Origin of the sequence: Croceicoccus bisphenolivorans (assembly GCF_001634625.1) — a bacterium.
Lineage (GTDB): Bacteria > Pseudomonadota > Alphaproteobacteria > Sphingomonadales > Sphingomonadaceae > Croceicoccus > Croceicoccus bisphenolivorans.
The window spans coordinates 1-112383 of sequence record NZ_LRSE01000002.1; the positions used below are offsets into that span (position 1 = coordinate 1).

At 62.6% G+C, this 112383-nt stretch carries 116 protein-coding genes, 1 tRNA gene and 1 riboswitch (1 of these 118 only partly in view); of the genes, 72 read left to right on the forward strand and 45 right to left on the reverse strand.

The features are described from left to right. Window positions 1–558: 558 nt before the first annotated feature. The 26 genes from A7A77_RS17710 (at window position 559) to rpmD (ending at window position 16450) form a co-directional block, all read left to right on the forward strand. The gene (locus tag A7A77_RS17710) at window positions 559–1152 is read left to right on the forward strand and encodes a hypothetical protein (protein WP_156500315.1); all 594 of its coding nucleotides are present in this window, start codon (window positions 559–561) and stop codon (window positions 1150–1152) included. Next, complete coding sequence (locus A7A77_RS17715) at window positions 1149–1646, forward strand: hypothetical protein (protein ID WP_156500316.1); 498 nt, start codon at window positions 1149–1151, stop codon at window positions 1644–1646. Before A7A77_RS17710 ends, A7A77_RS17715 begins: the two co-directional genes overlap by 4 nt. Window positions 1647–2299: 653 nt before the next feature. Next, complete coding sequence (rpsL, locus tag A7A77_RS01600) at window positions 2300–2671, forward strand: 30S ribosomal protein S12 (RefSeq protein WP_047820267.1); 372 nt, start codon at window positions 2300–2302, stop codon at window positions 2669–2671. A 173-nt stretch (window positions 2672–2844) separates the two neighbouring features. Further along, window positions 2845–3315, forward strand: a complete 471-nt coding sequence (gene rpsG, locus A7A77_RS01605) for a 30S ribosomal protein S7 (protein WP_066552602.1) — start codon at window positions 2845–2847, stop codon at window positions 3313–3315. A gap of 125 nt (window positions 3316–3440) precedes the next feature. Next, a complete protein-coding gene (fusA, locus tag A7A77_RS01610) occupies window positions 3441–5573 on the forward strand; it encodes an elongation factor G (RefSeq protein ID WP_066552604.1) in 2133 nt (710 codons plus the stop codon). 138 nt (window positions 5574–5711) lie between these two features. After that, the gene (tuf, locus tag A7A77_RS01615) at window positions 5712–6887 is read left to right on the forward strand and encodes an elongation factor Tu (RefSeq protein WP_066552606.1); all 1176 of its coding nucleotides are present in this window, start codon (window positions 5712–5714) and stop codon (window positions 6885–6887) included. A gap of 174 nt (window positions 6888–7061) precedes the next feature. After that, complete coding sequence (gene rpsJ / locus A7A77_RS01620; protein WP_047820271.1) at window positions 7062–7373, forward strand: 30S ribosomal protein S10; 312 nt, start codon at window positions 7062–7064, stop codon at window positions 7371–7373. A 203-nt stretch (window positions 7374–7576) separates the two neighbouring features. Next, entirely contained in the window at window positions 7577–8431 is an 855-nt protein-coding gene (rplC, locus tag A7A77_RS01625) for a 50S ribosomal protein L3 (protein ID WP_066552610.1), read from the forward strand. Between the two features lie 3 nt (window positions 8432–8434). Beyond that, window positions 8435–9058: a 50S ribosomal protein L4 gene (gene rplD / locus A7A77_RS01630; RefSeq protein WP_066552615.1), complete on the forward strand. Its 624-nt coding sequence runs from the start codon at window positions 8435–8437 to the stop codon at window positions 9056–9058. Next, the gene (locus A7A77_RS01635; protein ID WP_066552617.1) at window positions 9051–9359 is read left to right on the forward strand and encodes a 50S ribosomal protein L23; all 309 of its coding nucleotides are present in this window, start codon (window positions 9051–9053) and stop codon (window positions 9357–9359) included. The genes rplD and A7A77_RS01635 overlap by 8 nt, the downstream gene beginning before the upstream one ends. Before the next feature lie 12 nt (window positions 9360–9371). Beyond that, the gene (gene rplB / locus A7A77_RS01640; protein WP_066552622.1) at window positions 9372–10208 is read left to right on the forward strand and encodes a 50S ribosomal protein L2; all 837 of its coding nucleotides are present in this window, start codon (window positions 9372–9374) and stop codon (window positions 10206–10208) included. A 6-nt stretch (window positions 10209–10214) separates the two neighbouring features. Continuing rightward, a complete protein-coding gene (gene rpsS, locus A7A77_RS01645; RefSeq protein WP_066552624.1) occupies window positions 10215–10490 on the forward strand; it encodes a 30S ribosomal protein S19 in 276 nt (91 codons plus the stop codon). Next, window positions 10490–10867, forward strand: a complete 378-nt coding sequence (gene rplV / locus A7A77_RS01650; protein ID WP_066552628.1) for a 50S ribosomal protein L22 — start codon at window positions 10490–10492, stop codon at window positions 10865–10867. Before rpsS ends, rplV begins: the two co-directional genes overlap by 1 nt. Window positions 10868–10870: 3 nt before the next feature. Next, the gene (gene rpsC / locus A7A77_RS01655; protein ID WP_066552630.1) at window positions 10871–11566 is read left to right on the forward strand and encodes a 30S ribosomal protein S3; all 696 of its coding nucleotides are present in this window, start codon (window positions 10871–10873) and stop codon (window positions 11564–11566) included. A 22-nt stretch (window positions 11567–11588) separates the two neighbouring features. Continuing rightward, window positions 11589–12023: a 50S ribosomal protein L16 gene (gene rplP / locus A7A77_RS01660; RefSeq protein WP_066552631.1), complete on the forward strand. Its 435-nt coding sequence runs from the start codon at window positions 11589–11591 to the stop codon at window positions 12021–12023. Next, the gene (gene rpmC / locus A7A77_RS01665; RefSeq protein ID WP_066552632.1) at window positions 12020–12223 is read left to right on the forward strand and encodes a 50S ribosomal protein L29; all 204 of its coding nucleotides are present in this window, start codon (window positions 12020–12022) and stop codon (window positions 12221–12223) included. Before rplP ends, rpmC begins: the two co-directional genes overlap by 4 nt. 10 nt (window positions 12224–12233) lie before the next feature. Beyond that, entirely contained in the window at window positions 12234–12524 is a 291-nt protein-coding gene (gene rpsQ, locus A7A77_RS01670; protein WP_066552634.1) for a 30S ribosomal protein S17, read from the forward strand. 65 nt (window positions 12525–12589) lie between these two features. Beyond that, entirely contained in the window at window positions 12590–12958 is a 369-nt protein-coding gene (rplN, locus tag A7A77_RS01675) for a 50S ribosomal protein L14 (RefSeq protein ID WP_066552636.1), read from the forward strand. Then, window positions 12958–13278, forward strand: coding sequence for a 50S ribosomal protein L24 (gene rplX / locus A7A77_RS01680; protein WP_066552638.1), 321 nt, complete (start codon window positions 12958–12960; stop codon window positions 13276–13278). Before rplN ends, rplX begins: the two co-directional genes overlap by 1 nt. Next, the gene (rplE, locus tag A7A77_RS01685; protein ID WP_066552640.1) at window positions 13271–13849 is read left to right on the forward strand and encodes a 50S ribosomal protein L5; all 579 of its coding nucleotides are present in this window, start codon (window positions 13271–13273) and stop codon (window positions 13847–13849) included. Before rplX ends, rplE begins: the two co-directional genes overlap by 8 nt. Before the next feature lie 26 nt (window positions 13850–13875). Next, a complete protein-coding gene (rpsN, locus tag A7A77_RS01690; protein WP_066552643.1) occupies window positions 13876–14181 on the forward strand; it encodes a 30S ribosomal protein S14 in 306 nt (101 codons plus the stop codon). Between the two features lie 11 nt (window positions 14182–14192). Further along, window positions 14193–14588, forward strand: a complete 396-nt coding sequence (gene rpsH / locus A7A77_RS01695) for a 30S ribosomal protein S8 (protein ID WP_066552644.1) — start codon at window positions 14193–14195, stop codon at window positions 14586–14588. Next, a complete protein-coding gene (gene rplF, locus A7A77_RS01700) occupies window positions 14588–15121 on the forward strand; it encodes a 50S ribosomal protein L6 (protein ID WP_066552645.1) in 534 nt (177 codons plus the stop codon). Before rpsH ends, rplF begins: the two co-directional genes overlap by 1 nt. Before the next feature lies 1 nt (window position 15122). Next, window positions 15123–15467 (forward strand): 50S ribosomal protein L18, encoded by a 345-nt coding sequence (gene rplR / locus A7A77_RS01705; protein WP_066552646.1) that lies wholly within the window; start codon window positions 15123–15125, stop codon window positions 15465–15467. Window positions 15468–15469: 2 nt separating this feature from the next. Next, entirely contained in the window at window positions 15470–16258 is a 789-nt protein-coding gene (gene rpsE, locus A7A77_RS01710; protein WP_082835857.1) for a 30S ribosomal protein S5, read from the forward strand. Between the two features lie 6 nt (window positions 16259–16264). After that, window positions 16265–16450, forward strand: a complete 186-nt coding sequence (rpmD, locus tag A7A77_RS01715; protein WP_066552648.1) for a 50S ribosomal protein L30 — start codon at window positions 16265–16267, stop codon at window positions 16448–16450. Window positions 16451–16540: 90 nt separating this feature from the next. Here the strand turns inward: rpmD and A7A77_RS01720 are convergent, their stop codons facing one another. Next, entirely contained in the window at window positions 16541–17824 is a 1284-nt protein-coding gene (locus tag A7A77_RS01720; protein WP_066552650.1) for an SGNH/GDSL hydrolase family protein, read from the reverse strand. Window positions 17825–18076: 252 nt separating this feature from the next. Between A7A77_RS01720 and rplO the strand changes: the two genes are divergently transcribed. From rplO to A7A77_RS01775, 11 genes are all read left to right on the forward strand, one after another. Next, the gene (gene rplO / locus A7A77_RS01725; protein WP_066552652.1) at window positions 18077–18565 is read left to right on the forward strand and encodes a 50S ribosomal protein L15; all 489 of its coding nucleotides are present in this window, start codon (window positions 18077–18079) and stop codon (window positions 18563–18565) included. A gap of 117 nt (window positions 18566–18682) precedes the next feature. Next, the gene (gene secY, locus A7A77_RS01730; protein WP_066552654.1) at window positions 18683–20047 is read left to right on the forward strand and encodes a preprotein translocase subunit SecY; all 1365 of its coding nucleotides are present in this window, start codon (window positions 18683–18685) and stop codon (window positions 20045–20047) included. Window positions 20048–20082: 35 nt separating this feature from the next. Further along, window positions 20083–20730: an adenylate kinase gene (locus A7A77_RS01735; protein ID WP_066552656.1), complete on the forward strand. Its 648-nt coding sequence runs from the start codon at window positions 20083–20085 to the stop codon at window positions 20728–20730. Between the two features lie 79 nt (window positions 20731–20809). Beyond that, window positions 20810–21580, forward strand: coding sequence for an SRPBCC family protein (locus A7A77_RS01740; protein WP_066552658.1), 771 nt, complete (start codon window positions 20810–20812; stop codon window positions 21578–21580). 91 nt (window positions 21581–21671) lie between these two features. Beyond that, window positions 21672–23027, forward strand: coding sequence for an NADP-specific glutamate dehydrogenase (gdhA, locus tag A7A77_RS01745; RefSeq protein ID WP_066552660.1), 1356 nt, complete (start codon window positions 21672–21674; stop codon window positions 23025–23027). Window positions 23028–23396: 369 nt separating this feature from the next. Then, a complete protein-coding gene (gene rpsM, locus A7A77_RS01750; protein WP_066552661.1) occupies window positions 23397–23765 on the forward strand; it encodes a 30S ribosomal protein S13 in 369 nt (122 codons plus the stop codon). Between the two features lie 56 nt (window positions 23766–23821). Then, entirely contained in the window at window positions 23822–24211 is a 390-nt protein-coding gene (gene rpsK, locus A7A77_RS01755) for a 30S ribosomal protein S11 (RefSeq protein ID WP_047820301.1), read from the forward strand. 137 nt (window positions 24212–24348) lie between these two features. Next, entirely contained in the window at window positions 24349–25404 is a 1056-nt protein-coding gene (locus A7A77_RS01760) for a DNA-directed RNA polymerase subunit alpha (RefSeq protein ID WP_066552663.1), read from the forward strand. 115 nt (window positions 25405–25519) lie between these two features. After that, window positions 25520–25942, forward strand: coding sequence for a 50S ribosomal protein L17 (rplQ, locus tag A7A77_RS01765; RefSeq protein ID WP_066552666.1), 423 nt, complete (start codon window positions 25520–25522; stop codon window positions 25940–25942). A gap of 227 nt (window positions 25943–26169) precedes the next feature. Further along, window positions 26170–26751 carry a hypothetical protein gene (locus tag A7A77_RS01770; protein ID WP_066552670.1) on the forward strand — a complete coding sequence of 194 codons (582 nt, stop codon included), beginning with the start codon at window positions 26170–26172 and terminating at the stop codon, window positions 26749–26751. Between the two features lie 160 nt (window positions 26752–26911). Further along, a complete protein-coding gene (locus tag A7A77_RS01775) occupies window positions 26912–27733 on the forward strand; it encodes a hypothetical protein (RefSeq protein WP_066552671.1) in 822 nt (273 codons plus the stop codon). Between the two features lie 19 nt (window positions 27734–27752). On the opposite strand, the gene A7A77_RS01780 is transcribed toward A7A77_RS01775, so the two are convergent. The 7 genes from A7A77_RS01780 to mdh all read right to left on the reverse strand — a co-directional run bounded on the left by A7A77_RS01780 (window position 27753) and on the right by mdh (window position 36660). Beyond that, window positions 27753–28454, reverse strand: coding sequence for a PepSY domain-containing protein (locus A7A77_RS01780; protein WP_066552673.1), 702 nt, complete (start codon window positions 28452–28454; stop codon window positions 27753–27755). Between the two features lie 85 nt (window positions 28455–28539). Beyond that, a complete protein-coding gene (gene lpdA, locus A7A77_RS01785) occupies window positions 28540–29943 on the reverse strand; it encodes a dihydrolipoyl dehydrogenase (RefSeq protein WP_066552675.1) in 1404 nt (467 codons plus the stop codon). 42 nt (window positions 29944–29985) lie between these two features. Next, window positions 29986–31203 (reverse strand): 2-oxoglutarate dehydrogenase complex dihydrolipoyllysine-residue succinyltransferase, encoded by a 1218-nt coding sequence (gene odhB, locus A7A77_RS01790; RefSeq protein ID WP_066552677.1) that lies wholly within the window; start codon window positions 31201–31203, stop codon window positions 29986–29988. 21 nt (window positions 31204–31224) lie between these two features. Then, complete coding sequence (locus A7A77_RS01795) at window positions 31225–34056, reverse strand: 2-oxoglutarate dehydrogenase E1 component (protein ID WP_066552680.1); 2832 nt, start codon at window positions 34054–34056, stop codon at window positions 31225–31227. 94 nt (window positions 34057–34150) lie between these two features. Further along, window positions 34151–35041, reverse strand: coding sequence for a succinate--CoA ligase subunit alpha (gene sucD, locus A7A77_RS01800; protein WP_066552683.1), 891 nt, complete (start codon window positions 35039–35041; stop codon window positions 34151–34153). A gap of 20 nt (window positions 35042–35061) precedes the next feature. Further along, window positions 35062–35529, reverse strand: coding sequence for a hypothetical protein (locus tag A7A77_RS01805; protein ID WP_216635529.1), 468 nt, complete (start codon window positions 35527–35529; stop codon window positions 35062–35064). 168 nt (window positions 35530–35697) lie between these two features. Beyond that, complete coding sequence (gene mdh, locus A7A77_RS01810) at window positions 35698–36660, reverse strand: malate dehydrogenase (RefSeq protein WP_066552686.1); 963 nt, start codon at window positions 36658–36660, stop codon at window positions 35698–35700. A gap of 247 nt (window positions 36661–36907) precedes the next feature. Next, window positions 36908–37127, forward strand: a riboswitch (cobalamin riboswitch). 78 nt (window positions 37128–37205) lie between these two features. On the opposite strand from mdh, the gene A7A77_RS01815 reads away from it, so the two are divergent. Genes A7A77_RS01815 through A7A77_RS01835 form a run of 5 tightly spaced genes read left to right on the forward strand, consistent with a single transcriptional unit; the run spans window position 37206 to window position 42082 of the window. Beyond that, window positions 37206–39128, forward strand: a complete 1923-nt coding sequence (locus A7A77_RS01815; protein ID WP_245638356.1) for a TonB-dependent receptor plug domain-containing protein — start codon at window positions 37206–37208, stop codon at window positions 39126–39128. A 16-nt stretch (window positions 39129–39144) separates the two neighbouring features. Continuing rightward, the gene (locus A7A77_RS01820) at window positions 39145–39975 is read left to right on the forward strand and encodes a helical backbone metal receptor (RefSeq protein ID WP_082835833.1); all 831 of its coding nucleotides are present in this window, start codon (window positions 39145–39147) and stop codon (window positions 39973–39975) included. Next, on the forward strand, window positions 39972–40946 hold the full coding sequence (locus A7A77_RS01825) for a FecCD family ABC transporter permease (protein ID WP_066553387.1): 975 nt from the start codon (window positions 39972–39974) through the stop codon (window positions 40944–40946). Before A7A77_RS01820 ends, A7A77_RS01825 begins: the two co-directional genes overlap by 4 nt. Next, complete coding sequence (locus A7A77_RS01830; RefSeq protein WP_066552689.1) at window positions 40943–41713, forward strand: ABC transporter ATP-binding protein; 771 nt, start codon at window positions 40943–40945, stop codon at window positions 41711–41713. Before A7A77_RS01825 ends, A7A77_RS01830 begins: the two co-directional genes overlap by 4 nt. A 33-nt stretch (window positions 41714–41746) precedes the next feature. Further along, a complete protein-coding gene (locus tag A7A77_RS01835; protein ID WP_156500320.1) occupies window positions 41747–42082 on the forward strand; it encodes a hypothetical protein in 336 nt (111 codons plus the stop codon). On the opposite strand, the gene thpR is transcribed toward A7A77_RS01835, so the two are convergent. Both thpR and A7A77_RS01845 read right to left on the reverse strand, forming a co-directional pair. Further along, window positions 42069–42605, reverse strand: a complete 537-nt coding sequence (gene thpR, locus A7A77_RS01840; protein ID WP_066552691.1) for an RNA 2',3'-cyclic phosphodiesterase — start codon at window positions 42603–42605, stop codon at window positions 42069–42071. The genes A7A77_RS01835 and thpR overlap by 14 nt on opposite strands. A 22-nt stretch (window positions 42606–42627) precedes the next feature. Beyond that, the gene (locus A7A77_RS01845; RefSeq protein WP_066552692.1) at window positions 42628–43407 is read right to left on the reverse strand and encodes a helix-turn-helix transcriptional regulator; all 780 of its coding nucleotides are present in this window, start codon (window positions 43405–43407) and stop codon (window positions 42628–42630) included. A 197-nt stretch (window positions 43408–43604) separates the two neighbouring features. On the opposite strand from A7A77_RS01845, the gene uvrA reads away from it, so the two are divergent. The 3 genes from uvrA to A7A77_RS01860 all read left to right on the forward strand — a co-directional run bounded on the left by uvrA (window position 43605) and on the right by A7A77_RS01860 (window position 47494). After that, the gene (uvrA, locus tag A7A77_RS01850) at window positions 43605–46538 is read left to right on the forward strand and encodes an excinuclease ABC subunit UvrA (protein WP_066552694.1); all 2934 of its coding nucleotides are present in this window, start codon (window positions 43605–43607) and stop codon (window positions 46536–46538) included. Between the two features lie 86 nt (window positions 46539–46624). Continuing rightward, window positions 46625–47092, forward strand: a complete 468-nt coding sequence (locus A7A77_RS01855; RefSeq protein ID WP_082835834.1) for a CHRD domain-containing protein — start codon at window positions 46625–46627, stop codon at window positions 47090–47092. A 90-nt stretch (window positions 47093–47182) separates the two neighbouring features. Next, window positions 47183–47494, forward strand: coding sequence for a hypothetical protein (locus A7A77_RS01860; protein WP_066552697.1), 312 nt, complete (start codon window positions 47183–47185; stop codon window positions 47492–47494). Window positions 47495–47618: 124 nt separating this feature from the next. On the opposite strand, the gene A7A77_RS01865 is transcribed toward A7A77_RS01860, so the two are convergent. Then, window positions 47619–48143, reverse strand: coding sequence for a YybH family protein (locus A7A77_RS01865; RefSeq protein WP_066552699.1), 525 nt, complete (start codon window positions 48141–48143; stop codon window positions 47619–47621). A 153-nt stretch (window positions 48144–48296) separates the two neighbouring features. Between A7A77_RS01865 and A7A77_RS01870 the strand changes: the two genes are divergently transcribed. Next, the gene (locus tag A7A77_RS01870) at window positions 48297–48710 is read left to right on the forward strand and encodes a hypothetical protein (RefSeq protein ID WP_066552701.1); all 414 of its coding nucleotides are present in this window, start codon (window positions 48297–48299) and stop codon (window positions 48708–48710) included. Window positions 48711–48713: 3 nt separating this feature from the next. On the opposite strand, the gene A7A77_RS18295 is transcribed toward A7A77_RS01870, so the two are convergent. The 7 genes from A7A77_RS18295 to A7A77_RS01905 all read right to left on the reverse strand — a co-directional run bounded on the left by A7A77_RS18295 (window position 48714) and on the right by A7A77_RS01905 (window position 55989). Further along, window positions 48714–49277, reverse strand: coding sequence for a septal ring lytic transglycosylase RlpA family protein (locus tag A7A77_RS18295; RefSeq protein ID WP_245638357.1), 564 nt, complete (start codon window positions 49275–49277; stop codon window positions 48714–48716). A gap of 770 nt (window positions 49278–50047) precedes the next feature. Then, on the reverse strand, window positions 50048–51265 hold the full coding sequence (locus A7A77_RS01880) for an argininosuccinate synthase (protein ID WP_066552703.1): 1218 nt from the start codon (window positions 51263–51265) through the stop codon (window positions 50048–50050). Between the two features lie 9 nt (window positions 51266–51274). Next, the gene (locus tag A7A77_RS01885; protein WP_245638358.1) at window positions 51275–52642 is read right to left on the reverse strand and encodes an MATE family efflux transporter; all 1368 of its coding nucleotides are present in this window, start codon (window positions 52640–52642) and stop codon (window positions 51275–51277) included. A 31-nt stretch (window positions 52643–52673) separates the two neighbouring features. Beyond that, the gene (locus tag A7A77_RS01890; protein WP_066552705.1) at window positions 52674–53927 is read right to left on the reverse strand and encodes an SAM-dependent methyltransferase; all 1254 of its coding nucleotides are present in this window, start codon (window positions 53925–53927) and stop codon (window positions 52674–52676) included. Window positions 53928–53948: 21 nt separating this feature from the next. Then, a complete protein-coding gene (locus A7A77_RS01895; RefSeq protein ID WP_066552708.1) occupies window positions 53949–54752 on the reverse strand; it encodes an SDR family oxidoreductase in 804 nt (267 codons plus the stop codon). Window positions 54753–54862: 110 nt separating this feature from the next. Next, window positions 54863–55225, reverse strand: a complete 363-nt coding sequence (locus A7A77_RS01900; RefSeq protein ID WP_066552711.1) for a glycine zipper 2TM domain-containing protein — start codon at window positions 55223–55225, stop codon at window positions 54863–54865. A 170-nt stretch (window positions 55226–55395) separates the two neighbouring features. Then, entirely contained in the window at window positions 55396–55989 is a 594-nt protein-coding gene (locus A7A77_RS01905; protein WP_066552712.1) for an FMN-dependent NADH-azoreductase, read from the reverse strand. 38 nt (window positions 55990–56027) lie between these two features. On the opposite strand from A7A77_RS01905, the gene A7A77_RS01910 reads away from it, so the two are divergent. Next, a complete protein-coding gene (locus A7A77_RS01910) occupies window positions 56028–56453 on the forward strand; it encodes a winged helix-turn-helix transcriptional regulator (protein WP_082835835.1) in 426 nt (141 codons plus the stop codon). Between the two features lies 1 nt (window position 56454). Here the strand turns inward: A7A77_RS01910 and rlmN are convergent, their stop codons facing one another. Next, entirely contained in the window at window positions 56455–57693 is a 1239-nt protein-coding gene (rlmN, locus tag A7A77_RS01915) for a dual-specificity RNA methyltransferase RlmN (protein WP_245638359.1), read from the reverse strand. A 277-nt stretch (window positions 57694–57970) separates the two neighbouring features. Between rlmN and A7A77_RS01920 the strand changes: the two genes are divergently transcribed. Continuing rightward, window positions 57971–58633, forward strand: a complete 663-nt coding sequence (locus A7A77_RS01920) for an outer membrane protein (RefSeq protein WP_066552716.1) — start codon at window positions 57971–57973, stop codon at window positions 58631–58633. Between the two features lie 54 nt (window positions 58634–58687). Here A7A77_RS01920 and A7A77_RS01925 read toward each other — a convergent pair whose 3' ends face one another. Genes A7A77_RS01925 through A7A77_RS01935 form a run of 3 tightly spaced genes read right to left on the reverse strand, consistent with a single transcriptional unit; the run spans window position 58688 to window position 61746 of the window. Beyond that, the gene (locus A7A77_RS01925; RefSeq protein ID WP_066552719.1) at window positions 58688–59152 is read right to left on the reverse strand and encodes a hypothetical protein; all 465 of its coding nucleotides are present in this window, start codon (window positions 59150–59152) and stop codon (window positions 58688–58690) included. After that, window positions 59145–59636, reverse strand: coding sequence for a transcription elongation factor GreB (gene greB / locus A7A77_RS01930; RefSeq protein ID WP_066552721.1), 492 nt, complete (start codon window positions 59634–59636; stop codon window positions 59145–59147). Before greB ends, A7A77_RS01925 begins: the two co-directional genes overlap by 8 nt. A gap of 49 nt (window positions 59637–59685) precedes the next feature. Further along, complete coding sequence (locus A7A77_RS01935) at window positions 59686–61746, reverse strand: lytic transglycosylase domain-containing protein (protein WP_245638360.1); 2061 nt, start codon at window positions 61744–61746, stop codon at window positions 59686–59688. 112 nt (window positions 61747–61858) lie between these two features. Here A7A77_RS01935 and dapA point away from each other — a divergent pair, with 112 nt between their 5' ends. The 6 genes from dapA to alaS all read left to right on the forward strand — a co-directional run bounded on the left by dapA (window position 61859) and on the right by alaS (window position 70468). Further along, window positions 61859–62740: a 4-hydroxy-tetrahydrodipicolinate synthase gene (gene dapA, locus A7A77_RS01940; RefSeq protein ID WP_066552723.1), complete on the forward strand. Its 882-nt coding sequence runs from the start codon at window positions 61859–61861 to the stop codon at window positions 62738–62740. Between the two features lie 60 nt (window positions 62741–62800). Then, the gene (gene smpB, locus A7A77_RS01945; protein WP_066552730.1) at window positions 62801–63283 is read left to right on the forward strand and encodes an SsrA-binding protein SmpB; all 483 of its coding nucleotides are present in this window, start codon (window positions 62801–62803) and stop codon (window positions 63281–63283) included. 158 nt (window positions 63284–63441) lie between these two features. Beyond that, window positions 63442–64038 (forward strand): DUF2062 domain-containing protein, encoded by a 597-nt coding sequence (locus tag A7A77_RS01950; RefSeq protein ID WP_245638361.1) that lies wholly within the window; start codon window positions 63442–63444, stop codon window positions 64036–64038. Beyond that, complete coding sequence (locus A7A77_RS01955; protein WP_066552732.1) at window positions 64038–66443, forward strand: hybrid sensor histidine kinase/response regulator; 2406 nt, start codon at window positions 64038–64040, stop codon at window positions 66441–66443. The genes A7A77_RS01950 and A7A77_RS01955 overlap by 1 nt, the downstream gene beginning before the upstream one ends. A gap of 137 nt (window positions 66444–66580) precedes the next feature. Beyond that, on the forward strand, window positions 66581–67645 hold the full coding sequence (gene recA, locus A7A77_RS01960; RefSeq protein ID WP_066553437.1) for a recombinase RecA: 1065 nt from the start codon (window positions 66581–66583) through the stop codon (window positions 67643–67645). A 171-nt stretch (window positions 67646–67816) separates the two neighbouring features. Then, the gene (gene alaS, locus A7A77_RS01965) at window positions 67817–70468 is read left to right on the forward strand and encodes an alanine--tRNA ligase (RefSeq protein WP_066552735.1); all 2652 of its coding nucleotides are present in this window, start codon (window positions 67817–67819) and stop codon (window positions 70466–70468) included. A gap of 36 nt (window positions 70469–70504) precedes the next feature. Here the strand turns inward: alaS and A7A77_RS01970 are convergent, their stop codons facing one another. Next, window positions 70505–72301 (reverse strand): cation:proton antiporter domain-containing protein, encoded by a 1797-nt coding sequence (locus tag A7A77_RS01970; protein ID WP_066552738.1) that lies wholly within the window; start codon window positions 72299–72301, stop codon window positions 70505–70507. Window positions 72302–72470: 169 nt separating this feature from the next. Beyond that, a complete protein-coding gene (locus tag A7A77_RS01975) occupies window positions 72471–74315 on the reverse strand; it encodes a M3 family oligoendopeptidase (protein ID WP_245638362.1) in 1845 nt (614 codons plus the stop codon). Between the two features lie 305 nt (window positions 74316–74620). Here A7A77_RS01975 and A7A77_RS01980 point away from each other — a divergent pair, with 305 nt between their 5' ends. Beyond that, window positions 74621–75955, forward strand: coding sequence for an MFS transporter (locus A7A77_RS01980; protein ID WP_066552745.1), 1335 nt, complete (start codon window positions 74621–74623; stop codon window positions 75953–75955). Between the two features lie 60 nt (window positions 75956–76015). Here A7A77_RS01980 and A7A77_RS01985 read toward each other — a convergent pair whose 3' ends face one another. The 4 genes from A7A77_RS01985 to cpdR form a co-directional block, all read right to left on the reverse strand. After that, entirely contained in the window at window positions 76016–77638 is a 1623-nt protein-coding gene (locus A7A77_RS01985) for a GNAT family N-acetyltransferase (RefSeq protein WP_066552747.1), read from the reverse strand. A gap of 184 nt (window positions 77639–77822) precedes the next feature. Continuing rightward, window positions 77823–79049, reverse strand: coding sequence for an NADP-dependent isocitrate dehydrogenase (locus tag A7A77_RS01990; protein ID WP_066552750.1), 1227 nt, complete (start codon window positions 79047–79049; stop codon window positions 77823–77825). Window positions 79050–79252: 203 nt separating this feature from the next. After that, window positions 79253–79327 (reverse strand) — tRNA-Val (locus A7A77_RS01995). Between the two features lie 133 nt (window positions 79328–79460). Then, window positions 79461–79838 (reverse strand): cell cycle two-component system response regulator CpdR, encoded by a 378-nt coding sequence (gene cpdR, locus A7A77_RS02000; RefSeq protein ID WP_066553440.1) that lies wholly within the window; start codon window positions 79836–79838, stop codon window positions 79461–79463. 230 nt (window positions 79839–80068) lie between these two features. On the opposite strand from cpdR, the gene A7A77_RS02005 reads away from it, so the two are divergent. Beyond that, entirely contained in the window at window positions 80069–81064 is a 996-nt protein-coding gene (locus A7A77_RS02005; RefSeq protein ID WP_082835838.1) for an N-formylglutamate amidohydrolase, read from the forward strand. A gap of 262 nt (window positions 81065–81326) precedes the next feature. Here A7A77_RS02005 and A7A77_RS02010 read toward each other — a convergent pair whose 3' ends face one another. Further along, window positions 81327–82091 carry a SapC family protein gene (locus A7A77_RS02010; RefSeq protein ID WP_066552753.1) on the reverse strand — a complete coding sequence of 255 codons (765 nt, stop codon included), beginning with the start codon at window positions 82089–82091 and terminating at the stop codon, window positions 81327–81329. A 135-nt stretch (window positions 82092–82226) separates the two neighbouring features. Beyond that, window positions 82227–83672, reverse strand: coding sequence for an FAD-binding oxidoreductase (locus A7A77_RS02015; RefSeq protein ID WP_066552756.1), 1446 nt, complete (start codon window positions 83670–83672; stop codon window positions 82227–82229). Window positions 83673–83798: 126 nt separating this feature from the next. Here A7A77_RS02015 and A7A77_RS02020 point away from each other — a divergent pair, with 126 nt between their 5' ends. The 3 genes from A7A77_RS02020 (at window position 83799) to A7A77_RS02030 (ending at window position 86558) form a co-directional block, all read left to right on the forward strand. Further along, window positions 83799–84350, forward strand: a complete 552-nt coding sequence (locus tag A7A77_RS02020) for a hypothetical protein (RefSeq protein ID WP_066552759.1) — start codon at window positions 83799–83801, stop codon at window positions 84348–84350. A gap of 238 nt (window positions 84351–84588) precedes the next feature. Continuing rightward, window positions 84589–85968, forward strand: coding sequence for a DEAD/DEAH box helicase (locus A7A77_RS02025; protein WP_066553448.1), 1380 nt, complete (start codon window positions 84589–84591; stop codon window positions 85966–85968). Between the two features lie 56 nt (window positions 85969–86024). Further along, on the forward strand, window positions 86025–86558 hold the full coding sequence (locus A7A77_RS02030; protein WP_066552763.1) for a dihydrofolate reductase family protein: 534 nt from the start codon (window positions 86025–86027) through the stop codon (window positions 86556–86558). Here the strand turns inward: A7A77_RS02030 and A7A77_RS02035 are convergent. Further along, the gene (locus tag A7A77_RS02035) at window positions 86555–88852 is read right to left on the reverse strand and encodes an ATP-dependent helicase (protein ID WP_066553458.1); all 2298 of its coding nucleotides are present in this window, start codon (window positions 88850–88852) and stop codon (window positions 86555–86557) included. The two genes, A7A77_RS02030 and A7A77_RS02035, sit on opposite strands and share 4 nt — an antisense overlap. A 152-nt stretch (window positions 88853–89004) precedes the next feature. On the opposite strand from A7A77_RS02035, the gene A7A77_RS02040 reads away from it, so the two are divergent. Both A7A77_RS02040 and A7A77_RS02045 read left to right on the forward strand, forming a co-directional pair. Then, on the forward strand, window positions 89005–89679 hold the full coding sequence (locus A7A77_RS02040) for a hypothetical protein (protein WP_156500322.1): 675 nt from the start codon (window positions 89005–89007) through the stop codon (window positions 89677–89679). Between the two features lie 205 nt (window positions 89680–89884). After that, window positions 89885–90250, forward strand: coding sequence for a hypothetical protein (locus A7A77_RS02045; RefSeq protein WP_066552768.1), 366 nt, complete (start codon window positions 89885–89887; stop codon window positions 90248–90250). 7 nt (window positions 90251–90257) lie between these two features. Here A7A77_RS02045 and rsmD read toward each other — a convergent pair whose 3' ends face one another. Together rsmD and A7A77_RS02055 are read right to left on the reverse strand one after the other, a co-directional pair. Beyond that, window positions 90258–90806 (reverse strand): 16S rRNA (guanine(966)-N(2))-methyltransferase RsmD, encoded by a 549-nt coding sequence (gene rsmD, locus A7A77_RS02050; RefSeq protein WP_066552770.1) that lies wholly within the window; start codon window positions 90804–90806, stop codon window positions 90258–90260. A 20-nt stretch (window positions 90807–90826) separates the two neighbouring features. Beyond that, complete coding sequence (locus tag A7A77_RS02055; protein WP_066553461.1) at window positions 90827–91717, reverse strand: pseudouridine synthase; 891 nt, start codon at window positions 91715–91717, stop codon at window positions 90827–90829. 164 nt (window positions 91718–91881) lie between these two features. Here A7A77_RS02055 and A7A77_RS02060 point away from each other — a divergent pair, with 164 nt between their 5' ends. Next, window positions 91882–93615, forward strand: coding sequence for an AmpG family muropeptide MFS transporter (locus tag A7A77_RS02060; protein ID WP_066553465.1), 1734 nt, complete (start codon window positions 91882–91884; stop codon window positions 93613–93615). Here A7A77_RS02060 and A7A77_RS02065 read toward each other — a convergent pair. From A7A77_RS02065 to purB, 10 genes are all read right to left on the reverse strand, one after another. Next, entirely contained in the window at window positions 93612–94934 is a 1323-nt protein-coding gene (locus A7A77_RS02065) for a bifunctional folylpolyglutamate synthase/dihydrofolate synthase (protein ID WP_066552772.1), read from the reverse strand. The two genes, A7A77_RS02060 and A7A77_RS02065, sit on opposite strands and share 4 nt — an antisense overlap. Window positions 94935–94947: 13 nt before the next feature. Next, window positions 94948–95799, reverse strand: a complete 852-nt coding sequence (gene accD, locus A7A77_RS02070; RefSeq protein ID WP_066552779.1) for an acetyl-CoA carboxylase, carboxyltransferase subunit beta — start codon at window positions 95797–95799, stop codon at window positions 94948–94950. Continuing rightward, a complete protein-coding gene (trpA, locus tag A7A77_RS02075; RefSeq protein WP_066552781.1) occupies window positions 95796–96587 on the reverse strand; it encodes a tryptophan synthase subunit alpha in 792 nt (263 codons plus the stop codon). The genes accD and trpA overlap by 4 nt, the downstream gene beginning before the upstream one ends. Next, window positions 96584–97822, reverse strand: a complete 1239-nt coding sequence (trpB, locus tag A7A77_RS02080) for a tryptophan synthase subunit beta (protein ID WP_066552786.1) — start codon at window positions 97820–97822, stop codon at window positions 96584–96586. Before trpB ends, trpA begins: the two co-directional genes overlap by 4 nt. 39 nt (window positions 97823–97861) lie before the next feature. Next, the gene (locus tag A7A77_RS02085) at window positions 97862–98500 is read right to left on the reverse strand and encodes a phosphoribosylanthranilate isomerase (RefSeq protein ID WP_066552792.1); all 639 of its coding nucleotides are present in this window, start codon (window positions 98498–98500) and stop codon (window positions 97862–97864) included. Window positions 98501–98510: 10 nt separating this feature from the next. Further along, window positions 98511–99026, reverse strand: a complete 516-nt coding sequence (locus A7A77_RS02090; protein WP_066552793.1) for a GNAT family N-acetyltransferase — start codon at window positions 99024–99026, stop codon at window positions 98511–98513. Further along, a complete protein-coding gene (locus A7A77_RS02095) occupies window positions 99023–99511 on the reverse strand; it encodes a hypothetical protein (RefSeq protein ID WP_066552794.1) in 489 nt (162 codons plus the stop codon). Before A7A77_RS02095 ends, A7A77_RS02090 begins: the two co-directional genes overlap by 4 nt. 2 nt (window positions 99512–99513) lie before the next feature. Further along, window positions 99514–100188, reverse strand: coding sequence for an orotidine-5'-phosphate decarboxylase (pyrF, locus tag A7A77_RS02100; RefSeq protein WP_066552797.1), 675 nt, complete (start codon window positions 100186–100188; stop codon window positions 99514–99516). Beyond that, window positions 100185–100493 (reverse strand): LapA family protein, encoded by a 309-nt coding sequence (locus tag A7A77_RS02105; RefSeq protein ID WP_156500326.1) that lies wholly within the window; start codon window positions 100491–100493, stop codon window positions 100185–100187. Before A7A77_RS02105 ends, pyrF begins: the two co-directional genes overlap by 4 nt. A 100-nt stretch (window positions 100494–100593) precedes the next feature. Beyond that, complete coding sequence (purB, locus tag A7A77_RS02110; protein WP_066552806.1) at window positions 100594–101904, reverse strand: adenylosuccinate lyase; 1311 nt, start codon at window positions 101902–101904, stop codon at window positions 100594–100596. A gap of 172 nt (window positions 101905–102076) precedes the next feature. Here purB and A7A77_RS02115 point away from each other — a divergent pair, with 172 nt between their 5' ends. Continuing rightward, window positions 102077–102991: a DMT family transporter gene (locus A7A77_RS02115; protein WP_066552815.1), complete on the forward strand. Its 915-nt coding sequence runs from the start codon at window positions 102077–102079 to the stop codon at window positions 102989–102991. Window positions 102992–102994: 3 nt separating this feature from the next. Here A7A77_RS02115 and A7A77_RS02120 read toward each other — a convergent pair whose 3' ends face one another. Both A7A77_RS02120 and radC read right to left on the reverse strand, forming a co-directional pair. Further along, window positions 102995–103726, reverse strand: a complete 732-nt coding sequence (locus A7A77_RS02120) for an NRDE family protein (RefSeq protein ID WP_066552817.1) — start codon at window positions 103724–103726, stop codon at window positions 102995–102997. Next, the gene (gene radC, locus A7A77_RS02125; RefSeq protein WP_066553466.1) at window positions 103726–104448 is read right to left on the reverse strand and encodes a RadC family protein; all 723 of its coding nucleotides are present in this window, start codon (window positions 104446–104448) and stop codon (window positions 103726–103728) included. Before radC ends, A7A77_RS02120 begins: the two co-directional genes overlap by 1 nt. A 211-nt stretch (window positions 104449–104659) precedes the next feature. Between radC and A7A77_RS02130 the strand changes: the two genes are divergently transcribed. The 9 genes from A7A77_RS02130 to A7A77_RS02170 all read left to right on the forward strand — a co-directional run. Beyond that, window positions 104660–107848 carry an intermembrane phospholipid transport YdbH family protein gene (locus A7A77_RS02130; protein WP_082835841.1) on the forward strand — a complete coding sequence of 1063 codons (3189 nt, stop codon included), beginning with the start codon at window positions 104660–104662 and terminating at the stop codon, window positions 107846–107848. Between the two features lie 32 nt (window positions 107849–107880). Next, window positions 107881–108138 carry a YnbE family lipoprotein gene (locus tag A7A77_RS18530; RefSeq protein WP_342668616.1) on the forward strand — a complete coding sequence of 86 codons (258 nt, stop codon included), beginning with the start codon at window positions 107881–107883 and terminating at the stop codon, window positions 108136–108138. Then, window positions 108138–108548 (forward strand): YdbL family probable chaperone protein, encoded by a 411-nt coding sequence (locus tag A7A77_RS02140; protein WP_172799812.1) that lies wholly within the window; start codon window positions 108138–108140, stop codon window positions 108546–108548. Before A7A77_RS18530 ends, A7A77_RS02140 begins: the two co-directional genes overlap by 1 nt. A gap of 181 nt (window positions 108549–108729) precedes the next feature. Beyond that, window positions 108730–109047, forward strand: coding sequence for an AtpZ/AtpI family protein (locus A7A77_RS02145; protein ID WP_066552819.1), 318 nt, complete (start codon window positions 108730–108732; stop codon window positions 109045–109047). Window positions 109048–109093: 46 nt separating this feature from the next. Then, a complete protein-coding gene (locus A7A77_RS02150) occupies window positions 109094–109879 on the forward strand; it encodes a F0F1 ATP synthase subunit A (protein WP_066552829.1) in 786 nt (261 codons plus the stop codon). A gap of 39 nt (window positions 109880–109918) precedes the next feature. Next, complete coding sequence (locus A7A77_RS02155) at window positions 109919–110146, forward strand: F0F1 ATP synthase subunit C (RefSeq protein WP_066552832.1); 228 nt, start codon at window positions 109919–109921, stop codon at window positions 110144–110146. Between the two features lie 101 nt (window positions 110147–110247). Further along, window positions 110248–110733: a F0F1 ATP synthase subunit B family protein gene (locus A7A77_RS02160; protein ID WP_066552834.1), complete on the forward strand. Its 486-nt coding sequence runs from the start codon at window positions 110248–110250 to the stop codon at window positions 110731–110733. After that, window positions 110733–111335, forward strand: a complete 603-nt coding sequence (locus tag A7A77_RS02165; RefSeq protein WP_066552836.1) for a F0F1 ATP synthase subunit B family protein — start codon at window positions 110733–110735, stop codon at window positions 111333–111335. The genes A7A77_RS02160 and A7A77_RS02165 overlap by 1 nt, the downstream gene beginning before the upstream one ends. A 144-nt stretch (window positions 111336–111479) precedes the next feature. Beyond that, window positions 111480–112383, forward strand: the 5' portion of a protein-coding gene (locus tag A7A77_RS02170) for a PAS domain-containing protein (protein WP_066552839.1). Its footprint extends 77 nt past the window's final position; the window shows 904 of its 981 coding nt (coding positions 1–904); it begins with the start codon at window positions 111480–111482; its stop codon lies beyond the right edge, outside the window.

Genomic DNA, 112383 nt, shown 5'->3' on the forward strand with positions numbered 1-112383 from the left:
CCGACACCAGCCCCGTCTGCGCCAGAGCGGCTACGAAGGCCCGCTGGACTTCCGGTGTCAGGCGGGCATGGGCGGCCCGCTCTACGGGCGTGAAGGGGAAGGGATCGGACATGGGCGCGCTCCGGTGCGGGGGAATTGCTGGGGCGCGGGGAGATAGTGCGGAAATGGGGGTGTAGGAAAATAAAATGTCGGCGAAATGATGGGAGTAGGTTCCACAGCAGATTGCGTGCGAAGCTATAACCGCCTATCTTTAGACCATGAGCAAGGGTTGGAAAGCACGGAAGCCTTCAAGCTGGTCCTCGACAAAAAGGGGCTCCACGACCTCCAATAGCGTGGAGTGTCGTACTGATGCGTCAAAGTCTGGCGTGACATACCGCGATAGGAAGACTGGAATGTTCTCCTCCGAATCCGGCGCACCTTCAAAGTACCTTTTCAATAAAAAAGTGTCTAGAAGTGTGTCGTTACCAGATGGCCGAACGATCACGACACTACGGCGCGATATTCTTGATAAAGCTGTGTCGCGTGATGAGAAGAACAAGTAACTTATAGGGTTATTTGGTGGAAAATAGTGACAAAGAGAGCGGTTCTGGTCAGCAAGAGCCAAAAGGTGATGTCAAGCCTACCTCTGCTCCACCCTACAGTAAGGCGTTCGAGAATTTCGTCGAAAACCCTGATGATGTCGTGGGTTTGTTGGCCTATGCTCTTTATAAAAGGTCAATAAAAGAGGATATTATGCGGGGTCAGAATGTTCCCGGATACTCTAGAAATCCTCAAATTACAGTTGTTTCGGCATTCAGGAGTAATTCTGAAATTTTAATAGCTGATATCGTTCAGAGGGCTATTTTGGAAGCTACTCCCGATATCGAGCAGAATGCGACTGCTAGTGCGATAATAAGTTCTGCAAATAGTGTAAAAACACATATCGATGATAAGACAAGTTTTAAAAATGCGTTGATTGCAAATATTTTTGCGTGGCTAATATCGATATCGATAGTTGCTATAATTCTTTTTATATCGGGCAAGGCAGACGTGGCGCAGGTGTTGGCGCAAGAAGCGCTCACAGCGTCGCAGGTGCAGTCGGATAGCGTTAAAAATGAGTCGTTGATCGAGGTTGAAAGCAAGGTCGACGATCGTGAAAGTGTAAGCCAATGATCAGAGGGATATCCAGAGTTGTATCGGCCGATCAATTGGAGGTTGGGAGATTTTATCTGACCTCATTTGGCGGTGACGAAAGTTTCATCATCCAATGTGTTGAGAATGAGCGTGCCACAGAAGATCGCGATAGAATTTTGGCGCTTTATTTCGACAGGATAAATGAAAATCGACTCTTTGTAGGAGGATTTCCTGGTACGAATGTTTTTGCGGAACTACTGCCTGTTGCGGTGCGAGTTGATCCCCCATCATTTTCGGGTACTCAATTTTCTACGAATTTACGAAAGGATTTGCTGATCGTTGCCGGCAACGAGCCAATCGCGATTGCTGGCACAGGCCGAGGCTGGGGCTGGGCTGCAGTGAATATGTTCACTGGTAAAATTGTTAATGCCAATGAGCTGGGTGCTTGGGTCTCCTTTGCGAGTTGGTCATTGGTTTATGATGATGACGAAGGCGAGATCGAAATTATTTCGTTTGGCGACGATCAAGAGTAGTTTGGGAAAGTTGGTTAACCAGCCATAGTTGGCTCCGCAGTTTTTTGTTTTAGCCCCTCAAACGCCGGGCGCGGCGCGTCCGCGCCGCTTGGCTTCCTCGCATAAGCTCGGGCGGCCGTTCGGCCTTGCGGGTGTCGCTTCGCGCCCCGACCAGCTTGCGGCGCAGAGATCAGGTGTTATGGCCAGCACCTCGGGGCACCGCAGGTGACTCCCGCAAGCGCGAACGCGCGCCGCCGCTTATGCGGCGAAGCCAAGCGGGCCGGATGGCCCGCGCCCGGCGTCTGAGGGGCCAAACAAAAAGCAAACATTGACCCCACCCCCGAATCCGCGTAGGGGCGCGCCCAATCTCGGTGTTGGATTTGTCCAACGCCGCTGACCATAGAGCTGAACATTGCCGGTGAGTTGAGGGCCAGCCCCTCGGTTATCCGTCAAAGTAACCTGCCTTGCAGGTGGAGCGTTTCGGTTCGTGCGATGCCCGATGATGCGGCCTTTATATATAGGGCCGCTCGCCGCATTCGCCCGATCCATTCCTTCCATCGCTGGCAAACGGCTCGGCCAAGTTTTTTGGCCCGATCCCATTCGCATCCTGTTCCGGAGCGCGGGGGAGGGCGCAACCCGACCGGGGAAACCCGGCGGCCAAGGAAGGAAGCATAATGCCAACTATCAACCAGCTGGTCCGCAAGGGCCGCGTTCCGCAGAAGGCCAAGAGCAAGGTCCCTGCGATGGAGCAGAACCCGCAGAAGCGCGGCGTTTGCACCCGCGTCTACACCACGACCCCGAAGAAGCCGAACTCGGCACTTCGCAAGGTTGCCAAGGTGCGCCTGACCAACGGCCGCGAAGTCATCAGCTACATCCCGGGCGAAGGCCACAACCTGCAGGAGCACTCCGTTGTGCTTATCCGCGGCGGCCGTGTTCGCGACCTTCCCGGCGTTCGCTACCACGTCCTTCGCGGCGTGCTCGATACGCAGGGCGTGAAGGACCGCAAGCAGTCCCGCTCGAAGTACGGCGCCAAGCGTCCGAAGTAACGCGCACCCGCTTCCATCCGTCATCCCCGCGCCAGAAAATCTTGGGGCGGGGATCCAGTGCGGACCGGAAGCATGGTTTGAGTTTCAATCGCTGCGTTTTTCCCTCCGGATCCCCGCCTGCGCGGGGATGACGAACCGGGAAATCCAGCGACAAGAAAGAAGGAATTAGCGACATGTCACGTCGTCGTCGTCCCGAGAAGCGGGAAATCCTGCCTGATCCGAAGTTCGGAGATCAGGTCCTGTCGAAGTTCATGAACAATCTCATGCTCGACGGTAAGAAGGCCGTTGCCGAAAAGATCGTCTATGGCGCTCTCGACACTGTCGAAGCCAAGGCCAAGAGCGATCCTGTGCAGCTGTTCCATGACGCGCTGAACAACGTCATGCCGCAGATCGAGGTCCGCAGCCGCCGCGTTGGTGGTGCGACCTACCAGGTCCCCGTCGAAGTCCGTCCGGAACGTGCACAGGCGCTGGCCATCCGCTGGCTGATCACGGCTGCGCGCAACCGTCCGGAAACGACGATGGCTGCACGCCTGTCGGGCGAACTGCTGGATGCCTCGAACAACCGCGGCAACGCCGTGAAAAAGCGCGAGGACACCCACCGCATGGCAGACGCCAACCGCGCGTTCTCGCACTATCGCTGGTAAGATGCATCAAGGGCGCGGTGGGGCATGCCTGCCGCGTCTTCAGATGGTCATATTAGTCACTATATGGGGCGGGTCCGGACCGGACCTGTTCCGAACACCACCCAGAAGCCCCTAAGGAATTTTCCATGGCGCGCGAATATCCGCTGGAACGCTATCGCAACATCGGCATCATGGCCCACATCGATGCCGGCAAGACGACCACGACCGAGCGTATCCTCTACTACACCGGCAAGTCCTACAAGATCGGCGAAGTCCACGACGGCGCCGCCACCATGGACTGGATGGAGCAGGAGCAGGAACGCGGCATCACCATCACCTCGGCTGCGACCACGACCTTCTGGACGCCCGAAGACGCGACGATGGATCCCCGTTCGGAGCCTGACGCTCTGCGCGCGAACATGCCGAAGTACCGCATCAACATCATCGACACCCCCGGCCACGTCGACTTCACCATCGAAGTAGAGCGTAGCTTGCGCGTGCTGGACGGTGCCGTTGCGGTCTTCGACGGTGTAGCTGGCGTCGAACCCCAGTCCGAAACCGTGTGGCGCCAGGCCGACAAGTACGGCGTTCCCCGCATGTGCTTCATCAACAAACTCGACCGCACCGGCGCAGATTTCTATTACTGCGTACAGTCGATCGTGGACCGCCTCGGCGCCAAGCCGCTGGTGATCTACCTCCCGATCGGCGCGGAAAGCCAGCTGAAGGGCGTTGTGGACCTCGTCAACAACCGCGGCATCGTGTGGCAGGCCGAAGACCTGGGTGCGAAATACGAATTCGTCGACATCCCCGAGGACATGGCCGACAAGGTTGCTGAATACCGCGAGCAGCTGATCGAGACCGTCGTCGAACAGGACGACGACGTCATGGAAGCCTATCTCGAAGGTAACGAACCCGACGTCGCGACGATCAAGCGTCTGATCCGCAAGGGTACGATGGCGCGTGACTTCGTTCCCGTGACCTGCGGTTCGGCGTTCAAGAACAAGGGCGTGCAGCCCCTGCTCGACGCGGTTGTCGACTACATGCCGTCGCCGCTCGACGTCCCGGCCATCAAGGGCGTCCTGCCCGACAGCGACGAGGAGGCCGAGCGGCCTTCGAGCGACGAGGCTCCGTTCTCGGCGCTGGCGTTCAAGATCATGAACGACCCGTTCGTTGGCTCGCTGACCTTCACCCGCATCTATTCCGGCAAGCTCACCAAGGGCTCGGTCCTGAACTCGGTGAAGGACAAGAAGGAAAAGATCGGCCGCATGCTGCTGATGCACTCCAACAACCGCGAGGACATCGACGAAGCGTTCGCCGGCGACATCGTCGCTCTGGCGGGCATGAAGGATACGACGACGGGCGACACCCTGTGCGATCCGGCAAAGCCGATCATTCTTGAGCGTATGGAGTTCCCGGAACCCGTCATCGAGCTGTCGGTCGAACCCAAGACCAAGGCCGACCAGGAAAAGATGGGCATCGCGCTCAACCGCCTGGCGGCCGAGGATCCCTCGTTCCGCGTCTCGACCGATCACGAATCGGGCCAGACGATCATCAAGGGCATGGGCGAGCTTCACCTCGACATTCTGGTCGATCGCATGAAGCGCGAATTCAAGGTCGAGGCGAACGTAGGTGCGCCGCAGGTGGCATATCGTGAGTACCTCGCGAAGCCGGTCGACGTTGATTACACCCACAAGAAGCAGTCGGGTGGTTCGGGTCAGTTCGGTCGCGTGAAGGTCAAGATCGCACCGGGCGAGCGCGGGCAGGGCTTCGTATTCGAAGACCAGATCAAGGGCGGTAACATTCCGAAGGAATACATCCCGGCCATCGAGAAGGGCTTCCGCGAGCAGGCCGAGAGCGGCTATCTTGTCGGCTTCCCGATCATCGACTTCACCGTCACCCTCTACGACGGTGCGTACCACGACGTCGACTCGAGCGCGATCGCGTTCGAAATCGCCGGTCGCGGTGCGATGCGCGAAGTCGCGCAGAAGTCGGGCATCAAACTGCTCGAACCGATCATGAAGGTCGAGGTCGTCACGCCCGAGGATTACCTCGGCGACGTGATCGGCGATCTCAACTCGCGTCGTGGCCAGATCCAAGGCACCGACAGCCGCGGCAACGCACAGGCGGTCGAAGCTTTCGTGCCGCTGGCCAACATGTTCGGCTACGTGAACGAGCTGCGGTCCTTCACCCAGGGCCGTGCGCAGTACACGATGCAGTTCAGCCACTATGACGAGGTTCCGGCGAACGTCGCGGCCGAAGTCAAAGAAAAGCTCGCCTGATCGCGAGCAGGGGTAACGGAGAAGCTTGCACAAGCCTCTCCAACGGTCTAGGGGCGGCGCCTGATTCAGCGGGTGCCGTCTCTGTCCCGCCTAAAATCAAACACGATCAATTGATCCAGACGAACAGAGGTTTTTAAAATGGCGAAAGCTAAGTTTGAGCGGAACAAGCCGCACTGCAACATCGGCACCATCGGTCACGTCGACCACGGCAAGACCACGCTGACCGCGGCCATCACCAAGGTCCTCGGCGCTCCCGTCGACTTCGCGAACATCGACAAGGCTCCCGAAGAGCGCGAGCGCGGCATCACCATCTCGACCGCGCACGTCGAGTATGAGACCGACGCTCGCCACTACGCGCACGTCGACTGCCCGGGTCACGCCGACTACGTGAAGAACATGATCACCGGTGCCGCCCAGATGGACGGCGCGATCCTCGTTGTGAACGCTGCTGACGGCCCGATGCCGCAGACCCGCGAGCACATCCTGCTCGCTCGCCAGGTTGGCGTTCCGGCTCTCGTCGTGTTCATGAACAAGGTCGACCAGGTTGACGACGCCGAACTGCTCGAGCTCGTCGAACTCGAAATCCGCGAGCTCCTGTCGAGCTACGATTTCCCGGGCGACGATATTCCGATCATCGCAGGTTCGGCTCTTGCCGCTCTCGAAGGTCGCGACGCCGAAATCGGTGAAGACAAGATCAAGGAACTGATGCAGGCCGTGGATGACTACATCCCGCAGCCGCCGCGTCCGACCGACAAGCCCTTCCTGATGCCCGTCGAAGACGTGTTCTCGATCTCGGGTCGTGGTACGGTTGTTACCGGCCGCGTCGAAACTGGCATCATCAAGGTTGGTGAAGAAGTCGAGATCGTCGGCATCAAGGACACCAAGAAGACGACCGTCACCGGCGTTGAAATGTTCCGCAAGCTGCTCGACCAGGGTGAAGCCGGCGACAACATCGGCGCTCTGATCCGTGGCGTGGCTCGTGAAGAAGTCGAGCGTGGTCAGGTCCTCTGCAAGCCCGGTTCTGTTACCCCACACACCGAGTTCAACGCAGAAGTCTACGTCCTTTCGAAGGACGAAGGTGGCCGTCATACGCCGTTCTTCGCCAACTACCGTCCGCAGTTCTACTTCCGCACGACCGACGTGACGGGCGAAGTGATCCTGCCGGAAGGCACCGAAATGGTCATGCCGGGCGACAACGTCACCATCGGCGTGAAGCTGATCGCTCCGATCGCGATGGATGAAGGTCTGCGCTTCGCAATCCGCGAAGGTGGCCGCACCGTCGGTTCGGGGGTTGTCAGCACGATCACGAAGTAATATAGGCACGCGCGTCGGCGGGGTGATTCACTCCGCCGGCCGGAATTTCCGGAAGGGCCGCCCCTTCCCCGCGCAGCTCGAAAACGCAGCTGCGATGGTGAGGCGGGGCGGTTCTTTCTTTTTTGGAGAAGGGTCGTTTCCCTTTTCCTTGGCTCTTTCGCATCGGTATTGGACATGGAAGCTCAGAATATCCGCATTCGCCTCAAGGCGTTTGACCATCGCGTTCTCGATCAGGCTACTGGCGAGATCGCCGAAACCGCACGCCGCACCGGCGCGCTTATTCGGGGCCCCATTCCGCTGCCGACGCGTATCGAGAAATTCACCGTGAACCGCGGTCCGCACATCGACAAGAAGTCGCGGGAGCAGTTCGAGGTTCGTACCTACAAGCGGCTGCTCGACATCGTGCAGCCCAACGCCGCCACGGTGGACGCGCTCATGAAGCTCGACCTTGCTGCCGGCGTAAACGTGGAGATCAAGCTGGCCTGAGCCGGCTCCGGTCTTCGCGGCTGCCGCTAACGGCGGCGAAGACTTAGGGATACCGCCGGAATTCGTTCCGGGCTGCGTCCCCCGTCTCGCTCTCTTCCGAAAGGCGGAGGGCATTATCAGCCCGGACGGGGCGACGCATGATAAATCAGGGCTGACAAGCACCGTGGGATGGGCCTTCGGTGCCTCTGTTAGGAGATTGGATCATGCGCACTGGCGTGATCGCCAAGAAGGTCGGGATGACCCGCCTTTTCCAGGAGGATGGACGTCACGTTCCCGTGACCGTTCTTGCCCTGGAAGATTGTCAGGTTGTTTCGCACCGCACGATGGACCGCGACGGTTATGTCGCCGTCCAGCTCGGCGCGGGTGAGGCGAAGCTTAAAAACGTCGCAAAGCCGCAGCGCGAACATTTCGCGAAGGCTGAAGTGACCCCCAAGATGAAGGTCGCTGAATTCCGCGTCGAGGCCGAAGACGGTCTCCCGCCGGTCGGTGCCACCATCAGCGCGGAACATTTCATCGCTGGCCAGAAGGTCGATATCACCGGTCACACGCAGGGCAAGGGCTTCGCCGGCGCCATGAAGCGTTGGGGCTTCGGTGGTATGCGTGCCACCCACGGCGTGTCGATCAGCCACCGTGCTCACGGTTCGACCGGTAATCGCCAGGATCCGGGCCGCGTCTTCAAGAACAAGAAGATGGCCGGTCACATGGGTGATCGCCAGCGCACACAGCAGAACCTCGAAATCGTGCGCACCGACGCCGATCGCGGCCTGCTCTTCGTCAAGGGTTCGGTTCCGGGCGCGAAGAACTCGTGGCTCGTCGTGACCGACGCCGTGAAGCTGCCGCTTCCCGAAGGTCTGCCGTTCCCGGCGGCCCTGCTCGAGAAGAAGAGCACTCTGCCCGAGCACGAGGAAGCCCCCGCCGGCATGGTCGAGGCAGCTGCCGAGCACGAAGTGCAGCCGGAAGTATCCGCTGAGCAGCAGGAAGTTCTGCTGAACGGGCAGGAAGCCGGTGCCGACACCGAAAACAACGCTGCCGATGGCAGCGAGAACAAGGAGGGCTGATCCGTGAAGGTGAAGGTCCAGAAACTCGACGGCAAGGCGTCGGGCGACATCGAGCTGAACGACGACGTCTTCGGTATCGAGCCGCGTGCGGACATCCTGCACCGCGTCGTCACCTGGCAGCTGTGGAACCGTCGCGGCACCGCCCGTCCGACGCGTGAGCGTTCGGATGTAGCGCGCACCGGCAAGAAGTGGGGTCGCCAGAAAGGTGGCGGTACCGCTCGTCACGGCGACCGTGCTGCTCCCGTCTTCATCGGCGGTGGTAAGGCTCATGGTGCCCGCAAGCGCGATTTCGACATCTCGCTGAACAAGAAGCTCCGCGCGCTCGGTCTGAAGATGGCCCTGTCGACGAAGGCGAAGGACGGCCTCGTTGTCGTTGACTCGCTGGAACTCGCAGACGCGAAGACCAAGGCGCTCAAGGCCCAGTTCGAGAAGCTCGGCTTTGGCGGCAAGGTTCTTGTCATCGATGGTGACAGCGTCAACGACGGTTTCCGCAAGGCTGCGGGCAACCTGCCGGGCGTCAATGTCCTGCCGGCCGTCGGCGCGAACGTCTATGACATCCTGAAGCACGACACGCTGATCCTTACCAAGGATGCGGTCGAAAAGCTGGAGGCACGGTTCAATGGCTAAAGCCAAGGAAATCGACGTGCGGCATTACGACGTGATCGTTGCCCCGCACATCACCGAGAAGTCGACGCTTCTCTCCGAACACAACGCCGTCGTCTTCAAGGTCGTCGAAAGCGCGACGAAGCCGCAGATCAAGGAGGCTGTCGAAGCGCTGTTCGACGTCAAGGTCACCGGCGTTAACACCATCGTCCAGAAGGGCAAGGTGAAGCGCTGGAAGGGCAAGCCCTACAAGCGCGTCGACGTGAAGAAGGCGATCGTGACGCTGGCCGACGGCCAGTCCATCGACGTCACCAGCGGTATCTGAGGCTAGAGACTGATGGCACTGAAGAACTACAAACCGACTTCGCCGGCCCGCCGTGGCCTGGTGCTGGTCGACAAGTCGAGCCTCTGGAAGGGCAAGCCTGTCAAGGCGTTGACCGAAGGCAAGCGCAAGACGGGTGGCCGCAACAACAAGGGCCACGTGACTTCGCGCGGCATCGGTGGCGGCCACAAGCAGAAGTACCGCTACGTCGACTTCAAGCGTCGCAAGTGGGATGTTCCCGCTACCGTCGAACGTCTTGAGTACGACCCGAACCGCACCGCGTTCATCGCGCTCCTCAAGTACGAGGATGGCGAGCAGGCCTACATCATTGCGCCGCAGCGTCTTGCGGTCGGTGACACGGTCGTCGCGTCGGAAAAGGCCGATACCAAGCCGGGCAACGCGATGCTCCTGTCGCAGATGCCGGTCGGTACGATCGCTCACAACCTGGAAATGAAGCCGGGCAAGGGTGCGCAGATTGCGCGTTCGGCCGGCACCTACGCCCAGATCGTCGGTCGCGACCGCGGCATGGTGATCGTGCGTCTTTCCTCGGGCGAGCAGCGCTACCTTCGCGGTGACTGCATGGGCACCGTCGGTGCCGTGTCGAACCCCGACAATTCCAACCAGACGCTGGCCAAGGCCGGTCGTCGTCGCTGGATGGGCGTGAAGCCGCTGACCCGCGGTGTTGCGAAGAACCCGGTCGACCACCCGCACGGTGGTGGTGAAGGCCGCACCTCTGGTGGCCGTCATCCGGTTACCCCGTGGGGCAAGCCGACCAAGGGCGCCCGCACGCGCAACAACAAGCAGACGGACAAGATGATCATCCGTTCGCGCCACGCGAAGAAGAAGAGGTAAGCGGTAATGGCTCGTTCGCTCCGCAAGGGTCCGTTTGTTGACCTCCACCTGCTGAAGAAAGCAGAAACCGCCCAGGAATCGGGTGGACGTGCGCCGATCAAGACTTGGTCGCGCCGTTCGACGATCCTGCCCCAGTTCGTTGGCCTGACGATCAACGTCTACAACGGCCAGAAGCACATCCCCGTGTCCGTTAACGAGGACATGGTCGGCCACAAGCTCGGTGAATTCGCGCCCACGCGTTCGTTCCCGGGTCACGCCGCTGACAAGAAGGGTAAGCGCTGATGAGCAAGCAGGCAGCTCCGCGCCGCGTCGCCGAGAACGAAGCACTGGCAGTCGGGACCACGATCCGTGGCTCGGCCCAGAAGCTGAACCTCGTCGCCGGCCTCATCCGCGGCAAGAAGGCCGAGGAAGCGATGAACATCCTCGCTTTCTCGAAGCGCGCCATGGCACAGGACGCACGCAAGGTCCTCGCCTCGGCCATCGCCAATGCCGAGAACAACCACAACCTGGATGTCGACGCGCTCGTCGTGGCTGAAGCCTCGGTTGGCAAGTCGATCACCATGAAGCGTTTCCACACGCGGGGCCGTGGCAAGTCCACGCGCATCCTGAAGCCGTTCAGCCGGCTGCGCATCGTGGTCCGCGAAGTCGAGGAGGCCTGATCCATGGGTCATAAATCCAATCCGATCGGTCTGCGTCTCCAGATCAACCGCACCTGGGACAGCCGCTGGTACGCCGAAGGGCGTGACTATGCGGGTCTGCTCAAGGAAGACCTTGAGATCCGCAAGTTCATCGTCGACACGCTGCCCCAGGCAGCGATCTCGAAGGTGGTGATCGAGCGTCCGGCCAAGCTGTGCCGCATCTCTATCTATGCGGCTCGCCCCGGTGTCATCATCGGCAAGAAGGGCGCGGACATCGAAAAGCTTCGTTTGAAGCTTGCCAAGATGACCGACAGCGAAGTGAAGCTGAACATTGTTGAAATCCGTAAGCCGGAAATCGACGCCAAGCTCGTTGCCCAGGGCATCGCCGATCAGCTCGTTCGCCGTGTGGCTTTCCGCCGCGCGATGAAGCGCGCCGTTCAGTCGGCCCTCCGTCTTGGCGCCGAAGGCATCAAGATCACTTGCGGTGGCCGTCTCGGCGGTGCGGAAATCGCCCGCGTCGAGTGGTACCGTGAAGGCCGCGTTCCGCTTCACACCCTGCGTGCAAACGTCGACTACGCCGAAGCCGAAGCGCTGACCGCGTACGGCATCATCGGCATCAAGTGCTGGATCTTCAAAGGCGAGATCATGGCGCATGACCCGATGGCGCAGGACCGTCTGATGATGGAGGCCCAGACCTCCGGTGTGCGACCGGCACGCTGAGGCAAAGGGTTAGGTAAAAGCAATGCTGCAACCGAAGAAAACCAAGTTCCGCAAGGCGTTCAAGGGCAAGATCCATGGCAACGCCAAGGGCGGCACGGACCTCAACTTCGGCTCGTACGGGCTGAAGGCGATGGAACCGGAGCGTATTACCGCTCGCCAGATCGAGGCTGCTCGTCGTGCGATCACGCGTCACATTCGCCGTCAGGGCCGTCTGTGGATCCGCGTGTTTCCCGATGTGCCGGTCTCGAAGAAGCCTGCCGAAGTCCGTCAGGGTAAGGGCAAGGGTTCGGTCGAATACTGGGCAGCCCGCGTGAAGCCGGGTCGCATCCTGTTCGAACTGGACGGTGTTCCGGGCCCGCTCGCTGCAGAGGCGTTCAGCCGCGCTGCAATGAAGCTGCCGATCAAGACCAAGGTCGTCGCCCGTCTCGGCGACTCCTCGCACCTGGGAGGTGAATGATGGCACAAGCTGAAGACCTTCGCGCTAAGAGCGACGATCAGCTGACCGCTGATCTCACCGATCTCAAGCGCGAGCAGTTCAATCTGCGCTTCCAGGCCGCGACAAACCAGATCGAGCGTCCCGCTCGCATCAAGGAAGTCCGCCGCCAGATCGCGCGCATCAAGACGTTGCAGGGCGAACGCGCCCGCGCAGCGAAGTAAGGAAGAGACCATGCCCAAGCGTATCCTGATCGGGACCGTGGTTTCCGACAAGACCGACAAGACCGTGGTGGTCAAGGTCGAGCGCAAGGTGAAGCACCCGCTCTACGGGAAGATCATCCGTCGCTCGAAGAAGTACCACGCTCACGATGCGGACAACGCGTTCCGCACTGGCGAGAAGGTCCGCATCGAGGAGGTCGCTCCGATCTCCAAGCTCAAGACGTGGAAGGTTCTCGACCGCGTCGGTGGCCAGGCCGATACCGCCTTGGAAGCCGACATCGAGGTCGAAGCCGCCAACGGCTGAGTGACAAGACTTTTTTGGAACTGCCAGACTGGTTCTGGCAAGCCGAGTAAAAAGGAACCGGATCGATGATCCAGATGCAATCAAACCTTGACGTTGCTGACAACAGCGGCGCCAAGCGCGTCCAGTGCATCAAGGTGCTGGGCGGATCGAAGCGGCGCACTGCCAGCGTCGGCGACGTGATTGTGGTCTCCGTCAAGGAGGCGCAGCCGCGTGCCAAGGTCAAGAAGGGTGACGTTCACCGCGCGGTGATCGTGCGCACCAAGAAGGACGTCCGTCGTGCAGACGGCAGCGTCATTCGCTTCGACTCGAACGCCGCAGTTCTCGTGAACAAGAGCGAAGAGCCCATCGGCACCCGTATCTTCGGCCCCGTTGTCCGCGAACTGCGCGGCAAGGGCTTCATGAAGATCATCTCGCTTGCTCCGGAGGTGCTGTAATGGCTGCCGCGAAGATCAAGAAGGGCGATAGCGTCGTCGTGCTTTCGGGCAAGGACAAGGGCAAGACCGGCACGGTCACCCAGGTTCTTCCCAAGGATGGCAAGGTCGTGGTCGAAGGCGTCAACGTCGCGACCCGCCACCGCAAGCCCACCCAGTTGAACCCGCAGGGCGGCATCGAACGCAACCCTGCACCGATGGCGATCAGCAAGGTCGCCGTTGCCGATCCCAAGGATGGCAAGCCCACCCGCGTCCGCTTCGAGGAGAAGGACGGGAAGAAGGTGCGCGTCGCCGTCAAGTCCGGGGAGACGATCGATGGCTGATTATACGCCGCGCCTCAAGGCCAAGTACGAAGCCGAAATCGCGAAGGCGATGACCGAGAAGTTCGGTTATGCCAACCCGATGATGGTCCCCAAGCTGGAAAAGATCACGCTCAACATGGGTGTGGGTGAAGCCAGCCAGGATAAGAAGAAGGTCCAGACCGCAGCTGCGGAAATGGAGCTGATTGCCGGTCAGAAGCCGGTTATCACCAAGGCGAAGAAGTCGATCGCGCAGTTCAAGCTGCGTGAAGGCATGCCGATCGGTTGCAAGGTTACCCTGCGCCGTGACCGCATGTTCGAATTCCTCGACCGTCTCGTCACGATCGCGATGCCTCGCATCCGCGACTTCCGTGGCCTGAACCCGAAGTCGTTCGACGGCCGTGGCAATTATGCCATGGGTCTGAAGGAGCAGATCATCTTCCCGGAGATCAGCTACGACAAGATCGAGAAGGTTCGTGGCATGGACATCATCGTGACCACCACCGCGAAGACCGATGAAGAAGCGCGCGAATTGCTGCGTCTCTTCGGTTTCCCGTTCCCGGCTGAAGAGTCGGAACAGAAGGAGGCGGCGTGAGCCGCTGAGAAAGAGAGCTTAAGTCCATGGCGAAACTGAGTTCCGTGAACAAGAACGAGCGTCGCAAGAAGCTCGTCAAGAAGTATGCTTCGCAGTACGCGAAGCTGAAGGCGATTGCCGACGACGAGAGCGTCGACGAAAGCGAGCGTTGGGTCGCGCGCCTGAAGCTGGCCGAGATTCCCCGCAACGGCAACCCGACCCGCGTGCGCAACCGCTGTACCACCACCGGCCGCCCGCGGGGTTACTACCGCAAGTTCGGCCTCTGCCGCGTCGAGCTCCGCGATCTTGCCAACAAGGGCATGATCCCGGGTGTGACCAAGTCGAGCTGGTGAGGATCTGATAGATGGCTATGACCGATCCCCTGGGTGACATGCTCACCCGTATCCGCAACGGCCAGCGCGCGAAGAAGGACTCCGTCCTCTCGCCCGCTAGCAAGCTGCGTGCAAATGTTCTCGAGGTTCTCCAGCGCGAAGGCTACATCCGTGGCTACAGCGAGGACTCGACCGGCAAGCACCCTGCGCTGCGGATCGAACTGAAGTATTTCGAGGGCGAACCTGCGATCAAGCATGTCGCTCGTGTCTCCAAGCCTGGCCGCCGCGTCTACTCGGGTTCCAAGGAACTTCCGACGATCCGCAACGGCCTTGGCATCACCATCGTCTCGACGCCCAAGGGCGTGCTTTCGGACAACGAAGCGCGTAGCCAGAATGTCGGCGGCGAAGTGCTGGCGGAGGTGTTCTGATGAGCCGCATCGGCAAGAAGGCAGTCGCGATCCCGAGCGGGGTGACTGCCAACATCGAAGGTGACACGATCACCGTGAAGGGGCCGAAGGGTACCCTCTCGATGGGTCTGTCCGACCTGATCACCTACAAGGTCGAAGACGAAGAGATCTCGGTCCAGCCGGCGAACGACACGAAGGCCGCGCGCAGCCACTGGGGCATGCAGCGTACCCTCGTCTCGAACCTCGTCGAAGGCGTGACCGCAGGCTACACCAAGGTCCTCGAGATCTCGGGCGTCGGCTATCGTGCATCGGCATCGGGCAAGAAGCTCAAGCTTCAGCTTGGCTACTCGCACGACGTCGACCTCGACGTTCCCGAGGGTCTCGAGGTGAAGACCCCGGACCAGACGACCGTCGAGATCTCGGGCATCGACAAGCAGGCCGTTGGCCAGTTTGCCGCCGAAGTCCGCCGCTGGCGCAAGCCCGAACCCTACAAGGGTAAGGGCATCAAGTACCGCGGCGAGTATATCTTCCGCAAGGAAGGGAAGAAGAAGTAAGATGGCCAAGCTTTCTCTTTTCGAACGCCGCCGTCGCCGCGTGCGCACCGCGCTCCGCGCGCGTTCTGGTGGCAAGCCTCGCCTGTCGGTGCACCGCACCGGCAAGCACATCTACGCTCAGGTTATCGACGACGCTTCCGGCAAGACCGTTGCCGCCGCCAGCACCCTGGGCTCTAAGGCTTCGGGCGCGAACGTCGATGCCGCCCAGCAGGTTGGCAAGGACATCGCCGCCGCCGCCAAGAAGGCCGGCGTGACGACCGTCGTGTTCGACCGTGGCGGTTTCCTGTTCCATGGCCGCGTTAAGGCGCTGGCCGACGCCGCTCGTGAAGGCGGGCTGGAGTTCTGATGATGGCTGAAGAAAACAACAACGAAACCCCCGTGGTCGACAACGAAGGTTCGACCCCGACCCCGACTGTCGCCAGCACCGAAGCGGCTGACAACCAGTCGACCGAAGCCGGCGATCCGTCGCAGCCCCGCGAAGGTCGCGGTGGTCGTGGTGGCCGTGGTCGCGGCAACGATCGTGGTGGCGAACGCGGTGAGCGTGGTGGCCGTGGTCGCCGCGACCGTCGTGACGATCGTCGCGGCAACCGCGAGGAAGAGGGCGAGGAGCTCATCGAGAAGCTCGTCCACATCAACCGCGTGTCGAAGACCGTGAAGGGCGGCAAGCGCTTCGGTTTCGCAGCACTCGTCGTCGTTGGTGACGGCAAGGGCCGCGTCGGCTTCGGCCACGGCAAGGCCCGCGAAGTTCCGGAGGCGATCAACAAGGCCACTGCTTCTGCCAAGAAGAAGATGCTTCGCGTTCCGCTGAAGGAAGGTCGGACGCTGCACCATGACGGCAAGGGCCGTTTTGGTGCCGGCAAGGTCAACGTGCGCACAGCGCCGGCCGGTACCGGTATCATCGCGGGCGGCCCGATGCGCGCCGTCTTCGAATCGCTGGGCGTTGCCGACGTCGTGACCAAATCGGTCGGTACGTCGAACCCCTACAACATGATCCGCGCCACTTTCGACGCACTGACCAACCAGACTTCGCCGAAGTCGGTGGCACAGCGTCGTGGCAAGAAGGTGGTAGACCTTCTGGGCCGTGGCGGCGCGAGCGAGGCGGAGGCTGAAGCCGACGCCGCCGCTCTGGTGGAGTAAGCAATCATGGCGAAAGCGAAGACCGTCAAGATCAAGCAGATCGGTTCGCCGATCCGTCGCCCTGAAAGCCAGAGGAAGATCCTCATCGGCCTGGGCCTGAACAAGATGCACAAGGTTGTCGAGCTGCAGGACACAGCTGAAGTTCGCGGCGCTGTAGCCAAGGTTCCCCATCTCGTCGAGATCGTGGACTGAGCGCCAGCCGGACATCGAACATGAAAAGACCCCGCGCTAACGCTAGCGCGGGGTCTTTTCTTTTGTTGCAAACGCCCGACCGGAACTCGATCAGAGTGCGTTGATGATTTCCCGTAGGGCTACGGCTGCTTTCTGGCCATACAGCGCGTGCCCGGCATCGCCGGGGTGAGGGCCTTCCGATGTCGCGTCGAACACGATTGCCTCGTTATCCGCGGTTACCCAATCTGTAACGTCGACCTTATAGGTTCCGCTGACGCTGTCGGCTGCCATGAAGATTGCATCGCGGCATGCCGCAAGGCTTTCCGTGTAGTCTGCACTGCCGGCGAAGGGACCGAATACAACGATGGCAAGATCGGGTGCGCCTGCTCTTAGCGTCGTGAAGTACTGCTCCGCCGCAGCCCCGATCTCGTCGGGCGTATAACTGCCGCAATCGTTGATCCCGCCGGCAATCACAACCATGTCCGGTGGGCCTCCATCGACGGCCATCAGAACGTCGTCCGGCCGGTCGAGGAAATTGAATTGCTCGCCACGGCGCTTGATATAACCGGTCCCGCCGATTGCGGACACGATGGGATTGGCAATGCCGAGTCGCTCTGCAGTTTGCGCTGGCCACCCGTTCGATTTGTGTGTCGCAACGACGCCCTCCGTGATGGAATCGCCGACGAATACGACGCTAGCCGCATAGTCCCAGATATCCGGTGCTGCACCGATATTTTCACTGGCCGGTAGCCGTAATCCAGAGAAGCTCAGATAGCCGGAAGTGATAGTGATGCGCCGATCGATCAAGGCTGCTGGCAGCACGACTTGCGTATAGCGCTTCCGACCCAATCCGGTATGGCCGAAATCCAGCGAGGCCGTGCTGGTTCGCTTGCCGTCGATCTCGATGAGAATTCCACCAAATGCGCCGTCGTCCATGCTGACTAGTTCGAAAGTCGACTGGCCTGCGGGGAGTATGAATTCGACGCCGGTAAGGTTGCCGCGCCTTTGCGATGCATAGCCGTTGGCATCGAATGTCGGTGTCGTCAGCGTGATTGCCTGTGGCAGGCGGAACTGGTTGCCGGGATATGTGGCGGCGGTGGCATACCGCCCGCCGATCAACCGCACGCGGCTATCGCTTTTGTCTATTTCGTAAGCGTTTTCGATGATCGGATCGAGGCTGCTCGTGATCTGTGTCGTAACCGCCTCGACGATCGGTACAGCACCGAACTGCAGGGCGTATTTCAGGCGTTCTCTCGCCTCGCTTGGAGTCGGGGCAGGTGTTGGTGATGGCGCGGAGGAGGGTGCTGGCGTCGGTGTCGGCGACGGCGTGGGACCGGGCGTGACGGTGACGGGCGGTGCCGATGCGGTATCGCCTCCACCGCATGAGACGAGCATGAGCGTGGTCCCCGCAAGCAGGATTGATCTCGATACGGCCATATGCCCCATACTATTCGTTTGAATCCTTCTAAATGTTCGACATACCAAGTGCAATTCGCTGTTTCAGCGTTCTTTTCGCTACCCCGGAAACTGGGCGCCCGCGCATCGAGCCAAGTGAGGGTCGACAAGCGCGGCTCTATGCCCTAAGCGCGCCCCTTCCCGGGCCTGCTGGGCCCTCCAACGCGAATCAAAGCGAAAGCGAGTGTTGCTATGAAACTGACAGATATCCGTGACAACGAAGGCGCCCGTCATCGCCGCATGCGCATCGGCCGTGGCATCGGCTCGGGCAAGGGCAAGACCGGTGGCCGCGGCCAGAAGGGTGCGAAGGCACGTTCGGGCGTTTCGATTGCCGGATTCGAAGGCGGCCAGATGCCGCTGCACATGCGTCTGCCGAAGCGCGGTTTCAACAATCCGTTCGGCAAGGACTATGCACAGGTCAATCTCGGCATGATCCAGAAGTTCATCGATGCCGGCAAGCTCGATGCATCGGGCGTGATCGATCATGAAGTGCTGCAAGCCGCAGGTCTTGCTCGCGGCGGCAAGGATGGTGTCCGCCTTCTCGCGAAGGGTGAACTGACCACGAAGGCAAGTTTCAAGGTCGCCGGTGCCTCGAAGGGCGCCGTTGCGCAGGTCGAAAAGCTCGGCGGCTCGGTCGAGACGACCGTCGCGGCCAAGGCTGAAACGGCCGAGGCCGAATAATCGGGACATAGGGCAGGGCGGGGGTGTTTGCATCCTCGCCCTCTCCCTATATGGCCTGTTCCTGACTGGCAGGCGGATGACCGCCTCCGTTCCCCGCAAGGCGACAGTATCAAGATCATGGCTTCACGCGCCGACAACATCGCGAGCAACATGTCCCTGGCCAATTTCGGCAAGGCGACCGAGCTCAAGCAGCGTATCTGGTTCACCCTGGGCGCGCTCATCGTTTTCCGCTTCCTGAGCTTCGTTCCGCTTCCCGGCGTGAACCCGCTGATCCTGCAGGATCTCTACGCGCAGACGCGCGGCGGCGTGCTCGACCTTTTCAATACCTTCTCGGGCGGCAGCCTCGAGCGTATGAGCCTCATCGCGCTCGGCATTATGCCTTACATTACCGCATCGATCGTTGTTCAGCTTGCCGCCGCGCTACATCCCGCGCTGGCCGCGCTGAAGAAAGAAGGTGAGAGCGGTCGCAAGAAGCTGAACCAGTACACCCGTTACGGCACTGTGGGCCTGACCGCCATTCAGGGGTATTTCCTCGCCGTCGGTCTCGAAACCTTTGCGGCGTCCAGCGGTCTGCACGCGGTCGTGGCGCCGGGTTACATGTTCCGCATCGGAGCCGTTATCAGCCTCGTGGGTGGCACCATGTTTCTGCTGTGGCTGGGTGAGCAGATCACTTCGCGCGGCATCGGCAATGGCGTCTCGCTGATCATCATGGCGGGCATCATCGCCCAGTTCCCGACCATTACGGCCCAGCTGTTCGAAGGCGGTCGTTCGGGATCGATCTCTCCGTTCCTGATCGTTGCGCTGATCGTCGTGATTGTCGGCCTGATCCTGTTCATCTGCTTCATGGAACGTGCCCAGCGTCGTCTTCTGATCCAGTATCCCAAGCGCGCCAGCCAGCGCGGCATGATGCAGGCGGATCGTTCGCACCTGCCGCTCAAGCTGAACACCGCTGGCGTAATTCCGCCGATCTTCGCATCGTCTTTGCTGCTCCTGCCGCTGACGATCACGCAGTTTGCACAAAACTCGATCTCGCCCGACAGCACGATGGGCGGCGTCCTCGTGACACTGAACCAGTACCTGCAGCACGGTCAGCCGATCTATCTCTCGCTCTATGCAATCGGTATCGTGTTCTTCGCCTTCTTTTACACAGCGGTCGTGTTCAACCCGGAAGAGACGGCGGATAACCTGAAGCGGAATGGCGGGTTCATCCCCGGCATCCGTCCCGGCAAGCGGACAGCCGATTATCTGGACTATGTCCTAACGCGCATTACCGTGATCGGTGCGGCCTACCTCGCTCTCGTTTGTGTCCTGCCCGAATACGTTATCGGCCAGACCGGCCTGCCATTCTTCCTTGGCGGGACGAGCCTGCTGATCGTCGTCAACGTGACCGTGGACACGATCGCGCAGATCCAGAGCCATCTGCTGGCGCACCAGTACGGCGATCTTATCAAAAAGGCTAAGTTGAAAGGGCGGCTCCGCTGATCAATAGATCGCGTGGCAACAGGGAGAGTCTTCACGTGAACATCATCCTCCTCGGCCCTCCGGGCGCTGGCAAGGGTACTCAGTCGCAGCGCCTTGTCGAAAAGCACGGCATGCGTCAGCTTTCGACCGGCGACATGCTTCGCGCAGCGGTCAAGGCCCAGACGCCGGTCGGCATCCAGGCCAAGGCCGTGATGGATGCGGGCGAACTGGTTTCCGACACGATCGTCTCTGCATTGATCAGTGACGAGCTGGAATCGATGGGTGCCAACGTCGGTGCGATTTTCGATGGCTATCCCCGCACCGAAGCGCAGGCCGTGATGCTGGACGAGATCCTGCAGAACCACGGTCGCACGCTCGCGCATGTTATCGAGCTGGAAGTGAACGAGGACGCGCTTGTCGAACGCATTACCGGTCGCTTCACGTGCGCCAACTGCGGCAAGGGGTATCACGACAAGTTCGAGCGCCCGAAGCAGGAAGGCGCGTGCGACAAGTGCGGCGGGACGGAGTTCAAGCGCCGTCCGGACGACAACGAGGAAACCGTGCGCACCCGCATGGCCGAATATCGTGCCAAGACCGCGCCGATCCTGCCGTTCTATGAACAGCGCGGCATCGTTTCGCGGGTCGATGGCATGGCCGACATCGACCATGTCACGAGCGCGATCAACGACATCCTCGACGACTGAGCGGGTGCGGTCGGCGAAACGCGCTGATTGACCGCGCGGTTCGCTGTGCTAGCCCTTTCCTGAACAGGGAAAGGGCACCATGCGCAAAATTGCAACCATTCTAGCGACCGGTATCGGTTTGGCGGCAACGTCCGCTCATGCCGAGTTGGTGCCGGTGGGCGATAACGGCTTCGTCACCCGCCATACCGCTCTGGTTGCCACACCCCCTGAAGGTGTGTGGGCCGTATTGGTCGAGCCGGCCTCTTGGTGGAACGGCGCGCATTCATTTTCCGGCGATGCCCAGAACCTTACGCTCGATGCACGTGCAGGGGGATGCTTTTGCGAAATGCTGCCCGCCGGAGAGGATCGTCCGGTGCCGGGCAGCGTTCGGCACATGGAAGTGATCTTTGCAGATCCCGGCACAGCGATGCGGCTTTCCGGAACGCTTGGCCCTTTGCAGAGTGAACCGGTCGGTGCAGTGATGACGATCACCCTGAAGGCCGTCGACGGCGGGACCCGCATCCTCTTCGAATACGTGGTGGGCGGGACCATTCGTTTCGATCGTGACAAGATCGGCGCCGCAGTGGACAGTGTCATTGGCGAGCAACTTTCCCGTCTTGCACAGAAGATCGGCCCGCTGGATACGCCGCCCGCATCGATCGAACTGCCAGCGTCGAGCGTTGCCGAGGATCCGATCGACGCAACTGCCACTCCCGCGGACGAAGTTCCCGCGGCAAGCCCGGCAGCTGACGATCGCAATTTCGGCGCCGACTTCCTCGACGATGTGGACCACAGTACGGACGAGGCAGAAAAGCGCACGGAGAATGAAGCCCAGGTGGCCGGCCCGCTAGACGAGTTCGATACGCGCTGACGGCTCCCCTTTCACGCTTTCGCAAACAGCGTATGGTTCAAGTCGATACGGGGTGACTCGCGCCTCGACACCAACTGGGGGAGTATATCAGATGGCCATTTCCGATCACGTCGACCTGCCGACATTCATGGAGGGCGTGAAACGTCGCAATCCGCATCAGGACGAATTCGTCCAGGCCGTGCAGGAAGTGGCCGAGGATATTTTCGAGTTCATCGCGGACAAGGAAGAGTACCACGAGCAACAGATCCTGCGCCGTATCGCGGAGCCGGATCGCATCGTTTCTTTCCGCGTGTGTTGGGAAGACGACAGCGGCAATATCCGTGTCCAGCGCGGGTGGCGCGTTCAGAACAACAATGCGATCGGCCCTTACAAGGGCGGCATTCGCTTTCATCCCAGTGTGAACGAGAGCGTCCTTAAGTTTCTCGCCTTCGAGCAGACGTTCAAGAACGCGCTGACCGGCCTTCCCATGGGTGGTGGCAAGGGCGGATCGAACTTCAATCCCAAGGGCAAGAGCGTGCGCGAGATCATGCGCTTCTGCCAGTCCTTCATGACCGAACTTTACCGGCACATTGGCGCTGATGTGGACGTGCCGGCGGGTGACATCGGCGTCGGCGGGCGCGAGATCGGCTATATGTTCGGCCAGTACAAGCGGATCACTAACCAGTTCACCGGCGTGCTGACAGGCAAGGGGCTTGAATATGGCGGTTCGATGATCCGGCCGGAGGCGACCGGTTACGGTGCGGTCTATTTCCTGCTCAACATGCTTCAGCACAAGGAGCAGGACCTGCACGGGAAAGTCGCCGTAATCTCCGGATCGGGCAACGTGGCGACCCACGCTGCGGAAAAGATCGTGCAATTGGGCGGCAAGCCGGTCACGCTGTCCGATTCCGGCGGGTTCATCTATGATCCCGATGGCCTGACGCAGGATAAGATCGACTGGGTCAAGGCGCACAAGACCCATCGGCGAGGGCGGATCAGTGAATATGTCGAAGAGTTCAAGGGCGCGACTTTCCATGAAGGGCAGACGCCGTGGAACGTGCCGTGCGACGTCGCGCTGCCCTGCGCGACCCAGAACGAACTGCTCGGCCCCGATGCCAAAGCGCTTGTCGCCAACGGATGCATCGCGGTTTCCGAAGGCGCCAATATGCCATCGAACCTCGATGCAGTGCATGCCTTCAAGGACGCAAAGATCATGTTCGCGCCCGGCAAGGCGGCCAACGCGGGCGGCGTCGCCGTATCCGGGCTGGAGATGAGCCAGAATTCCGAACGCCGTGCATGGAAGGAAGAGGAGCTCCAGGCCATGCTGCGCGATATCATGGATGGCATCCACGCGCGTTGCCTGACGTACGGCGAGATGGGCGGTGGCTATACCGATTACGTACGCGGCGCGAACATCGCTGGCTTCAAGAAAGTGGCCGATGCGATGCTTGCCTTCGGGGTGGTCTGAGCTGGTACGCGCGCTGCCATACCGTCGGCATCGGCGTGGCGGCGCGCCACAACCAATTTCTGACGATACTTTTGACCGGTCCGCCGACATGGTTTATGAAGCCGGGGAGGGCGCTGGTTGGCGCTGACCTCTTCCGGGCTCTTGCTGGCCCGGCAGCGCTTTCCTCTTGCGCCGTTGACACTGTGCTCGAATCACCGTAAGCGCGCCCTTCGCTCGTCATAAATCGGGTTGGTCCGGCAGGTTCGCGGCAAGTCGCGTGCCACCCGGGCTTTTTGCCGTTACGGCATATCCCGATCGCCCGACGGGCGTTCGCAAGCGTTGAGATAGGGGTCTGGTTCAAAGCCACCCCTGTGGAGCATGGAGAATTAAGTGGCTCGTATTGCCGGGGTAAACATCCCCACCAATAAGCGCGTTATCATCGCGCTCACCTATATCCACGGAATCGGTCCGAAGTCCGCCAAGGAAATCGCCGACAAGCTGGGCATCGATCACACCCGCCGCGTTCAGGATCTGTCCGACGCAGAGGTACTGCAGATCCGTGAAACGATCGACGCAGACTACCTCGTCGAAGGCGACCTTCGTCGTGATACCGCGATGAACATCAAGCGCCTCATGGACCTGGCCTGCTATCGCGGCCTGCGTCACCGCAAGGGTCTTCCCGTCCGCGGACAGCGCACGCACACCAATGCGCGCACCCGCAAGGGCAAGGCGAAGCCCATCGCCGGCAAGAAGAAGTAAGCCGCGCCTTTCCGGCAGCAGGCTGACCCTTCCTTCAGGATACAGGAACCAAGACAATGGCACGCGAACCCCAGCGCATTCGGCGCCGTGAACGCAAGAACATTTCCAGTGGCGTCGCTCACGTGAACGCCAGCTTCAACAACACCATGATCACCATCACCGATGCGCAGGGTAATGCGATCAGCTGGTCCAGCGCGGGCATGATGGGCTTCAAGGGCAGCCGCAAGTCGACTCCCTACGCTGCGCAGGTCGCGGCTGACGATGCGGGCAAGAAGGCAGCCGAACACGGCGTCCGTACGCTCGAGGTCGAGGTGAAGGGGCCGGGTTCGGGTCGTGAAAGCGCGCTTCGTGCGCTGCAGGCGGTGGGTTTCACCATCACCTCGATCCGCGACGTGACCCCGATCCCGCATAACGGTGTGCGTCCGTCCAAGCGCCGCCGCGTCTGATCTGAAAAAGGCGAGGGGCGGGCCGAAGGATCCACGGCCCGTCCACCCACTCGCCTGTTTCGGATCGATACTGTGGGGAAGGCGTATTCCCTCCATACGCACCCCGGATAAGAACCGACAAACCCTAGGGGAAGTCCATGTCCGTCAATATCAAGAACTGGCAGGAACTGAAGAAGCCCAACAGCCTCGAGATCAAGTCGCAGGGCGATGCCAAGCTGCGCGCTACTTTCGTTGCTGAACCGCTCGAGCGCGGTTTTGGCCTGACGCTCGGCAATGCGCTGCGCCGCGTGCTGCTCTCCAGCTTGCAGGGCGCTGCGATTACGTCGATCAAGATCGACAATGTCCTGCACGAGTTCAGCTCGCTGGCAGGCGTGCGTGAGGACATCACCGACATCGTCCTCAACATCAAGCAGGTTGCGCTGAAGATGGAAGGCGAGGGCTTTAAGCGCCTGAACCTGTCCGCCACTGGCCCCGCCGAAGTCACGGCCGGTGATATTCAGGTTTCTGGCGACATCGAGGTCATGAACAAGGACCTTGTGATCTGCCACCTCGACGAAGGTGCGACGCTCAACATGGAGCTGACCGCCGACACTGGCAAGGGCTATGCCCCGGCCGTACAGAACCGCACTGCGGATGCGCCAATCGGCCTTATCCCGATCGACTCGCTGTACTCGCCGGTCCGTCAGGTTTCCTACAAGGTTGAGAATGCCCGCGTCGGCCAGGAACTGGACTACGACAAGCTGTCGCTGACGGTTGAAACCGACGGTACGGTCACGCCGGAAGACGCGGTTGCCTACGCAGCGCGCATTCTGCAGGATCAACTGGCTCTGTTCGTCCACTTCGAGGAAGGTATTCCGCAGGGCTCACCGCAGGTCGCCGGCGTTGCCGTTGCTCCGGAAGAGAACGACGCGAACCAGCTCAATCGCTACCTTCTCAAGAAGGTCGATGAGTTGGAACTGTCGGTCCGTTCGGCCAACTGTCTCAAGAACGACAACATCATCTACATCGGCGACCTGGTCCAGAAGACCGAGGCCGAGATGCTCCGCACGCCGAACTTCGGCCGCAAGTCGCTCAACGAGATCAAGGAAGTCTTGTCGTCGATGGGCCTGCGCCTCGGCATGGACATCCCCGGCTGGCCACCGGAAAACATCGAAGAGATGGCCAAGAAGCTCGAACAGGAACTTCTGGGCTGATCGAATTCCCGTCCCGGTTAACGCCGGGACGGATTTCGGGGTTCATGGCTGACCCCAGACAACAGCCAGGATCGGGCTACCTTACACGGGCCCCCTACGAACGAAGGAAAAAACTATGCGTCACAAGATGGGTGGGCGTAAGCTCCAGCGTAAGACCGGCCACCGCAAGGCCCTCCTGCGCAACATGGCAGCCGCCCTCATCAAGCACGAGCAGATCAAGACCACGACGCCGAAGGCTCGCGAACTGCGTCCCTACGTAGAAAAGCTGATCACGCTCGCCAAGCGCGGTGGTCTCTCGAACCGTCGTCTCGCCAACTCGAAGTTGCTCGACGATGCGCAGCTGGCCAAGCTGTTCGACGTTCTGGCAGAGCGTTACAAGGACCGTGACGGCGGCTACACCCGCATCATCAAGGCCGGCATCCGCGCTTCGGACGCCGCTCCGATTGCGATCATCGAGCTGGTCGACCGTGATGTCGACGCCAAGGGCCAGGATTCCGGTCCGGTCATGAGCGAAGAAGAAGAACACGAAGAGGCCTGATAGGCTTCGTTCGAACTGCGCGCGACCGGTTCGCGCGTGACGAAAAGCACAAGGCGCTGCCTGCTGTGATGCAGGCGGCGCCTTTCTTTCGACACATCAGCGTTCATAAAATTTGCCATAAAAATGAACAACTGCTGACGCCGGAATTCAGCTTGGTCTCACGGCCGAATCGCTATCCCTTGTCTTGTCCGGGCTATTCTGTCCGTTCAGAGCAAAGGATCGCACCGATGAACACTCTTACCAAAGCCGTGATTGGCTCTACTGCGGCCGGCGCGATGGCTCTCGCCTCTGCCACTCCCGCATTTGCGCGCGACCGCCACCACGATGACGGCATCGATGCCGGCGACGTGATTGCCGGCGCACTCATCATCGGCGGCATTGCCGCCATCGCCAGCGCCGCCAGCAAGGATCGCCGCGGTGACGACTATTATTACGATCGCGATTACCGCGACGGTCGCTACCGCGATTACGATGGCCGTTACCGTGACTATGATCGCCGTGGCAGCGCTCGCAGCGCTGTTGAACAGTGCGTACGTGCGGCAGAGCGCGATGCCCGTCGTCGCGGTTTCCGCGATGCGGACGTGACTGACATCCGCGATGTCGACCGCAGGAATGGCGGTTATCGTATCAGGGGCCGCATTGCGGTCGATACCGGTTATCGCGGCGGACGCTACGGTCGCGGCTGGGATAACGACTATCGTGGCTGGAACAATCGCATGGGTGGATGGGACAGCGGAAAGTTCACTTGCGACGTCAAATATGGCCGTGTCCGCGACATCGACTATTCCGGTATCCGCGGTCTGCGTTGACCGTTCACTGATTTGCATCTTGATAACAGGTTTGGCCCCGGCGGTTCCCCCTTCCCGCCGGGGTCATTCGCATGTTGGCGGTTCAGCTTTGGGTAACCCGACTCGTCGTATCCAACGCTCATATTGGCGCTTCCTGCGCCGGTTCAGGGATCGCAAACCTATGACCATTCGCATCAACAAGCTCGCCGATGCGGCTGCCCTGTTGGCGGCTTCCTCGCTCGCAATTCCGGCGCAGGCCGCTTCCCTTGGTGTTCCCGGTATCAACCCGGTAGCGAATGCATGGAGCATAGAGGACGAGACGGTGCACGGTTGGGAGCGCCACCGTCGTGGTCATCGCCACTCGGATGGCGGTGGTATCCTTGCCGGGATCCTGATCCTTGGCGGTGCAGTCGCGGTGGCCAAGGCCATCGACAACTCGAATGAGCGCAAATACCGAGAACGTGACGAACGCTATCGGGATTATCGCTATCGCGACCGGCCCGATTACGATGCCGATGCCAATTACCGCGATCGGAACTACCCTCGCGACGATTATGCCCGTCGCGGCATAGACGGAGCGATCGAGGATTGCGTCTACGAAGTTGAACGCAGCGAACGCGTCGCGACTGTCGATACCGCAGAACGCGACGGGTCGGGCTGGGAGGTCGAAGGCGATCTTGCGCGCGGCGGACGGTTCTCCTGCTCCTTCAGTGTGGACGGGCGTATCCGGGATATCGACATCGCGAGCGGTTCCTCTCGCAGTGAACGGTATGACGATGATGACCGAGATGATGATGACGATCGCTGGGGTGCTGCGGATTCGCGGGACGAAGATTACTACGCCAGCGCACGTGAGCGTATCGGGGAGGGTGCTCCCGACCTTCCTGCGCAGGACGCCGGCGTGAAGCCTTCGCCCGAAAGTGCTGACGATACGTGGGAGCGTGGTGCACCCGATGACCGCTATGACACAGCCAAAGGCCCCGATTACGCGCTGGTACAGTAGTCGGGGTTGGCACCCGCTCTCAAACGGAACTTTCCGGTGCCGTTATCGGAGCATCAGCTTTCAGCTGTGACTTTTCCCTGCGCCTCAACGTCAAGGAGGTGAGGAGCAAGATCGCCAGCACGGCAAGCAGGCCATAGGCGAGACCCTTTATGTTCCCGACGTTCCCACGCAACGTGTGGAGGTTCCGGAACGTTTCGTTCGTGCGCCACCACGGCGTGCGGATCGCTTCGATGTCACCGCTTTCCCGGCCGACGTAGACATTTGTGCCGTCCCTCAAAACGACTTGCCAGACTGGAACCTTCCGGCCGAAATCGCCAGGCGTGTTCTCTGCCTCGAAGAAGCGGACGGAATCGACCTTGTCGCCTCCGGCAATTTCCATGGCGACAATCGTGCGCGCGGCCGCAAGGTCTATTTCGGGGACCGGCTCCCCGGATTTCGCAAAATACCGTTCGATCTTGCCATCGGAGTAAATCGCGCTGGTCACGGCGGAGTTACCCTGCATACGGGTGCGCATCTCTACGGGACGGTCTTCCCCTTCGATCAGCTGCGCGGCAAGCCAGCCGGGGGGCAGGGCACGGGCGGCGGCATTGAGGCGGTAATGCTCGCCCTTTGTCTCAGCTTCCGGCTTCGCCACCATGACAAGGCCGCTTATCGTCCACAAAAGCAGCGGTACGGCGATGAGCCAGCCCAGCCAAGTGTGGATGCTTTTAAGTATGCGCATACGAAAAATCCCTCCGCTCGCGCATATTTCGCGCAGGCGAAGGGATTTCTGTCAAATCGAGGTAAACGTCAGGTGTGGATGGCCATCAAATGTGGATCGGCTTGCCCCGAACGGCCATCGCCGCTTCCTTCACCGCTTCCGAATGGGTCGGGTGCGCGTGGCAGGTATAGGCGATATCTTCGGACGTGGCACCGAACTCCATCGCTTGCGCAACCTGGGCGATCATCGTGCCCGCCAGCGAAGCGATGCACCATGCACCGAGCACCCGGTCGGTCTCCGCGTCGGCGATCACCTTGACGAAACCTTCCGGTTCGCGGTTGGTCTTGGCACGGCTGTTGGCCATCATCGGGAAGTTGCCGACCTTGACGGTGTGGCCCGCTTCCTTGGCGGCTTCCTCGGTCAGACCCACGCCGGCGATTTCCGGCATCGTATAGACGACGCTGGGGATCACGGCATGGTTCACGATGCCGGTTTCGCCCGCGATGTTTTCTGCAACCGCAATGCCTTCATCCTCTGCCTTGTGCGCCAGCATCGGGCCGGGGATCACGTCGCCAATGGCCCAGACGCTGTCGACCTTCGTCAGGAAGTCGTGGTCCGTTTCGATCTGGCCGCGCTGGTTGGTGCTGAGGCCGATGGCTTCGAGGTTGAGGCCGTCGGTGTTGGGCTTGCGGCCGATCGCGACGAGGACGCAGTCGGCTTCGAGAGTTTCGCTGTCGCCGCCTGCGGCAGGCTCAAGCGTCAGCGTTGCCTTGCCATTCTTGACTGCGGCACCGGTTACCTTGGTCGAAAGCTTGAGCTCCATGCCCTGCTTCTTGAAGATCTTGGCCGCTTCCTTGCGCACCGCACCGTCCATGCCGGGCAGCAACTGGTCGAGGAATTCCACGACCGTGACTTCCGCACCGAGGCGGCGCCAGACCGAGCCAAGCTCAAGCCCGATTACGCCGCCGCCGATGACGACCATCTTTTCCGGCACGCGATCCAACGCCAGTGCGCCGGTGCTGTCCACTATCACGCCGGCTTCATTATCGACCGTGACGCCGGGCAGGGGTGTGACCGATGAGCCGGTGGCGATGACGATGTTTTTGCCGGTGTGCTGCGCGTCACCCACTGCGACGGTGTGCTTGTCGACGAACGAACCCTTGCCCTTCAGCCAGGTTACCTTGTTCTTCTTGAACAGGTACTCGATCCCGCCGGTCAGTTCCTTGACCGCAGCCGCCTTCTCGCCCTGTAGTGCGGACAAGTCGAGTTCGGGAGCAGGGATTTTCACGCCGAACTTGGCCAGCGTACCGTCTTTCGCTTCCTCGAACAGTTCCGAGCCGTGCAGCATGGCCTTCGACGGGATGCAACCGACGTTGAGGCAAGTGCCGCCAAGCGTTTCGCGGCTTTCCACGCAGGCCGTCTTCAGCCCCAGCTGTGCGGCGCGGATCGCGGCCACGTAGCCGCCGGGTCCGGCACCGATGACGATCAGATCGAAGTCGAATTCAGCCATTATCTTGCTCTCGTTTTCCGTAAACCGTGCGGGTGCGGCCGATCAAAGATCGATCAGGAGGCGGGTCGGATCCTCTATCGCTTCCTTGATGATCTTCAGTGCCGTAACTGCCTCGCGTCCGTCGATAATCCGATGGTCGTATGACAGGGCGATGTACATCATCGGCCGAATTACGATCTGACCATCGACGACAACCGGACGGTCCTCGATCCGGTGGAGGCCCAGAACCGCGCTCTGCGGCGGGTTGATGATCGGGGTCGACATCAGCGAACCGAAGACGCCGCCGTTGGAAATCGTGAAGGTGCCGCCCTTCATGTCTTCCATCGTCAACGTGCCTTCCTTGGCGCGCTTGCCGAAGTCGGCGATGCCGCCCTCGATCTGTGCGAAGCTCTTCTTGTCGGCATCGCGCAGCACCGGGACGACAAGGCCGTTCGGGGCCGAGACGGCAACCGAGATGTCGACGAAATCGTGATAGAGAATTTCGTCACCTTCGATCTGGGCGTTCACGCTGGGAACGTCCTTCAGCGCAAGGCAGGCCGCCTTGGCGAAAAAGCCCATGAAGCCGAGCCGTACGTCATGCTTCTTGGCGAACAGGTCCTTGTACTTGTTGCGAGCCTCCATCACGGCGGTCATGTCGACGTCGTTGAAGGTGGTCAGCAGGGCCGCGGTGTCCTGCGCGCTCTTGAGCCGCTTGGCGATCGTCTGGCGCAGGCGGGTCATCTTTACCCGCTCGACATTGCGGTCTGCACCTGCCGGGGCGGCAGTGGGTGCGGGGGCCGGTGCGGGGGCCGCAGCGCCGCTCTTCTTTGCCTCTGCGGCAGCGAGCACGTCTTCCTTGGTGAGGCGGCCGTCCTTGCCGGTGCCCTTGACCGTGGTCGGGTCGATCCCATGCTCCAGCACCGCGCGGCGCACGGCGGGAGAGAGGACGACGGCATCGTCATCGGATGCTTCGGGCGTGTCCTGTGCGGGAACCGATGCGGTTTCGTCCTTGCGCGGGGCAACGCCGGTATCGCCGGCGCCTGCGCCATCGGTGATCGTGGCGATCACCGCGCCGACCGTGACCGTATCGCCAGCGGCGGCGAGCTGCTCGCCCAACACGCCGGAAGTCGGCGCGCCGACATCGATGGCGACCTTGTCGGTTTCTAGGCTGCAGATCGGTTCGTCCTGCTTCACCGCGTCGCCGGGCTTCTTAAGCCATTCACCGACAGTGGCCTCGGTGATCGATTCGCCGAGAACGGGGACCTTGACTTCAGTGCTCATGGGCTTGGTATCCTTACCCGATTATTTCTGGCGCGCGGCGATGACATCCTCGACCGAAAGGCCAAGGGCGTCGGCGACGAGCGCGTTCTGCTGTTCGACATGGCGGCTGGCGAGGCCGGTCGCCGGAGAGGCTGCGGGCGCGCGGCCGGCATAGCGGGCACGCGAAACGGGCGAACCCGCTTCGGACAGGGCCTGCTCGATCTGGCTTTCGACGAAGAACCACGAACCGTTGTTCTTCGGCTCTTCCTGACACCAGATGACCTTTTCGAGGTTCTTCATCCGCGACAGGCGCAGGGCCAGCGGCTCTCCCGGGAAGGGGTAGAGCTGTTCGATGCGCACGATCGATGTGTCGTCGAGGCCGGCGGCATTGCGCGCTTCGATCAGGTCGTAGGCGACCTTGCCCGAACACAGCACGAGGCGGCGGATCTTCTCGTCCGCGATTTCGGTCGTATCCGAAACGATGCGGCGGAAGTGGCTGTCGCCAAGGAATTCGGCCTTTTCCGATTTCGCGAGCGGATGACGCAGCAGCGACTTGGGCGTCATGATGATCATCGGCTTGCGGAAGGAACGCAGCATCTGGCGGCGAAGCACGTGGAAGTAGTTCGCCGGCACGGTGATGTTGCACACCTGCATGTTGTCGCCCGCGCAAAGCTGCAGGAAGCGTTCGAGACGTGCCGAGGAATGCTCCGGACCCTGGCCTTCGTAGCCGTGGGGCAGCAGCATCACGAGGCCGTTGGCGCGAAGCCACTTTGCCTCGCCCGCGGCGATGAACTGGTCGATCATGATCTGCGCGCCGTTGGCGAAATCGCCGAACTGCGCTTCCCAGAGCACGAGGCTCTTCGGATCGGCCAGCGAATAGCCGTATTCGAAGCCGAGCACGCCGTATTCGGACAGCGGGCTGTCATAGACCTCGAAGTGGCCGTGCGGCACCTGACAAAGCGGGATATACTTCGCCTCGGTGTTCTGGTCGGTCCAGACCGCATGGCGCTGGCTGAACGTGCCGCGGCCCGAATCCTGACCCGACAGGCGTACCGCGAACCCTTCGGCCAGCAACGAGCCGAAGGCCAGTGCCTCCGCCGTCGCCCAGTCGAAGCCGGTGCCGTTTTCGAACATGTCGCGCTTGGCATCTAGCACGCGGTTCAGCGTCTTGTGGATCTCGACATCGCCGGGAACCGTTGTCAGTGTGCGGCCAAGGCTGTCGAACAGCTTGCCCTCGATACCGGTCACGATGTTGCGGCGCGCGGTTTCCGGGTCGACCGGCTTGTTGAGGCCGGTCCAGCGACCTGCGAACCAGTCGGCCTCGTTCGCCTTGTAGGTTTTCCCCGCTTCGAATTCCTGCTCCAGCAGGTCGTTGAAGCCGGCGACGGTCTCGTTCTCGAAGTCGGCGTCGATGACACCTTCCTCGCGCAGGCGCTGGGCATAGATCGAGGCAACACCCGGATGCTTGCGGATCGCCTTGTACATCAGCGGCTGCGTGAAACTGGGTTCATCGCCTTCGTTATGGCCGAAGCGGCGATAGCACCACATATCGATCACGATGTCGCGGCCGAAGCGCTGGCGATATTCGATCGCCAGCTTGCAGCAGAAGGTCACCGCTTCCGGATCGTCACCGTTGACGTGCAGGATCGGCGCCATGACACCCTTCGCCACGTCCGACGGATAGGGCGAGGAGCGCGCGAACTGCGGGCTGGTGGTGAAGCCGATCTGGTTGTTGATAACGAAGTGGATGCAGCCGCCGGTATTGTAGCCGCGGATGCCGGAAAAGCCGAAGCATTCCCAGACGATCCCCTGGCCGGCGAAGGCCGCGTCGCCGTGGATCAGCACCGGCAGCACGGTCTGGTGCTTGCCCTTGCCGATGTCGTCACGGAACTGCTGCTGTGCGCGGACCTTGCCCAGTACGACAGGGTCCACCGCCTCGAGGTGGGAGGGGTTGGGCACTAGGCTCATGTGGACCTTCGTGCCGTCGAACTCGCGGTCGGTACTGGTGCCGAGGTGATACTTCACGTCGCCCGAGCCGCCGACATCGTCGGGGTTGGCGCTGCCGCCGGAGAATTCGTGGAAGATGACCTTGTACGGCTTGCCCATCACGTTCGCGAGAACGTTCAGGCGGCCACGGTGGGCCATGCCGAAGACGATTTCCTTCACGCCGGCCGCGCCGCCGTGCTTGATCACCGCTTCGAGCGCGGGGATCATCGATTCGCCGCCGTCGAGGCCGAAGCGCTTGGTGCCGACGTACTTCTTGCCGAGGAACTTCTCGTACTGTTCGCCGCGAATCACGGCGGACAGGATCGCCTTCTTGCCCAGCAGGGTGAAATCGATCGAGGCGTCCTTGCCCTCCATGCGCTCCTGCAGGAAGCGGCGTTCTTCGATGTCGGCGATGTGCATGTATTCAAGGCCGACCTTGCCGCAGTAATTCGCGCGCAGGATGTCGACGATCTCGTTCACCGTCGCCCATTCGAGGCCGAGGTTGCCGCCGATGTACACAGGCCGTTCGAGATCGCCGGGGCCGAAACCGTGCCATTCGGGCGTAAGGTCTGCGGGAAGTTCGTGCTGCGACAGGCCCAGCGGATCGAGATCGGCGGCAAGGTGCCCACGCACGCGATAAGTGCGGATGAGCAGCATTGCGCGAACCGAATCGTCGCAAGCCGCCTCGACCGCCTTTTCGTCGAGCTTGGCGCCCTTCTTCTCGGCAGCAGCCTTGATGTCGGCCTTCATGCGGGTGGGGTCCATTGATGCCGTCAGGTCATCGCTGCCGCCCAGATCGAGGGGCCAGCCCCTGCGTGCCCATGACGGACCCGGCTGCGGGCCATCCGGCTCAAGCTCGGGGAGGAAGGACTGGTTCTCTTTACCCATTTCGTGTCACCCGCGTTTTGGACGCTGTTAGCGGCTCATGTATGTGCGGCAGGCCGGGCGGCGCTCCCTCTCGCCACCCTTATGCCGCAAAAGCTCAGGCAGTTTCCTTGAGCAATTGGTCGAGTGTCTCGCCAAGCAGCGAGGGCGAGGGGGAGACGCGGATGCCCGCTTCTTCCATCGCCGCGATCTTGTCTTCGGCGCCGCCCTGGCCGCCCGAGACGATCGCGCCGGCGTGGCCCATGCGGCGGCCCGGAGGTGCCGTGCGGCCCGCGATGAAGCCGACCATCGGCTTCTTGCGCCCACGCTTGGCTTCGTCCTTGAGGAACTGCGCCGCTTCTTCTTCGGCCGAACCGCCGATTTCGCCGATCATGATGATCGACTTGGTTTCATCGTCGGCAAGGAAGAGTTCGAGAACGTCGATGAAGTTCGTGCCGTTGACCGGGTCACCGCCGATGCCGACAGCCGTCGTCTGGCCAAGGCCTGCGTTCGTGGTCTGGAACACGGCTTCATACGTGAGTGTGCCCGAACGGCTGACGACACCGACCGAACCCTTGGAGAAGATCGAACCGGGCATGATGCCGATCTTGCATTCGCCAGGCGTCAGCACGCCGGGGCAGTTCGGGCCGATGAGGCGCGACTTCGAACCCTGCAGGGCGCGCTTCACCTTCACCATATCGAGCACCGGAATGCCTTCGGTGATGGCGACGATCAGTTCCATCTCGGCGTCGATCGCCTCGAGGATCGAGTCGGCAGCGAACGGCGGCGGAACGTAGATGCACGATGCGGTCGCACCGGTGGCGGCTTTCGCTTCGGCAACCGTGTTGTAGTTGGGCAGGCCGATGTGGGTCGTGCCGCCCTTGCCGGGGGTGACGCCCGCGACCATCTGCGTGCCGTAAGCCAGTGCCTGTTCGGTGTGGAACGTGCCGGTGGCACCGGTCATACCCTGGGTGATGACCTTGGTGTTCTTGTCTACGAGGATGGACATTTAGAGTTCCCCTTGCTGCATCACTGGACGCTGACCGGACCGGTACTATCGATCTTCATGGCCAGGCCGTTGAACTGAACGATGGCTTCGAGCGGGCTGCCCGAAGGGATGAAAAAATAATCGAAGCTCTCGTGCGCGCTGTCGAGGCCATCGTATTTCGCGATGGTGTTTCCCTCACGCTCCAGCAAGCGAGTCGGTTCCGATCCGACCAGTGCGGAGACCGTTGCCGCACCCGCGTCGCGGGTTTCACCCGGATCGAACAGGCGGCAACCGGTAACCCGTTCACCTTCGGCGACCACTTCGGTCACGACGATGGCCAGATTTTCACCTGCGACCGCCTTGGAAAACAGGGCCGGAGCGGACATCGCGCCGCCCAGTTCGGCCACAGCTTCCTGACCCGCTTCCTCGGCAAAGGCCATGAATTCGGCCAGTTCAGGGATGCCGGTTTCCGAAACGTCGGTCCATCCCGCCGCCGTGACATGCGCCACCGTTTCTTCCCATGACGGGACCGGGCCACAGGCGTCGCGGAAAGCGGTGAAGACGGGTTCGATGGGATAGGACGCAACACCCCCCCCTTCCGCTGCCGTCGCCGGAAGCGGAGCCAGCGCCGCGATTGCAGCACCGAAAGGGAGGGAGAAGCGGAGCACGGTTTGGTGTCAGGCCAGCGAGCCGTCGATGCCCTTGCAGGCTTCGAGCAGTTCCTTCACCGCGTCGACCGAGACCTGCAGGTTGGACTTTTCCTCGTCCGAAAGTTCGATCTGGACAACGCCCTCGATGCCGTTGGCGCCGATGACGGCGGGAACGCCGACATAGAGGCCGTCGACGCCGTATTCACCGGTAAGGTGCGCGGCGCAGGGCAGGATGCGCTTCTGGTCGCCCAGATAGGCTTCGGCCATCGCGATCGCCGAAGTGGCGGGCGCATAGTAGGCGGAGCCGGTCTTGAGCAGGCCGACGATCTCGCCGCCGCCCGAACGGGTGCGCTGCACGATTTCGTCGAGCTTCGCCGCGTCGACGCCCTTGATCTTGGCAAGATCGTGGACCGGAATGCCGCTGATCGTGGAGTAGGACAGGACGGGGACCATGGTGTCGCCGTGGCCGCCCAGAACGAAAGCGTTCACGTCCTTCACCGACACGCCGAATTCCCAGGCGAGGAAAGTCGCGAACCGGGCCGAGTCGAGCACGCCTGCCATGCCGACGACCTTTTCGTGCGGCAGGCCGGAGAATTCGCGCAGCGCCCAGACCATCGCGTCGAGCGGGTTGGTGATGCAGATGACGAATGCGTCGGGTGCATGATCGCGGATGCCTTCGCCGACCGACTTCATCACCTTCAGGTTGATGCCGAGGAGGTCGTCGCGGCTCATGCCCGGCTTGCGCGGCACGCCGGCGGTGACGATGATGACGTCCGCGCCCGCGATGTCGGCATAATCGTTGGTGCCGGTGATGTTGGCGTCAAAACCTTCGATCGGGCCGCACTGGCTAAGGTCCAGTGCCTTGCCCTGCGGCATGCCTTCGGCAATGTCGAAAAGGACGATGTCGCCCATTTCCTTCTTCGCGGCGAGATGGGCGAGCGTTCCGCCGATCATGCCGGAACCGATCAGGGCAATCTTCTTGCGTGCCATATTCAAGGGCTCCCTATGGTCGCGCGATATTTCCGCGCAGCGGGCGATCTTTAAAACCTGTTTCGTGCACACGACGACAGCCCGCATTTGCCGTACGTGGGCGGGTTCGGGGGAAGGCCCTAAGGCCCGTTTCTGCCGATTGCAACCGCCAAAAGAACAGGGTTGCAAACTATCTTTGCAATCAGTTCGCAATAGCAATAAGTAATTGTCATCGGGCGGGCTTGCCACTTCGCTGCGTTGCACCTAATGCCGCCGCGACGTTACGGGTTCGCTTGTCGTGCAAACGGCTGGCGCTAAGAGGGAAGTCCGGTGCGAACGCCTCCTTGCGGGGTATTCCATCCCGGCGCTGCCCCCGCAACTGTAACCGGGTAGCGCGTTCTTGACATGCCACTGGACGATCCGTTCGGGAAGGCGAGGGCGCGCGATGATCCGGGAGCCAGGAGACCTGCCCGCAACGGTCGTTCGAGTCGGCGGGCGGGGTGTACCGAAGGCAGCGAGGACAGGCGCAATTCCGCGCTTTCCCGCCATGGACGGCAAGTTCGTCCATGTCGGGAGTACCCATGCGCAAGTACCTGTTTCTTATCAGTTCCGTCATTATCGCCCAGCCTGCCTTCGCGCAGGATGAAACCGACTCCGCCTCCGAATACGCAGAGGCCGCGCCGCTGGGCAGCGCGACTGGCAATATCGTCGTCGTCTCGACCGGTCTGCCCTTGCCGATCAATCGCACAGGCCAGCCTGTCAGCGTCATCGGACTTGACGAGATCAAGCAAATCCAGGGGCCGGACCTCTCCCGAGTGTTGTCTCGTCTGCCGGGCGTCGCGCAAAGCCGCCAGGGCGGCGTGGGTTCGTTGACGTCGGTACGCGTACGCGGCGGAGAGGCGGACGATCTTCTCGTCCTGATCGACGGCGTACGCGTTGCCGATGCCGCGGATATCAACAACCAGTTCGATTTCGGCAACCTGCTCGCCGGCAATATCGAACGGGTTGAACTGTTGCGTGGCTCGAACTCGGTGGTCTGGGGCTCGGACGCCGTCGCAGGTGTGATGAATATCGTGTCGCGCATCGACAACGGCATCGCGGCCTCCGCCGAATACGGCAGCGACGACACGAAATACGCGACGCTGTCGGGCGGAGTGGTGCAGGGCGCGCTGGCGGCGGGTCTTGCAGGTACCTACTATGACAGTGACGGTTTCAGCCGGGCTGCTTCCGGCACTGAGGCCGACGGGTTCGAACAGTGGCAGTTGACGGGCCGTGCGCGCTACGACCTCACTCCCAACCTCGCCATCGTGGCGAGCGGTCGCTTTGCCGACGGTGAGAGCGAGTTCGACGGTTACGATCCAGCGCCGCCCTACGCCCTGATCGACACACAGGATTATTCGCGTACTCGCCAGTATTCGGGGCGCACCGGGCTGCATTACGTGACCGACCTGCTCACGCTCGACGCAGGCTATGCTTTGTCCGACACGCGCCGGCGCTATTACGATGCCGCACAGGCCGAGCCGTTCCAGTATGGCTACAAGGGCCGGAACGAGCGCGCCGAGTTGTTCGGACGCGTCACTCCGATGGGCGATGTCGCGCTCGATTTCGGGGCCCAACGCGAATGGTCGCGCTTCAGCAGCACCTTCGACGCGCCCGCCAAGGCGCGCACCACCAGCGGCCACGCGCTGCTGGGTTGGTATGGCGAGAGGGGGACGATCGCGGCCGGCGCGCGCTATGACGATCACTCGCGCTTTGGCGGCGAATGGTCCTTTGGCGCTAACGGTTCGCTCAATCTGGTGTCCGACATCCGCTTGCGAGCGGCCTATGGCGAAGGGTTCAAAGCTCCCTCGCTTTACCAGTTGTTCTCGGACTACGGGAATCCGGGGGTCGAGCCCGAGACGAGCCGCGCCTACGATATCGCGGTGGAGAAGGGCGATCGCAACGGACCGCTGTTCATTGCCGTTTCCGCCTTCCGGCGCGACAGTCGCAACCTGATCGGCTTTGCCTCGTGCTATGGCATAACCACGGGCCTGTGCGCGACGCGGCCCTTTGGCTATTACGATAACACCGGCCGCGCCCGCGCCAAAGGGTTCGAGGTCGAACTGGCTGCCAGTCCGTCGGCAACTCTGCGCACCGGTGCGACTTACAGCTACGTCAAGGCGGTGGACCGGACCGAGGGCAGCTTTACGCAGGGCAACGACCTCGGTCGCCGTCCGCGCCACGCCGTTGCGGCTTGGATCGACTGGCAGTCGCCGTGGCTTCTCGCGCTTGGCGCCGACGCGCGGCTGGTTGGCGACAGTTACGAGAATGTCTACAATTCGACCAGTCTCGACGGTTTTGCGACGGTCGACCTGCGCGCATCGCTGCCTTTCGGACCTTTGGAATTGTATGGCCGGGTCGAAAACCTGTTCGACGCCGGTTACCAGACGGCAGCAGGCTACGCGAACGCCGGGCGCAGTGCTTATGTCGGCGCGAGGTTCAAGATCTGATGCAAGGTTCCTGACGATGCGCACGGGTGCGATGACGGGGTTGGCTGCCTTTGCGCTGCTGTCCGCCTGCGCCCCCGCGCCATCAGACGGGAAGAGCGAGGCGGTGCCATCCCCCACTTTGCGCATCGTCTCGCTCAACCCCTGTGTCGATGCGATACTTGCCGAAATCGCGCCGGAAAATCTCGTCGCGGTTTCGCACTTCAGCCGCGATCCGCACAGCGCTTCGATGGATGTGGCAGTCGCGCGTCGCTATCCGGCAACGTCGGGCAGTGCGGAGGAAGTCGCCGCCCTGGCTCCCGATGTGGTGGTTGCAGGCACATTTCTGCCGCCCGCGACCGAATCCGCGCTTCGCCGCATGGGATTGCGCGTTGTGAAAACCGGTTCGATCGCCTCGGTCGGGGATGCGCGAACGCAAGTGCGCGATCTGGCCGCGCTTGCCGGGCGCGATAAGGCGGGTGAGGCCTTGATCGCCCGGATCGACGCGGCTCTCGCCGCTGCCGCTCCGCCAGACGGTGAGGCGCCTGTTTCCGCACTTGTCTGGCAGGCAGGGGGACTGGTTCCGGGTGAAGCCACCTTGGTTTCCGACCTGCTCTCGCGCACAGGCTTTACCAACTTCTCTGCCGGGCGCGGATTGGGGCAGGGGGCGATCCTTCCGCTGGAGGACGTACTCGCCGACCCGCCGCCGGTGATTTTGAGCGCAGGTGACGGGCGGATGCAGAATCATCCGGCACTGGCGGCAATGGGTGCAGACCGCGCGGAATTCGATACGCGGCTGACATGGTGTGGCGGGCCGACAATTCCCGCCGCCGCCGCGCGCCTGGCGCAGATCCGGAGCAGCCTGAGATGAGCCGCCTTTGCCTCGTACTATCGGGCCTGATCGCGCTGGCCCTGCCGCTTTCTTTGCTGGCCGGTCGCGTCTGGATCGCGCCATGGGCGGAGCCGGTGCCCCATGCCGCGACCATTCTTGCCGAACTGCGCCTGCCTCGCGGTACTCTTGCGCTCGTCATCGGCGCCGGGCTGGGTGGCGCGGGTGCGGCGATGCAGGGTTACCTGCGCAATCCGCTGGCCGATCCGGGTCTGTTCGGCATTGCGCCGTCCGCTGCATTCGGTGCGGTCATGGCCTTGTTCCTTGGCATTGCAGGCATTCCGCTGGTGCTGCCAGCCTTCGCGCTGATCGGTGCGGGCGGGGCGATGGCGATGCTGGCGGTAATCGCGGGGCGGGGCGGTATCGGCATGGGCGGCGGGATCGCGCTGTTCACGCTTGCGGGCCTGATGATCGCCAGTCTTGCGGGCACGCTCACCAGCCTTGCCATATCGCTGTCACCGAACCCCTTTGCCACCAGCGAGATCGTGACGTGGCTGATGGGCGCGTTGACGGACAGGAGTTGGGCCGATGTCTGGATCGCAGGGCCGCTGACACTGGCGGGTTTGGTCGTGCTGTGGAGTACGGGGCGCTCGCTGGACGCGCTGACGCTGGGTGAGCAGGCGGCGCTGTCGCTGGGCGTACAGGCGAAGCGGCTGCAGTGGTGCATCGTGCTCGGCATCGGGCTTGTTGTCGGTGCCGGTGTGGCGGTTGCGGGGATTATCGGTTTCGTCGGTCTGATGGTGCCGCACATCGTTCGCCCGTTCACGGATCGCCGCCCATCCAGCCTGATCCTGCCGAGCGCGCTGGCGGGTGCCTTGCTGGTGCTGGTCGCGGATACGTTCTGCCGGGTGCTGCCGATGGCGACCGAACTGCGGCTGGGCATTGCGCTGTCGGTTCTGGGTGCGCCGTTCTTTCTGGCCCTTCTACTACGCCTGCGCAGGACTCTGGCATGATGCTTTCGGCCGAAAACCTGACTGTCCGGCGCGGGGCTGCCAAAGTCGTTACGGAGGCATCATTTGCTCTCGAACCCGGTCGCCTGACGGCCATTGTCGGACCGAACGGTGCGGGCAAGTCCAGCGTGCTGGCGGCGCTGGCGGGCTTGTTGCCGGCGTCCGGCAAGGTCATGCTGGACGGTCGCGACATAACGACAATCGCACCACGCGAGCGGGCACGGACGATCGGTTTCCTGCCGCAGCAGGCGGAGGCCGCGTGGGACGTGTCGGTGCGCACGCTGGTCGGGCTGGGACGCCTGCCGTGGCGCTCCGTTCCCGGCAGGCCCGCCCGCGCGGACCGGCAAGCCGACGAGAGCGCGATCGAACATTCGCTGCAGGTGATGGAACTTGAAAGCCTTGCCGAGCGGCCTGTCTCCCACCTTTCGGGTGGAGAGCGGGCACGAGCGATGATGGCCCGTGTCCTTGCCGGACAGCCCGCATGGATACTGGCCGATGAACCGCTCGCCAGTCTGGATCTGGCGCACCAGCAACGCCTGATGGGTCAGTTGCGGGCAGAGACCGATGCCGGTCGCGGCATCGCGGTTGTCGTCCACGATCTGGCAACGGCGATGAACCGTGCGGACCGGGTTATCGTGCTGGATCGTGGCCGGATCGTCGGCAACGGCGTGCCGGATGTCGCACTCAACGAAACGCTCGTTAGCGAGGTATGGCAGGTCCGGGTACAGTGGACAGGGGATAGCGGACACCGCGCGCTGATTGTCATTTGAACCGCAAGCAATGGTGCGGCAATATTGCGGGTGGTGAAACGTCTTCTGCCCTTGCTGGCGCTGGTGCCTGCGATTGCTGCGCCCCCTGTGCAGGCGGGTGAGCTTGCGCGTTCCGATCCCGCGCGTCCCAGCGTCGCCGATATCCGCAAACGCAATGCGCTCGACTGCACGTTCCGGCTTACCAACGATTATGTGCAGGACATCATCCTGATGCAGGATACGACCTTCTCTCCCGATGCGTGCAAGGCATCATGCGCACGCTTTGCCGAAGATGCGGTCGTTTCGATGCGCGATGCGGTCTATGTGCTGCGCTACACTTGCCACTACCGCGACGGGCTGGTCGCCGACGTCGATCTCAAGCAAGGGTGAAGCGCACCACCGGTTCGTAATACGATCCTGATCGGGTCAGGGTGCTTTCGTACAGCGTGAAATGATCGACCCGCATCGGCCCCGCGGCAAAGTCCCCGTGCCGGGCCAGCCATCCGCCCGGATCGCCGCTTGAACGATTGAGGCGGGCCAGCGTGACATGCGGGGTGAAGCGGCGCGTCTCCGCCTCCAGTCCAGCCGAAACGCAGGCGCGCTCGACCTTTTTCTGCAGGACAGCCAGTTCCGGGCAGGGGGCGACACCGGCCCAAAGGGCGCTGGGCCAGTGCTTCCGCTCGAAATGGCCGACGCCGCGAAAGACAAGATCGAAGCCCGGCATGTCCAGCCCGCCCAGCGCATCGGCAATATCGTTGGCCAGCGGTGTATCGACTTCGCCGATGAAGCGCAGGGTCAGATGAAGTTGCGTTTCGTCCTGCCAGCGTGCGTTCTCGATACCGTCCATCATGTCGAGCATCGCATTGATTGCGGCACTACACGGGCGGATGGCGACGAAGAGGCGGTGGCTCATGGCGGCAATGCGTAGAACGGTATCAGATCAGGCCGTAGCGATACCCCTTGGCAACAGCCTCTGCAATCGTGCGCGCGCCAAGCCGGCGTCGCAGGCTGGCAAGGTGCAGATCCACGGTAGGCAGCGAGACGCCGAGATGATGTGCGATGTCGGCGCGCATCTTGCCTTCCGAAGCGTGTTTCAGGCAATCAAGCTCCCGCGAGGACAAGGCAATGTCTGCGGCTTCGAATTTGGCCAGCAAGGCAGGCCGAAGTCTGTCCATCAGCGCCATCGCCGCGATTTCAAGTTTCATCATCTCGTTCCGAACGATGGCGGTGTCTTGCGCTTTGCCGCCGAACAGGAATGCAAAGTGCCGGTGGCTGCCGGGAGCAGCGGGCAAGTCGCTGGAACCGAGGATGACATGCGCGCTTTCCATGCCATGATGCATATGACGCCCGACTACGTGAGCCGTTTCAGGGGCAATGTCCCGCAGCATCCGGGCGACGTTTTCATCCTGAACGAACCGGGCAACGGCCCGACCGTCGCGTAGCAAATCCCACCCCTTGAGGATGTAGTCATGCTGACCCAGCTCTCGCGCGTAGTATTCCTCCGCCCATTCGTCAGACATGTTGGTTGCGTGATGGCCGACCGAATCGATCATTCCGTCCCGCACTACGAAAGTGCCGAAATTGCAGTATTCGATGCCCTTGTTCTGAAGAAAGCTGAAGAAGGCCGACTTGGCATGTTCGCCAAAATCCAGCGGCGACATGGTGCGCGATTTTTCGCCGTGCAGAAATGACAGGAAATCGTGAAGTTCGTTCACAAGTCGACTGAGCGCCCCAATTAGTCATTCATAAGTAATAGTTTGCAGACGAAAGTCGAGCCTTTGGTTCTATCGGATGAGCTAAGCAGTTAGCGGGGCGGTTGAGATCGCACGGCGCTGACCCCACATGGCGTCGATGGCCAAGCGGGCGCACGCGCCTCTTTACATGCCGGAACAAAAATGGAACACGTCAGATCATGGCACTGACCACGATTTCCGTGCGCGGCGCGCGCGAACATAACCTGAAGGGTATCGACATCGATCTGCCGCGCGACGCGCTGATCGTGATCACCGGGCTGTCCGGTTCGGGCAAGTCCAGCCTTGCCTTCGACACGATCTATGCCGAAGGGCAGCGTCGCTATGTCGAGAGCCTGTCGGCCTATGCGCGCCAGTTCCTTGAAATGATGCAGAAGCCGGATGTCGAGCATATCGACGGGCTGTCACCTGCCATCTCGATCGAACAGAAGACGACCAGCCGCAACCCGCGCTCCACCGTCGCCACCGTGACCGAGATCTACGACTATATGCGCCTGCTCTGGGCGCGCATCGGCGTGCCTTATTCGCCGGCCACCGGTCTGCCGATCGAGGCGCAGACCGTGTCGAATATGGTTGACCGGGTGATGGAGCTGCCCGAGGGTACGCGGCTCTACTTGCTCGCGCCCGTCGTGCGCGGGCGCAAGGGGGAATACCGCAAGGAACTGGCCGAGTGGCAGAAGGCGGGCTTCACCCGCGTGCGCATCGATGGGGAGATGTACGCGATCGAGGCGGCACCCGCTCTCGACAAGAAGTACAAGCACGACATCGAGGTCGTGGTTGATCGTATCGCGGTAAAGCCAGGTATCGAGACACGGCTGGCGGATTCCTTCGAGCAGGCGCTGAAGCTGGCCGAGGGGCTGGCCTATGTCGATCTGGCCGATGGTGTGGTTCCGGGGCGAGAGGCCGAGGAAAAGGGCGCGAATGTCTCCGGTGGCCAGATGAAGGGCGCCGGCATTCCCGCCAATCGCATCGTGTTTTCCGAAAAGTTCGCTTGCCCGGTTTCCGGCTTCACGATCGAGGAAGTCGAGCCACGCTTGTTCTCGTTCAACGCGCCGCAAGGGGCCTGTGCCGCCTGCGACGGGCTTGGTGAGAAGCTGCTGTTCGATCCGCAACTCGTCGTCCCGAACGAGGCGCTGAGCCTGAAGAAGGGCGCGGTCGTGCCGTGGGCCAAGTCGAACCCGCCGTCGCCCTATTACATGCAGGTGCTGGCCAGCCTTGCCCGCGAATACGAATTCGAACTGACGACGCCGTGGGAAAATTTCGACAAGGAAATCCGCGAGATCATCCTCTACGGCACCAAGGGGCGCGCGATCCCGCTGACGTTCAAGGACGGGCGCAAGGAATACACGGTCAACAAGCCGTTCGAAGGCGTGATCGGCAATCTCAACCGCCGTATGCTCCAGACGGAATCCGCATGGATGCGCGAGGAGTTGAGCAAGTACCAGACGGCGCAACCTTGTGAGGTATGCGAAGGCAAGCGCCTCAACGAGAAGGCGCTGGCGGTGAAGGTTGCGACAACCGACATCGCGGTGCCCACGAAGATGAGCGTTGCCGATGCGAAGGACTGGTTCCTAGCGCTGCCGGACAGCTTGAACGACACCCAGAACCAGATCGCGCGTGCGATCCTGAAGGAAATCAACGAGCGCTTGGGTTTCCTCGACAATGTCGGGCTCGATTACCTGAATCTGGACCGGACCAGCGGCACGCTTTCAGGGGGCGAGAGCCAGCGCATCCGGCTTGCCAGCCAGATCGGCTCGGGGCTTTCGGGTGTGCTCTATGTCCTCGACGAACCGAGCATCGGCCTGCACCAGCGGGACAACGACCGGCTGCTCGAAACGCTGAAGCGGCTGCGCGACCTTGGTAACACTGTCATCGTCGTCGAACATGACGAGGATGCGATCCGCGCGGCGGACCATGTCGTCGATCTTGGCCCCGGCGCCGGTGTGCATGGCGGAGAGGTCGTGGCTGAAGGCACCCTGAAACAGGTGCTAAAATCGAAGAAATCGCTCACCGCGGCATACCTCAACGGCACCCGCGAAATCGCGGTGCCGAAGAAGCGGCGCAAGGGCAATGGCAAGGACATCACCGTGCATGGCGCGCGGGCGAACAACCTGAAGAATGTCACCGCCTCGATCCCGCTTGGTACCTTTACCTGCATCACGGGGGTTTCAGGTTCGGGCAAGTCGAGTTTCACGATCGACACGCTGCACGCCGGGGCTGCGCGCACACTGAACGGCGCGCGCGTCGTGGCGGGCGCGCATGACAAGATCACCGGCCTCGAACACTGTGACAAGGTGATCGAGATCGACCAGTCGCCCATCGGCCGCACGCCGCGTTCCAATCCTGCCACTTATACGGGGGCGTTCACCAATATCCGCGACTGGTTTGCCGGTCTGCCGGAAGCGCAGGCGCGCGGGTACAAGGCCGGCCGCTTCAGCTTTAATGTAAAGGGTGGACGGTGCGAGGCTTGTCAGGGTGACGGCCTCATCAAGATCGAGATGCACTTCCTGCCTGACGTCTACGTCACGTGCGAGGAGTGCCACGGCAAGCGCTACAACCGCGAGACGCTGGAGGTGAAGTTCAAGGGGCTGTCCATCGCCGACGTGTTGGACATGACGATCGAGGACGCGGAAGAGTTCTTCAAGGCCGTACCCCCGATCCGCGACAAGATGCACATGCTGAACGAAGTCGGCCTCGGCTACGTCAAGGTCGGACAGCAGGCGACGACACTTTCCGGCGGCGAGGCGCAGCGCGTGAAGCTGGCCAAGGAACTGTCGCGCCGGTCGACCGGACAGACGCTCTACATCCTCGACGAGCCTACGACGGGCCTTCACTTCGAAGACGTGAGGAAACTGCTCGAAGTGCTGCACCGGCTGGTGGAGCAGGGCAATTCGGTCGTGGTGATCGAACACAACCTCGATGTGATCAAGACTGCCGACTGGATCGTCGATCTGGGTCCGGAAGGCGGAGTTCGTGGCGGCGAGATCGTGGCCGAGGGCACGCCGGAACAGGTCGCGGAGAATCCGGCTAGTTTCACCGGGCAGTATCTCGCGCCGATGCTGGGGAAACAACCAGTACCGGGGAATGAGCAGTGAGGCTGCGGAATAGGGCCGGGAGGCAGTCCGTGTTAGGATGTCCTCTTGAAAAAGGCCCATAGGTCGGAAAACGGAGTCGCCAAGTCATGAAAACCGCAATCATTGTCGCCGCCATCGCCCTGTCGGGGGCCGTTCCGGCATTCGCGGGTCACCACGAATCGATGGGGCAGGGTGCAGCAATGGCCGACGGGCATTCACAGATGCTGATGGCCGGCTTGCTCGGCTCCAATGAAGTGCCCGCCGGTGACACCGATGGCCGGGGCCAGTTCATGGCCTGGCCGAATGCCGAAGGTCAGCTCTGCTATCGCCTGATGGTGACGAATGTCGCCACGGCGACCATGGCCCACATCCATGCGGGCAAGGCGGGTGTGAACGGGCCCGTCATCGTTCCTCTGACCACTCCGGCAGGCGGCAAGTCGGAAGGCTGTGTGGCGCTTCCGGCTGCGACGCTGGGCGCCATGACTGCAACACCGGGAGACTTCTATATCAACGTCCATAATGCCGAGTTTCCCGGCGGTGCAGTCCGCGGCCAGTTGATGAGCCACGGCATGTAGCAATACCCACCTGAACTGGTTTTATTCTCGGTTTACGGGCCTTTAACCACAGGCTGGCACGGTGCCCCTTCGCATGCAGGGGGCGTAGCCGTGAGTGATTTTGCCAAGAAAGTGATCGTGTTCCTCATCTTCGCGGTAATCGCAGGGACGATCTCTTTCACTTACGCGCGGATGCTTCGTGATGAAGCGGACAAGTACGGCGGCGGCACTGACGGGATCGAGATGGTGCAGTGCGTCAAGCAATTCGAAAAGCGTCTGCCGAGCAAAACTGCTGCGGAAAGCGCGTGCGAATGCACCATCACGGAATTCAAGCGCCGTAAGCTGGAACTGACCGACATGCTGACGGGCGACCGGCCCGAGATGCAGAAGATCGCCGATTCCTGCATCGCGATGGCTTCCTGAGTTAGCCAGCATCGGCAGCGGGAAAAGCACCACGGCCCTCAGGGTGTGACTTTCGTATGGGGATGCCGCCGGCTGCCACCTCTGCTTCCGGCATCCCCAATGCACCTGTGTCAGGTGCTGTCGATCAGGTCGCGGCGTCTGCCCCTTCCGGATCCGCCGCAGCATCCGATACCACTGCCGTGTTGGAATCGACCAGCAGCTTCCAGGTTCCTTCTTCCTTGTGCCAAAGCGACTGGTTGAATCCTGCCTCGCTCTGCACCGCGCCATCGGGTCCGGTATGGGTATAGGTGTAGTTCGAAATGGTCGTGGCATAATCGCCGGACGCCGAAACCCAGCCATCTGCCATCGCGATTTGCACCGAACTCGCCTTGTCGGCGATCATCGCGTCGAACCCGCCGCGAATAGCCTCGATCCCGTGTAGAACAGGCATGCCGCCGCCGGCGAAGGTCGCATTGCTGGCATAGATCGCGGTTGCCCCTTCGGCATCGTCGCTGGCGAAGGCGGCTTCCTGCGCTGCCTGTACCTGTTTGATCGCGTCGATTTCGGCCGCGGTGTCGACCGCCGGTGCGGCTGGCGGCTCCTGATTGCAGGCGGCGAGGATCAGGAACGGTGCGATCGCAGGAACGATCAAGTGCTTGGAACGGAACATTGCATGCTCTCCCTCGCGCGACCCGGGGACGCGGAGGAAGCGCCTCTTGATGGGCGGTGTCAATCGGGCAATGTATGAGCGGTGCGCAAGGTAAGACGGACTTTACCAACGTGCGCTAGGGATCGCATCGGATCAGGTACTTTGGAGACGGGAATGGCGCGGATCGGATTGTTGGGCGCAGGTACTGTGGTGCTGGTCTCGCTGGCGCTGACGGGTTGCGAGGATCCCAAGCCGGGCCTTGAAGACGAGGTGCGGGTGGAGAAAGTCGTCAGTTGCAAGGATGCGATCGGCCATTTCGCGCCGACGGAGCGCAAGAAGGAGCAGCTTTGCGAATGCACGACGGCCAAGCTGGCATCGCAAGGGCTGACTGTGGCGGACCTGTCAGGGGCGAAGCAGGACCGCGCTATGGAACAGCTCCGCTGGTGTCTGGCGCAAGTCGGGCTTGGCCGGAAGGTTCAGCGACCTGCAGCTGAAGTCAGCGAAGCGCCGTCAGATGAACAGGCCGAGCCTGAAAGCGAGGCAACGGATGCGCCGGTCGAGGCCGAGGGTGCGGTCGCAGCCGAATAAGGCCTAATCGTTCAGAAGGGCGAGCGAGACACGATCCTGTCCGCGCGCCTTCATGCCGATGGCGTCGGCGGCGGCTTCGGACAGATCGATCACGCGGTTGCCGTGAAACGGGCCGCGATCGTTGATGCGCACGGTGATGGTTTTCCCGGTGCGCTGCGACGTGACGCGCACCATACTGCCGAAGGGCAGGGTGCGGTGGGCAGCCGTGAATTCGGTTGGGTCGAAACGTTCACCACTGGCCGTGGGGCGGCCGGCAAAGCGATTTCCGTACCAGCTGGCGTTGCCGATACCCAGTTCCTCGGCGATGTCGGCGAACTCGTCAGTGGCAACTTCTGGCTGGGCAAAATCGATGTCTTCGCTGCCCATGCCGGGGAGTGTGCTGCCCGGCGAAGCGATATCGGTATCGAAGCCGGGGCCGACGACTTTCATATCGTCCGAAACGGCGAGCGCCGCCGTTGCCGGAACGAGGGTCGCCAGCGCGAATCCGATTGCCAGTCGCGACACGCGCCGACGGCGATCGGTCAAGCGGATCTGGCGTCCGAAGCGGTTCAGAGATGTCCCGTCCATGCGCCGCTTATAACACGGGAAGTTAAGCGTTTGGTTTCGGCCCGTCTTACTTCCGCCACAATCGAACCGGGTTATGGGAACGGTCACTGCGTCGCGTGATCTCGCGAGCCGAATCGAAAACAGCAGCCGCAACGCAAATGGGGCCGGCATCGCTGCCGGCCCCACTCTCACCTGCGCGTGGTCCCAGGGGGGAACTTGGCGCCCGGCGTTTCGGCTCTCGTTCCATGGGGTTCGAGTGCCTATGTCGCCCGGCGCTCGCGCCGGCATCCGGATCCATCCGGGGGGTCGGTTCGGCTCAGAAGGGCGTTCCCTTCTCCCGTTCCGTTCTCTTCCGGATCCGAAGCCGCATTTCCATGCTGGCCCGTCGCTTCACCCGATTTGGCGCCGTTCATGAGAACTTTTGCCATTTCGTCCACGTCGGTCCGGAAATCCGGCCAATGCCGAAGCTGCCTTTCGCGCCTTTCCGTCTTTCCTCATCCCCGATCCGAAGATCGGGCACGCTGGTCCGTCGGTATGTCGCGCGGCCTTCACCGGCATATCGATCGGTTTCGGAAATTCCCTTGCCGTTTCAGACCCTTCGATCCGGTCCGGCGGGGTTCCTTCCCCGTTCGACAAGCCAAAGGTGACTCCGCTGGGCGAGTCGTTCAAGCAGGCGAACGGAAACTTATCCACAGAATGCGCAAATGGCGGTGGACAACGGTGGACAAAGCCGTCATTCGGCGCGGTTTCGCCGCACCCGCGAATGATTCGAGCAGGTGCAGCGCGGCTTGTCAGCGGCCTTGTTTGGCAAGCAGCTTCAGGCGAAGCGCGTTGAGCTTGATGAAGCCTTCCGCGTCCTTCTGGTCATAGGCACCGGCATCGTCCTCGAACGTCACGTGGCGTTCGGAATAGAGTGAGTTGGGCGACTTGCGACCGACGACCGAGACCGAACCCTTGTAGAGCTTCAGGCGAACGGTGCCGTTCACGCTAGCCTGCGAGTGGTCGATCGCGGCCTGCAGCATCTCGCGCTCTGGTGCGAACCAGAAGCCGTTGTAGATGAGCTCTGCGTATTTCGGCATCAGCTCATCCTTGAGGTGCGCCGCGCCGCGATCCAGCGTGATCTGCTCGATCCCGCGATGGGCAGCCGCATAGATCGTGCCGCCCGGCGTTTCGTACATGCCGCGCGACTTCATGCCCACGAAACGGTTCTCGACAAGGTCGAGACGGCCGATGCCGTGATTGCGGCCCAGCTCGTTGAGTTCGGTCAGCAGCGTTGCGGGCGAGGTTGCCTTGCCGTTAAGCGAAACGCCGTCGCCCTTCTCGAACCCGATTTCGATATATTCGGGCGTGTCGGGCGCGTCCTCGGGGTTCACGGTGCGTGAATAGACGTAGTCGGGGGTTTCTTCCCACGGATCTTCCAGCACCTTGCCCTCGGACGAGGTGTGCAGGAGGTTCGCGTCGGTCGAGAACGGGCTCTCGCCGCGCTTGTCCTTCGGCACCGGAATCTGGTGCTGTTCGGCCCATGCGATCAGCGCGGTGCGGGAATTGAGGTCCCACTCACGCCACGGGGCGATTACCTTGATATCTGGATCAAGCGCATACGCAGACAGTTCAAAGCGGACCTGGTCGTTGCCCTTGCCGGTCGCGCCGTGGGCGACGGCGTCAGCGCCGGTCTCGTGCGCGATCTCGATCAGGCGCTTGGAAATGAGCGGACGCGCGATCGAGGTGCCGAGCAGGTAGTCGCCTTCGTACTTGGCATTGGCGCGCATCATCGGGAAGACGAAGTCGCGCACGAATTCCTCGCGCAGGTCATCGATGTAGATGTGTTCGTCCGGGATACCCATCAGCTTCGCCTTGGCGCGCGCGGGTTCGAGTTCCTCGCCCTGGCCGAGGTCAGCCGTGAAAGTCACGACTTCGCAGTTGTAGGTGACCTGCAGCCACTTCAGGATGACCGAGGTGTCGAGGCCGCCCGAATAGGCCAGCACAACTTTCTTGATGGAATCGCTCATGCGCGCCGGTTAGGCGGGACTTGCGCCGCCTGCAAGTGTCTCTGCGGGTTTGATCGACCTAAGGAGGCCCGGAACGTACGCGCTGAGCGTTGCTGCGCGCAGAATGTAGGTGGCCGTAAAAGCGGTCCAGATACCGTAATTGCCATACGGTCGCAGCGCGAGGTCCAGCGCGATGTAGGCCAACGTGGTGACTATGGCGGCATTGCGCAGGGCTGCTCCGCGAGTCGCGCCGATGAAAATTCCGTCGAGCATCCACGACGGCGCGCCGAGCAAAGGAATCAGGGCGGCGAAAGGCAGGAAGGTAACTGCAGTCGCGTTCGTTGCCTCATCGGTCACCATAACGTCGACGATCGTCTGGCCGCACAGCCAGTAGAGGATCGACAGCAAGGCACCGCCAGCAATGGCAAATTCGCTGGTCAACCGGACCGAACGCAGGAAGCGCGCGCGCGAACCGGCACCGATCGCCTGACCGACACGTGCTTCCGCCGTAAACGCAAAGGCGTCGAGCACGAACGCCGATACGCTCACGAACTGCAGCAGGACGTGGTTGGCGGCGAGCGTGCTGGTGCCGATCCGCGCGCCGGAACTTGCCAGCCATGTGAACACGAGCAGGAGTGCGATTGTACGGATCATCAAGTCGCGGTTGATGGCGAACAGACGGGCAAGCGCCGTCCGGTCGAGCAGCACATCAAGCGGAGTGCGGCGCAATAGCGAGACCGGGCCCAACCCCGTAATCCGGCAGCAAAGCGCGATCCCGGTAAACACGGCGATCCATTCCGCCCCTGCCGTTCCGGCACCGATCCCGCCGGCACCAAGACCCGCGCCCCATACCAGCGCTACGTTGAGTGCAGCGTTGCAGGCATTCATCACCAGTTGCAGCACCAGCGCCGAACGGGTGCGGCCAAGGCCCAGCAGCCAGCCGGTGATCGCGAATACGGCAAGTGCGGCGGGCGCGCCGAAGAAGCGTGCGGTTATGTAGGCATCCGCCTCGCCGCTGACCTTTTCGCCCCCCGCCATCACGGCAAGCGCAAGCGTGGACAGCGGTATCTGAAGAAGTGTCAGGGCCAACCCGATGGCAAGCCCGATGCCGATGCCCCTGACGAGGAGGGCATTGACCTCGCCATCATCGCCGCTGCCCTGCGCTTTCGCTGTAAGGCCCGTCAGCCCCATGCGCAGGAAGCCAAATGTCCAGAAAACAAGGGTGATGATCGTCGCGCCCAGCGCCACGCCGGCGAGTGCGGCTGCATCCCCGGTGCGGCCGACGACGATCGTGTCGATGATGCCGACCAGCGGGACGGATGCCTGCCCCACCATGATCGGCCATGCCTGAGAAAGGATCGCGCGGCGGGTCAGCGGCAGGTCTGGCGAAGTGGTCACCGGCTGCAGATGGACCGGCGCGGCGTGCGCATCAAGCCGGGCTGATCAGGTTGCTCTCTGCCGCTGCCATGTAATCGCGCGACAGGGGCAGGGCGCGGCGGTCGCGCACGTACTGGATCTGGTAATTGCACATGCCGCCGCTTTCGAAAGCGGCAGTCGCGCCGGAAAGGTAGAAACTCCACATCCGGAAGAAGCGCGGATCATACATCGCCTCGATCTCGGACTGGTGCGCCATGCAGCGGTCGTACCAGCAGCGCAGGGTCTTGGCGTAATGGATGCGCAGGGTTTCCACGTCGCTGGCGATCAGGCGGACCTTCTCGCTCGCCGCGACGGTTTCGGACAGGGCGGGGATGTAGCCGCCGGGAAAGATGTACTTGCGCGTGAAGGCGTCCGTCATGCCCGGCGCACCCATGCGGCCGATCGTGTGGATCAACGCCACTCCATCCTGATGCATGAGATTGCCGACGGAGCGGAAGTACGTTTCGAACTGTGGCTGGCCGACGTGTTCGAACATGCCGACGGAAACGATCCTGTCGAACCGGCGGCCCGATGCGGCCAGATCGCGATAATCGACAAGTTCGAAACTGACCTTGTCTGCCACGCTCGCCGCCTCCGCACGCTTGCGGGCAAGCGCCAGCTGCTCTTGCGAAAGCGTGATGCCGGTAACCCGCACGCCCGCTTTCTGCGCAAGGAAGATCGCCATGCCGCCCCAGCCGCAACCGATGTCGAGCACATGCTGCCCCGGTTCGAGCGCGAGCTTGGCGGCGATGTGGGCCAGCTTCTCGTGCTGGGCTTCCTCCAGCGTCATGCCCTCGCGCGGCCAGTAGGCGCACGAATACTGCATGTGCGGGGCATCGAGCATCAGTTCGTAGAGATCGTTGCCGATGTCGTAATGGTGGGCGACATTGCTTCTGGAACTGGAGGCGCGGTTGGTCGCGCTGCGCAGATAGGCGACGCGGTCCTTCATGCGGCGCAGGAACGTGGGTGGGCGCAAACGCTGCCCCTTGTCCCACGGCTGGTTGGCGCGCAGCATGTGGATCAGTTCCATGATCCCGCCGCCTTCGATGACCAGCCTGCCGTCCATGTAGGCTTCCGCCGCGCCGAGGCGAGGGTCAGTCAGGATCTGGCGCGTGGCCCCTTTGCGCAGGGTGATCGACAGGTCTTCGAAGCCTGCGGCCGGTGTGCCGAAGGTCTGCATCCCTCCGCCTTCGAAGTGAACCTCCAGCGTTCCCTGTTCGACGGTGCTCGCGAAAAAGCGGGCGATGATCCGGTCGGAAGCACTCATGTCGCTGAATGTAGACGCTTGTCAGCCATCGGACGCAAGCGGCAATCGCGCATCGGTCTGGCTGTCCCCGCGCGCGAGGAACAGTACGTCGCGTTCCTGCTGCATCAGGTGCTGGCCCGAATCGACGTAGAGCACCTGTCCGCTCGCTGCTACGCCGCTGGCGAGGAAAAGCGCGGCATCGGCCAGTTCATCGGGATCGGTCAGACGGTGCAGCAGGTTCATGCGCCCGCTTGCCTCGTGCTCTGCCTCCACCTGGTCGAAGCTGGGCAGCATTGCTCCGGGGCACAGGCCATAGATGCGATCGGGCGTACCCCGTCGCGCCATGGCCAGCATCTCGGTTGCCGAGGCGAGCGCCGCCTTGGCCATCGTGTAGCTGAAGAAATCGGGATTCATGTTGGCCAGCTTCTGGTCGAGCACGTTGATGACGCACCGCCCCGTTTGGGTACGGGCCTTTGCCAGATAGCGTTGCGCCAGCAGGACCGGCCCTTCGGCGTTTATTTTCATCGAATGGTCGAACGTGTCGTGATCGATCAGGCGAGCATCATCGAATTCGAAGATCGAGGCGCAATTGATCAGTGCGCACCAGCCCTCCACCCGCGCCGCGAGATCGTTGACGCATGATTCGATCGCATCGCTGTCGGCAAGGTCGAAACTCACCACTTCCGCGCTCGGCAAGGCCGCTGCCAGCGATTCGGCATCGTCGTCGGAGTGTAGGTGATGGATCACAACGTGCCAGCCCGCGGCGGCGAATCGCTCGGCAATCGTCTTGCCCAGCCGCCTTGCCGCGCCTGTGACCAGTACCGATGGAAGAGTGCGTGAGGACATGGAGATGCTTGGACCATATTTGCCCCGGCACCGCAAATGCGCTGCATAGGAAAGGGGCCGGAAATCTTTCGATTTCCGACCCCTTTCCTAACATTCCTCAACGGTGGCGATTAACGGCAGCGGGCGTCGCCCTTGTCGATTGCGCGACCGATGATGGCACCGGCAGCGGCGCCAAGGATGGTGCCGGTCGTCCTGTCACGGCCACCGTCGATTTCACGGCCGAGCAGCGCGCCGCCGGCGGCACCGATGATCAGGCCGGTCGTGCCGTCGTTGCGCTTGCAGTAATAGCGCCCGTCGTCGCCGCGCCAGTAACGGTCGCCACGGCGCATCAGGCGCGGTTCGTAATAACGGTCGCCCTTGTGCTTGGCGCGCGCGCCATGGGCCGGGGCCCATGGCGGCGGGTCCGCCATTGCGGGGGCGGCGGGAAGCGCGACGGCGGCTGCCAGCACGGCTCCGATCAAACCCTTTTTCATCTCTTGTCCCTTTCTGTCTTTCGACTACCCGTAGGCAGTGCTTGAAGCCGAGAATGGATCCGCGAACCGGAACGCGCGATGAACCGATCCTTCAGAAAAAGAGTAGCGGGCGAACCGTTTCCGGAATGCGACGAAACGCGCTTAACCCGTTCTAAACCATTGCGATCGGCCTAGAGCGCGGCGATCTGCTCCTCTGCCGCCTCTACCGCACCGTCGGGGCCATGCACGCCAACGCCGTGGGCGCGCACGAAAGTGATGTCGGTGACCCCGATGAAGTTCAGAAAAGCCTCGATCAGGCCTTCGTGATAGGTCAGCGGCGGTTCGCCCGGCTGGTAACGGCCGCCCGCCGCCGATGCGACGATCACGCGCCGACCGCCGGCAAGCCCTTCGACACCGTTCTCGCCATAACGGAACGTGACGCGCGGAATGCCGAGGCGATCGATCCATGACTTGAGGTTGGAGGGGATGGTGAAATTGTACATCGGCGCGCCGATCACCACGACGTCTGCGACCAGAAATTCGTCCAGAACCTTCTTTTCCGATGTGGCGGCCGCCTTCATATCGTCGGTCCGGTCTTCTTCGGGAAAGCGGATGGCGCCGGTCAGGACAGGGTTGAGGTGGGCGAGCGGCTCGGTGCCGAGATCGCGATAAACAACGTCCGCACCGGTATTGTCGGCCTTCAGCTTCTCAACGATCTTCGCGGTCAGTGCGCGGCTGACGGATGCCGCGCCGGTGGTGGCGCTGTCGATGTGCAGGATATTCACTTTGCATTTCTCCGGTATCAAATGATAACTACCGGCATATGGTTACGAACCTCGCAGATGCACAAGAAGGCACAGCAAAGTCCCGAAGGCACACCGGTGTAACCGCCGTGATTGAGGCGAGCGGTGCGTGCGACGCGGTGACCGACATGCTGTCACGCGTTGGCGACAAGTGGTCGATGCAGGTTGTGATGAAGCTTGGCGAGAAATCGCGCCGCTTCAACGAACTGCGCCGCGCGGTTGAGGGCATTTCCCAGCGGATGCTCACCCGAACGCTGAGGAACCTTGAACGGGACGGGCTGATCAGTCGCACCGTCACGCCGACGGTCCCGCCGCGCGTGGACTATGCGCTAACGCCGTTGGGCCATTCGTTGTGGGGGCCGGTCATGCGGCTCAGCACATGGGTGCTTGAAAACCGTTCGGAGATAGAGGCTTCGCGCAGCGCATACGACACGCGCGAAATCTAGCTCATTCCTCCAGCGCGGCCTGTTTTTCGGCGGCGATCCGGTCCAGTTCGGCGCGGCTCTTCTTTTCCGCCGCAGTCTTCAGCTGTCCGCAGGCAGCATCGATGTCGCGCCCCCGCGGGGTGCGCACCGGCGCGCTGATTCCGGCTTCGAAAACGATGTTCGAAAACGCCCTGATGCGTTCGGGCGATGAACATTCATAGGGCGCGCCGGGCCACGGGTTGAACGGGATCAGGTTCACCTTGGCAGGCAGCTTGTACTGCTTGATCAGGCGCACGAGTTCGCGTGCATCGTCGTCGCTGTCGTTCTTGTCCTTCAGCATGACGTATTCGAACGTGATGCGCCGCGCGTTGGATGCGCCGGGATAGTCGGCACAGGCCTGCAGCAGCTCCTCGATGCCGTACTTCTTGTTGATCGGCACGATCTCGTCACGGATATCCTTGGTGATCGCGTGGAGCGAGACGGCGAGGTTCACGCCAATCTCTTCGCCGCAGCGCTCCATCATCGGCACGACACCGCTGGTGGACAGCGTGATGCGCCGCTTGGACAGGGCCAGTCCGTCGCCGTCCATCACGATTTTCAGCGCATCGCGGACATTGTCGAAATTATAGAGCGGCTCGCCCATGCCCATCATCACGATGTTGGTAAGCAGGCGCCCGTCGGAGGTATAGGTACCCTCATCCTCGGCATCGTCGAGGCCGTCCATCCGCCCCTTCGGCCATTCGCCCAGCGCGTCGCGGGCCAGCATGACCTGTCCCACGATTTCGCCAGGCGTCAGGTTGCGGACAAGGCGCATCGTGCCGGTGTGGCAGAAGCGGCAATTCAACGTGCAGCCCACTTGGCTCGACACGCAGAGCGTGCCGCGATCGGCATCGGGGATGAACACCATCTCGAAATCGTGGTTGTCCGCCGTGCGCAGCAGCCATTTTCGGGTGCCGTCGCTCGAATGCTGGGCCTCCACCACTTCCGGTCGGGCGATGACGAACCGTTCGGCCAGCCAAGGGCGCATCGTTTTGGCAATGTCGGTCATCGCGTCGAAATCGGATACGCCGCGATGATAGACCCAGTGCCAGACCTGCTTGCCACGCAGCTTGGCCGCCTTCGCGTCGAGCCCCGCCTGTTCGAACAGAGAGGCGATCTGCTTGCGCGGCAGGCCGAGCAGGTCGACGCGCCCGTCTTCGCGCGGCGTAACCTCCCGCGGAACGGGAACGGGATCGATGTGGCCCGGGACAGGCATGTTCATGTGCATGGCGCGCCATATAGAGAGGAACCGCACGTGCGCAAAGGGCGCGTGAACACCGCTTTCAAGATGTGGTTCCGCACCATTTGGTATCACGATGGTGTTCGTCGCGAAATCGGCACGTCAGAACGGCAAATTGTGCCCTTTTTTCGGTGAGTTGGGACGTTGTCTGCCGTTCATGAAACAACGCTCGCCCCTCGATCATTTCCGTGGTCCACACCCCGCCGTGGGGCATCGCACCCCACTGATGGGGGCAATGAGGGAAATGATTGGAGTTATTATGAAAAAGATCGTTGCAATTCTCGCCACCGGTACCGCTTTCGGCGCCATGGCCATGCCCGCAGCTGCGCAGGACTACGATTTCAGCGGCCCGCGCGTCGAAGCCATTGTCGGTTACGACATTTCTCAGGCAGGGTCGGACGCCGACAATGACCTGAACGACGCTGACGACCAGTCGATCGATGGTCTGCTTTATGGTGTCGGCATCGGTTACGACATCGACATGGGCGGCATGGTGTTCGGTGTCGAAGGTGAATACACCGACTCGACTGCGAAGACCGAGTTCAGCGATGGCGGTGACTACGAAGGCTTCGGCCTTGGCAGCGTCGATACCGGTCGGGATCTCTACATCGGTGCGCGCCTTGGTGCCAAGGTTGCACCGGACCTGCTTGCCTACGTGAAGGGCGGTTACACCAACGCTCGTTACAACGTTCTGGCAGCCGATGGCGAAAGCGAGCTTGATCAGGACATCAACGTCGACGGCTGGCGCGCCGGTGCGGGCCTTGAGTACGCGATGAGCAGCAACACGTTCACCAAGCTCGAGTACCGCTATTCGAACTATAGCGAGGCGGAATTCGAGAATGGCGACCTGCCCGACAGCGACCGTTTTGACATCGATACCGACCGTCACCAGATCGTGGCATCGGTGGGCATGCGCTTCTAAGCGAAAAGCAGTCCCAAGAGAGCGCGGGTCGGGAAACCGGCCCGCGTTTTCATATCAGCGGCAGGCGACGATCGCGGAATCGATGGCTGTCGGCGCGCCTGTCAGCTTGTACGCGTCGCGGAAGAAACGGCCCTGGCTGTCCCGCGCGCCCAGGGTCATCGTATCGCGGTTGCGGATGGCGGCGATGATTGCCGCATTGTCGTCCTTGCCCCATGCGCTGTCCCCTCCGCCTTCAAGCCGGAAACGCCGGTTGCCGACATCGAGCGTGACGATGGCATCGCGGGCGAGAGTGCGTGAAAGCCGCATGGTGAAGCGTTCCGCGCCCGGCGCAACAGTGATGTTGGCAAATGGCTGCCGTTCACGGGAATAGGGCGAAGGCTCGGCCATGGCGATGGCGTAGCAGGTTCGCCCGTCGCGAAACGCGCCCCAGCCGGAATGAACAGATACCGCTTCAGGCTGCGCGGAAGCAGCCGTCGCGGTGGCCAGCGTCGCCAGCAGCAATGGCAGCCACCTAGTCATAGGCGATGGCCATCACTTCCCATTCCTTGTCACCTGCCGGAAGCCGCACGGTGCGCAGATCACCCACGGAGGAACCGCGCAATGCGCGCGCGAGTGGGGAGCCCCAGCCGATCAGGCCCTTGCCGGCATCGGCCTCGTCGTCCCCCACGATCGTGACCGTGCGATGCTCGTCATCCTCGTCCGCAATCGTTACGGCCGCGCCGAAGAATACGCGGCTTTTATCGGGTTGTTCGGAGGGGACGACGACGCGGGCAGCCTTCATCCGGCGGGAGAGGTGGGCCAGTTCACGGTCGATCTCCCGCAGGCGCTTGCGTCCGTAGATGTAGTCGCCGTTCTCGCTCCGGTCACCGTTGCCTGCGGCCCAGCTGACGATATCGACGATCTTCGGACGCTCGTCCCCCAACAGCACGTCATAACGCGCGCGCAATGCGGAATAGCCCGCAGGCGTGATCGGGTTGCCCTTTACTTTTGCCGGCTCGCTCATACCGCGTTCCTAGCGCGCGGCATGCCATCATGCCAACGCGTGAGGGAGCTTATTGCCCCGGTCGTTTGCCGAGATAGTAGCTGAGCGGATATTGCCCGCTGCGGTTGCCGGAACCGGGATAGAGCGCATCGTAATATGCCGCGTTTTCAAGCACGCGCGCGACGTAGCGGCGGGTTTCGGTAAACGGGATCTGTTCGATCCATTCCACCCATCCGATCTCGCCCTTGCGCGGATCGCCGTTGGCGCGCAGCCACTTGCCCACATTGCCGGGGCCAGCGTTGTATGCGGCTACGGCCAGCGGATAGGAACCGCCGAACACATCCATCATGCGTGAGAAATAGCCTGCGCCCAGCCGCATGTTGTACTGCGGGTCCGCGATCAGGGAATCGCGGTTGTAGCTCAGGTACATCTTGCCCGCCTGTTCCTGCGCGGTGCCGGGCATCAACTGCATCAGGCCGCGCGCACCGGCATGGCTTTGCGCATCGGTGGCGAACTGGCTCTCCTGGCGGCTGATCGCGTGGATCATCGACCACGCGTTGTCGGTGCCGGTCGGCACGTCGATGCGCGGGAAGGCGTAAGTCGAAAATGCGTAGAACTTGCCGGTCGAAGCCTCTCGCCCGGCGATGACGCCAAGATCGCGGCGGCCCGTTTCGCGCGCCAATTCGGCGATCAGGGCGAAATCTTCCGCTGTTTCGGCCTGCTGGCCCAGTTCGCGGAAGAAATAGACTGCCGTTCGCCAGTCGCCGACCCGCCCGACTTCGCGTGCGGCCTGCACCAGCGGGCGGGCGTTGAAGGCGGAGCGGGCCGCGATCGATGGAGTTGGCAGCACACCTGCGGGCACCTCCAGAGGGCGACCCAGCTTTTCAAGCGCGAGCTGGCCGTAGAACTGGTCGGGATAGGCGGCTGCCGCTTCGTAATTGCGGCGCGCGACATCCTGCGCATTGGCACGGTCCGCGGCGAGCCCTGCGAAGTAGAAACCCTTGGTACGGGCGGGGGCAGTGCGCTGGCTTTTGCCGTAAATTTCGAACATGTCAGCCGCACTGCGCGCATCGCCGCGGGCGAGTGCCGCTTCGCCGATGGGGTAGAACAGCTTTTCGTAATCGTCGCGGATCTTGCTCGACAATTTCGACACGTCGGCGTCCGGCGCAAAGGCCTGCGTCGCACGGCGCGCGATGCGCACTGCGGTGCCGACATCGCCCATCGTCAGCGCGTCATTGGCCTGCAGGCGCATTTCGGTGACGAATGCTTCCTGATCGTTGGGCAGGTGGGAGAACGCCGGCGTATTGGCGATCAGGCTGCGTGCAACCGCGCCCTGTCCGCTGGTGCGCAACTGGCGAACGCGGTTGTAAAGCCAGCCGGGATCGCTGCCTGCGGTCACCGGCACCGACAGACCCACGCTCAGCGGGTCTTGCCCCTGCAGCGCTGACAGTCGCGCCATCAGCAATCCGCGCGAAGGTCCGCTGACGCGCATGATCTGGCGTTGCGCGCCCTCTACATCGGCCTGCCACAGCAATTCGTTCATCCGCGTTTCGTGATCGGCCTGGCTGAACTGTGCGCCGAACATGGAGGCGAGCGTCGCTTCGGCCACCGGAGACATCGAACCGCCGCGCCATGCCTCGAACGCGATCTTGCCTGCCTCGGGCCGGTTCAGTGCGCGAAGTGCCAGCGCGTATTGCGCGCGGGCCACGTTCGTCTGCGGCGGGTACTTGTCGAAAAATGCGACCAGCCGGCCCGGCTCGACATACTTGTCGGCCAGCGCGGCTTCGGCCTTGCCCTGAAGGTAGTCCTGTCGCGGAAAGCCGGGATATTGGCTGATGAAGCCGGCATATTCCTCGAACGAACCACCATTCTGCGCGATCAGCTGGTTCCAGCGGGTAACGGCGTAAGTCATCGGGCCGGGGCGAGAAGCCATGTTGCGCATGCGCGCCTTGTCCCAGTCCGACGGGTTCCACTGGATCTGGCCGAACGTTTCGGCAGTGCCGCCATCCTGAGCGATGGCGGGCACGGCTGACAGCCCGCAACAGGCAATCGCGATCACACTGGCGCGGGCGATCAGCGACTTTGGCAGCGCCTTTGGCAAAGATTCTCGACGACTTCCCATGCTGGACATTATAGGGGAACCCTCCTTATCAGCCGGTGAACGGTTAACCCGTCCAAAGTGTTCCGTCTTAACCACGCGCGACTTACGAACAAAAATAGCAATAATCCTGGAGCCTTTCGCAATGTTTTCTGGGTCAATCCCCGCCCTTGTGACACCCTTTCGCGACGGTGCCGTCGATGAAGCCGCGTTTCGCCGACTCATCGATTGGCAGATCGAGAACGGATCGAAGGCGCTTGTCCCTTGCGGAACCACGGGCGAGGCTTCGACGCTCACGAACGCCGAACACCACCGTGTAATCGAAATTTGTGTCGAACATACGGCAGGCCGCGTTCCGGTGATTGCGGGCTGCGGCTCCAATGATACCGCCAATGCGCTGATGCACATGACTTTTTCGAAGCGGTATGGCGCATCTGCGGCACTTGTCGTCGCGCCCTATTACAACCGTCCCAGCCAGGCGGGGCTGATCGCGCACTTTTCGCATCTGGCCGAAAACTGCGACCTGCCGATCATCCTCTACAACGTGCCGGGCCGCACGGTGACGGATATCGAACCGGAAACGGTGTGCGAACTGGCCAAGCGTTTTCCCGACCGGATCATCGGCATTAAGGACGCGAGCGGCGACTTGTCGCGAGTCGTCGATCACCGCATGGGCATCGGGCCGGACTTCTGCCAGCTTTCGGGCGATGACGAGCTTTCGCTGCCTGCCAATGCCGCCGGTGCTTCGGGCTGCATCTCCGTCACCGCGAACGTCGCGCCGAAGCTTTGCGCCGAATTCCAGCAGGCCTGTGTCGACAACGACTTCGCCAAGGCGCGGGAAATCAACGACAAGCTTTATCCGCTGCATTACGCCATGTTCGAGGATGCGAGCCCCGCGCCGTGCAAGTATGCCCTGTCGCGCGTGCATGACTGGATGACTGACGATCTGCGCCTGCCGATGGTCAAGTGTTCGGACAAGGCGAAGGCGGCGGTCGACGAAGCGCTGCAGCATGCCGGACTGCAGTAACCGGCCCGATCTGCACAGGGGGCTTTCGCAGCGCGCTCAGGCTCCCTACATGGCGCGGCTATGGCACGTCCCAAGCCCTCTACGTTCGAAAAGACCAAGACCGTCGCGGAAAATCGCCGCGCGCGGTTCGACTATTTCATCGAGGACACCTTCGAAGCCGGCATCGCGCTGACCGGTACGGAGGTGAAGTCGCTGCGCTTTGGCGAAGGCTCGATTACAGAGGCCTATGCCGAGATTCGCGATGGCGAGGCGTGGCTGGTGAACGCGAACGTGCCCGAATTCAGCCATGGCAACCGCTACAACCACGAGCCGAAGCGCCCGCGCAAGCTGCTTCTGCACACGCGCGAGATCGAGAAGCTGCTGGGTGCGGTGGAGCGCAAGGGCATGACGTTGGTGCCGCTGTCGGTCTATTTCAATTCCAAGGGCCGGGCGAAAGTCGAGCTCGCGCTCGCGAAGGGCAAGCAGGCGCACGACAAGCGCGCGACCATCAAGGAGCGTGACTGGAAGCGGGACAAGGCTCGCGTGATGCGCGAGCACGGATAGTTATCGAAAATCGAGTTTACTGGCCGCGCGATATTGATGACAAATTCCGTCAATCGCGGCTAGGAAGTGTGACGGCGTTCACCAGCTGTGTATCTGATGCGCGCTAACAGGGGGCATGGGCCGGGTTTCAGCCGGTCACGAAGGCTAGAAAGAGACTCATGGCGCAGGGCATTGCCAGCCGCATCGCAGGTTGGACGCGGTCGAAGATGCCGACCCGCGAACAGATGGAGCGCAATCGCTTCATCCGTCCCTATGCGCATCGCGTCCTGCGCTCCGAACTCTGGCGTTTCACCCGCCGCTCAGTGCCGCGCGGCGTTGCTCTTGGCATCGCGGCGGGAATCATCATTCCGCTTGGCCAGATCTTCGTTGCCGCCATGCTGGCATTGCCGGTGCGCGCCAATGTGCCGGTTGCTGCTGCACTGACTTTCGTGACGAATCCGGCCACCACGCCGCTTGTCTGGTGGTTTGCCAATTGGCTGGGCGGCGTATTGCTTCGAGTGGACGAGGTGACCATCGTCGCACCCGTCAGCACCGCAATGCAGCAGACCGAATTCGACAAGTTTCTCGAATGGCTGACCGGTGAAACGCTGGTGACCGCGTTCGGGCTGGTCGCGCTTGCGTCCATTACCAGCGCCGTCGGTTACGTGGTTTCGGCCTGGGGTTGGCGCTGGTGGATCGCGCGCAAGCGGATGCGGGCAATCCGGCATCGCCGCGAGAGGCTTGAACGTGCGCGCCACGCGGAATCCGAAAGCTGATGCTGGGCTTGCTCAGGGAAACGCCGGGGCGCAGCGTACCCGACTGGCTGCTGATCGGCACGGCGGTTCTTGCCAGTGCGGTTGCCATACAGGTCATGACAGACCTGTGGCAGCTGACGATCGCTTATGCCGGCACGCTGATAGTGTTCACCGCCGTGATGCGTGCGGCGATGAAGCGTGTGCCGACCGAAGGTGAAGAGCGCCTTGCCCCGCCTGACTGGTCGGTGACCGTCGCGGCGATCGAAAGGCCGGACGTCGCCACCGTCATTACCGAGCGCAGCGGCAGGGTAGTCTGTGCGAACACGCGCTATGGCGAGTGGTTCGGGTTCTACAACACACCGCCCCAGCTTGCGCTGGACGAGGATTCGCAGGCCCGCCTGTCCGATGCATCGCGAGAGGCGTGGCGCGCTGGCGAAGCGACGGTCCAGTCGCTGGTGGGCACCAATGGCCGCTGGCACGCCGTTTTGCGGCGCGCGGGGCGGGGGCAAAATCATCTCGTCTGGGAATTCGCGCCGGTCGAAACGGTGGATCTGGGTGCGCGGGTCGTACGCCAGCTGGACGACAAGCTGGGTCGCGCTTTGGGTGCTGCGGGCATACAGGCCGTGGCGGTCAGCGCCGAAGGCGAAGTCCTTGGCGCAAACGCCGAATTCGCGCGGCGGGCTGCGGGGGATGCTCCTGAAAACCTCGTCGGCCGGGAATTCGTCGAGTTCCTGACCGCGGATGACTACGATCGCATCTATTATGCGCGGGAAGGTACGAGTGGCGAGGATCTGCGCCTCATCCACCTGCCGGTTGTCGATCCCGACGATGCGCCGGGCAAGGGGCGCAGTTCGCCGGTCCTGTTCCTGATCCTCGAAGGCGGGCTGCATGCCGGTAACGCCGCCGCCCTGCCAGAGATCGAGAGCCTGCTCGCCCTGCTGCCGCTCGGTCTTGCGATGACGGACAGGGACGGGCGGTTCCTGTTTGCGAATAAGGCGTTCCGCCGTGCCGCGGGCCTTGAAACTCATGGCGAGATTCCACCGTTTCCGTCCGATCTCGTCGTGCGGGAAGACAAGAGTGCACTGGCCGATTCGATCCGGCGCCATGCAGCAGGCACGCCCAGTTCCGGCGCGATGCCGGTGCGCCTGCACGCCAGTCCGGAAGAACCGGTCACGCTCAGTCTTGCCGGTGTGCGCGGACTTGGCGAATCGGCCGTATTGCTGAGCCTGAAGGACACGACAGAGGAAACGCGTCTGAAGCGCCAGGTCGCGCAGGCGACCAAGATGCAGGCCGTCGGCCAGCTGGCAGGCGGTGTGGCGCACGACTTCAACAACGTGCTGACCGCGATCATCGGTTATTGCGACCTGATGCTGCTGCGCCACGCGCCGGGCGACAGCGATTACGACGATATTCAGCAGATCAAGGCGAATTCGAACCGCGCCGCCTCGCTTACCCGCCAGTTGCTGGCCTTTTCGCGCCAGCAGACGTTGCGGCCCCAGGTGCTGCAGCTGCCCGATGTCGTGTCGGAAGTCTCCGCCTTGCTCAAGCGGCTGATCGGCGAAAAGATCCGGCTTGAGGTGAAGCATGATCGCGCATTGGGCGCAGTGCGGGCCGATCCCAGCCAGCTGGAACAGGTGATCGTCAATCTGGCCGTCAATGCCCGCGATGCCATGCTTGCCAAGGGCGAATCCGGCACGCTTACGATCTCGACCCGCAAGATCACGCCGCGCGATGTGCGGGCGCTGAAGAACGAGGTGTTGCCGCAAGGAAACTACACCGCCCTGATTGTCGAGGATACGGGCGACGGCATTCCCACCGACAGCCTCGGCAAGATTTTCGAACCGTTCTTCACAACGAAGGAGACCGGGAAGGGGACGGGCCTCGGCCTGTCCACCGTCTACGGCATCGTGAAGCAGTCGGACGGCTTCATCTTTGCAGAGAGCGAGCCGGGAGAGGGCGCGCGCTTTACGGTCTATTTGCCGGTGCACGTGCCGGTGGCAGGCGAAATCGTCGCAGAACCGCGCAAAGAGGTGGAGCCGCGCGCTGCTTTCGGCGGAACGGGCAAGATCCTGCTGGTGGAGGACGAAGACACCGTTCGCGCGGTGGCCGAACGTGCGCTGGTGCGGCAGGGTTACGTCGTGAAAACGGCGGCTGATGGCGAGGAAGGGCTGGAAGCGATGCGGGAGGGCGGCGAATTCGACCTCGTGATCTCCGACGTCGTCATGCCCACGATGGACGGTCCGGCCATGGCGCGCGAGATTCGCAAGCTCAAGCCCGATCTGCCCGTGCTGTTCATGTCCGGCTATGCCGAGGAGCAGTTGCGCCGCGAGATCGATATCGAGGCCATGTATTTCCTGCCAAAGCCTTTTTCCGTCGCACAGATCGGGGAAAAGGTTGCATCGGTGCTGGGCGCGAGCCGGCAATAGGCGTACCACACTTATAGCGGCCGCAAGGCACTCTCGGTAATTTTCGTTCCCCTCTTGTTCCATGAGAACAAATGGGATACATCATTGCAGGACGGTCGATAGGCCGACAGGCACAAACGATGCGAAAGGCCGAAGCGATGGCTGCGAATCTGAAGCTGGTGGACAAGGAAAGCAACGTGGATCGTCAAAAGGCGCTGGACGCCGCTCTGGCACAGATCGATCGGGCATTCGGCAAGGGCTCGGCAATGAAACTGGGTAGCCGGGAGAAGATCGAGATCGAAGCGATTTCGACCGGATCGCTTGGCCTCGACATCGCGCTCGGCATCGGCGGCCTGCCGCGCGGGCGCGTCGTGGAAATCTACGGGCCGGAAAGCTCGGGCAAGACGACACTGGCGCTGCACGCCATTGCAGAGGCGCAGAAGGCGGGCGGCACCGCCGCTTTCGTTGACGCCGAACACGCGCTCGACCCGGTATATGCGAAGAAGCTTGGTGTCGACATCGACGAACTGATCGTCTCGCAGCCGGATACGGGTGAGCAGGCGCTGGAGATCACCGATACGCTGGTGCGTTCCAATGCGATCGACGTGCTGGTGGTCGATTCTGTCGCCGCACTGGTTCCCCGCGCGGAGATCGAGGGCGAGATGGGCGACAGCCACGTCGGCCTGCAGGCCCGCCTGATGAGCCAGGCGCTGCGCAAGCTGACCGGCTCGATCAACCGTTCACGCTGCCTGGTGATCTTCATCAACCAGGTGCGCATGAAGATCGGCGTGATGTACGGCAATCCGGAAACGACGACTGGTGGCAATGCGCTGAAGTTCTACGCTTCGGTCCGTCTCGATATCCGCCGCACCGGCCAGATCAAGGATCGTGATGAGATTGTCGGCAATGCCACGCGCGTCAAGGTCGTGAAGAACAAGGTTGCGCCGCCGTTCAAGCAGGTCGAATTCGACATCATGTATGGCGAGGGCGTTTCCAAGATCGGCGAAATCCTCGATCTGGGCGTGAAGGCCGGGCTGGTTGAAAAGTCGGGTGCGTGGTTCAGCTACGATTCGATCCGCATCGGGCAGGGGCGCGAAAACGCGAAGACCTTCCTGAAGGAAAATCCCGAGCTTTGCGCCAAGCTGGAAGATGCGATCCGCGGCAAGACCGACGAGGTTGCGGAAGAGATGATGGTCGGCCCGGGCGAAGACGACGGCGAATGATTGCCTGATCCGATTCGATGAAATTTGCTGTTGGGGCGGGTTCGGCGATGGCCGGATCCGCCCTTTCAGTATTGCGCCAAGCGGAAAATCGGGCGTGACGATCGCTCTGAACGCAATTTCCGGCCACTTCACCGCTTGTCGCAATTGCGCCTGTCGCCTAACTGCCATGCCATGACCTCGACGAACGAAATCCGCGCCTCCTTCCTCGACTATTTCGGCAAGGCCGGGCACGAGAAAGTCCACTCGGCACCGCTGGTGCCGTACAACGATCCGACCCTGATGTTCGTGAACGCAGGGATGGTCCCGTTCAAGAACGTCTTCACCGGGCTCGAAACACGCGATCCGCCACGGGCGACATCATCGCAGAAGTGCGTGCGCGCAGGCGGCAAGCACAACGACCTCGACAACGTCGGCTATACCGCGCGGCACCACACCTTCTTCGAGATGCTCGGCAACTTCTCGTTCGGCGACTATTTCAAGGAGCAAGCGATCGAACATGCCTGGACCCTGCTGACCAAAGAGTGGGGGATCCCCGCCGACAAACTGATCACCACGGTCTATCACACTGACGACGAGGCTTTCGATCTCTGGAAGAAGATCGCGGGTCTCTCCGATGACCGGATCATCCGTATCCCGACATCGGACAATTTCTGGTCGATGGGCGATACGGGGCCCTGCGGGCCGTGCAGCGAAATCTTCTACGATCATGGCGAGCATATCTGGGGTGGTCCTCCGGGATCACCCGAAGAGGATGGCGACCGGTTCATCGAGATCTGGAATCTCGTGTTCATGCAGTTCGAGCAGAAGGCGGACGGCACTCGTGATCCCTTGCCCAAGCCTTCGATCGATACGGGCATGGGTCTCGAACGCATTGCCGCCGTCATGCAGGGCGTGCACGACAATTACGACACCGACACGTTCAAGGCGCTGATTACCGCATCGGAAAACCTGACTGGTGTGAAGGCCGAAGGCGCAACCCAGGCGAGCCACCGAGTAATCGCCGATCACCTGCGTTCGACGAGCTTCCTGCTTGCCGATGGCGTTCTGCCCTCGAACGAAGGGCGCGGCTACGTTCTACGCCGGATCATGCGTCGCGCCATGCGCCATGCGCATCTTCTTGGCGCGAGCGAGCCGTTGATGCACCGCCTGGTTCCAGCGCTTGTCACTGAAATGGGGCAGGCCTACCCGGAACTAGCGCGTGCTCAGGCCCTGATTGGTGAAGTGCTGGAGCGTGAGGAGACGCGGTTCCGCCAGACGCTGGACAAGGGCCTGCGTCTGCTCGACGAAGCGACCGTCGATCTTGCGACGGGCGATGAATTGCCCGGCGAGACGGCCTTCCGCCTCTACGACACATACGGATTTCCCTACGACCTGACCGAAGATGCGCTGCGTTCGCGCGGCATCGGGGTCGACCGTGAAGGCTTCGATACCGCAATGGCGCAGCAGAAGGCGGCGGCGCGCGCGGCGTGGAAGGGAAGCGGCGATGCGGCTTCGGGCGAGGTCTGGTTCGACATTGCCGAGCGCGAAGGTGCGACCGAATTCACCGGCTATACCTCCACCCAGGGTGAAGGAAACGTTGTCGCTTTGCTTGTCGACGGGGCGGAAGTGAAATCGGCAAGCGCCGGGCAGGACGTTGTCGTGCTGACCAACCAGACGCCGTTTTACGGCGAAAGCGGTGGGCAGACCGGCGATGCCGGAACGATCACGGCAAACGGGCTGGAGATCGAGGTGTCCGACACTTCGAAGCCGCTGGGGCGCCTGCACGCACACCACGGCACGATCAAGAGCGGCACGATTGCCGTGGGCGATACGGTCCATCTCGTCGTCGATGCGCAGATGCGCGATGCCATTCGTGCCAATCACTCCGCGACGCACCTGTTGCACGCAGCGCTGCGCAATCGGCTTGGCGGGCATGTCACGCAGAAGGGGTCGCTCGTTGCTGCCGATCGCCTGCGCTTCGACTTCTCCCACCCCAAGGCGCTGACCGAAGAAGACATCCGCGCGGTCGAGGCTGAAGTAAACGCCCAGATCCGCGGCAACGAACCGGTCACGACAAGGTTGATGAGCCCGGACGATGCGATCGAGGCCGGCGCCATGGCGCTGTTCGGCGAAAAGTACGGCGATGAGGTTCGCGTCCTTTCCATGGGCCGGAACCCGGAAACGCGTTCCTACTCGGTGGAACTGTGCGGCGGCACGCACGTCAATGCCCTTGGCGACATCGCGGTTTTCCGCATCGTTGCCGAAAGCGCGGTTTCCTCTGGCGTCCGCCGTATCGAGGCGCTGACGGGTGAAGCCGCTCGCGCTTGGCTGGTCGGGCGCGAAGATGCGTTGAAGGCGATTGCCGCTGCCATGAAGGCTGCGCCCGATGAAGTTACTGGCCGGGTCATCGCGCTGATCGATGAACGCAAGCGGCTGGAGCGGGAATTGGCAGACGCGAAGAAGGCGCTTGCGCTGGCAGGTGCGTCGGGCGGCGCAACGACAGCACCGGCTGACGAGGATGTCGGCGGTGTGGCATTTGCCGGGCAGGTGCTGGAAGGCATGGACCCCAAGGAACTGCGCGGGCTTCTGGACGATGCCAAGAAGCGGCTTGGTTCGGGTGTGGCCGCGATTGCCGCTGTCAACGAAGGGCGTGCGGCGTTCGCTGTCGCCGTGACCGATGACCTGATCGAGCGCTTCAGTGCCGTAGATCTCGTCCGCAAGGGGGTCGAGGCGCTGGGCGGCAAGGGCGGCGGTGGCCGTCCCGACATGGCGCAGGGCGGCGGGCCCGACGGCTCGAAGGCCAGCGCAGCTATCGAAGCGGTGAAGGAAGCACTGGCGGACTGAGCTGGCGCCGGCCTGATCGAGCAGGGCGTGTGCGGCTCAGGCCGCTTCGCCCGACGCTTCGGTTCGCCTGTCAGCCAGGCTCGTCTTCAGCTTCGGCTTTCGCGTCAGTTCGCCGTCGCGCATGATCTGTTCGCGGAATTCATCGCGCTTTTCGTGGATCGAGGCGATGACCGGCCCCATGGCAACGCCGACGTTGACGAGCACTGCCTCTGACAGTTGCAGCGAACTTTCGAGCGTTTCCGGCACGGCTTCGGTTGCTCCGGCGCGATAGAGTTCGGCAGCGTGGCTGGAATCGCGCGCACGGGCGACGATCGGTAGGTCGGGGTAGCGCGAGCGCAACTTGCGCAGCAGGCGTGCAGCCAGAACGGGTTCGTCCATCGTCAGGATAATGGCCGAGGCGTTCGAGAGATTGATCCGGTCGAGCGCGGGGCCGCGCGCGTCCGCATAGAGCAGCGGGTGCTTGCGGCGGCGCGCTACCGCAGCCAGTTCCGGATCGGAGTCGATGGCCAGAAAACGTTGGTCGTGCCGCGACATCATGTCGGCGACTAGCTGCCCGACACGCCCGTATCCCAGAATGATCGCACGCCCCTGTGAAGGATCATCCTCGCTATCCTCTACCGCAGGCGCCGGTGGGGCATCGACATGGCGCGCGACCTTGCGCCCGAACAGGGCGAGGATCGGCGTGATCGTCAGGCCGATGGCGGTCACGATCTGCCAGAACTGGGCGGTTTGGGGCTGGATCAACTGTGCCGTGGCGGCCGCGGAAAGCACGATCAGCGTCGTTTCCGAAGGGCTGGCCATGGTGATGCCGGTTTCCACCGCAGTGCCACGGCGCGCGCCCATCATGCGCAGTAACGCGCCCGTCACCAGTGCCTTTACCAGCAGCACGCCTGTCACGGCCGCAGCGATCGGCCATGCATTTGCGGCGATCACCCCAAGATCGACGCCCATGCCCACGGTGATGAGGAAAATCCCGAGCGCAAGACCCTTGAACGGCGCAGTGATCCCCTCGACCTCCGTGTGATATTCGGTTTCGGCGATCAGCAGGCCGGCAAGCAGCGCGCCGACGATGGGTGAAAGGCCAACCGCTGCGGTCGCCAGTGCCGCGATGATCACGACCAGCAGGCTGGCGGCAAGGAACAGTTCGGGGCTTTTCGTACGAGCCGCCTGTGCGAACAGGCGCGGCAGCAGGAAGCGCCCGCCGACCATCAGGAAGATCACGGTCAGCCCGCCCGTCCAGATCGTGTGCCACAGCCCCTCCATCCCTTCACTGCTGGCATAAGGCGCCATCGCGCCGAGCATGAAGATGATCGGCACGATGGCGATATCCTCGAACAGCAGCATCGAGAGAGCGGCCTTGCCAACAGGGCTTTTGGTTCCGGAAATCGGCAGGACGAGGGCGGTGGAGGAAAGCGCGAGGGCAAGGCCGAGGCCGAGGGCGCCTGTCCAGTATTGCCCCATCGTCATCAGCGCGAAAGCTATCAGGGCGGCCGAGATGGTCAGTTCCATCGCGCCAAGGCCGAAAACCATCCGCCGCAATTGCCACAGGCGGTTGAATGACAGTTCAAGGCCGATGGTGAACAGCAGCAGGATGATGCCGAACTCCGCAAAGGGTTCCAGCCCCTGTGGATCGGTTATCGTGACATATTGCAGCCATGGATAGTCGAAGACGAGCCGCCCGAGCCCGAACGGACCGACCAGCATCCCGACAAGAATGAATCCGATGATCGGCGTGATGCGGAACCGTGCGAAGACGGGGATCACGATACCGGCGGCGCCAAGGATGACGAGGGCATCGGAAAGTACGGGTGAGAAATGCAGTTCGCTCGCCATTGGTTACGACCCTAGGTTGCAATGCGGCAATTGGCCAGAGCGAGGGCGAAGGAAAGAACCATGACCTTGCCAAAGGTCGGGAAGGTTGGTGCAAGAACTTGTCGGCAGGCATGAAAATGGCCGGTCGGGAGCTGCCCCGACCGGCCTTATGATTTTCAGGATTTTCGGATCAAAGCAGTTTTTCGATCTCGTCCATTGTCTTGCTGAAATTGGCGACGAAGCTGCGGTAGACGTCGGGCTTGGTCATATCTAGCCCGGCCTTCTTCTTCAGGATGTCGACCGGATAGTCCGATCCGCCCGCCTTCAGCACGTCGATCATCGCCGTCTGCTCCTTCTTGCCGCCGTTCAGGATCTGCTCGGCAAACCAGGTGCCGGCGGAGATCGAGGTGGCATACTGGAACACGTAGTATGCGTCGGAACGGAAGAAGTGGCTGACGTAGGACCATTCGTTGGCGACGTTGTCGGGAAGGATCATCTTCGGCCCATGATAGCGGCGCAGGATGTCCATGTAGACGGCGTTGAACTTCTCGCCCGACAGGCCTTCGCCGGCTTCGGCCAGTTCGTGGGCTTTCAGCTCGAACTCGGCGAACTGGGTCTGGCGGAAGAAGGTGCCGCGCGCAGCCTCAAGCTGGGTGCCGAGGTAGAACAGCTTCTCCTCGCGCGTTTTCGCCCGCTGTTGCATGTAGTGGCTGAGAAACACTTCGTTCACCGTCGAGGCGATTTCCGCGATGAAGGTCGCGTAGTCGTATGTCTCGTAAGGGTTGTTGGCGCGCGAAAGCAGCGTGTGGATCGCGTGGCCCCACTCGTGCGCGTAAGTCGACATGGACTCATAGTCCTCGCCTAGGTTCAACAGCAGGTAGGGGTGCACGTCATATGCGCTGCCCTGCATGTAGGCGCCCGAATCCTTACCGGGGCGAGGGCGCGGATCCATCCACTTCTTGGTCGTCGCATCTGTCAGCAGGTCGACGTATTCCTTGCCGAACGGCTTCAGCGCCTCGATCGTGATGGCGCGCATCTGGGGTAGCGTGAACTTGCGGTCCAGCGATACGAGCGGCGGATAGATGTCGTAGTATCCGATGTCGGGCAGGCCGAGGATGCGGCGGCGCAAATCGAAATAGCGGTGAAGTTCGGGCAGGCCCTTGTTCACTTCCTCCACCAGCGTGCGATAGACTCCTTCGGGAATGTTCGGCCCGTCCAGCGCCCACGACAGCGTGTTGGGATAGTTGCGCGACTTGGCGCGGAAAACGTCGCCCTTCAGCTTCGCCGCATAGGCAGCGCCCAGCGAATTGCTGAACGCGCCGTAGCCATCCCAGAATTCCTTGAAGATCAGCTTGCGATCATCGCGGTTCGCGGCGTCGCGGTTAAGCGAGTAGCCCTGATCGTCCAGGCGAATCTCGGTCCCGTCAGAAAGCTTGACGGTGGGGCGGGGCATGTCCGACGCAGTCAGCTGGCTGCGTACGCTCTCCGGCCCACCCAGCGGGGCGCTGGCCGCCGCAAGCAGGCTTTCGCCCTGCGTGTCGAGCACGTGATCGGCATTGCGCAGCGTGTCGCGCAGGCCGAAAGCGAACCGCCTCTGCAAGGTGGCGTTGGTGGCGATGAAGCTCTCCACCTTGTCCTTGCCCAGCGCCAGCACTTCGGGTGCCTGCCACGCCACGGCTTCGCCCAGAGCGGTGAGCAGGTCGCTTGCCTGGCCGACGCGTTCCTGGTTCTTGCCCACGCGCACATCGGCATCGGCGTTCAGATGCGCGAAGATGTAGACGCGCACCGCGTCCTTCGAGGTTTCGGAAATGTCCACCAGTGCCTCGGCCATGGCGTCCGCCCCATTGCCGAGCGTCCCCTTGTAGGCGGCGAGGCGGGGCAGGGCATCCAGCGATGCCTTGCGCGCGACCTCCCACGCCGTCCAGTCGGGGTAGAGCTCGGTCAGGTCCCACTCGCCCATGATTCCGTCGGCTGCCTGCGCAAGTGCGGTGGCGGGGGCGGCGGCAACGCCGGCGAAGGGTAGAATCGTGCTCATGGCGAGCAAACTACGGCGGTCTGTCTCAAGCATGCAATCTGTAAGTCCCGATAAAACAAGATGAAAGGCACGCCGATTGCGGCGCGCGTTCGATGTCACGCACGCTAGACTAGCGGGAGAGGATGACAATGGCCTGAACACGGTTTCTGTCGAAACCAGTTGACCGTTCGTCGATTGGCGGTGAAGAAATGGCGAAACGTCGCCTTTCGGGGCGGCAGAACAGGAACGACGGGGTCGAATTGCCCGGGCGGGGAACACTGCATCTCTCCGATCCGGGCAGTCGCGCAATTCGGGGAGCATCGGTTTTGGCATCATCGGAAACGCATGGCAGCACACGGTTCGTGCTGAGCGAGAGCAAGCGGCTCAGGCTGTTCAGCATGACCGTGTTCTATTTCGCGCAAGGGTTGCCGATCGGTCTTTACCTCACCGCTGTGGCTGCATGGATCTCGCAAAACGGGGCTTCGGCCAGCGATGTCGCGTTCCTCGTTACCACGACTTACCTGCCATGGAGTTTCAAGTTCTTCGGGGCGGCGTTGATGGACCGCTACACCTACCTCGCCATGGGACGTCGGCGGATATGGCTTATCGGGTCGCAGGCGCTGATGGTGATCGGGCTGGTCGTCGCTGCCGCCGCGTCGCCGGGGCCGGGCGATATCGAACTGCTCGCCTATGTCGGGTTCGCGATCTTCGTTGGCAGTGCGATGCAGGACGTTGCGGTTGATGGCCTTGCCGTCGATATCCTTCCGGACGAAGAACAGGGCACTGCCAGCGCCTTTATGTTCGCAGGGCAGGCTTTCGGCATCTCGATCGGTGCGGCGCTCGGCGGGTTCCTGCTGGCCCGCTATGGAACGACAGTGGCATTCCTCGGCTTCCTGCCGCTGGTTGGCGGGATATTCCTGCTGGCCGTGATCCTGAGAGAGCGGACGGGCGAGAAAATGTTGCCGTGGACGGCGGGGCAGGCGTCGCCCGACGCGGTCAGTATCGAGCGTGCCAACTGGCTCGGCATCCTCAGGATCACGTTCAAGTCCATGATCAAACGCGATAGCATTATCTACCTGCTTGCCGCCGTTGCCGTGCGTGCGACCGGTGGCATGTTCGTCGCATTCTGGCCGCTTTACGCGACGAAGGAGGCGGGCTGGTCGACCGAGGACTATTCGGCGATGGCCGCAACGCTGGGCCTGATCATCGCGGCCTTCGGCATGGGGGCGGGCGCATTCCTGAATGCAAAGTTCGGCCCGCGCCGCTCCTCGGTCTTTTCAGCGGGCATGTACGTGGTACTGGCCTCGCTGTTCCTGATCTGGCCGGAAATGGGCCTGATCTGGGCGGGCTTCATCTTCCTCTACATGCTGACAGACACGACCAGCCTGCTCTATTCGATCTGCACCAACCCGATCCGCATGCGCCTTTCCGACAAGCGCGTCGCGGCCACGCAGTTCACGATCTACAATTCGTTGTCCAACCTGCCGGTACCGGCGGGGGCATGGATACTGGCCTACACCACCGATCTTGGCGGCAGGCCCGCATCGATGACGACGGTGATCGGCCTTGCCATCTTCGGAATGATCGCACTGTCGCTGCTGCGCATCGGCAACGTGGTTGACGAACACCCAGAAGACGACATGACGCCTCGTATGGATTGAGGGTGCCCAGACCTTCGACGACAAGGCACTTCAGTATCACGCGCTGGACGATAGCGCCGTTCAGCCCCCACCCATCGTGCGCGTGCCGAGCGGCTTGCCGCCGGCATCGTCGACGGCCATCCGGCCCGTCTGCTCCTTGCCGACCTGATCGGCCCATTCGATCTGGTATAGATCGAAACGCCGGTCGGCGAGGTTGCGCACCGTTCCTTCCGCCCGTGCCCATGACAGGTCGGCAAGGTTGATGTCGCTGATCGTCAGGGTTTCGACGTTCTCGCTCGCCTCTGCCGCGATGCCGTCGCGCGCGAAGGGGAAGTCGCATGGCGTGAGGATGCAGGATTGGGCGTACTGGATGTCCATGTTGCCCACGTTCGGCAGGTTGCCGACATTGCCGCTCATCACCACGAAACACTGGTTCTCGATCGCACGCGCCTGCGCGCAATAGCGAACGCGCATATAGCCCTGCCGACTGTCGGTGCAGAACGGCACGAAGATGATCCGCGCGCCTTCGTCGACAAGCCGGCGAGCGAGTTCGGGAAATTCGCTGTCGTAGCAGATGAGCACGCCGATCGGTCCGCAGTCGGTCTGGATCGCGTCGATCGAATCGCCGCCCTTGATGTTCCACCAGTATGCCTCGTTCGGCGTGGCGTGGATCTTCTCCTGTTCGTGGATCGAACCGTCGCGCAGGCAGATGTAGGCCACGTTATGGATGTCGCCGTCATCCATCCGCGTCGGGTGCGAACCGCCGATAATGTTGATGTTGTATTCCAGCGCCATTTTCGACAGCGCGGTACGGATGCGCGGCGTATAGGCCGAAAGCGCCTCGATCGATTCCTGGCTGCTCAGCTCCTGGTCCGCGAAGGATAGGAGGGGGAGGGTGAAGAGTTCCGGGAAGAGGATGAAGTCCGCTTCGTAATCGGCTGCAACGTCGACGAAGTATTCGACACCCTTCATGAACTCTTCGTAGCTTTCGACTGCGCGGGCCTGCAGCTGGCAGGTAGCGATGCGCACGCTTTCCACATTGCGTGGTACGCGGAACTTCTTGGGCTGGTCGGTATCGACATAGGGGTTGCGCCAGACCATGTGGACGGCGTTGGACTTCGATTTCTTGTCCTCGGCCAAGTACCCTTCGAGGATGCCGATCGGCTCGAACCCGTTGGCCAGCTGGAAACGCAGGACGGGGTCGTGAATCTTCCCCTCGACCACCTTGTCCAGATAATCCTGCGGTCCGGTCACCTTGCGCCGGTTACGGGTGTAGTTCGGCATCCGGCCGCCGAAGACGATGCCCGAAAGCTCCAGCCGTTCGGCCAGTGCGCGGCGTTCCTCGTAAAGGCGGCGACCGATGCGCGTGCCGCGCACTTTCGGATCGACGCACATTTCGTAGCCGTAAAGCCAGTCGCCATTGGGCATATGGCGTGAACCGAAGCCGTTGCCGGTGATCTCGTCCCAGGTATGCGGGCGCATCGCCATGCCCTTGGCCACGCGCATCGTGGCGCAATAGCCGACGACCTTGCCGTCCAGTTTCGCGACAAAGCATCCTTCGGGGTAATTGTTCATCTGCCCGCGAATCTCGCCATAGGTATAGGCGGGCATGTCGTCATACGCGCGGCGCACCAGCGCGGCGATGGCGGACACGTCCTTGGGCTTCGCCTGGCGCACTTCAAGGCGCGCTTGCGTATTGGCCATGTTCAGATCAGCTCCGGTGAATTTGTCTCAAGTGGTCGGATCCCGGTTCGACGAACGCGCCGGGCGCGGGCATGTTCCGTTCGATACCCTGCCTGTCCGGAAACGAAAACACCGGCCGCGCCTTGCGGGCGGGCCGGTGTTTCGATTTCTTCGCGTCAGTTGCGAAAAGGATGGGCCACCCGGCTTACGCCCAGGCAGCCATTTCCTTTTCCAGGCCTTCGACGATGGCTTCGAAGAACTGCTCGGTCGTCATCCAGTCCTGCGACGGGCCGATCAGGAGCGCGAGGTCCTTCGTCATCTTGCCGTCCTCGACGCATTTGATGCAGACGCGCTCAAGCGTTTCGGCAAACTTCACGACGTCGGGCGTGTTGTCGAACTTGCCGCGATACATCAGGCCGCGCGTCCACGCGAAGATCGATGCGATCGGGTTGGTCGACGTCGCCTTGCCCTGCTGGTGCTGGCGGTAGTGGCGGGTGACGGTGCCGTGCGCGGCTTCGGCTTCGACGGTCTTGCCGTCGGGCGCCATGAGGACCGAGGTCATCAGGCCCAGCGAGCCGTAGCCCTGCGCAACCGTATCAGACTGCACGTCGCCGTCGTAGTTCTTGCAGGCCCAGACGAACTTGCCGCTCCACTTCAGGGCCGATGCGACCATGTCGTCGATCAGGCGGTGTTCGTAGTGAATGCCGGCTTCCTTGAACTTCTCGGCGAAACCTTCGGTATCGAACACTTCCTGGAACAGATCCTTGAAGCGACCGTCATAGGCCTTCATGATGGTGTTCTTGGTCGACAGGTAGACCGGCCACTTCAGGCCAAGGCCGTAGTTGAACGAGGCGCGCGCGAAGTCGCGGATCGATTCGTCGAGGTTGTACATCGCCATTGCGACGCCCGGTGCCGGGAACTTGAAGACTTCGAGGTCGAGGTCGTTCTGGCCGTCTTCGGAATCGAAGACGAGGCGCAGCGTGCCCTTGCCGGGGATCAGCGTGTCGGTGGCGCGATACTGGTCGCCAAAGGCGTGACGGCCGACGACGATGGGGTCGGTCCAGCCCGGAACGAGGCGCGGCACGTTGTCGATGACGATCGGTTCACGGAAGACAACGCCGCCAAGAATGTTGCGGATCGTGCCGTTGGGCGAACGCCACATTTTCTTGAGGTTGAACTCTTCCACGCGGGCTTCGTCCGGCGTGATCGTGGCGCACTTCACGCCGACGCCGCATTCCTTGATCGCGTTGGCGGCGTCGACGGTGATCTGGTCGTCCGTCTCGTCGCGCTTCTCGACAGAGAGGTCGTAGTACTTCAGATTGATGTCGAGATAGGGCAGGATCAGGCGTTCGCGAATCCACTGCCAGATGATGCGGGTCATTTCATCGCCGTCGATCTCGACGACCGGGTTCGCTACCTTGATCTTCTGCATGGGCTTCCTGTCTCTGGTCTGGGTCTAAGAGGGAGGGCGCGCCACGGATGCAGCGCGCGGGAACTTTCGGGCGCGTCTTAGCAAAGCGATGCGCAAGCGCAAGGCGCCACCTTGTACCTTCGGTCGGGCGCAAGGCCTCGGAAACGGTCGGGGCGGGCCTGCCAGCGCAAAATATCGTCAGTTTTGCGGGAAGTTAGCGCCGATGGTGGGCGTAGGAAGGATTGAACTTCCGACCCCTACGATGTCAACATAGTGCTCTACCACTGAGCTATACGCCCACACCATCGGTCCGCTAAAGCCGGTGCATCGTTGCTTCCGGCTGGCAGGCGCTGCCCAATAGCGACAGGTTGCATGCTGGGCAAGACCCGTTTCGCGGCCACTTGAAAAAAGTCGCGTGCCGGCGGTGCGGCGCTAGAGGTTTGCGTTCGCCATGCTGCTGTCGAACAGCCGTTCGACCTCCAGCACCAGATCGCGCAGGTGAAACGGTTTCGACAGAACCTTGGCCTGCGGCGCTTCGCGGCTGGCCTTCATCGTCACGGCGGCAAAGCCGGTAATGAACATGACTTTCGTTGTCGGTGAAACCTGCGAGCAGCGCTGCGCCAGTTCGATACCGTCCATTTCCGGCATCACGATGTCGGAAAGCAGCAGGTCGAAATGTTCTTCGGTCAGAAGCGGGAGTGCGTGCGTTCCGCGATCGACGGCAACCACCTCGTACCCGGCGTTTTCAAGCGCGCGGGCAAGGTAGGTGCGCATCGAATCTTCGTCTTCTGCCAACAGGATGCGAATCATGTCTTCCTCAATAACCCTGGCGTCCGTGTCCCCGAAACCCGCATAGCGCGGGCTGTGGAAGCCTTGCGCCGAACTCCCGATCCTGTCGGGCATTCAGCAGCTTGCATCGATACGAATATAACAAATTTCCTTAATTTCTGCACCAATCGCAGCGCTGTGCACCTTTGATACAGGCGCAACGCGGGCGTGGGCATTGACGCGCTTACGCTTGCGGTCCAGCGTGACCGGCGATGAACGATCGGCGGTCCGACCAGAGCCTGGATGCCACACGCGGTTCGAACGGCACGCGCGCGGCGGGGCTGGTTTCGGGCGGATCGATTCCCGGACTTTCGCGACCGGCCTTCACCTTGCAGCGGCCCGCCGCCCTGCAAATCCCGGTCCTGATCGCGGTGCCGCATGCTGGGCGGGCCTATCCGCCGGAATTGCTTGCCCGCATGCGCTTTCCCGATGCCACGCCGCTCCGGCTTGAGGATCGCTTTGTTGACGAAGTTGCGCGGCAGGCGGCTACCCGGTGCGGTGCGGCGTTGCTGGTGGCCCATGCACCACGCGCGATGATCGACCTCAATCGCGATCCGCTTGATCTCGATCTCGGCATGTTCACCGCTGGTGAGGACGAGAAGAAGGCGATGCGACTCAAGATGCCGCAGGGCGGAACGCAAAGCGCGCGGTCCATGCGGGGGCTGGGCCTGTTTCCGCGCCGCATTTCGGGCATGGGAGAGTTGTGGCGCGCGCCGATGCAACCGATAGAGGCCAGCCGCCGCATCGCTGCTGTCCACTCCCCTTATCACGATGCCCTTGCCGGCGAACTAGGCGACATATGCGCAGCATGGGGCGGGGCGCTGCTGCTCGATCTCCATTCCATGCCCGACCTGCCAGCCCGCAGCGGCGGTCTGGCACCGGCCACGCACGTGCTTGGCGACAGGTTCGGTGCAAGTTGCGCGCGTCCGATCGTGGATGCTGGATTGGGTACGCTCCATTTCGCGGGTGCCGAAGCAGCCTATAACCGGCCTTATGCCGGTGGTTACGTGCTGGACCGGCACGGCGTGCCGAGGCGGGGGATCAACGCGGTGCAGCTGGAACTGGCGCGCAGCCTCTATCTCGATGACCGGCTGGACAGGCCGGGCGATGGGGTGGAGGCGCAGGCGCGCATCGTCGCCGACGCGGCAATCGCCATGGCGGAAGCGCTGACGGGTAGCGAATCGGACTGGGCGCAAGCCGCCGAATAGAGCGAGGGCGCAGCCACGGCATTGCGGCGCGGAGAGTGACCCGCCGGATACCAAATAAAAAACCACCCCGTGCGAACACGGGGTGGTCAAGGTTCAGGGAGGTTGACGCACGCTAATGCGCCACTCCGACCGGGCCATGAGGGAAGCCGCGACCGGATAAGAGATAAATAGGCCAACATTCCGCCTGTTGCAAGAGTGCATCAGGTAGAATTTTTTTATTTCAGGCCTTGTTTATCGCAATCGGTCGCGAATTTCCCTGAAATCAGGCGTTCTGCGGCTGTGGGGCTTTACCCATTTCAGCCTGCCGCGCGAAAATTTCACGCATCAGCGAAAGTGAGAACAGGTGAGCGAACACCAGCGGGAGCAGCCCGTTCTGGTTCCAGCTGCGCAGTTGGTCGCCGCGAACTTCTTTTAGCTTGTCCTGATTCACCATCTGGAAGCCGCGATAGATATAGGGCTTCTCGTTCTCGCGGCTGATCGAAACTTCGCCGTCCATCAGCAGGTCGGCTTTCTTCAGCTCGTCGATGAACGCTTTGGTACGGTGACCGGCCTGTTCGAAATTCTCGTTGAACTGCAGGATGTCCTGCGTCGCCTTGGTCGGCTGGCCATCGGCGAACAGGGGCTGGCCCTCTTCGAAATCGCCGACAAGGCCGCTCGACACGTCGAAGCAGAGCGAAAGCTGATCGCTTTCCGGCTTCAGCTTGGCAAGCAGGAAGGGATAGCGGCGCACATATGCCGGCACGTAGCACGGGGTGGTCATCGTGCCTTCTTCGTCGAAGAAGGTGTTCACGCCTTCGTTCAGGCCCATCAGCGCCAGCGGAACGGGATTTTCACCCGAAGAGAACACGATGGGGAAGTGGCGCTGCGCCAGCGGGAATTCCTCTACGGTGATCGGAACAGCGTGTTCCTTGCCAAGCCATGCGGCCTTGTCGGTCGATTTCGCCTTGAAGGTGCCGTGCTGCTGGCTGTTCAGCGGTTCGAGGTTCTTGTAGAACAGCGGAAGGTTCGGGTTCGGCGCACTCGCCATGGGACTCTCCGGTAAAAATGCGGATGGTTGCAGGACTGGCCGCCTTCGGGGGCGGCGGTTGCGCGGGGGTTTAGGGCGTTGCCGAACGGGGCGCAAGCAGCGACTGCCCCCGTCGCCCATGTTTTCGCATGCGTTTCAGACCAGTTTTCCGGGGTTGAGCAAGCCCGCCGGATCGAGCGCGCTCTTCACCGCTTTCATTACGGCGATGGCGGCCGGGTCATGGGTTTCGAGCAGTGTCTGCAACTTGTCCTGCCCGATTCCGTGTTCGGCAGAGATCGATCCGCCGCGGTCAGTGACAAGGCGATAGACGAAGCTGCTGATCGCTTTTCCTTCGTCACGGTTCCATGTTGCCGCATCGGAACCCGCTGGTGCGATCACGTGGAAGTGGATGTTGCCGTCGCCCAGATGGCCGAAAGCGGCGACCTCATGCCCCGGGAATCGCTCGATAACACTGCGCGAGGCATCGACGATGAAGTCGGGCATCTGTTCGACCGCGACGGATATGTCGTGCTGGGCAGCCGGCCCCTTGGCCTTTTCGGCGGGGGAGATTGTCTCGCGCAGTTGCCAGAATGCCTCTGCCTGCGCTTCGTTGGCGGCGATCGCGGCATCCTCGATCAGCCCTTCTTCAAACGCGTCGGCCAGCACGGTTTCCACGGCATCGCCAAGCGTATTCGCCCCGGCCTTGTCGGCCACGAATTCGAGTAGGGCATACCATGCGTGCTTCCCCTCCAGCGGCGCCTGCGCGGTGGGTACGTAGGCGAGTACGGCATCAAGGCAGGACTGCGGAAAGACCTCGAATCCTTCCAGCGCGTCGGCCATCGCAGCTTCGCATTCCAGCATTAGTCGCCGCGCGGCGTGAATGCTTTCCACGCCCGCGATCACCACCCGCCGTTCCGCCACGGCGGGGCTGAGTTTCACGACCACGCGTGTCACGATGCCCAGCGTCCCTTCGGAACCGATGAAGATCTGCTTGAGATCGAAGCCGCGATTGTCCTTTTTCAACGGAGTCGAAAGATCGAGCACTTCGCCATTGGCAAGCACCACTTCCAGCCCCGCCACCAGCGCGCGCATCACGCCGTGGCGCAGCACCTGGGTGCCGCCGGCATTGGTGGATGTCAGCCCGCCGACGGTTGCTGAACCCTTGCCGCCCAGCGAAAGCGGAAAGCGCAGGCCCTGTGCTTCGGACGCTTCGTGAAGGGTTTGCAACACCGCGCCCGCGCCGCAGGTTGCGGACATCGCAGCGGCATCGATCGCGATCGCGTTCATCCGCCGCGTGGACAGCAGGATGGCCCTGCCGCTCTCGTCGGGCGTAGCGCCGCCCACCATGCCGCTGTTGCCGCCTTGCGCGACGATGGGCACGCCATGTTCGGCGCAAAGCTTCACCAGCGCGGCAACCTGCGCCGTGTCCGATGGCTGGGCCATGGCAAGCGCCTTGCCATGATAGCGGCCACGCCAGTCCGTCAGCCATGGCTCGATATCCGCAGCATCGGTCACGAGACCCTTCGGCCCGAGAATAGTGCTCGCCGCCTTCAGGAATGTTTCGGTTCGACCATTGTCGGCGATCGTCGTGTCAGTGTTCATCGGTTGTCATTCCCGGCTGCGGTCACGCGCGATAGGTGCCCGGTTAAGCGCGCATTCAATCCCTATCGTCCAGTTGCGGGACAGGGACAACAGGGACTTGCGGCAATCGGGGATGATCCCCTAACCGTGAAACCCGTTCAGGGCTGGAGCATCGATTTGGGATTGGGCATTGGCGCGCTGTGGCTCTTGCCGCTTGCCCTGACCGGGGCGAGCGCGGACGTGCACGCCATTCGGCCCGTGACGCAAACGTCGGTCGTCGCAGACAGTACCGAGACCACGTTTTCCGAAATCCGGATGCAGGTGGAAACGCGACGGCGCGTGATGATCCGCATCACCCCGCTCAGCCGCGTGGCTCCGCCACCGCCAGTCGTTGTCCAGAAAGCCGAGCCGCGCCGCCGTGCCACAAGCGGGGAGGCGCAGCAGTGCATTCCGCTGGAGGATGTGGCGGGGGTGAAGCTGGGGCAGGGGCGGACCTTGCTCCTTTACATGCGTGACAGGCGGGTTGTGCGCACCTTGCTCGAACGATCGTGCCAGGTCAGCAGTTTCTATTCCGGCTTCTATGTCGAACGCCCTGCCGACGGGATGCTATGCGCCGGGCGGGAAGCCTTGCACGCCCGTTCCGGCGCCGATTGCCAGCTCAGCGCTTTCAGCGAGGTTGGCGACGAAGACGGCGAATGAACCGGCCGCCGATCTGGTGCCGATTCGGTGCTTTACCTTGACTTTTCGCGTTCCATGCGCATAGCGGCCAATGCGTCCGGCCCAGCAGGGGCGGGCGTACCGGTCGGTCGTGACCCGGTATCGCCGTTGCGCAGTCCGCATCGGCTTTCTGCCGGGCTGATGGCCCGCCACTTTCCGAATAGAATTCCAACGCTGCCGGGTGTCTCGCCAGAACCGGATGCCCAAACAGGATATTTGCATGAAGTTTGCCGATCTCGGCCTCTCTGAAGAACTGCTGCAGTCGGTGGAAGCCGCCGGCTACTCCGAACCGACTCCGATCCAGGCGCAGGCGATACCGTCCGTGCTGATGATGCGGGACTTGATCGGAATCGCGCAGACCGGAACCGGCAAGACCGCGAGCTTCGTGCTGCCGATGATCGACATCCTTGCCCACGGTCGCCGCCGCGCACGCATGCCGCGCTCTCTGATTCTGGAGCCGACGCGCGAACTGGCCGCACAGGTTGCCGAGAATTTCGAGAAGTACGGCACCAACCACGACCTGAAGATGGCGCTGCTGATCGGCGGCGTTCAGATGGCCGATCAGGTAAAGGCGCTGGACGAGGGCGTGGATGTGTTGATCGCGACGCCGGGCCGTTTGATGGACCTGTTCGAACGCGGCAAGATCCTGCTGACCGGCTGCGACTTGCTCGTCATCGACGAGGCTGACCGCATGCTCGACATGGGTTTCATCCCCGACATCGAGACGATCTGCGAAAAGCTGCCCCAGACACGCCAGACACTGCTGTTTTCGGCGACGATGCCGCCGCCGATCAAGAAGCTGGCCGACCGCTTCCTGTCGAATCCGAAAAACGTGGAAGTGTCGCGCGCCGCATCCACGAACAAGGACATCGAACAGTTCAAGATGGACGTGCCCGCCCGCAAGAAGCGGGAAGCACTGCGCTGGATTCTCGAAAACGACCAGGTCAACACCGCCATCGTCTTCGCCAACCGCAAGACCACGGTGCGTGAACTGAACAAGAGCCTGCAGCGCCACGGCTTCAAGACCGGCGAAATCCACGGTGACATGGACCAGCCCGCCCGCCTTGCCGAGCTTGCGCTGTTCAAGGAAGGCAAGATCAACATCCTGTGCGCCAGCGATGTTGCCGCGCGCGGACTGGATATCAAGGGCGTGAGCCACGTCGTCAATTTCGACTGCCCGTGGCATCCGGACGACTACGTCCACCGCATCGGCCGCACCGGCCGCGCAGGTGCCAAGGGTCGCGCCTTCACCCTGATCGCGCCCGACGATGCCGAAGCGCTCGACAATGTCGAGAAGCTGACCGGTGCGAAATTGCCTCCCTTCGACTTCAAGGCGCACTTCGAAAAATACGGCGCGCCGGTCGAAGAGGAAAAGCCCGCCCGCAAATCCCGCTCGCGCCGCGACGATGCGTCAGGGGACGAGGATGGCGAAGAGCGGCAGGAACGCCGCCCGCGCCGCGACCGTGCCGAACGGTCGGCCCGCAGCGAACGCCCCGAACGCCAGCCGCGCCGCCGCTACGAGGAGCAGGATGAGCCGAGCGAACCGGGCGTCTGGAACGGCCCGGTGCCGGACTTCCTGCAGCATTCGGCCGTCGCCTGAACGGGAACATCCCCGCTTCCTGAGCGCTTCTGCCTCCAACCGGCAAGGAGGCTCTCGTGGGTCGCATCACCGCATCACTGAACATCACGCCCGATGGCTTCTGCAATCACGATGCCGTGGTTGCGGACGCTGAATTCACGCGCTTCGCAACTGCCCAAGTCGAGGCGGCCGAGAGGCTGCTGCTGGGACGCAAGACATACGAATTGTTCGAGAGTTACTGGCCGGAGGCCGCGCGCAATCCCGCACATGACCCGCTAGAATATGCTCTCGGCAAGGCCATCGTCGCCATTCCACGCACGGTCGTCTCACGAACGCTAACGTTCAGCGATTGGGAAGGAACCGAGTTCGTGAGCGACATCACCGATTTCGTTGCGGATGGTGAGGTACTTTTGCTTGGCAGCCCGTCGATCCACTCACGTCTCGCATCGGATGGCCGGATTGAGCGGTTCTGCTATCTCGTGCACCCAATGCTGCCCGCGCGCGGCGCCCGCTTGTTCGAAGGCAGCCGATCTCACCCGTCAGCGATCCGCTTTATCAAATCGCAATCCTTTGCCTCGGGCGTTCGGGTGCTCGAATATGCTCGCGACTAGGCGGGTTTGACGAAACTGTCGATCAGGCGCTTGGTCGATCCGCCCTCGAAGGTGATCTCCAGCTTGTTCCCCTCTTGCGCGACGACTTCGCCATAGCCGAACTTGTCGTGAAACACGCGGTCGCCGACACCGATATCGGTGCGCGCCTTTGCCGCAAAGCTGGCGGCGCTGCGGCGCGCTTCGGGGATGCGTTTTGGCGTGGCGTCATATTCGGATGCGGCAGCCCGTTTCCAGCCGGGTCCGCGCGTCATCGTGCGTGCGGGCTGGGCGCGGGCGACGTGGGCGAAGGGGTCGGAATGCTCGCTCCACTGCGCGCGCCATAGCGAGGCACCGCCGGTCATCGTCGTTTCCGCCTCGATCATGTCTTCGGGCAGTTCTTCGACAAACCGGCTGGGTATCGCGCTGCTCCACTGGCCGTAAATACGCCGGTTCGCAGCATGCAGGATCGTGCATTCGCGCCGTGCCCGCGTGATCGCCACATAGGCGAGGCGGCGTTCTTCCTCCAGACTGCGCAAGCCGCCTTCGTCGATCGCACGCTGCGACGGGAAGACGCCTTCTTCCCAGCCGGGCAGGAAGACATGATCGAATTCCAGCCCCTTGGCCGCGTGCATCGTCATGATCGTGATCGTGTCTTCGCTGTCCGCCGCGTCATTGTCCATCACGAGGCTGACGTGTTCGAGGAACCCGCCCAGCGTTTCGTAATCTTCCATCGCGCGGGCGAGTTCGGAGAGGTTTTCAAGCCGCCCTGCCGCTTCCGCGCTCTTTTCCGCCTGCAGCATGGCAGTATAACCGCTCTCGTCCAGCACGGTTCGCGCCAGTTCGGCGGGGCTTAGCGTCTGTGCCGCCTCGCGCCAGCGGGCGAAGTCACGCATCAGCGCGATGAAGGTGTTGCGCGCGCGGGCCGGCAGTTCGTCCGTCTCGCAAATGTCGACGGCGGCAGCGGCAAGGGGGATGCCCTGCGTTCGCGCGTGGACATGGGCCTTTTCCAGCGTCTTGGCGCCAAGGCCGCGCTTGGGCTGGTTGTAGATACGCTCGAACGCCAGATCGTCCGCCGGCTGGGCAATGACGCGCAAATAGGCCAGTGCGTCGCGGATTTCCGCGCGTTCGTAGAACCGAAAGCCGCCGACGATCCGGTAGGGCAGGCCGATCTGGATGAACCGGTCCTCGAACTCGCGCGTCTGGAACTGCGCCCGCACAAGGATGGCCGAGCGCGACAGCCGGATGTCGCGACGTGTCAGCGCTTCCGCCTCGTCCCCGATGCGGCGCGCTTCTTCCGGCCCGTCCCACACGCCGATGACGCGGATCTTCTCGCCGGGGGGAATCTCGGTCCACAGCGTCTTGCCAAGGCGTTCGCTGTTCTCTCCGATCAGGCCCGATGCGGCGGCGAGGATTTCGGGCGTTGAGCGATAGTTCTGTTCCAGCCGGATGATCTTCGCGCCGGGAAAATCCTTCTCGAACCGCAGGATATTGGCCACTTCCGCGCCGCGCCACGAATAGATCGACTGGTCGTCGTCACCCACGACGCAGATATTGTGCCGCGGCTGGGCAAGCAGGCGCAGCCACAGGTACTGGACCGAATTGGTGTCCTGATATTCGTCCACCATGATGTACTTGAAGCGCTGGCGGTAGCTTTCGAGTATCTCCTTCTCGCGCCGGAAGATGTTCAGGACGTGAAGCAGCAGATCGCCGAAGTCGCAGGCGTTCAGCGCCTTCAGCCGGTTCTGGTAAAGCCCGTAGAAATGCGCGCCCTTGCCATTGGCGTAAGCCTCGTTTTCCGCCGCATCGAGATCGGCGGGATTCAGACCGCGATTCTTCCAGCGATCGATCAAACCGGCCAGTTGCCGCGCGGGCCACCGCTTGTCGTCGAGGTTCTCTGCCTGGATCAGCTGTTTCAACAGGCGCAACTGATCGTCGGTGTCGATGATCGTGTAGTTCGATTGCAGCCCGACAATCTCCGCATGGCGGCGCAGCATCCGGGCCGCGACGGCGTGAAAGGTACCGAGCCACGGCATCCCTTCGACGGCAGGGCCGATCATCCGGACCACACGCTCCCGCATTTCGCGGGCGGCCTTGTTGGTGAAGGTGACGCACAGAATTTCGCTGGGCCATGCACGCTTCGTTGCGACGAGGTGTGCAAGACGAGCGGTGAGCGCCGCCGTTTTGCCCGTACCCGCACCGGCCAGCATCAGGACCGGGCCTTCCGTCGTCAAAACCGCTTCGCGTTGCGGTTCGTTCAGGCCGGAAAGCCAGGGTTCCTGCGGGTTTACACAGTTTGGACCGGTCTCGACGGAAATGGGGGATTCGCTCTGGCTCACAGGTGAACAGGTAGGGAACGCAGGTCATCGGCGCAAGTCCGGTTGCAGCGTTGCCACATGGCCGTTTCCGGAACGTTTTCGCCGTTTGGCGCGTAGAATCGGGCAAATGCAATTGAATGCAGGAGTACCTGATGAAAACCGTTCTGAAGGCCGGTGCCGCCTTGTTGCTGGGCACCGCTACCATCGCCGCACCCACCATCGCGACCGCGCAGGATAATCCCTCGATGGTCAATTCCGTGAAGGACAAGCGCGGTTACGACGCCCTCGACGCCGCGCAGAAGGCTGAATACGACAGCTGGGCCGAGGAATACCAGACGAGCTACCTCGGCTGGCCGGCGAATTATCAGACCGAGTTCTGGACCTATCCGGTCGACTATCGCACATCGTACTGGGGCTGGCCTGCCGATTACCGTACGGCCTATTGGTCATGGCCCAGCGACTATCGCACCAGCTACTGGACATGGCCCAGCAATTACCAGTCGTACTACTGGGATCTCACAGACGAGCAGCAGGCCGCTTGGTGGGCGCTGACACCGGAACAGCGCGGCAAGATTCTTGCCATGACGCCGGAACAGCAGTTGGCCGCATGGGATTCGATCAACGCGCAGATCACCGCGTCGCAGGAGCCGGAAACGGTCATGGCCTCCAGCACGACGGTAGAGCCGGCCCCGGCGGCGCGTACCGGTGAGTACCCGATCTGTGGCGGCGATATACAGGACAGCTGTATCCAGCCGCGCGAGGCCGGCAAGAACTACGGCAACGTTCCGCTCGATTATTGGCCGGGTAAGCCTGCGAGCGAGATGTAAAAGTTAGCCGGGCAACCACCGCGGATTTGCGATCTCCGCGGTTGGGGCGGGGCGGTCGGTGCCATGGCGCCACCGCCCCTTTTGCCGTGCCCGATCGGTCAAACTTGCGCATCGTGGTTAATTCGCGGCTAACCACATGGGGTTGCAACACGGTATCAAATACTGCCTAATCCCGATGTACTTTTGGGGAATTGGGGAGTTTGACATGATCCGCACAATCACGCCTGCCGTTGCGGCGGGCCTTGCCTTGGCAACGGCCGCACCGGCGCTAGCCGACCATCACGAGGAAACGAAAGCCGAAGTGGTCGAGCGCAACGAAAAGGGCCATGCGACGAAGGTGAAGGTAGGCGAGTACGTCTATGCCGTGTGCACACCGGAATCGCAGGACAGCTGCATCAACCCGCGTGAGGCGGGCCTGAACTTCGGCAGCACGCCGCTGGATCACTGGCCCGGCGCGCCGGCCAGCGGGCTGACCGCACAGGAAAAGATGCGCACGGCAGAAGAGAACGCAGCGGCCAAGGCAGAGGCAGAAGCCGCCGAACAGGCGCCGGTGGCCGAAGCAGCCGAATAACCCGCGATCAGTTAGCGGCGAGGCGCAGCAGGTGAATGCGCGCCTTGCCGCTGTCGCGCGTGGCTTCGACTTCGAAGTCCTTGACCGCGACATCCTCGTCGCGGCTCGTCTCGATGCTGATCCATGCGCCGGGTGCAATCCAGCCCAGCCGGTTCAGCTTGTCCAGCGCGACCGATCCCGCTCCCGTGCCATAGGGCGGGTCCATGAAGATGATGTCCGGCTGCACCTTGGCAGGGCCGAGTGCGAGCACGGACGATGCGCGAACGTCGGAGCGGGCCTGCGCGTCGAACGTCGCGATATTGGTGCGCAGCGCTTTTACGGCAGCAGCATCCTGCTCCACGAACAGCGCTTGTGCAGCACCGCGTGACAGAGCCTCCAGCCCAAGGGCGCCCGATCCGGCGAACAGGTCGGCGACGGTCAGCCCTTCGAACGATCCGATCCGGCTGACCAGCATGGAGAACAGGGTTTCGCGCGTGCGATCCGCGGTGGGCCGAGTCGTGTCTCCTGCCGGCGCGACCAGCTTGCGCCCGCGCCAGTCACCGGCAACGATGCGCATTCCGCCCGGTCTGGTGTTTTTCATGGGCGCGGGGCCCGTTGCTTCGCCTCGCGCGCCATGGCCTTGCGGAAACGTTCGACTTCCACTTGCGGCACTTCTATTGCCGCACCGCGAGGCAGATCGCCCAGCACGAATGGGCCGTAAGCCACGCGCAAAAGGCGGGAAACCTGCAGGCCCATGTGTTCCAGCACGTTCCTGACTTCGCGGTTCTTGCCCTCCGTCAGTGTCATCTCGATCCAGTTCTGCAACCCGCTGCGACGCTCCAGGTTCGCCTCGATCTGGCCATAGTGGACGCCGTCTACGGTGATCCCTTCGAACAGAGCCTCCAGGTCGTTCTGGCCAACTTTGCCCATCGCCTTGGCGCGATAAGTGCGCGGGACGCCGGATGACGGCAGCTCCAGCGCGCGCTTGAACTCGCCGTCATTGGTCAGCAGCAGCAGCCCCTCTGTATTGTAGTCGAGGCGGCCGACCGGCATCACGCGCGGCGTTCCGGCGGGCAGGGCATTGCGCAGCGCGGTGTAGATCGTCGCGCGGCCTTTCGGGTCTCGCTCCGCCGTCAGCAATCCGGCCGGCTTGTGAAACAGGAACAGGCGGGTGCGTTCGGGCGCGGCGACTTCCTTGCCGTCGACCGTTACGCCTTTCAGCGAAGTCAGCACGGTGGCGGGCGTCGTCACGACTGCGCCGTCGATGGCGATGCGCCCGTCCTCGATCATCCGTTCCACTTCGCGGCGGCTGGCTATACCGGCGCGGGCAAGCAACTTGGCGATGCGGTCGCCATCGCGTTTCGGCAGGTCTAGCGAGGGTTGCGAGGACGCAGGGGCGGGCTTGCGCCTGAACGGCGGACGCTTGCCGGGGCGGCGGTCGCTGGGCACGGGGCCTTTGCGTGGAGGGTTGCGTGGCGGTTTGTTCACGCCTGCGCCATGCGGCATCGGCTCTCAATGCACAAGGTTGGATGAGAGATCAGGGCCTGATGAGAAAGCGGGGCCGGAAGAAAACGGGGATAGCGTGGGGCTGCGATTGCAACCTTGTGGCCTGCTTCTAGTTTGTCCTTCCACAGGCGATGACGGAAGACCGCATGACGAGCACGATCAACGAAGCCGAAACTAATCCGGACGAGGCGGCACCGCTGCCCTCGCAAAAGCCGGGGTGGCGCAAGCTTCTGGCATCGCTGGGCAATCGCAAGACGGCCTATATGCTGCTGTTCGGCTTCGCTTCGGGCCTGCCCTACACGCTGCTGCTCTCCACGCTCTATGCCTGGATGAGCGATGCTGAAGTCGATCTGGAGACGATGGGCGTCTTCTCGCTGATCGGGCTGGCGTTCGCGTTCAAGTTCCTGTGGTCGCCCCTGCTCGACCGGATCGACCTGCCGGTGATTAAGGGGCTGGGCCATCGCAAACAGTGGATTGTGACGGCGCAGGCCCTGTTGGCCGTAATCCTGATCCTCGTGTCGCGGCTCGACCCGTCCGGTGCGATCGGACTGTTGTCCGTGCTGGCGGGCATGGGCGCGTTTGCCAGTGCGACGCAGGACGTGGTGATGGACGCATGGCGCGTCGATGTCGCGGATGAAGTGGCGACGATCGACATCCTTTCCACCGTCTACCAGCTCGGCTGGCGCTCTGCCGTGCTGGTGGGCGGCGCGCTTGCCCTGTTCATGGCAGAGCGGACGAGCTGGCCCGCAGTCTATGCGATGCTGGGCGTCGTCATGGCGGTGGTGGCCTTTGCCAGTATCTTCGCGCCTGAACCTGCGCGCACCACCGCTTCGCTGACCGCCGACGACGATGCCCTGCGCGAACTGCGTTCCGCCGGACAGCTTTCGCCAAAGGTGCGTGGGTGGGCGCTCGCCATCGTCGGCGTGCTGTGGGCGTGGGCGCTGGTTACGGTGGGCGACTTCATGTTCCGCTCGCTTTCCAGCGATCCGGCGGCGCGGCCCGATTCGGTGAAATTCATCCAGAACATGGGGCCGGTGATCGTGATCGCGACGGTCGTCGTGCCCGTCATCATCGCCGCCGTGCTGGAAAACTGGCGGCGCAAGGGGCGCTACGTGCTGGACGCCACCGTGCCGAAGCAGGGCGGCTTGGACAGCCTAGTCGATCAGGGGTACCGCGCCCTGATCCTGCCGTTGACGGAATTCGTCGGGCGGCTTGGCTGGGCGGTGATCATCGTGCTGACGCTGGTGCTCACCTACCGCTTTACCGACACCGTCTGGGGCAGCTTTGCCTATCCGTTCTACCTTGGCGAACTGGAATATTCGAAGGACGAGGTGGCGATTGCGTCCAAGTTCTTCGGGGTCGGCGCGCTGATGCTGGGCATCGCGCTGGGCGGCGCATTGTTCAGCTTTATCGGGCGTATGCCGGTGATGCTTATCGGTGCGCTGACGGCGGCCCTGTCGAACCTGCTCTATGCCGATTTGGCGCTCGGCGGGCATACGATGGCGGCGGTGTCGGATTTCACCGGCTTCACCACGCTGGTTGAGGCGTTCGGCGGGGACCAGCGGCTGGCCAAGCTGATGGTCGCCATTGCGGGCGAGAATCTTGCCGGCGGTCTCGCGGGGGCGGCGCTGGTTGCCTATCTCTCGTCGATCACGGCCAAGGGCTATTCGGCGGTGCAGTACGCGCTTTTGTCATCGCTGACGTTCCTTGTCGGCACGCTGGGGCGCGGCGCACTGGGACAGATGATCGACGAGCAGGGTTATTACCCTGTCTTCATCCTGACCACGCTTCTGGGGATGATCGCGGTCGTTTTCTGCGTGATCGAATGGTGGCGGCAGGCCCGTCTGGGCAAGCGCGCGGGCATCGTCGCGGCGGGTTAGTCCGGCAACGGTCCGTTGATCCGCAGCACTTCACCGGCAAGGTAGAGGGATCCGCAGATAAGCACGATTCCGGCCGTATCGATCGCCGAAAGCGCGGTTTCGAGTGACGGGGCAGTGCCGGTCTTACCCACTCCTGCCCGAGCCGCGATGGCTGCCAGATCGGCAGGGGCGTAAGCCTCATGCCCCGATAGGGACACGGCGGTGTAGCTGGCCAGCCGGTACGCGAAGGGCGCAAGAAATCCGTGGGCATCCTTGGCGGCCAGCATGGCGCCAACCGCGTGGATCGGCGCGTCAAGCGTGGCAAGATAGTCGGCCAGAACCTGCCCCGCATCGGGGTTGTGCCCGCCATCCAGAAGGACTTTCGATTCCGGCACGAGCGCGGTCAGCGGTCCTTCGGGCAGCCATTGCAATCGCGCGGGCCAGCGCGCTTCGGCAATCCCGTCGGCAATGGCCTGCGCCGGCACCGTCACACGGTCCTGATGCCGCAGTATGGCTACCGCGAGCGCGGCGTTGTCTGCCTGAAACGCGCCGGGCAGGGCGGGCAGGGGCAGGGTCAGCGACCCGTGCCTGTCGCTATATTCGATGGTAGCGCCCGCCGATGCCTGCCAGTCCGCCCCGCGCATGTGTAGCGGCGCACCGGCTATGCGGGCCGCCCGCTCGATCTGGTCCTGCGCGTCCGGCCCGTAGGCCTGCGTCACGACCGGACAGCCGGGCTTGACGATCCCTGCCTTTTCGAACGCGATGCGGGCCATCGGATGCGCGGGTGTGCCCTCTTCGGGTGCAAGCAGGAAGCGTTCGTGATCCAGCCCGAGCGATGCGATGCCGCAGGCGGCGGGATGTTCGATCACGTTGCTGGCATCGAACCGCCCGCCAAGCCCGACCTCGATCACGCAGGCGTCGGCTTCCACGCGCGAAAAGCCGAGGAAGGCGGCGGCCGTGGTGATTTCGAAGAAGCTGGCGCCGATATCCTCGCCCGCGTCCAGCACTTCGCGCAGCAGGTCGGCCAACGTTGCGTCATCAACCAGCTCGTTCGCCAGCCTGATCCGCTCGTTATAGCGGACGAGATGCGGGCTGGTGAACTGGTGCACCCGCTTGCCGCCTGCGCGCAGCATGGCGACGAGGAAGGCGCTGGTCGAACCTTTGCCGTTGGTGCCCGCGATATGGAACGCAGGCGGCATGGCGCGGTGCGGATCGCCCAGCCGCGCCAGCAATTCGCGCACGGGATCGAGGCCAAGCCGCCCTTGGGGCAGGCTCAGCGCGGCGAGCCGGTCGAGCTGTTCCTGCACGGCCGGACTGTCGGAGACAGCGAAATCGCGCACGGCGTGAAGCCTGTCAGGCGGCCTGTTTCGCCGCCATCAGGTAATCGATCACGTCGGCTAGCGTCTTTCGCAGGTCTTTCCGGTGCACGACCATGTCCAGCATGCCGTGCGCGTGCAGGTATTCGGCGCGCTGGAACCCTTCGGGCAGCTTTTCGCGGATCGTGTCCTGAATCACGCGCTGTCCGGCAAAGCCGATCAGGGCGTTGGGCTCGGCAATCTGGATGTCGCCCAGCATGGCGTAGCTGGCCGTGACGCCGCCGGTCGTCGGATCGGTCAGCACGACGATGTAGGGAAGCCCCGCGATCTTCAGCTTCTGGATCGCCACGGTCGTGCGCGGCATCTGCATCAGCGACAGGATGCCTTCCTGCATGCGTGCGCCGCCAGCGGCGGTGAAGATCACGTAAGGCGCGTTTTCCTTCACCGCACGGTCAACACCCGCGATGAAGGCATCGCCCACGGCCATGCCCATCGATCCGCCCATGAAGCCGAAGTCCTGAACGCCGACAACAGCCTTGCGCCCGTCGATGGTGCCCGCCGCGTTGGTCAGCGCATCGGGGTGCGGCGCGCCGTGCCGCGCGGCCTTCAGCCTGTCGGTATAGCGCTTGGAATCCTTGAACTTCAGCGGGTCTTCCTTGACGCTGGGCGAAGGCAGCACTTCGTATCCGGCGTCGAGAATCTGGTCCAGGCGACAGTCCGCGCCAATGCGCCCGTGATCGTCACAGCGCGGGCAAACCCAGAGGTTTTCCTCGTAGTCCTTGGTAAACAGCATCTCCTGGCAGTTCTTGCACTTGCGCCACAGGTTGTCGGGCGTGTCGCGCTTGGCGACGAAGGGGATGCGGTTGCGGACGCGGGTGAGCCAGCTCATGCGTTTTCCTTTCGTGCGGCGTGGACCGCTTCGGCCAGTGCGGTGGTCAGTTCGCGCACATGCGCGGGCGCGTCATCGCCATGCTTGCCGACTAGTTCGACCAGCGCCGATCCGACCACGACACCATCGGCGACCTTGGCGATGGCACCGGCCTGTTCGGGGGTGCGGACGCCGAAGCCGACGGCAACGGGCAGGTCGGTTCCGGCCTTGAGGCGCGAAACAGCCTCATCGATAGAGGCGGTTGCGGCCTGTTGCAGACCGGTGATCCCGGCGACCGATACGTAATAGAGAAAGCCGGTCGCAGTCTCGAGAACCTGCGGAAGACGCGCCGCATCGGTGGTCGGCGTGGCAAGGCGGATCGTGGCGACGCCTGCATCGCGCAGGAAGGGGCCAAGCTCGGCATCTTCCTCCGGCGGGGTATCGACGCAGATCACGCCGTCGACACCGGCCTTCGCGCACTGCTCGGCGAACCAGTCGGCGCCGCGATGGATCATCGGATTGGCATAGCCCATCAGGACCAGCGGCACCTCTGGATGACGCGCGCGGAAGTCGGCGGCAATGCGGAAAACGTCGGCGGTCTTCGTTCCCTTGCCGAGCGCGCGCAAGTTGGCGAGCTGGATGCCGGGGCCGTCTGCCATTGGGTCGGTGAAGGGCATGCCCAGCTCGATCACGTCTGCCCCGCCTTCGACCAGCGCGTCGAGCACGGCATCGGTCGGCCCGTCACCGGCAGTGACGAAGCAGACGAGGGCGGGGTGGGGCTTGCCGAAGGCGGCGTCGAAACGGCTCACAGTTCAACCCCCAGCGCATCGGCGACGGTGAAGATATCCTTGTCCCCGCGACCGCACAGGTTCGCGCAGATGATGGCATCGCGCGGCATTTCGCGCGCAACCTTTGCCACTGCCGCGATGGCGTGGCTGGGTTCCAGCGCCGGGATGATGCCCTCTGTCCGGCAGAGCAGCTGGAAGGCGTCCAGCGCCTCCTTGTCCGTCGCCGAGGTATAGTCGACGCGGCCGGTTTCCTTCAGCCACGAATGTTCCGGCCCGATGCCGGGATAGTCGAGGCCTGCCGAAATCGAGTGACCCTCGACGATCTGGCCGTCATCGTCCTGCAGAAGGTAGGTCTTGTTGCCATGCAGAATGCCCGGCGATCCGCCCGCCAGCGATGCGGCGTGATCCTTGTCGAGGCCATATCCGGCTGCTTCCACGCCCAGCATCTTGACCGAAGGATCGTCAAGGAACGGGTGGAACAGCCCGATGGCGTTCGACCCGCCGCCGATGGCCGCGACCAGCAGGTCGGGCAGCTTGCCGGTGCGGGCCAGCATCTGTTCGCGCGCCTCGCGTCCGATCACGGATTGGAAGTCGCGGACAAGCGCAGGGTACGGATGCGGACCGGCTGCGGTGCCGATGATGTAGAACGTGTCGTGGACGTTCGCGACCCAGTCGCGCAGTGCCTCGTTCATCGCGTCCTTCAGCGTCGCGGCACCGGCCTTCACGGCCTTAACCTCGGCGCCCAGCAGCCGCATGCGGAAGACGTTGGGCTGCTGCCGCTCCACGTCCTTTGCGCCCATGTAGACAACGCAGGGCAGGCCGAAACGTGCTGCCACCGTCGCGGTCGCCACGCCATGCTGGCCCGCGCCGGTTTCGGCGATGATCCGCGTCTTGCCCATGCGCACGGCCAGCAGGATCTGGCCGATGCAGTTGTTGATCTTGTGCGCGCCGGTATGGTTCAGTTCGTCGCGCTTGAACCAGACCTGCGCGCCCATTCCATCGGGAGCCGACTTGCGCAGTTCATCGGTCAGCCGTTCCGCATAATAGAGTGGGCTGGGGCGACCGACGTAATGCTCCAGCAGGTCCTCGAACTCGGCCTTGAAGGCCGGGTCGGTTTTGGCCCTGTTGTACTCCTTCTCTAGGTCGAGAATGAGCGGCATCAGCGTTTCCGACACGTAGCGACCGCCGAACTGGCCGAAGTGGCCGCGCTCGTCAGGCTGGTTGCGGAATGAATTGGGGTGGGCTGTCTCGTTCATGGCACTCGCGCTTGGCAGAAGGGTCGGGGTCTGTCCAGATCAGGTGGCGCGCGCCGCCCGGCAGAACGCGGCGATCTTGTCCGTATCCTTGACGCCGGGGGCACTTTCCACGCCGGAGGATACGTCGACAAGGGGCGCGTTCGTCACGCTGATCGCCTCGGCCACGTTGTCCGTACCGATGCCACCCGCAATGCCCCATTCTGTCGCGGAGCGATATCCGCGCAGCAGGTCCCAGTCGAAGCGGAGGCCCATCCCGCCGGGTAGAGCGCCCTTCGGCGTCTTGGCGTCGAACAGTGTCAGATCCACCGCGCCCGCATATTCCGATGATTTCGCAAGATCCGAAGCGCCGGAAACCGCGATGGCCTTCCACACCGGCAGCCCGAAACGCGAACGCAGGGTCGCCGCGCGTTCGGGCGTTTCCTTGCCATGCAATTGCAGCACGTCCAGCTTGGCTGCCGCGACGGCCTCGCCGATTTCCTCGTCTGTCGCGTCGACGAAGAGGCCGACTCGCGAAATCCGGCCCGCCGCGCGTTCGCCGAGCGGCGCTGCTTCGCGCGGTGTAACGGCGCGGGGAGAGGGGGGATAGAATACGAAGCCCGCATAGTCGGCGCGCGCGGCGATTGCCGCTTCCAACGCGTCGGCTTTCGAAATGCCGCAGATCTTGATGCGAGTCGCCATGGCGCGCGACTTAGGCGGACGAGAGCGTCTTTTCCAGCACCGTGAAGAATTGCGGCTCCGGCAGCTTGGCCGGATAGGGCAGGCGTTCGCCGGTCGGTTCGTAGCCGTTGCGCAGGTACCACGCGATCAGGCTGTCGCGCGTATCGATCACCGTCATGCGCGCCCGCTTCACGCCAAGGTTGTGGCAAAGCAGCTCTGCCGTCTTGAGCAGGCGGGAGCCGAGACCTGACGACTGGAACGGGGGATCGACGCACAGCATCCCGACATAGGCCACATCGGGCGGCTGGTCGCTGACGGTTACGCAGCCGACGATATCGTCGCCATTGCGCGCGACGAAGATCACGACATCGGGATCGGCGAACATGGCGGCCAGTTCGCCATCGGCCAGCCGCGTGTCGCCAAGGATGTCCGCCTCGTTCGTCCAGCCCATGCGGGCGTGATCGCCGCGGTAGCAATTCTCAACCATGAACGACAAAGCCGGCAGGTCGCCTGCCTTGGCCGGTTCGATAAGCACATCACCGCTCATGGCGCGTAGACCGGCCAGAACGGACCGCCCAACCCGCCGTTGAAGGCAAGGTGCGTGATCGTGCCGGTGGCGACATCGTATTCGGCGCCGAAGAACACCGGGCCACCATCGCAAACGCCGGTCGGCAGGTGGGCGGGGTTCACGGTAACGTCGGCAGGCAGGTAGTTGCCATAGACGATCGCGCGCCCGTTACGCACGATGCCCACGATTTCGCGCTGCCAGCGCGGGTCGCCCGCGGTGTAGGACAGCGGGTCGGGGTTTTCGGTACCGGACTGGTAGAGCGGCAACGTGCGCAGCGACGCCAGCGTCAGGGCCAGCGCATCCTCCATCGCGGCGACGTCTTCGTCGGCCGGGTCCCAGCCATCCTCGACGGGACCGGCCACGGGTCGCGAACAGCCGGGCAGCGCGAAACCGGGCGCGAGGGCGGCAAGGACGGTGGTGTTGGGCGGCAATGCCCCGGCGGCAAGGGCCAGCGCGGCGATCATCGTCAGAGCGTCGCCTCTATCGCGCGGGCGGCGGCCAGCGGGTCTTCTGCGCGGGTTATGGGCCGGCCGACCACCAGCACGCTTGCCCCGTCGTCGCGGGCCTGTCGCGGCGTGACGACGCGCTTCTGGTCTCCCGTCGCGCTGTCGGCCGGGCGCAGGCCGGGCACGACGAAGTAGCCGTTCTTCCACTGCTTGTGGACCGCGCCGACTTCCCTGCCGGAACAGACAATTCCGTCGAGGCCCGCCGCTTCGGACAGTTCGGCAAGGCGCATGACCTGATCGTGGGCGCAGCCGTTAACGCCGGTCTTGGCAAGATCGTTCTGGTCGAGGCTGGTGAGCAGGGTCACCGCGACGACCTTGGTGTTTTCGCCCGCCGCAGCCTTGGCATCCTCCATCATCGCGCGCCCGCCATTGGCGTGAACGGTGACGATGGCCGGTTCCAGCAGGTGGATCGATTGCATCGCGCCTGCCACGGTATTGGGAATGTCGTGGAGTTTCAGATCTAGGAAGATCGGCAGGCCGACGTGGGCCATTTCCATCACCCCGTGGTGGCCGTGGGCGTAGAAGAATTCCATGCCCAGCTTCAGCCCGCCGACATGCCCCTTCACGCGCTCCGCCAGCGCTTTCGCGGCATCGAGGCGCGGCATGTCGATCGCGACATAGACGGGATTGCTCACGCCAGCGGCTCCTCACCCGGTGCCGGCTGGCCCATGGCAGATTGTTCGTTCTGCGTGGCGATCAAGGACCGCTGCGCCGCTTCCAGCGAGGTGATCCGCCGCTTCAGCCGCCAGCGGCCAGCGCGGTGGAACAGCCACATTGGAAGAAAGCCCATCATGAACGAGGAAAGGATGATCATCGGCAGCGGCGTGTTCAGGACGACATTGTTCCAGATCGTGACGTCGATCCGGAACCAGTTCGCATAGGCGAATACCGCAAGTCCCGCGACGATCACCGCCCAGACGATGCTCCTGAATACCTGCAAACCCTAGTCTCCTCGTGCCACTTTGCGCCGACCCCCAAGTTCCGTTGGAACCTAGGCCGGTTCAACGTTCTTGACCAGTGGGCCAGAAGGCCGGTCGTCTTCAGCCGAAAACGCGGCTGAAGATCGTGTCGACATGCTTGAAGTGGTAGTCGAGGTCGAACTTCTCCTCGATCTGCTGTTCGCTCAGCGCCGCGGTCACTTCCGCATCGGCCTTCAGCAGTTCGAGCAGCGAGAGTGCGCCATCCGATTCCCACACCTTCATCGCGTTTCGCTGCACGAGGCGATAGGCATCCTCGCGGCTGACGCCCGCTTGGGTCAGGGCCAGCAGAACGCGCTGCGAATGGACGAGGCCGCCCATCCGGTCGAGGTTCTTCTGCATGCGTTCGGGATAGACCAGCAGCTTCTCGATCACGCCGGTCAGGCGGCCGAGCGCGAAGTCGAGTGTGATCGTCGCGTCCGGGCCGAAGAAACGTTCGACCGAGGAGTGCGAGATGTCACGTTCGTGCCAGAGCGCGACGTTCTCCATCGCAGGGACCGTGGCTGCGCGCACGACGCGGGCAAGGCCGGTAAGGTTCTCGGTCAGGATCGGGTTGCGCTTGTGCGGCATGGCCGACGAACCCTTCTGGCCGGGCGAGAAATATTCCTCGGCCTCCAGCACTTCGGTGCGCTGTAGGTGGCGGACTTCGACGGCAAGGCGCTCGATCGAGGAAGCGATGACGCCCAGCACGGCAAAGAACATCGCGTGACGGTCGCGCGGGATGACCTGCGTCGATACCGGCTCTACCGACAGGCCCATCTTGCCGGCGACATAGACCTCGACGCTCGGGTCGATATTGGCGAACGTGCCGACCGCGCCGGAAATCGCGCAAGTCGCAATGTCCTTGCGCGCAAATTCCAGCCGTTCCTTGCAGCGCGAGAACTCTGCATAGGCTTCGGCCATCTTCAGGCCGAAAGTCACCGGCTCTGCGTGAATGCCGTGGCTGCGGCCGATGGTGGGCGTGTACTTGTGCTCTTCGGCGCGGGTCCTGATCGCGGCGAGCAGCTTGTCGAGATCTTCGAGCAGGATCGCGGCGGCGCGGTCCAGCTGCACGGCAAGCGTCGTGTCCAGAACGTCGGAACTGGTCATGCCCTGGTGCATGAAGCGGGCTTCGTCGCCCACGTTTTCGGCAACCCACGTCAGGAAGGCGATGACGTCGTGCTTGGTCACGGCCTCGATCGCGTCGATCGCTTCCACGTCGATCTTCGGATCTGTCGCCCACCAGTCCCACAGCGCCTTGCCTGCGCTGGCCGGAACGACGCCCAGTTCGCCCAGCTTGTCGGTCGCGTGCGCCTCGATCTCGAACCAGATGCGGTACTTCATCTCCGGTTCCCAGATCGCGGTCATCGCGGGGCGGGCATAACGTGGGACCATTTTCGACTCCGTGACGGTCAGGATTTGCGTGTCGACGGGGCGGCTAGGGGGAGGGGGGCGAAATGGCAAGGGGGCGCGGCATGTTTCGTGGCATCGATGCAAGACAGGCGCGCGCCTTGCTGTTAGGGGCGCGGCGCGAATGCGCGTGTGTGATTGTCAGTCAGGAACCCTGATGCAAAAGCGAAGTATCGATTGGCTGACTTATGCCATGCTGGGACTGGTGATCGTGTTCTGGGCGGGCAACGCCATCATCGGGCGCGCGGTGCGCGACGATATCGATCCGGTGTTGCTGGCACTGCTGCGCTGGATCGCGGCGACTGTCATCATAGCGCCGTTTGCATGGCGCGGGCTGGCGGCCGACCTGCCGGCACTAAAGGCGGGATGGAAACCGGTGCTGGCCCTGTGCCTCACAGGGATCGTCGGTTTCAACACGCTTCTCTATATCGGGCTACACGGCACGACCGCTACCAACGCCCTGTTGATGCAGGCCACCATACCCGGCCTTGTCCTGTTGATCGGTGCGGTGGCGTTTGCGCAACGCGAACCGGGGTGGAAGATATTCGGCATCCTGCTTTCGGTTTTCGGGGCAGCGTTCACCATTTTTCGCGGCAGTCACGAAGCAGTGCTGGCGCTGCGATTGACCGGAAGCGATCTGATCGTCCTTGCCGCTTGCGTATCGTGGGCAAGCTATACCGCCCTGCTGCGGCTGGTGCCCGATGTCAGGCCCGCCAGCTTCGTGTTCGTGACTTTCGCAGGCGGGGCACTCGTGCTTGCTGCCATCGCGCTGGTGTTTCCGGGGCACCATGTGTCGTGGAACGTTGGTTCGATCCTCGGCGTCGCCTATATCGGTATCTTCCCCTCGGTCATCGCCTATTTCCTATTCAATGCGGCTGTCGCAAGGGCAGGGCCGGCAATTGCCGGACAGGCTGTCGCGCTGATGCCGATCGTAGGCGCGCTGCTTGCGGCCCTCCTGCTGGGAGAGGCGCTGCACTGGTATCACGCGGTGGGCATCGTGATTGTCATTGCAGGTGTGGTCATCGCCGGATGGGCGGATGTGATCAGCCCCTCCAACACCGCAAAACAGTAGCCGTCACCTCAGTCGCACGGCAATCGATGTCGTGCCGGTCGGCATGCCTTCAGCGTCGAAACGCCGCTCGTTGATCGACCCGGCTCCGTCGGCACCGATGATGACGACCGTACTGCACCGGGTGCCGTAGGCCCGGTTCCTGATGAAGACCGGCGCATCTTCGCTGTCTGCCTCCGCATGCGGGCCGGATTTCGCCAGCATGGCGAAGAAGGCCTCCGTATCCGGCGTACCGTGATCGAGCACGCCGCGCATGTCATCCACCAGCCGGTCGACCTTGGGCCAGGGATTAGCGAAGGCACCGTTCGACAGGCCATAGTAGCCGCCCATGTCCATGGCGAAGGGCTGGCTCATCGTGCGGTTGTCCACCACCCACCCTTCGCGCCCGTCGATCAGGACAAGGCTGAAACCGTTGTATCGCGACAGTTCGCCAAGCCTGTCTTCTACCCGGTGCCAGTCGCCGGTCAGCCAGTCGCTGACGAGCGCGCCGCGCGAAGGGGCATCGGGTCGGAAGTCATCGGGATCGCGGAAATTCGTGATCAGCGCCAGCCGCCCTGCCTCTTCCGAAACGCCCAGCCACGTGCCGCCCGATTTCAGGTCCCGCCCGGCGATGATGCCGCTACCGTCATTCCATCGCTTCAACGGCTCGGTGGGGCGTTCGTGGAATTCGTCGCGATTGGCGATGACGACCAGCGGGAAATCGGGATCGCAGCGCCAGCCGGTTACGGCGATGCACATCAGATCAGGCCCTTCGATCGCAGCGAGACATGGCCCGACCGGCCGATGATGACATGATCGTGGACGACGATGTTGAGCAGGCGTCCGGCCTCCGCAATGCGGTTCGTGATCTGGATATCGGCGCGGCTTGGCTCCGGATTGCCGCTGGGATGGTTGTGGACAAGGATGAGCGCCGCCGCGCCGACTTCCATCGCCCTGCGGATTACCTCTCGCGGGTGGATGGCGGCTTCGTCCAGCGAACCGTCGCCGACATGTTCGTCATGGATCAGCCGGTTTTGCGCATTGAGATAGAGCACCCGCACGCGTTCCACCGTCAGGTGCGCCATGTCGATGGTGAGATAGTCGATCAGGGCGGCCCACGATCCCAGCACCGGCTTGTCCTGCACTTCGGCGCGGGCAAGGCGGCGGGTCGCGATCGACACGATCTTCAATGCCGCGGCGCTCGTCTCCCCCATGCCGGGGTGGCTGGCCAGTGCCTTGGCGTCGGCATTGAACACGCCGGCCAGTCCGCCGAAACGGCTCAGCAGGGATCGGGCCAGCGGCTTTACATCGCGGCGGGGAATCGCCGTCATCAACAGGTATTCGACGAGTTCGTGATCGGCGAGGGCATCCGGACCGCCATGCAGCATCCGCGAACGCAGGCGCGCGCGGTGGCCCTTCGGATCGTGCCCGTCAGCCGGAGCGGAACCAGCCTTGCCACCGCGGCGTTTCGGGCTATCCATCGGCAGTTCATCCTGGCTCGCCACAATGCGATCCGTCACGCAATATTCTCCGCTGCCGGGACCTTACCGGTTTAAAACTCGTTTCGAATCCCGAATTTCCCCGGAAAATCCAAACTGCTTTAAAAACATTGCCTTTGCCGCAAGCCCTGCGCAAGTTCCGCCCACCGCGGGCAGTGGATTGCCGGATCGAAGCGGGCCATAACGGGATTAAATGACGCAACCCACTGACAGCGAAGAGATGCCCCGCGTGCCTTCCCGGCGCAGGCGGTATCTCGCGCGTACCGCAATCGGCGGGGCGGTGATCGTGGTGGCCGCGTTCGGGGCTGCATGGTTCAGCCGTATCGACATTGCGGACGGCATCATTCGCGACACGCTGGCGGAATATGACTTGCCCGCCAGTTACGACATCACCTCGATCGGTGCGCAGCGGCAAGTGATCGATAATGTCGTGATCGGCGATCCGGCCAATCCGGACATGACGGTCGAACGCGCGGTCGTCACTATCCGCTATCGCTTTGGCATGCCCGTGATTGGCGAGGTGCTGCTGGTGAAACCGCGCCTCTACGGCCGGCTGGTTGACGGGCGGGTGAGTTTCGGTGCGCTCGACCGTGTGTTCTATGCGGAGGGCACGGACGAACCGTTCCGCCTGCCCGACATGCGGGTTGCCATCGATGACGGCCGCGCGCTGGTGCGCTCCGAATATGGCAACGTAGGCGTGAAGGTGGCGGGGCAGGGCGCGCTTCGCAACGGGTTTTCCGGCGTGATCGGCGCCGTCGCGCCGGACCTTTCCGACGGCGATTGCACTGCGCGCGATGCCAGCCTTTACGGCAAGGTCACGATATCGGGCGAACAGCCGCAATTCGAAGGGCCTTTGCGCCTTGGCGGGATAGATTGTGACGAAACCGACCTGTCGCTTGGCAAGGCCATGGTGTCGCTCGATCTGACCGGTAGCGAGGCTTTCGATGCGTTCAGGGGCAAGGCAAAGCTCCTTTCCGGCAGGCTGGCGGCATCGGGGCAATCCATCGGATCGATCGCGGGCGATGTCGCGCTGTCCTACGGCAAGGAAGGGCTGAACACCGATATCGACCTGACCGGTGCCGATGCCTCGATCGCGGGCGCGACGCTGACCCGCATGGGTCTGGACGGGGCGCTGCGTGCGCGGGAGGGCTTTGCCAATGTCGCGTTCGACGGCAGCTTTTCCGGTGTGGGATTAAGGCCGGGCAGGGGATTGAACGACCAGCTTCGCGGATATGAAGGCACGGCTGCCGGCACACTGCTCGAACCGCTGCTGGCCAAAATGCGCGGCGCGCTTGCCGGCGAAGGCAGCCGCAGCACGATCGACGGTGAAGTGCAGGCCCGCATCGGCCCGGCCCGCAAGACGGTCATCATTCCCCATGCCCAGTGGCAGGGCACAAGCGGGCAAATGCTGCTCACCCTGTCGCGCGCGCAGATGACGCTGGGCGACGGTTCGCCGCGCTTTGCCGGTCATTTCGAGACTGGCGGACAGGGCATGCCGCGCATGGCCGGACGGATGGAGCAGGGCGCACGCGGGCAGAGCGTGATGCAGCTTTCGCTGGCCGAATATGCAGCGGGTGACGCGAAACTGGCGATCCCGGCAATGACCATCACGCAGGACGCGTCGGGCGGAATCGCGCTTGATGGTGATGTGCGGGCAAGCGGAGCGATACCGGGCGGCAACGTCCGGAACCTGCGCCTTCCGGTTTCGGGTGGCTGGCGGCAGCGGCAGGGGCTGGCCCTGTGGCCGGGCTGTGTGACGCCGACATTCGACAGGCTCGAACTGGCCAGCCTGACCTTGCAGAACCAGTCGCTGATGGTCTGCTCGCCAAAGGGCAGCGCAATCTTGCGCAGCGACGATGCGGGTACGCGATTCGCCGGCGGCGTTCCCGAACTCGACCTGTCCGGCATGCTGGGCGATACACCTGCTACTATACGTGGCGGTCCTGTCGGGTTGGGCATTCCCGGCACGCTGGTCGCGCGCGATCTGGATATCACGCTGGGCACTGCCGAAACGGCGACCGAGTTTCACCTGTCCGAACTCGTTGCCGATATCGGCCGCGATATCTCCGGCCGCTTTGCCGATGCCGAATTCCGCCTTGCCGCCGTTCCGCTGGACATGACGCAGGCGTCGGGTGAATGGGCATGGCGCGATGGCGGGCTGACCGTCACGAACGGCGCGCTGCGCGTGACCGACCGGCAGGCAGACGCGCGGTTCCAGCCGATGGTGGCCCGCGATGCAACGCTGCGCTTCGCCGACAACAGGATCATCGCCGAAGCATTGCTGCGCGAGGAAACGACCGACCGTGCCATTGTCGACGTTGACATCGTGCATGACTTGTCCAGCGGGACGGGCCATGCCGATCTGGACGTGCCCGGCATCACTTTCGACAACCGGCTCCAGCCCGACACGGTGACGCGCCTTGCGCTGGGCACCATCGCCAATGCCGAGGGGACGGTTACCGGCAAGGGCCGGATCGACTGGAACGAAGCGGGCGTTACCTCCACCGGCACGTTCTCTACCGATTCGCTCGATTTCGCGGCTGCTTTCGGTCCGGTTCGCGGCTTGTCGGGCACGGTGGAATTCACCGATCTGCTCGGCCTTGTCACCGCGCCGAACCAGAAAGTGCGGATTGCAGAGATCAACCCCGGCATCGTCGTCAACGACGGCGTCGTCGATTTCCAGATCGGGCCGGAACTGGCGCTCAGCCTGAACGACACGACTTTCCCGTTCATGGGCGGCACGCTGACGATGCGGCCCACGCGCATGAACCTCGGCGTCACGGAAGTGCGCAGCTACGTCTTCGAGATTGAAGGGCTGGATGCGGCCCGTTTTGTCGAACGCATGGAACTGGCGAACCTGCAGGCGACGGGCACTTTCGACGGCACGATTCCCCTGATCTTCGATGAAAACGGCGGCAGGATAGAGGGCGGCGTGCTCAATTCGCGCCCGCCCGGCGGCAATGTCTCCTACGTCGGTGCGCTGACGTACGAGGATATCAGCCCGATCGCCAACTTCGCCTTCGACGCGCTCAAGTCGCTCGACTACACGGCGATGCGCATCGGGCTCGACGGCAGCCTCGAAGGCGAAATCGTCACGCGCGTGAAGATCGACGGAGTGAAGCAAGGGGAGGGCGCCAAGCGCAACATCATCACCCGCCGCCTTGCCAGCCTGCCGATCCGGTTCGATGTCAACGTGCGCGCGCCCTTCATGCAGCTCCTGTCCAGCTTCAAGTCGCTCTACGATCCCGCTTCGGTCCGCGATCCGCGCGAACTGGGCCTCATCGGGGTGGAGGGCAATGCCCTCGTCCCCTCGGGCGAAGTGGTGCGGGGGCAGGACATAACACCGGTTGAAAACACCATTCAGCCTTCGGAAAGCGAGTAATTGCGATGAACTGTGCCAAATGGAAGGCTCGATTGACCTTGGGCATCCGCGATGCGAACACCGCTCCCACGATGGATAAGGGGGTCGGGATGGCGCATGGCGGGTGGTTCGGGGCGGTTGGCGCAGGCACCGTCGCCCCGCTGTTTCTGGCGGCGACCGGATGTGTCAACGTCAACGCACCGGCAGAACCGATCGTGATCGAGCTGAACGTGAACATTAAGCAGGAAGTACTCTATCGCCTCGTCGATTCCGCGAACGAGAACATAGAAGAGAACCCGGAGATTTTCTGATGACCAGCACCCGCCAGATCGTCCGCAAGACAGCTGCCGCCCTGCTTGCCGCGGGCGCGCTTGCCGTCGTGGCCGCACCGGCCGCCGCACAGGGGCGCGACCCGGCCTATGCCGCCGCACGCGCCAATGGCACCATCGGAGAGAAGATGGACGGCTATCTCGGTTTCGTCGGCAGTCCGTCGCCCACGCTCAAGCAGCTTGTCGACGACCTCAATATCCGCCGCAAGGCCAGTTATGCCGACCGCGCCCGTTCGCAGGGTGTGACGATCGAGGAATTTGCCTTCACGCAGGGTTGCCTGCTGATTTCGCGCACCGTTGCCGGAGAGAAATACCAGGCGCCGGACGGCAGCTGGCAGACTCGCGGTGCCGGGCCTGCCCGAGTCGATCCGCGCTGCCCTTCGGCAGGCTGATTCCCGCGCCAGCCACCAACCGCGCAAAACCCGCCGATTTCACGGGTTTGTGCATCGCCGCATAAATCGCCTTCTTCGACCATTGGGCCATGTTGACTTGGGTGCACCCCTTTCCTAAAGGGGCCGCGCCCAAGACGGGCAGCTTGTCGCGCTTGCAGGGCCTTTCAACGGAGGAACCGGCATGAACGAAGAGCAGTCCGGAAGGGAGCCCATTGGCGAGGATGCGCGCATCGACTCGCTCGACGCCCGGCTGAAGGCCGCGCGAGAGCGGGAAGAGACACGCAACAAGCCGCAAGTTCAGGGAACCGATGCGAACTATCGCCTCGGCTCCAAGGTTCTGGCGGAACTCATCGGTGGTCTTGCTGGTGGCGCGCTGATCGGTTGGGTGATCGACCGGTTTGCAGGCACGTCGCCTTGGGGTCTGTTGGTGATGCTGTTCCTCGGAATGGTTGTTGCCTTCAGGAACATTATTCGAATTTCGAACCGGCGCCCCGACTGACTATCAGGAAGGGCGCTGTCGTTCATAAGGCGACAGGGAAACACGCGTGGCAACCGAAGCCAAAGTCGACCCGATGCACCAGTTCACGATCCAGCCGATGTTCGGTACGGATCAACTGGAACTTCTGGGCTACAATATCGCCATCACCAATTCGACGGTGTGGATGGCGATCTCGGCGATTGCGCTGTGGGTCTTCGTGGCCGGCGGCATGAAGCGCCAGCTCGTGCCCGGCCGCTGGCAGATGGCGGTGGAAAGCTTCACCGGCCTGATCGACGACATGCTGGAAGCGAACATCGGCAAGAACGGGCGCAAGTACGTGCCCTATATCTTCTCGCTGTTCATGTTCATCCTGTTCGGCAACATCCTCGGCCTGCTGCCGCTGGGCGTTATCGGCCTGCACCCCTTCACCTTCACCAGCCACTTCACCGTGACCGGCATTCTCGCGATCATCTCGTTCGGCATCGTGCTGATCGTCGGTTTCGCGAAGCACAAGCTGCACTTCTTCTCGCTCTTCGTGCCGCATGGCACGCCCGTTCCGATGATCCCGATCATCTTCGTGGTCGAGATGATCAGCTTCATGGTCCGCCCCTTCAGCCTCGGCCTGCGTCTTTTCGTGGCAATGATGGCCGGGCACGTCCTGCTGGAAGTGCTGTCGAGCTTCGTGATCGGCTCCAGCAATGCAGGCATGCAGTATTTCGCGATCGCCGGTGTGCCGAGCTTCATCCTGATGGTCGGTATCTGCGCGCTCGAAATCCTGGTCGCGGGCATTCAGGCCTACGTCTTCGCACTGCTTACCAGCGTCTATCTCAACGACGCTGAAAACCTTCACTGATCTGTTCAACTCGACAAGTTTTCCAAAGGAGTTTTTACAATGGACGCAGAAGCCGCAAAGCTGCTCGGTGCCGGTCTCGCCGCTCTCGGTGCGGGCCTCGCCTCGCTCGGCGTTGGTAACGTTTTCGCCAAGTTCCTCGAAGGCGCGCTCCGTAACCCGGGTGCAGCCGACGGCCAGCAGGGCCGCCTGTTCATCGGCTTCGCCGCCGCCGAACTTCTTGGCCTGCTCTCGTTCGTCGTCGCGATGATCCTGATCTTCGTCGCCTGATCGAACGTTTTCCTTTCCCGGTCCGTCCGATTGGCGGGCGGGCCGGAAAAGGGATAGATTAGAATTTTGCTGCTTGATCCCGTAACAGGACGCCATTTGCGATGCCTCAGATAGAACAGTTGGCCGCGACCTACTCCAGCCAGGTATTCTGGCTGTTGCTGATCTTCGGTCTGGTCTTCTTCGTCATCGGCAAGGGCATGGTCCCCAAGGTGATGGACACCGTCGCCATGCGCGACAAGCAGATTTCCGACGACCTCGCTGCCGCCGAAGCCGCCCGTGCCCAGGCCGAAGCAGAGGAAGACGCATGGCGCACGCGTGAAAACGCCAATCGCGCAGAGGCACAGGCCCTTATCGCTCAGGCCAAGTCGGAAGCGGCTGCCGCCAGCGACAAGAAGCTGAAGGCCGCGCAGAAGCGTCTCGACAAGAAACTTGCCGATGCCGAAGTCCGCATTGCCGAGGCACGCGCCAGCGCCGCCGCGGAGATCGAGGACGTCGCCAGCGAGGCTGCCGCCCAGATCGTCCAGCGCCTTGCCGGGATCGAAGTGGCACCTGCCGCGGCCCGCATGGCCGTTAAGGAGGCGATGTGATGAGCGCGATCCTGACCGTTCTTGCCGCAGCCGACGGTTCGGCCGTTGTCGAGGAGCATCTCGACCACGCGGCAAATCTCGAAGGACTTGAGGAAGAGCAGCATGGCGAGCATGTCGAGCCGGTTGCCTTCGGTTTCATTGGCCCGTTCGCGTGGGTCAGCCTTGCGATGCTGGTGTTCATCAGCATCCTTCTGTGGAAGGGCGTTCCCAAGCTGATTGCCGGCGGCCTCGACAAGAAGATCGCCGAGATCAAGTCGCAGCTCGACGAAGCCAAGAAGCTTCGCGGAGAGGCAGAGGCGCTCCGCAACGAATACGCCGACAAGATTGCCAACGCCGAGAAGGACGCGGCAGCCATGCTCGAGCATGCCCGCCATGAGGCTGACGCCATTGTCGCCAAGGCCGAGGTCGACAGCAAGGCCATGGTAGAGCGCCGCAAGAAGATGGCCGAAGACAAGATCGCCGGTGCTGAACGTGCCGCGATCGACGAACTTCGCCAAAAGGCCGCGCGTGCTTCGGCAACCGCTGCCGCCGCGATCATCGCCGAAAAACACGATGCCGGTGCGGACAGTTCGCTGGTCGACAGGACGATCTCCGCTCTCTGAGCAGATATCGCACCGTTACACAGTTTCGCCGCTCCTGTGCTTTCGTACAGGGGCGGCGTTTCGTTTGGGCCATCGACTCGAAAATCGTTGAATGCTAGCATCTTGAGTGCGGGTATTGGGAGCCCGCGTTTCAGGGGTCGCAGCATGAAACACCTCGTCCGCCTACGCGAAAGCGGCATCGATTCCGACGAACTTGTCTGGAAAATCCTCGATCAAAGTCCTGATTGCATCAAGGTTCTCAGTTGCAGCGGTGAGCTCGAATACATGAACCCGAATGGCCGTGCGGCCATGGAAATTGACGATTTCGACGATGTCGCCGGCTTGGCTTTGCCGGACTTGTGGCCAACGGAAAGCCGTCCTCGTCTTGCCACGGCATTGGCGCTTGCCGCATCCGGACAAAAGGATAAGTTCGAAGCCTATTGCCCGACTGCCAAGGGTGCCGATCGCTGGTGGCAGGTTTCGGTTTCTCCGATCTGCAACCGGTACGGACGCTGCACGCATATCCTTTGCAGTTCCAGGGACATCTCCGTTTCGCAGCCTGAGCACGAGCGTGACGCCGGCCATGATGCCGGCAGCGCCACCGAACTGGCGCATCGCACCCGTAACCAGTTGTCCGCGATCAACGCGCTGGCCCGCATATCGCTGGGCAGCGATGGCGCGTCGGATCGGGAACGGCTGATGGAGCGGATCGGGAAAGTATCGGCGTCAATCGACGTGCTTGCGCAACATGGTCGGGCAGCCCCCGTCGGTGCTGTCATTGAAAAGGTTCTCGATCAGGCAATCGGTTTGCCGCGTTTCGCGCTCGCCAATGGTGCGGATGCTTCGGTCTTGGGCGAAACGGCGCGCATTCTCGCGATCGTTCTTGGCGAACTGGAATCAAATGCCCTGACCCACGGCGCGCTGTCGGGCGCCGGTGGTGCGGTCGAATTGACGATCGAAGGTGCGCGCGAAGGGCACATCCATTTCAGCTGGACGGAAAGTCTCGACAAGGCGCCCGGCATCGAACCCGATGCAGCGACGGGCAGAAGGCTGATCGACCGGCTGTCGG

Bases quoted from the DNA above. Each gene is read 5' to 3' on its own strand.
- A7A77_RS17715 (WP_156500316.1), top strand. From the start codon at position 1,149: ATGATCAGAGGGATATCCAGAGTTGTATCGGCCGATCAATTGGAGGTT.
- rpsL (WP_047820267.1), top strand. From the start codon at position 2,300: ATGCCAACTATCAACCAGCTGGTCCGCAAGGGCCGCGTTCCGCAGAAG.
- rpsG (WP_066552602.1), top strand. From the start codon at position 2,845: ATGTCACGTCGTCGTCGTCCCGAGAAGCGGGAAATCCTGCCTGATCCG.
- fusA (WP_066552604.1), top strand. From the start codon at position 3,441: ATGGCGCGCGAATATCCGCTGGAACGCTATCGCAACATCGGCATCATG.
- tuf (WP_066552606.1), top strand. From the start codon at position 5,712: ATGGCGAAAGCTAAGTTTGAGCGGAACAAGCCGCACTGCAACATCGGC.
- rpsJ (WP_047820271.1), top strand. From the start codon at position 7,062: ATGGAAGCTCAGAATATCCGCATTCGCCTCAAGGCGTTTGACCATCGC.
- rplC (WP_066552610.1), top strand. From the start codon at position 7,577: ATGCGCACTGGCGTGATCGCCAAGAAGGTCGGGATGACCCGCCTTTTC.
- A7A77_RS01635 (WP_066552617.1), top strand. From the start codon at position 9,051: ATGGCTAAAGCCAAGGAAATCGACGTGCGGCATTACGACGTGATCGTT.
- rplB (WP_066552622.1), top strand. From the start codon at position 9,372: ATGGCACTGAAGAACTACAAACCGACTTCGCCGGCCCGCCGTGGCCTG.
- rpsS (WP_066552624.1), top strand. From the start codon at position 10,215: ATGGCTCGTTCGCTCCGCAAGGGTCCGTTTGTTGACCTCCACCTGCTG.
- rplV (WP_066552628.1), top strand. From the start codon at position 10,490: ATGAGCAAGCAGGCAGCTCCGCGCCGCGTCGCCGAGAACGAAGCACTG.
- rpsC (WP_066552630.1), top strand. From the start codon at position 10,871: ATGGGTCATAAATCCAATCCGATCGGTCTGCGTCTCCAGATCAACCGC.
- rplP (WP_066552631.1), top strand. From the start codon at position 11,589: ATGCTGCAACCGAAGAAAACCAAGTTCCGCAAGGCGTTCAAGGGCAAG.
- rpmC (WP_066552632.1), top strand. From the start codon at position 12,020: ATGATGGCACAAGCTGAAGACCTTCGCGCTAAGAGCGACGATCAGCTG.
- rpsQ (WP_066552634.1), top strand. From the start codon at position 12,234: ATGCCCAAGCGTATCCTGATCGGGACCGTGGTTTCCGACAAGACCGAC.
- rplN (WP_066552636.1), top strand. From the start codon at position 12,590: ATGATCCAGATGCAATCAAACCTTGACGTTGCTGACAACAGCGGCGCC.
- rplX (WP_066552638.1), top strand. From the start codon at position 12,958: ATGGCTGCCGCGAAGATCAAGAAGGGCGATAGCGTCGTCGTGCTTTCG.
- rplE (WP_066552640.1), top strand. From the start codon at position 13,271: ATGGCTGATTATACGCCGCGCCTCAAGGCCAAGTACGAAGCCGAAATC.
- rpsN (WP_066552643.1), top strand. From the start codon at position 13,876: ATGGCGAAACTGAGTTCCGTGAACAAGAACGAGCGTCGCAAGAAGCTC.
- rpsH (WP_066552644.1), top strand. From the start codon at position 14,193: ATGGCTATGACCGATCCCCTGGGTGACATGCTCACCCGTATCCGCAAC.
- rplF (WP_066552645.1), top strand. From the start codon at position 14,588: ATGAGCCGCATCGGCAAGAAGGCAGTCGCGATCCCGAGCGGGGTGACT.
- rplR (WP_066552646.1), top strand. From the start codon at position 15,123: ATGGCCAAGCTTTCTCTTTTCGAACGCCGCCGTCGCCGCGTGCGCACC.
- rpsE (WP_082835857.1), top strand. From the start codon at position 15,470: ATGGCTGAAGAAAACAACAACGAAACCCCCGTGGTCGACAACGAAGGT.
- rpmD (WP_066552648.1), top strand. From the start codon at position 16,265: ATGGCGAAAGCGAAGACCGTCAAGATCAAGCAGATCGGTTCGCCGATC.
- A7A77_RS01720 (WP_066552650.1), bottom strand. From the start codon at position 17,824: ATGCTCGTCTCATGCGGTGGAGGCGATACCGCATCGGCACCGCCCGTC.
- rplO (WP_066552652.1), top strand. From the start codon at position 18,077: ATGAAACTGACAGATATCCGTGACAACGAAGGCGCCCGTCATCGCCGC.
- secY (WP_066552654.1), top strand. From the start codon at position 18,683: ATGGCTTCACGCGCCGACAACATCGCGAGCAACATGTCCCTGGCCAAT.
- A7A77_RS01740 (WP_066552658.1), top strand. From the start codon at position 20,810: ATGCGCAAAATTGCAACCATTCTAGCGACCGGTATCGGTTTGGCGGCA.
- gdhA (WP_066552660.1), top strand. From the start codon at position 21,672: ATGGCCATTTCCGATCACGTCGACCTGCCGACATTCATGGAGGGCGTG.
- rpsK (WP_047820301.1), top strand. From the start codon at position 23,822: ATGGCACGCGAACCCCAGCGCATTCGGCGCCGTGAACGCAAGAACATT.
- A7A77_RS01760 (WP_066552663.1), top strand. From the start codon at position 24,349: ATGTCCGTCAATATCAAGAACTGGCAGGAACTGAAGAAGCCCAACAGC.
- rplQ (WP_066552666.1), top strand. From the start codon at position 25,520: ATGCGTCACAAGATGGGTGGGCGTAAGCTCCAGCGTAAGACCGGCCAC.
- A7A77_RS01770 (WP_066552670.1), top strand. From the start codon at position 26,170: ATGAACACTCTTACCAAAGCCGTGATTGGCTCTACTGCGGCCGGCGCG.
- A7A77_RS01775 (WP_066552671.1), top strand. From the start codon at position 26,912: ATGACCATTCGCATCAACAAGCTCGCCGATGCGGCTGCCCTGTTGGCG.
- A7A77_RS01780 (WP_066552673.1), bottom strand. From the start codon at position 28,454: ATGCGCATACTTAAAAGCATCCACACTTGGCTGGGCTGGCTCATCGCC.
- lpdA (WP_066552675.1), bottom strand. From the start codon at position 29,943: ATGGCTGAATTCGACTTCGATCTGATCGTCATCGGTGCCGGACCCGGC.
- odhB (WP_066552677.1), bottom strand. From the start codon at position 31,203: ATGAGCACTGAAGTCAAGGTCCCCGTTCTCGGCGAATCGATCACCGAG.
- A7A77_RS01795 (WP_066552680.1), bottom strand. From the start codon at position 34,056: ATGGGTAAAGAGAACCAGTCCTTCCTCCCCGAGCTTGAGCCGGATGGC.
- sucD (WP_066552683.1), bottom strand. From the start codon at position 35,041: ATGTCCATCCTCGTAGACAAGAACACCAAGGTCATCACCCAGGGTATG.
- mdh (WP_066552686.1), bottom strand. From the start codon at position 36,660: ATGGCACGCAAGAAGATTGCCCTGATCGGTTCCGGCATGATCGGCGGA.
- A7A77_RS01815 (WP_245638356.1), top strand. From the start codon at position 37,206: ATGTCGGGAGTACCCATGCGCAAGTACCTGTTTCTTATCAGTTCCGTC.
- A7A77_RS01820 (WP_082835833.1), top strand. From the start codon at position 39,145: ATGCGCACGGGTGCGATGACGGGGTTGGCTGCCTTTGCGCTGCTGTCC.
- A7A77_RS01825 (WP_066553387.1), top strand. From the start codon at position 39,972: ATGAGCCGCCTTTGCCTCGTACTATCGGGCCTGATCGCGCTGGCCCTG.
- A7A77_RS01830 (WP_066552689.1), top strand. From the start codon at position 40,943: ATGATGCTTTCGGCCGAAAACCTGACTGTCCGGCGCGGGGCTGCCAAA.
- thpR (WP_066552691.1), bottom strand. From the start codon at position 42,605: ATGAGCCACCGCCTCTTCGTCGCCATCCGCCCGTGTAGTGCCGCAATC.
- uvrA (WP_066552694.1), top strand. From the start codon at position 43,605: ATGGCACTGACCACGATTTCCGTGCGCGGCGCGCGCGAACATAACCTG.
- A7A77_RS01855 (WP_082835834.1), top strand. From the start codon at position 46,625: ATGAAAACCGCAATCATTGTCGCCGCCATCGCCCTGTCGGGGGCCGTT.
- A7A77_RS01865 (WP_066552699.1), bottom strand. From the start codon at position 48,143: ATGTTCCGTTCCAAGCACTTGATCGTTCCTGCGATCGCACCGTTCCTG.
- A7A77_RS01870 (WP_066552701.1), top strand. From the start codon at position 48,297: ATGGCGCGGATCGGATTGTTGGGCGCAGGTACTGTGGTGCTGGTCTCG.
- A7A77_RS18295 (WP_245638357.1), bottom strand. From the start codon at position 49,277: ATGGACGGGACATCTCTGAACCGCTTCGGACGCCAGATCCGCTTGACC.
- A7A77_RS01880 (WP_066552703.1), bottom strand. From the start codon at position 51,265: ATGAGCGATTCCATCAAGAAAGTTGTGCTGGCCTATTCGGGCGGCCTC.
- A7A77_RS01890 (WP_066552705.1), bottom strand. From the start codon at position 53,927: ATGAGTGCTTCCGACCGGATCATCGCCCGCTTTTTCGCGAGCACCGTC.
- A7A77_RS01895 (WP_066552708.1), bottom strand. From the start codon at position 54,752: ATGTCCTCACGCACTCTTCCATCGGTACTGGTCACAGGCGCGGCAAGG.
- A7A77_RS01900 (WP_066552711.1), bottom strand. From the start codon at position 55,225: ATGAAAAAGGGTTTGATCGGAGCCGTGCTGGCAGCCGCCGTCGCGCTT.
- A7A77_RS01910 (WP_082835835.1), top strand. From the start codon at position 56,028: ATGGTTACGAACCTCGCAGATGCACAAGAAGGCACAGCAAAGTCCCGA.
- rlmN (WP_245638359.1), bottom strand. From the start codon at position 57,693: ATGAACATGCCTGTCCCGGGCCACATCGATCCCGTTCCCGTTCCGCGG.
- A7A77_RS01920 (WP_066552716.1), top strand. From the start codon at position 57,971: ATGAAAAAGATCGTTGCAATTCTCGCCACCGGTACCGCTTTCGGCGCC.
- A7A77_RS01925 (WP_066552719.1), bottom strand. From the start codon at position 59,152: ATGACTAGGTGGCTGCCATTGCTGCTGGCGACGCTGGCCACCGCGACG.
- greB (WP_066552721.1), bottom strand. From the start codon at position 59,636: ATGAGCGAGCCGGCAAAAGTAAAGGGCAACCCGATCACGCCTGCGGGC.
- A7A77_RS01935 (WP_245638360.1), bottom strand. From the start codon at position 61,746: ATGTCCAGCATGGGAAGTCGTCGAGAATCTTTGCCAAAGGCGCTGCCA.
- dapA (WP_066552723.1), top strand. From the start codon at position 61,859: ATGTTTTCTGGGTCAATCCCCGCCCTTGTGACACCCTTTCGCGACGGT.
- smpB (WP_066552730.1), top strand. From the start codon at position 62,801: ATGGCACGTCCCAAGCCCTCTACGTTCGAAAAGACCAAGACCGTCGCG.
- A7A77_RS01950 (WP_245638361.1), top strand. From the start codon at position 63,442: ATGGCGCAGGGCATTGCCAGCCGCATCGCAGGTTGGACGCGGTCGAAG.
- A7A77_RS01955 (WP_066552732.1), top strand. From the start codon at position 64,038: ATGCTGGGCTTGCTCAGGGAAACGCCGGGGCGCAGCGTACCCGACTGG.
- recA (WP_066553437.1), top strand. From the start codon at position 66,581: ATGGCTGCGAATCTGAAGCTGGTGGACAAGGAAAGCAACGTGGATCGT.
- alaS (WP_066552735.1), top strand. From the start codon at position 67,817: ATGACCTCGACGAACGAAATCCGCGCCTCCTTCCTCGACTATTTCGGC.
- A7A77_RS01970 (WP_066552738.1), bottom strand. From the start codon at position 72,301: ATGGCGAGCGAACTGCATTTCTCACCCGTACTTTCCGATGCCCTCGTC.
- A7A77_RS01975 (WP_245638362.1), bottom strand. From the start codon at position 74,315: ATGAGCACGATTCTACCCTTCGCCGGCGTTGCCGCCGCCCCCGCCACC.
- A7A77_RS01985 (WP_066552747.1), bottom strand. From the start codon at position 77,638: ATGGCCAATACGCAAGCGCGCCTTGAAGTGCGCCAGGCGAAGCCCAAG.
- A7A77_RS01990 (WP_066552750.1), bottom strand. From the start codon at position 79,049: ATGCAGAAGATCAAGGTAGCGAACCCGGTCGTCGAGATCGACGGCGAT.
- cpdR (WP_066553440.1), bottom strand. From the start codon at position 79,838: ATGATTCGCATCCTGTTGGCAGAAGACGAAGATTCGATGCGCACCTAC.
- A7A77_RS02005 (WP_082835838.1), top strand. From the start codon at position 80,069: ATGAACGATCGGCGGTCCGACCAGAGCCTGGATGCCACACGCGGTTCG.
- A7A77_RS02010 (WP_066552753.1), bottom strand. From the start codon at position 82,091: ATGGCGAGTGCGCCGAACCCGAACCTTCCGCTGTTCTACAAGAACCTC.
- A7A77_RS02015 (WP_066552756.1), bottom strand. From the start codon at position 83,672: ATGAACACTGACACGACGATCGCCGACAATGGTCGAACCGAAACATTC.
- A7A77_RS02025 (WP_066553448.1), top strand. From the start codon at position 84,589: ATGAAGTTTGCCGATCTCGGCCTCTCTGAAGAACTGCTGCAGTCGGTG.
- A7A77_RS02040 (WP_156500322.1), top strand. From the start codon at position 89,005: ATGAAAACCGTTCTGAAGGCCGGTGCCGCCTTGTTGCTGGGCACCGCT.
- A7A77_RS02045 (WP_066552768.1), top strand. From the start codon at position 89,885: ATGATCCGCACAATCACGCCTGCCGTTGCGGCGGGCCTTGCCTTGGCA.
- rsmD (WP_066552770.1), bottom strand. From the start codon at position 90,806: ATGCGCATCGTTGCCGGTGACTGGCGCGGGCGCAAGCTGGTCGCGCCG.
- A7A77_RS02060 (WP_066553465.1), top strand. From the start codon at position 91,882: ATGACGAGCACGATCAACGAAGCCGAAACTAATCCGGACGAGGCGGCA.
- accD (WP_066552779.1), bottom strand. From the start codon at position 95,799: ATGAGCTGGCTCACCCGCGTCCGCAACCGCATCCCCTTCGTCGCCAAG.
- trpB (WP_066552786.1), bottom strand. From the start codon at position 97,822: ATGAACGAGACAGCCCACCCCAATTCATTCCGCAACCAGCCTGACGAG.
- A7A77_RS02085 (WP_066552792.1), bottom strand. From the start codon at position 98,500: ATGGCGACTCGCATCAAGATCTGCGGCATTTCGAAAGCCGACGCGTTG.
- A7A77_RS02090 (WP_066552793.1), bottom strand. From the start codon at position 99,026: ATGAGCGGTGATGTGCTTATCGAACCGGCCAAGGCAGGCGACCTGCCG.
- A7A77_RS02095 (WP_066552794.1), bottom strand. From the start codon at position 99,511: ATGATCGCCGCGCTGGCCCTTGCCGCCGGGGCATTGCCGCCCAACACC.
- purB (WP_066552806.1), bottom strand. From the start codon at position 101,904: ATGGTCCCACGTTATGCCCGCCCCGCGATGACCGCGATCTGGGAACCG.
- A7A77_RS02115 (WP_066552815.1), top strand. From the start codon at position 102,077: ATGCAAAAGCGAAGTATCGATTGGCTGACTTATGCCATGCTGGGACTG.
- A7A77_RS02120 (WP_066552817.1), bottom strand. From the start codon at position 103,726: ATGTGCATCGCCGTAACCGGCTGGCGCTGCGATCCCGATTTCCCGCTG.
- radC (WP_066553466.1), bottom strand. From the start codon at position 104,448: ATGGATAGCCCGAAACGCCGCGGTGGCAAGGCTGGTTCCGCTCCGGCT.
- A7A77_RS02130 (WP_082835841.1), top strand. From the start codon at position 104,660: ATGACGCAACCCACTGACAGCGAAGAGATGCCCCGCGTGCCTTCCCGG.
- A7A77_RS02140 (WP_172799812.1), top strand. From the start codon at position 108,138: ATGACCAGCACCCGCCAGATCGTCCGCAAGACAGCTGCCGCCCTGCTT.
- A7A77_RS02145 (WP_066552819.1), top strand. From the start codon at position 108,730: ATGAACGAAGAGCAGTCCGGAAGGGAGCCCATTGGCGAGGATGCGCGC.
- A7A77_RS02155 (WP_066552832.1), top strand. From the start codon at position 109,919: ATGGACGCAGAAGCCGCAAAGCTGCTCGGTGCCGGTCTCGCCGCTCTC.
- A7A77_RS02160 (WP_066552834.1), top strand. From the start codon at position 110,248: ATGCCTCAGATAGAACAGTTGGCCGCGACCTACTCCAGCCAGGTATTC.
- A7A77_RS02165 (WP_066552836.1), top strand. From the start codon at position 110,733: ATGAGCGCGATCCTGACCGTTCTTGCCGCAGCCGACGGTTCGGCCGTT.